Here is a 115,343-nt window from a genome sequence, read left to right as displayed (position 1 = left end):
GGCACCGGCACATTCAGCTTTTTCAATTCTTCCGTATTCACAGCAATCCCCGTCATAAATGCCGTGTTGCCTGTCCATTTAAGGGGTTCATTTTTGTCTTTAAAAGCCGGTTTAATGTTTTCCGCACCTGCTGGCGTGTATTCTTTTAGCATGTCTTTTTGATCCAATGCCAGCAAACTTGACGCTGCAAGACCCCATACAACATCCGCACTTGTGTTTTCCCCTTCCGCGAGAAGCTTAGCCGTCATAATACCTGTCGAATCGCGAACGATTTTAACATCCACCCCTGGATACTTCTCTTCAAAAGAAGCCATATAATCAGGGATCAATTCTTCTTCCACCGCCGTATACACGGTTAAATCGCCCGAAACTCCGCTTTGTGCATCCGTCGGAACACTTTTTTCTCCTGAACAAGCTGATACGAATAATAAACTAGAAAGCACGGAAAACCACACGCGTTTTTTCATTCTTCAAGCTCCTTTTATATGGTTTTGATTGTGATTTCATTGTATCTTGTGATTATTAATGAAATATTAACGAATAGTTAAGTTATTGTTGTGGTTTTGTATGGTTTTATGTAACTTTTTAAATATTTACTTGTTTTTATGAAACAAGTGGCGACTTTCCTTCTTTCTTTGTACGTAAAAAATAAAAGAAGGGGCAGTCACAAAAGCCATATTTTGTGACTGCCCCTTCTTTTTTTAATTCAGCTCCATCAAAAGTGGCGTGATGACCTTTATGAGCGGCATGTTTTGTGACTCATCGGATATGCTAACAGAGGTGTTGCGACAGAACGTCGCGCTCTTAGCCCTTGATCCTATTATAAAGTGAAACTTCATTCAATAGGATTTTACTGCCGTTAAGGCAAGCTAAAAAACCACCTCAATTAAAGAGATGGTTCATCACATCTTTTAGCGATTGATTCGCTAATTCGTTTTCCATTGCCTGCTGCACACGATCAAAAGTCACATCAAGCGTTGATTGAATATTTTTTCCAACTTCGCAATTCGGATTCGTTTTTTCATGCACCGCAAACAATTCATCTTTCGGCTCTACTGCTTTAAAAATATCGAGTAACGAAATGTCAGCAGGGTCTTTCGTTAATTCTGATCCAGTAATTCCTGCCCTCGACGTAAGCAATCCCGCTTTTTTCAACATGCCGCTCATTCGCCGAATGACAACCGGATTCGTATTCACACTGCTAGCAATCATGTCTGATGAAAGCAGCTCACGTGAATTAGATGCAACAAGTACCATTATGTGAATCGCCACGGCGAGACGACTATTCATCATTGTTCTCCACCACCATTTGTCATTATTTTAGTTACATTTAAAATATCTGTCAAATGAGTTGACAAACAACTTCTAATGTAACTATAATAGTTACATATTAAATGTAACAAAATTAGTTACATTAGAGGGGGAACTATTTTATGAAAATCGCAATTATTGGTGCAACAGGAAAAGCAGGAAACCTTGTTTTGAAAGAAGCAAAAGAACGCGGTCATGACGTCACAGCCATCGTCCGCAGCGCTGCAAAAATAACAGATACCAATGTAAATGTAATTGAAAAAGACATTTTCAACTTAACTACGGCGGATGTTCAATCATTTGATGTGGTCGTGAATGCATTTGGTGCACCTGCTGGACAAGAACACTTACACGTTGAAGCAGGACAAAAATTAATCGATGTATTAAAAGAAGCAGCTGATACGAAATTAGTCGTCGTTGGTGGTGCGGGCAGCTTATTTGTAGACGAAGCCAAAACAATACGCGTACTCGAAACGCCTGATTTCCCTAAAGAATACTTGCCAACGGCTCAAAACCAAGGAGTTAATCTGCTTGATCTGCAAAAGTCAGAAGGGATCCAATGGACGTTTATTAGTCCATCTGCCTTTTTTGATCCAGAAGGCAAAAGAACAGGTTCTTACCAATCAGGGAAAGACCATCTTCTTGTGAACGCAGAAGGACAAAGTTATATTAGCTACGCCGACTATGCAATTGCCGTTCTTGATGAAATTGAACATCCGAAACATATAAATGAGCGTTTTACAGTCGTTTCTAACTGACAAAAAAAGGACTCGCCACTTATTAGGCGAGTCCTTTTTTATTTCTTCACTTCAATCATAATCGCATCGCCTTGCCCACTGCCGGAGCAAATTGCTGCAATCCCGATGCCTCCGCCGCGGCGGCGTAGTTCGTATGCTAACGTTAAAATAATACGCGTACCACTTGCCCCGATCGGGTGACCGAACGCAACGGCACCGCCATTTACATTCACCTTTTCAGGATCAATGCCCGTAATTTTATTGCTGGCAAGCACGACAGCCGCGAATGCTTCATTGATTTCAAATAATTCAATGTCATCGACCGATTTGCCTGTTTTCTTTAATAGCTCATTAATAACGAGTCCCGGCGTTTGCGGGAATTTTTCCGCTTCGACCGCTATTTCCGCATGGCCAATCACTGTCGCAAGAACGTTTTTTCCTTCTTTTTCAGCCCGCTCATCACTCATTAACACGAGTGCCGCTGCCCCGTCATTAATACCCGGTGCATTCCCAGCTGTGATGGTGCCGTTATTGCCGAATGCCGGACGTAATTTTTCAAGCACGTCTTTCGTTGTCTCTTTGCGCGGTGATTCATCTGTATCGACAACAACAGAATGTCCTTTTCGCTGCGGCACTGCAACCGCAACGATTTCTTCTGCCATTGTTCCGCTTTCAATTGCTGCAACCGCTCGCCCATGACTGCGTATCGCCCACTTATCCTGCTCTTCACGTGTCAATCCAAGCTCTTCTGCCGCTCTATCTCCATATGTCCCCATATGAACGCCGGTAAAACTGCATGACAATCCGTCATAAATCATTAAATCGACCATTGGCGTATCGCCCATTCGTGTACCCCATCTTGCTTTAAATACCGCATATGGTACGTTTGACATTGATTCCATGCCACCTGCCAAGATCACTTCCTCGTCGCCCGCACGAATGATTTGATCGGCCATCGTCACGCTGCGAAGACCGGATGCACATACTTTATTCACCGTTTCCGTTTTAATATCCCACGGAATGCCTGCTTCACGTGCTGCCTGCCGTGATGGAATTTGCCCCTGTCCTGCTTGAAGAACATTTCCAAAAATGATTTCATCCAGTTCTTCCGGCTTTACGCCCGCGCGCTTCATTGCTTCTTTCATGGCCATGCCGCCGAGCTGTGATGCGGTTAAGGTGGAAAGCGCACCGCCGAATTTACCGATCGGTGTCCGTGCGCCTTCTACCATGACTGTTTTGACCATTTCCTTCACCTCCGCACGTTCTAGTGAAACGGCAAAGTCCGCTTCAATTATTTTCCGTAGTTTTTCATCGTGTCTTGCAGCTGAGCAATCCGCTTCATGCCATCTTCTCGTGCTTTTTTATTTTCTTCTTCAATCGCTCTCGTTTCATCGAGCCCTTTTACAATTGTGTTCCAGCTCTCTTCAATAGTTTCAATTTTGATGCTCGGTCCACCAGCAAGGCGGGCGATTTCAGTACTCTGGTTCGCAATGTTTTGCGAATTTCGCAGCAACATTTCATTTGTACGTTTGTCTAATTCGCTCATAGAATCCGCTACAAGCTTTTGGCGCTTCGCTGCAACTGCTTGAATGATACCATTTTTAAAAATCGGAATCGTTGTAATGAAAGCAGAGTTGATTTTCCCAATCAATTTCGTATTCCCACGCTGCAATAGACGAATTTGTGGCGCTGTCTGCAGGGCGACCATTCTAGCCATTTCAAGGTCATACACTCGTTCTTCAAGCGATTGAACAGCGTTGTTCAGCGTATCAAGTTCCATTTGTGCCAGCTGATCACCGGCTGCCGACCTCTTTTCTAAACTAGGTAGATGACTTTTCAATTCTTCCACTTTTATTTGTCCGGCTACCACATATTTTTCAAGCGCCATGTAATACTGATAGTTTTGCTGATACATTTCATCCATATTGTTTGTCGAACGGATCATCTCATCTTTGTACTTAGAGATTTCAATATGAATTTTTTCAATATCTCGACCCAGTGTCTGATATTTACCAAATATTTTTTCAATCATTTTTTCGCCGCGATTAAACAGTTTGCCTAGAAATCCTTTCGGCTCCGCAAAATCATTTTTGTCAAATTGGTCCATTGTTTTTCCAAGTTGTTTTAATAAAGTCCCTGAATCTGTCACGCTTGTTGAACGCATGGATGCCAAAATCCGATCGGAAAATTGAGAAATTTCTACGGCTGGTTCTTTTCCAAATTCAAGCAGTCCTGTTTGATTTCGTATATCAATAGAGCGGGCTAAGTCCATTACTTCCGGTTCATTACGAAGTTGAAGGCGCATGTCTTCTGCTTTATTTTCTGTTAATACTTCCAGTTCATTTTCTCTCATGTCCTGCATCTCACTCATTTCCTCCCATTTAAAAATTTAGAAATGAAGCCGCTTAAAATAGAGCTTTCTTTTTTATAGTGATCAAAAGGCATATCAAATACCATATCTTCAAGCAAATGATGATCAAAGTATTTTTTATTAATAAATAATTCCAGATCATTCAAGCCTGGCGGGTTGTACAAAATAAGATCAAGACCAAATTCATTTAATAATAAAAGTAAAGCGGCATCTGCTCTGGACAACTGACCGTTTTTTTCATTATTATATAAAATCAATTTCGGTACTTCCTGAGAGTAATCAAATGTCTGCAATAATTGCAGGATTTCCTCTGGCATCGACATCGAATGTGTAAATAAAAACAGCTGAACATCTTCGTCTGTTTCTCCTGGTGATTTCTCCATTTTTGGATCTTCACACATCCGAGAGATAGCCGATGCAATGCCTTTTTGCAATCCATCATGCAGATGACCATATTGCCACCAGTTGCTTTTTACCATTTTTTCCGGATCAAGACGGTTTCTTTCGCTAAGCGCATGCTGGTAATGAAATTGATTGTTCGCCTTTTTTTCTTTCATATAAGGCAATTGTTTGATCGTTAGCGTACTTTTTTGAGTGCGCAACCGCTGCATATTTTCCCAGTATTCTTTTCGATTTTTGGAAACGCCTGACACTTTAGCAAACAATGCAGGAAGTTTCACTTCTCCATCTTGTACAGAAAACCCCGGTCGAATAAATGAAGGCTCTTTTGCTAACAAAAAAATTTCATCGTAAGTCGTCTTTAATGTTACAGAAACCGGTAAGTAATCTCGAAATTGCCACGGTTTATAAAATGAGGATCCTTCATGGTTTAACACTTGTTCAATTTCTTTCGACGCGCGATACGCAACGGTTCCTTGCTGCTTCGGTTCCTCTTTTGGAAAAGGCTGTATCTTCATCTTTGAAGGATACTGTACGACGAGCGTATGTTTATTTTCCGGATCGATCTCTTTGAAATCGTCCTTTCCTTCTGGATGAATGAGTACAACGTCCATTCCTAAAAGAAGCAAATAATAAAGAAAATATACTTGGCTTTTGCTCGCATCCCCATACCAGACAACATGAGGGATATCTTGTTCCACATCCAGTTCCTTCATCCATTGATCCAAATGGTTCCACGTCCATTTGATCAAATCAAGAAACACGCGTCTAAATTCAGGATGGCCAAATGCCCCTGAATGATTAGATTGAAAAAGCTGCAATACGTCTATGAGCGCCGAACGAACAAGCCGGTTAAATTCAGGATTTTTTGCGTATTTAGGAAGCAGGCGCTCTCCGTCCAAAAAAGCGACAAAGCGGTTCACTGAAAGACTTGGTTCGTTTTGGATAATATGATAGATGCGCTGGACAGATTGAAACCGGTCGGGCGGCATCGATTTATCAAGTGTTTCGGACAATATATACACATGCGGCTGCTGGCTGATGAAATAAAGCGTACTCATATAAGCTGTTTCATCAAAGCCGGCACCGAGTATACGTGCAGCTATCTGACTGTATTGCATGTCATCCGTTTCTTTTTTATATCCGGGCCGATCTATAATCGACCGGCCGAGTTCATCGATCCAATTGGTTTCATCAATTGGCATGATGATCGATTTTCTCTTCAACTGCGCTCTCTCCTTTAGTCATCTTTATAAAAAAGTAAGGAGTGTGAGCTGGTGTGATGAACGGGATTTAAGGTTAGATTACAGTCTTTTGGACAGCATCGTTTCAATAATTTCCTCTGCTGCGATCATGCCTTCTGTTTGCGTCAATGGCAGATGAGCGTTCCTTGCGGCTGCCTCACCGTGTTTTGGAATTAAGCCAAATACCGCTTTTTCGACCAAACAGACATCAAGGTTAGAATCTCCTGCTGTAAATACCGTTTTCTTTCCCTCTTTTTCCGAAAGATAGTTCACTGCGTCCCATTTGTTCACAAAGCCTGGGATAAAATATACTTTTCTTCCTTGTAAGGAAAAGAACCAGCCGCGCTCCGCTGCCCACTCCGAATATTCATTCATCAGTTCTGCTGGAGCAAGTTCAGGTTTAATAAGTAAATAGATAAAAAAGTGGTCCACCACTTGAATAGAATCCAGCCACACAGGATCTGCCGTTTTTTCTATTTTTCTCTTTACATCTTCTAAAGACGTATGGCTGTCATTAATTTTTGTTTGAACAAACTCTTCCCAATAACGATCTACTTTCCCATCTTTCAACACGACGCCGCCGTTACACGTAATCGCATATGCTGGCCGAATCTCTTCTCGGAAAAGTGAAATTCGGCTATACTGTTCGACTGTTCTCGTCGTCACAGGAATAAACATCATTTGCTCTGACAGTTCTTTTAAAAGCTGAATCGCTTTTTCTGTCATAAAAGAGATCTCTCTCCCATTATATACTTCAACATTACGAACAGACAGTTCTGTTTGTTTCGGATCGAAAAACTTGCTCGAATAAATGAGTGTGCGATCTAAGTCGCTTGCAAAAATCATCGGTCTTGCTCCAATGGCTTGATTAATCCGCAGCATGTATAAGTCATTTCCGTAAATTCCTCCACCGGGACACCCCGTTCTTTTGTTAATTGAAAAATATGTTTCAAGCGTGGATCTTGCCGATTTTTCACAAGTATTTTCCATGGCATACGGCGCAATAGAACACGTGTCGTCTCTCCTACGCCTGGCTTAATCAAATTGATATCGTCTAGTCCATATTTATTTTGAATCATGTTAACGGACTTGAGTCCTTCCCAAGTTGGAGAGCGGTCGCTTGTTTTAACCGTTTTTACTGCCTCTTGAATGAGAGATGCAGCTGATTCAAATTCATCTGTGATAGCATCAATATAATGAATCGATACATCTTCATCTTGCAGTTCTTTATATACTTTCGCCCCGTGGAAATCTGTTTCGTTCATCCACTGGTCATTTAAGACCGTCCGACTGACAAGCCCCGAAACTGTCGAATTTAAACATGCATTTGGAATAAGAAAATCTTCTCTCGTACCATATAAAGAAGAGCAATAGCCAGGATCAGCCAGTACAGCTAGTTCATCATCCAATTTTATTCCATGTTTTTTTTCGAATTTATGAGTGGATTGCGTTAATTCTTTTGTAATAGCACCTTTTCCCGTCCATCCATCAATAAACACGAGCCGTTTACCTGGATGATGATGAAGTATATAAAGCAATGCATTTTCATCTATACCGCGTCCTCGAATAATCGATACGCTGTAATGAGGTAGCGAAAAACCAAACGTTTTTTTTATATATCGCTTCATCAAAATACCAATCGGCGTACCTGCTCTAGCAAGAGAAACGAGAACAATGTCTCGTCCTTTTTTTTCAATAATAAGTTCAGAAACCGTTCCAACCGCCACCGCCACTTTTTGTTTATACGTATTAAGTGAATCGTGAAATAACGTCAAATAGTCTTTTGTCGGCTCGTATTCAACAGGAAGCATCTCTGAATAATGCACACCTTGTTGAATGGCTCGTTCCCGCTCATCTGTCTTTTTTTCAAGGCGTGCATCTGATAAATCTTTTAATAAAAAGACGACATCTTCTGATGAATAACTTCCTGTGACCATTTGCATGTCGTGTTTAATCATCGAAAATCCCCTTTCAAATGAAATCAACCACGTGAATGTGCGGCACATGATAAAACTGACGCAAGAGCGACTGTCTTCTTTCTTTACTCACTGTCCGTTCAAAAAAGAGAAATACTTCGTCATATTGCGAATCTAAGATGTTATACGCATATTGAACAATACCTGGATCATCCGGACTTTCAAATACGAGCCTGTTTTTGATCGGATATCTATCGTTATTTAACGGAAAGATCGGGCTTCTCGTTGTCGAATGGTACGATATGCCGTCTCCCATATAAACGGAAGCTTTCATCGGTAAGTGCATAAACTCCCCTGTTCCGAGACAGAGCGTTTTCTTTCCTACTCTTTTTGTTTTTAAATACTGACCTACTTGACGACAATAGTCTTCAATAGACTGTCTATGTTTTGAAGACAATCCAAACCTTCCTGTTAATGCTGAATACGGTGTATCGTTTTTCGTGCCGTGTGAATCAACAGATGAATATGGATAATGCGCAATAGGAGACGAAATATCGCGAAGATGAATCGAATGGTCATTTATCTTTTCAAGAGGTATTTGTTCATCAGCGTCAACCTGTTCCTCCACATCAGGTGTGCCTTTCACTTGAATCGTACCGGACAATAAAGAATACGTTTTAATCTGAATTCCCCACATGTCCTCAAAATCCTTTAAACGCTGCCGATCCTCTTTCGTCCGCCAATCGAGAAGAGATAGCACCGTGTACTCTTTGCGCGGATATTTTTTTTGAATCGATGATATAATGTTCAAAGCCGTTTTCCCTGTTGTGATTTCATCATCCACCAGGCAAATGGGCTTGTCATGATCGAACATTTCTTCAGGTGCATAACAAAGCTGGTCTGTCGCATGCGAATGCTCTTCTTCAAAATAAAGAGTCACTTCTTGATCAACAATCCGCTCTCGCGTGGAATGAATATAAGATGCTTTCGTAAAGCAATCAAACACACCGTGACCGAGCGCTGTCGCTGTTTCTGCAAATCCGATGAACACAACCGGTTCGTTCAGTGCAAAGCTGAGCTCTTTTGCGACGCAATAAGCCGCTTCCACACGCTCCTTTGATCCGTCTTTCAACGCTTCAATAAGCTGCTCTTTTTCAGCCAGCGTTTGACTCGTTTTTTCTTCGTAATAAATCGATGCAAGCAACGCCGACGAAATAAAAGGGATGCATGGATGCAACGGAATGTGTTTTCCCAGTACTTTACTGACAAATAAAAAAGATCGCTTTTTATTAATTCTTGCCGCCATTTCATATAGTGATTCTACCGGGAGATTATATGGATTCGCTTCTATTCGTATATCTACTTCCAAAGAGCCATTAATGTTATGTGTATACTGGTTCGGATAATAAATCGATGAATGTGTGGTTTTCATGAAACACCCCGTATATATCTGACTTTACTAACGTTTTTTGTGCCCACTTTAAATGCGGCTTTATTTCATTCATTTTGTTTTGAAACTCACTTTTAAATACGCCCTTTTCACCGTTCGCTTGTCTTACAATACTTAACGCGTCCACATATTCTTCTTTCGTCACAACATGCAATGCTTGTACAGGTAAAAGATGTGTTGGGTGAATAATGGTTTTCCCGACTAATCCATTTGCTTTATCAAGCAGCGTTTCTTGTATTAACCCGTCGAAGTTTTTACGAATTAATTCTTTTCTCAGAAGAATCCCTTCCGAACCGAGCTGTTTGAAAAATGGTGTCTGACGTAGTTGTGGCTTCAAAATTCGGCTATTTGCCGAAAAATGCTCCCATACAGGACCCGATATGACAAACCCGTTTGGTTCCCGTCCGAATATATTCACGATATCAGTAATGAGTTCATTTATGAGCGAAATTTCATATACGGTTGTCTGACTATTTCTTCTGATCCCGTACAATCCGCACAAATCCGTAGCACCAATCCGAATATTCAATATAAGGTCTTTATAAAGAGCGGCGGTTTCTTTTAACTGAAGCAATTCTTCTACACGCTTTTCCTTATAAAGGACTTCGGGCGACTCTAAAATAGGCATCCCGTATAAAATAGTCCCTGACTCTTCAATAATGGACTGCAGCGTAGAAAGAAAATCTTCTGCGTTTGCTGAAGAAAACTTCGGAAAGACGAAACCCGTCAACGATAATAATGAGCCATGCAGACGAACCGCCAATTGAGCCATTTGATGTGCACTTCTTACTCGAATAAAAATAAGCGGCATTCTATCATCTGTCAAACGTCCTTCATTCAAAGCTTCAGAAATTATTTCCATATGTGAAACAAGCTGATCTTCTGCCCTTTCTACTTCCAGATCTCCAACAGCATCTTCCAGACAAATAACAACTGTCGAAAGCTCTTTAAATTTATTACTAATAATTAATTCAGCAATATCAACTCTTGTTGCTGGCATGTATAAAACCGGTCCGAGACCGTAAGCAAGCATGTGTTTCGGTGAATGCTTATGAATCATTTTTGGTTTTTGATAAAAAAATCCTTCTAACTGAAACGCCGGTAAATGATGAAAATACTTCAAATTCAACACCTTCTTACATCAACTTTTTCATTTTTGTAAAAAAGAAAGAAGGAGACGTCTCCTTCTTTCTTTTTTTATCAACTACTTCTTATTCAGCCCGTTTACCTTGGATCTATGAAAGGAAGCGTATGTATCCATAATACCTTAATTAATCTCTATTTCTTCTCTTAGCAAAAAAACCAATAAAAGGATTAAAACCTTTTATTGGCATGTTGAATTACACTTCCAAACCATAATTTTGGCAAAGCGACATGAGTCCGCCGGAAAAACCACTGCCTACTGCACTGAATTTCCAGTCGTTCCCGTGCTTGTACAATTCACAAAACACAACAGCTGTTTCAATTGAAAAATCTTCTCCTAAATCGAAGCGAAGTAATTCCTGTCCTGTTGCTTCATCCGCAAGTCGGACGAACGCATTCGACACTTGCCCAAAATTTTGACTGCGTAATTCCGCATCATGAATGGTAACTGCAATACCAATTCGCTGTACATAAGAAGGTATTGTAGAAAAGTCGACAACGAGCTGCTCATCATCCCCGTCACCTTCCCCTGTCCGGTTATCCCCTGTATGCACAACAGCTCCACTCGGATGTTGAAGGTTGTTATAAAAAATAAAATCATGGTCATTCTGACAGCGGTTGTTTGCGTCAACGAGAAATGCCGACGCATCAAGGTCAAATGCCTGACCTCCTGAATATTTATTCGTATCCCATCCGAGACCGATGACCCCTTTAACGAGACCAGGGTTCGTTTTCGTTAAATCAATTTTTTGCCCTTTTGACAATTTAATCGACACAGTGAAATCACTCCCAAGTGTGTGGTATGCGTGATTAAGCTTGCAAGCCGTAATCGTTGACGAGTGATGCTAATCCGCCTTGGTATCCGCTTCCAATTGCACTGAACTTCCACTCGCCATTATGTCTGTACAACTCGCCTACAACGACTGCTGTTTCAATCGAGAAATCTTCTCCAAGATCATAACGGATCAGTTCTTCCTTGCTGTCGTCACTTACGATACGCACAAAGCTATTCGATACTTGTCCAAAGTTCTGGCTCCGCTCTTCCGCTTCATGAATCGTGATCGTGAACGCAATTTTTTCAATCGATTGCGGCACGTCAGAAAGATTGATTTTCACTTGCTCGTCGTCTCCATCGCCTTCGCCTGTCAAGTTATCACCTTTGTGAACAACAGAACCATTGCCGCCCTCAAGATTATTAAAGAAAACAAAGTCTTTTTCACTTTCACATTTTCCGGCTGCATTTAAAAGAAATATAGATGAATCAAGGTCAAACGATTTACCGCCATCATACTTATTCGTATCCCAGCCAAGACCGACTGTAATTTTTGATAAACCAGGATTACTTTTCGTTAAATCGACTTTTTGACCTTTGCTCAATGAAATTGCCATGTAAAAAACCCTTCTTTCTGATTATTTATTTTGATTTAAGCAAATTTTTGAACGATTTCACTCAATCCTGCGTCTTGTGTTCCAGTACCAACTGCCGCAAATTTCCAATCTGCACCATTTCGATAAATTTCAGCAACAAGCAAGCTTGTTGAACCTGAATAATCTTCTGATAAACTGAATTTAAGCAACTCTTCTTTACTAGTAGAGTTCACGACACGAATAAAAGCATTTTTAACCATGCCAAAATCCTGTTTACGTGCTTTGCAATCATAAATATTTACAACGAATACAAGTTTATTAACAGAAGCCGGGATCTTTTTCAACTCGATTAAGATTTGTTCATCATCCCCGTCACCATCGCCTGTTAAGTTATCACCTGTATGTACAATACTTCCACAGCTGCTTTTTAAATTACCGAAGTAAATGAGATTTTCTTTACCTGCAAATTTGTCATTTTGAAGCATAATAACCGAAGCGTCAATATCAAAACTTGAACCACCGCCGCCGCTAAACATACCTCGTAATCCGCCCGCTTTTTTCTGTACGGGATCCCAACCAAGACCAACCATGATTTTTTCCAGTCCTGGATTGCCTTTTGTCAAATCAATTCTTTGCCCTTTCTGAAGGACAATAGCCAAATCAATCACTCCTTAACAGTTAGTAAACGGAAAATCTCCATCGTTAATTGGATGACTCTTTCCATCTTCTACAAGTCTTATCATACTACATCCATCTTGTTAATTACAAAAAAAAAGCCATGCAAACATTAAATTTGATTGATATGACGGATTAGCCTCCATGCAAAAAAGACCACGACTTATTTTGATTGTCGCGGTCTTCTTATTCTATTACGTGCAGAAGTTATTTATTCCATTTCACATTTTCTTGCTTCTCTTCATTTACCGTCAGTTGAAACACATCCGGTCTTGAGTAGTGGCCCGTGACATCAAAGTCAAACTGGCTAAGTGCAATGTCCTGCAAATTTATATCTGCTATGATAATATCTTCACGTCCATAAACAGGTTCTGCTATATATTCACCAAGAGGACCCACAATCGCGCTTCCACCTGTACACATTTCATCGGGAGACGAAGCGAGTTCATCGTAGCAGACGAGATCAGTCGGATACATATCTTTCGTCACATATTGATTGCATGATAGAACAAAACAGCGTCCTTCCGCAGCAATGTGACGAATCGTTGACTGCCATAGATCTCTCGAATCCGCTGTCGGTGCAATATAAATTTGCACACCTTTTGCATACATCGCTGCCCGTGCAAGCGGCATATAATTTTCCCAGCAAATGAGCGCACCCATTTTTCCATACGGTGTATCGAAAACAGGCAAAGTGCTTCCATCGCCTTCTCCCCAGACGATTCGCTCCGCAGCAGTTGGCTTCAGCTTCCGATGTTTTCCTAGCAATGTTCCGTCCGGTCCGAAAAATAAAACCGTGCAGTACAGTGTCCCTCCACTCGTTTCCTGGTCCCGTTCAATGACACCAATCATTAAGTAAACGCCCGCTTTTTGCGCTGCTCCACCAAGCCGATCAGTCGCTTTACCAGGGACCGGAATCGAATTTTCTAAATAGCGAAGCCAATCTTGCCTACCTTCAACGGAACGGCTGCCTATTTTCGTACCGAATGAAAGACCGCGTGGATAAGCGGGAATAAATGCTTCAGGGAACACGACAATTTTCGCCCCTTTTTCAGCAGCTTCTATCGTTAAATCAATCGCTTTTTGCGTTGACGCTTCCCCGTCCATAATGACAGATGCCGCTTGTACAACAGCTACTTTTACCTTCATACTACCGTTCTCTCTTCATTCAAAATGGCAGCCATTTCTTTTATAAATTCGGCATTTTCTTCGAGTGTACCGACTGAAACGCGAATATATTCAGGCAGCCCCCAGATTGCCCCATACCGGACAATGATCCCTTTTGCGAGCAGCTTCTCATAAAACTCTTTCGCAGCAGGACCTATTTGGACGAGCACGAAATTGCTCATACTTTTACTATAACCGACGTTCATTTTTTCTAATGCTTCATACAATTGTATGCGCCCTTTTTCGTTCACTATTTGCGAGTTTCGTACATGCTCATCATCATTGATTGCGGCCGTTGCCGCTGCCTGTGCAAGAGCATTAACGTTAAACGGTTCTTTCACTTTTAAAATTCGCTGAATAATATCTGCTCGGGCTACACCAAAACCGACTCTTACACCGGCAAGCCCGTAAATTTTCGAAAACGTCTGTAAAACAATAACCGGATAACCAGATGCAATGTATTCGATTCCATCTGTGTAATCATCGGCCGCGGCATAATGCGAGTATGCCCCGTCAAACACAACGAGTATATGATCAGGCAATTTATTTAAAAGCTGTTCGAACTGATTCTTCGGTAAATAGGTACCGGTTGGATTATTCGGTGAACAAAGATAAACGATTTTCGTCCGGTCCGTTACCGCATCTAAAATTACGTTAATATCATATTCAAAATCTAGTTCTAGTTTTGCAAGAACTACGTTTGCCCCCATTAAATGAGCACCAAAATCGTATTCACTAAAAGATGGAGACGGCACGATAATTTCATCGCCATTTTCAAGAAATGTTTCCGATAAGAGCGTGATCAGTTCGTCCGCTCCGTTTGTAATGATTAACTGGGACGCAGCGACATTCAGTTTTTCCGCAATGGACTGTTTTAAACGCACGGCGTCCGCATCCGGGTAGCGATTCAACGTTACAAGCTCCTGCATAATCGCTTCAACCGCTTTACTCGAAGGACCGAGCGGATTCTCATTCGATGCTATTTTAATAACACGGTCAAGTCCAAGTTCTTCTTGTACTTCCCATATTGGTTTCCCCGGTGAATACGGTTGAATCTTTTCCAGTGCTTTTCGTGATTGAATCATTTTCTCTAACTTCCTTTCTAGGAAATTGAAATAATTAATTTCTTCTTTCTATCATAATTTTTATTTCAAAAAAGGAACCATCCAATTATAAAGCAATATCCCGGTCCAATTGAAAACATTCAGGACTCTTTAATGGAATTCAACCTTTTAATGCAAAAAAGATAGGGCTGTCCCCGGGGTCAGTTATTCACTAACTTTTGGGACAGCCCTATCTTAGCTTTTATTTAGTACAATCGATTTTTAATCCAGAACCCTTGTGTCGCTGAAGCAAGTTCATTTTCAAAATAGTGCATAATCTGTTCCTTTGCCTCTTCTTCTGTATCGAATCGATTGAATTTCATGCGTTCTTTGGCAAATTGTTCACGATTTAAGTAATAAATATGATCCGTTTCAAACACATATTTTTGATCAACATCTTTTTTCAAACGAAACTTGATCTTCTTTTTCCCAACCATAATTTCCCATTGTCCACATATTTCAAATACGTCTTTCACATAACTAATTTCATTCAATGAATGTATCATCACTTAAATCACCCTTTATTGACTGTTTGTTTAAAATATATTACTTGATTCATTCGATTCTGTAAATAAAAAGAAGAAAATTATATATATTAAAATTAAGTAAAGAGGCCATTCCTTGCGAAAAATGATAAATCGCCGGCCATATATTATGTGGCCGGCGATTTATCATTTTGTTGACAATAGCGAAGTGCTTCTGCAAATCTCGCTATTCCTTCATTTATAACACTCGTTTCTTCCCTTCCAAATGTAAAACGAATATAGCCTTTTTGTGAACCAAAGACACTGCCTGGCACGAATGAAACGCCACGTTTCATTGATTCTTCCAGAAGCTGATTTTCGCTGACTAATTTTTTCGGCCGACACCAGATGTGAATGCCGCCTTCTGGAATAAAATAATCCACCTCTTCTTTTAAATAGCGATCAAAACTTTTGACAATTTCATCTCGTCGTTCCTTTAATTCTTTGCGAATCATATCAACATGCTCATCAAATGACGATGATTTCAAAAATTCATTCGCAGCCCATTGCGGAAAAATACTGTGGCCAAAATCAACCTGTTGTTTTGCATCAGCAAGACGCTCGATGACGTTTTTCGGCCCGATTACCCAGCCAATTCGCAGTCCCGAGGCAACAATTTTTGATAAAGAACTAATATAAAGCACATTTCCGTTTTCATCCATCGCTTTCAGCGTATTACTTACTTTTCCATTAAAAGATGTTAATGAATACGGATCATCTTCAATGATCGGAATACCAAGTTCGGTTGAGATTTCGAGAATTTTTTTTCGGCGCGCCATACTCATTTTCGCACCCGTCGGATTTTGATAGTCCGGATTTAAAAAGAGCATGCGAATGCGATGCTTTTTGTGGAGTGCGATAACATCGTCCGGGTTAATGCCATGCCGGTCCATAGGCAACAATAACGTATTTAATCCGGCAGATTTAAAAACCGGCAATGAATAGCAATAAGACGGATCTTCAATTGCAATCGTATCACCTGATTTAAGCAAGCATTGAATAATGAGATGAAGTGCCTGCTGTGCTCCGGATGTAATTAAGATCGACGACGGTGACGTGTGAATGTTTTTATATTTTTTCACATGCTCCGCAATCGTTTCCCGCAGTGACACATTTCCTTGTTGATGGTCGTAGCCTAGGTGACCGAGAAACGGGATTTCTGCCATCATCGTTTTAAATTGTTCACTTGGCAATAGACTAGGCGATAATTCACCACTTGACAAGTTAATCAGATGCCGATTCTGATTTTCGGTACGAATGCGTTGGACAAGCGGCAAATTCGGCAAAAAAGAGCCGTCTTCCATGTACCGGCCCCAGTTTGGAATACGCTTATGTGATATCCCCCAAATATTGGTGCTGATGCAGGTACCGCTCCCTTTTTTCCGCTCGACAACGCCGAGCGACTGCAGTTCATCATACGCCGCGACGACTGTACTCCGGTTCACACCGATCTCTTTCGCCAGAAGACGTTCTGACGGCAGTACACTTTCCGGTGAAAACAGACCGGTGGAAATGCCTTGTTCAATATAATCGGCAATTTGCTTATACACTGCTTTTTTCGCAGTCCGATCCGGTCTCCATTCCATATGGTCACCTTCTTTTATGAAATAGCCGTAACGATAAACCAAATTGTCCCAACTGTGAATACGACAAACATGATCAAATAAATAATCGATAAATTAACAGTATTACGCTTCGTTGATTCCCCGTATTTCGCCTCTTCCCGTCTCGTTACCAAAAATGTACCGAATAGTGAAGCAGCTAAAATAATTATTATTATGGCAATAGCTATACTCATTTTTTATCTTCCTTTCCTTTATTATGATCCATTCCATTAGCGTTCCTCTTTTCTAACAAGCCGGTCACTGACAAAAAGTGTGACAAATATGCTGCCCATGATAACGACAGCGAGTCTGGCTCCCTCGATCATAAAAACATCCCTTAGTTCATTATACCCGTTGCCGCTGAGCTTAAAAACAGCGGCATGAATGTAACAAGCTTCTACGCCCTCACAGTATGAGACACAAGGAACACAAACAGTGGTACCGCCATCCACTTAACCGCCATACCCTCATCCTTTATCATAGAAAAGATTGTCAAAAAAGGGCCATCCAATTTCTTGTTATTTTCCCCATCCAATTTTAAAAACCTTTCCCTTATCATAGCAGGAAAGGCTTTATCAATTATTACAAATTTCCGAACGGCTCTTCATAAAGACGACGATAGTGGCCATTTTGCTCTATTTTGTAACCGTTCTATTAATGTTCTGTAAAGATCTAGTGCATCGATTGAATTACATCAGAAACGAATGTTAAAATCAATGACGATATTCGATGCTAAATGAATAAGAGGACGATTATGAAAAAAATAGATTTCAACACGTTAATAGAAATTTTGACTGTATCAATAAAACTTGGTTTGACGTCATTCGGTGGACCTGTTGCGCATTTAGGTTATTTTCATGCGGAGTATGTGCGAAAACGCAAATGGATGGATGAGAAAAGCTATGCTGATTTAGTGGCACTCTGTCAGTTTTTACCTGGACCTGCCAGCAGTCAGGTTGGGATTGGAATTGGGGTTATGCGCGGGGGCGTCATTGGCGGGATTATGGCATTTATCGGTTTTACCATGCCGTCAGTCATTGCATTAATTATCTTTGCTCTCATATTGCAAGGGCTTAACATTAGAGATGCCGGATGGATTCACGGGTTAAAAATTGTCGCTGTTGCGGTCGTCGCTCACGCCATTCTTGGCATGGCGCAAAAATTAGCACCTGACCTTCAACGAAAAGCGATTGCGATTGCTTCACTCACGATTACATTACTTTGGCAAACGGTGTTTACACAAGTTGGTATCATTATATTAGCTGGTGTCATCGGGTTTCTTCTATATAAGGAGTACGTGCCAGACAAATCCGCATCCTTCTCATTTCCTGTATCACGCCGATTCGGTACATTTTGTCTCGCTCTCTTTTTTGGACTGCTTATTGCACTTCCAATTTTGCGTGAAATAACATCAGTAAACTGGATTGCCATGTTTGATAGCTTTTACCGTGCCGGTGCACTCGTCTTTGGCGGAGGCCACGTCGTCTTGCCGCTTCTTGAGCGCGAATTTGTGCCAACTGGCTGGTTACATGCAGAAGAATTTCTAGTCGGTTACGGAGCAGCACAGGCTATGCCCGGTCCATTGTTTACCTTTGCAGCTTACATCGGTACAGTTGTAAACGGCTGGCAAGGCGGCTTGCTGGCAACATTTGCGATTTTCTTGCCGGCATTCTTACTCATTGTCGGAACTCTTCCGTTCTGGAATGGGCTTCGTCACAACCCGAAAATTCAAGGGGCGCTTACAGGTGTCAATGCGGCTGTCGTCGGTATTTTGCTTTCAGCGTTTTACACACCTATATGGACAAGCTCGATTATAGAACCGATTGACTTCGCTCTTGCTGCGACCTTGTTCAGTATGCTCGCTTACTGGAAACTGCCGCCATGGATAGTTGTTGTAACAGGAGCTGTTGGTGGTATGCTTATTTTCTCTACATACTGACTAAAGAACCGTTCAGGGAACAGATCACATCTGTTCCTTTTTTCATTTATTTCCCTTTCTTTTATTACGAAAATCAAGAAAAGGACGTACGAACAGCATTACAATCAGCACACAAAACACCATCATTTCCGCTAGATGCATGACGTAAAAAGGATTCGTTACATTTCGTATTGCATCCCTCATACTAAGGCCCATCATTTTATCTATACCGAACATAAAAAGAATTAAACAAATTAGTATAAACATCGCAATGGTAAGGTTTTTCATTTATATCACGCTCCATGACACATAGTGTGTCCTTTCTTTACCTGTTTAAACAGCCAATATGTATAACCGAGGAAGCACTCGGACAAAATGGATGAAAACAGAAAGAAAGGTAAGTTAATACGATGCTTTCATTCTTTAAGCAAAAGAAAAACAGAAGCAATCCACAACAGCCAAAAGAAGAGATCTATGCACAGAAGTCTTCTGTCACGATCGACTTTTCTCTCTCCAAAAATCTGGAGGACATCAAACGAATAACAGGAAACAGCCCGGATATTGTGATTCGAAAAATTAACATCGGCTATCAGGCGAAAATAGACGCAGCGGTTCTTTTTGTGAAAGGACTCGTGGACAGTCGAGCCGTGGACGATTTCTTCATTGAGTCGATGATGAAGAGCAACCCTTTACAGGAAAAACTTACTCTCCAAGACATGATGGATCTGATCGCTGATAAAGTCATTCCCCTCGGTCAAGTTCAATCGATGCGTAACCAAGTGGAAGTCATCGACTCCTTAATGGCGGGCAATACGATCATTTTGATTGATGGAATCGATGAAGCCCTGACAGTTGGCACACAGGGCGGAGAAAAACGATCCATTCAAGAGCCGACGACGCATATTTCGATCCGTGGATCCAAAGAAGGATTTACGGAAACCAATGAAACCAACCTCGCCATGGTTCGCCGGATTATTAAAAGCCCGGATTTATGGGTAGAATCGATGACAATCGGACAAGTGACGAAAACAGACGTTTCCATTATGTACCTAAAAGGCATAGCGAAAGAGGACATCGTGCAAGAAGTCCGTACACGATTAAATAGAATTGACATTGACGGCATCCTTGAATCCGGCTATGTCGAACAATTGATTGAAGATCAGACCATGACGCCCTTCCCAACGATTGAAAACACGGAAAGGCCCGATATGGTGGCGGGCAATCTTCTGGAAGGAAGGATCGCGATTTTTATTAACGGGACGCCGTTTGTGCTTCTTGTTCCCGCTCTTTTTGTTGAATTTTTCCAGACTATTGAAGATTACGGCAGCCGTTTTGATATCGCCAATGGCCTCCGCTATATACGCGTCCTTGCTTTCTTTATTTCTCTTACGGGACCTGCACTTTACGTAGCGGCAACGACGTTCCATCAAGAGATGATCCCGACCCAACTGGTCTTTATTATTGCGGCCCAACGGGAAGCCGTGCCGTTTCCGGCCGTTGTCGAAGCGCTTATTATGGAATTAACCTTTGAAATTTTACGTGAAGCGGGGCTCCGTCTGCCAAAAGCGATCGGGTCGACAGTCTCGATCGTAGGGGCTCTCGTCATCGGACAAGCGGCTGTGCAAGCGGGGATTGTATCGCCGGCCATGGTCATTGTCGTCTCCATTACCGCCATCGCCAGTTTTGCGACACCCGCTTATGCGATGGCCATTTCAGCTCGTTTGATTCGCTTTGCCTTTATCATCAGCGCGGCCACATTTGGCTTTTTCGGCTTAATTCTCGCGTTCTTTCTGATGATTGTTCATTTGTGCAGCTTGCGTTCATTCGGGGTTCCGTATATGAGCCCGTTTGCCCCATTTTACCCGTCCAATTTCAAAGAGACGTTTTTTCGAAGACCTTTATGGGCAATGAACGAAAGATCACGGATGGTCGCTGGGGACAATATTATCCGTCAAGGCGAAAACCAGAAACCGCAGCCTCCGATCTCTCGTGAGATGATCATGACCGACAAGAAAGAAGGGAACACGCATGAATCGTAAAGGGATATTTCTTTTTTTGGTGATCATAAGCGTGTGTTTCCTTTCTGGATGCTGGAGCAAAAGAGAGTTAACCGATCTGGCCTTTATCTCCGCCTATTCCCTTGATCTAACTGAGGAGGGAAACTATGAAGCGACCGTACAAGTCATTAATCCAGGGAACATCACCAGTGGACTTCAAGGCGGAGGTGGTGGGTCATCCTCTCCACCCGTTATTGTATATTCGACCGTGGGAGAAAACTTGAGTGATATGGACGCCCTTGTCACCAAAAAACTCTCCCGAACGCCTTATTACGCCCATACCGATCTGGTCGTTATTAGCGATGAACTGGCAAAAAAAAAAGGGCTCCCGCCCATCCTGGATGAGCTTGACCGCGACATTGAATTCCGGACGACGACGATAGTCGTCATCGCGAAGGAGACAAAAGCGAAAGATCTACTCACAACATTGACGGGGACGGATCGAGTACCTGCGATAAAAATTGTAAAAACGCTGGATGCGACAGAAAAATCTCTAGGTGAAAACTTACGTGTCAATGTTCATGAGTTAATTACTCAAGTCACTTCTACGGGGAAAGAACCGGTTCTGCCTGGTTTCACATTAAAAGGGGATCCTATGCAGGGGAAAACGATGAACAACGTTCAGTCATCGGAACTGGAAGCGGCTCCTGAAGCGGATGGATTGGCCATGTTTAAGGAAGGGAAGCTGATTGACTGGATAGAAGGGGAAACAGCGCGAGGAACGCTGTGGACACTGGATAAAATCAAAACTACAACAGTGAGCATGAGCTGGGAAAAAGAGAAAAAAGCCATTGCCTATAAAGTGATGCGTCAAAAAACGAAGGTCTCTGCGACGCTCACAAAAGGAAAGCCTAAAATAGTGGTTTCAACGCGAGCTGAAGGAGATATTGCGGAAGTCAAAGTGCCGGTAGATCTGACGGATCCGCACGTCATCAAAAAGATTGAAAAGGAGCTTGAGAAAGAAATCAAGAGCGAAATCGAAAAAGCCATTCAGCAAGCGCAAAAAAACAAATCGGACATTTTTGGGTTTGACGAAGTCGTGCACCGTACCGATCCAAAAGCATGGAAGAAGCTTGAAAAGGAGTGGAAGGACCGTACGTTTGCGGAATTAGACGTCGACGTAAAGGTTGAGGCGCTTATACGCCGGACGGGATTAGTCAACAACTCCCTTCATACAACATTGAAAAAGGAAGGGAAGTGATCATATTATGGAAAAAGCGAAAATGAGTGCCTATCAGCTCTTCACACTCATCCTTTTATTTGAAACTGGCAGTGCCGTATTTTTTCCGATTGCCGTAGACGCGAAACAGGACGCCTGGCTGGCGACTCTCATCGCCATGGCCGGCGGTTTTTGCTTATTTTTCATTCATTACGGCCTTTACCGCTACTATCCGGATCTTCCGCCGACTGAATACGTGCAACGATTACTAGGATCCATTTTAGGAAAAGGACTCGCCTTCTGTTATATTCTCTATTTTGTGTATACAGCTGCAGACATATTACGCGTTTGCGGGGAATTGTTAGTCACCATTGCTTACCCCGCAACCCCTTTATTTATCATCAATGCCTTATTCATTCTGGTGATTGTTTATACAGTTTATAAAGGAATTGAAGTCATCTCCCGAACCAGTGAAGTGTTGTTTGTCGTCATGTGCCTGCTTCTCTTGAGCGGCTTCCTTTTAATGATGATTTCAGGAATCATTCATCTCGAAAACTTAAAGCCGATACTGGAAGAAGGACTTTCGCCGGTGATCAAAGCCGCTTTCACAGACACATTGTACTTCCCATTTGGACAAATCATCGTCTTTGCGATGATTTTCCCTTATGTCAAGGAACGTGAAAAAGTGAAACGCACCGGATTATGGGCATTGGGCATGAGTGGCCTCCTATTGGCGCTTTTCGCAGCGGGTAACATAAGTGCTCTTGGCGTTGATCTTGCTTCCCATGCACAATTTCCCCTTCTAGCTTCGATCCAGTCGATTGAAGTAGCTGGATTTTTGGAGCGTTTGGATATTTATTTCATCCTTTTTGTGATGATCGGCGGTTTTTTAAAGATAAGTATCTGTTTCTATGTGGCGGTGATGGGAGCGTCTCATTTATTTCAGGTGAAACATCCTTCCCGTCTTGCTTATCCGATGGGCATGGTCGTTTTACTTGCATCCATGGCCACTGCAAGCAATTATACGGAATATGATCAACAATGGAGGGTGGTTGTAGCGCCGTATATAGATCACTCATTCCAAGTCATCATCCCTGTTCTTCTCCTCATCATTGCTTTTTTCAAAAACAGAAAGAAAGCAATATAGAAAGAATAAGATCACTTTTATCGTTTATTCGTCATCGTCATTTGAGGTGTTTACTTTTGATTAAAATTCGTGCTAAATATTGAAGGCTATGTCGCTATGCCAATGGACGTGACAACGAGGGCAGAGGAAGAAAAGTTAATTAACGCTTTATCCACTCCTATATTAAAAGTATGGAGCAATACCATTGCATTGCCTTTAATCAGTGAATTCGATATAGTCCGATTCGACTTATTGATTTGTGCCGTGTTAGAAGAATGCAGCTCTAATCAGATTGAGTTTGTATTACTCAACTGACTAAACACAGAGTATTTAAACATAAAATCAACTTATTTATTGTTCCTTATCCTCATCTTGAGGATTATTTTCCAGGTCTAGCTGATCATCTACTTCGCCATCGTCTATCCCATTATCTTGATCTTCTCCACCCGCACACCCTGCTAATCCATCAAGTGTTAACGTAGCAACCATTCCACCAGCAAGTAATTTATTTTTCCAATCAGATTCACTTGGCCAATTCAAACCTGATCCAGTAACATGACCTTGTCGCCCTAATTTATAATCATTATAAACAGATATTGACTTTCGTATAATAAGTGTTATTATTATATTATCAACTAAACGACAAAAAGAGATATCCAGTCGAAGTTGGGATATCTCTTTTACCTCAAAAGGAGGAGAAAACATGAGCATGAAAAAAATCTGCCCTCGCTGCCATACACAATTGAAAAAATTAAAGCACAGTACCATTTGTGGATGCGGAGTTAAACTGACGACTGTTGCAAAAGCAAAAAAATAACTGTTATTCCTTACTCATTAAAATCTTTCTGGAAAATCAGTAATGATCGCTTCCACAGGAACACCGCTTCTCTTTACACGATTCCACTCTTTCACGTCGTTAATCGTATAGAGCCGGAGCAGCATCCCGCTATTAATCGCTTCCTTCCCGTGTTCACTCAGTGCAAATGATACTTGCGTATGCAACGCGGTCAACCCAAGCTTTTTCGCAGCCCTTACGGCTTCACGCGGAATACGCCAAACGAGACCTGCCACTGCAATGTATGGATCAAGTTCAATCACACGGCCAACACTTTCCGAATTAAAGGATGAAATGATCACTCTTCCTCTCATATTATATATGTCAATCAACTCAAGAACTTTTTGCTCGATACCGTAATATGGCACTTTATTCGTTTTTAATTCAATATTAATTTGCATAGTATTTCCCGTTGCCCAGGTCAAAAATTCATCCAGCGTTAGGATTTTTTCGCCTGCAAACTTGGGATGAAACCAACTTCCTGCATCAAGCTCCGCAATTTCCGCGTATGTCATTCGCTCAATGGCTCCTTTTCCATTCGTCGTTCGGTTGACTGTTTCGTCGTGAATGATCACAATTTCACCGTCTTTTGTCATTTGTACATCAAGCTCAATGCCATCTGCACCTATACGAACCGCCGCTTCAAATGCCGCCATCGTATTTTCCGGATGCGTGCCGCTTGCGCCCCGGTGAGCGAAAATAGCAGGTTTTTTATTCATGTATCCCCATCCCTTTCACATAAATGTCTATACGATCATCTTACGTGAAAAAAGAAAAGAAGTCACAATTGTGGCAGTTGATAAGAATGGCAGTACCGTTCTTGCGAAAAACAGATATGGACAAATTAGAGAAGTGTATATGATAACAATATAAAAAAGAGATCTTGCAATGTATGCCTGCAAGATCTTTTTCACTATATATTCTACATTCACACTCAAAAAATTATTTTTTTATTTCGATAAAAAGCACTTTTAAATAATTGCCTTCCGGAAACTCTTCGATCGTCCGAAAATCATCCGGCAGCGTATACTGCTCTAGAATAGAATAAGCTACTCCTTTTTCTTTGCAGGCATCTTTAATAAACCCTTTAAACCTTTTTAAATCAACGGTGCTGCTATTCGTCGATGCCACGATCACACCGTTATTTTTCGTTAAATCAATCGTTTCTTTCAGCAGTTTTATATAATCTTTTGCTGCGCTGAACGTACGCTTTTTCGTTTTCGCAAAACTTGGTGGATCAACAACGACCAGGTCAAATGTCCGCTCTTTCCGTGCCGCATACTTAAAATATTGAAACACATCATCGACGACAATTTCATGTTCACCAGCATTTAGATCATTTACTTCAAACTGCTCGATTGTTTTGGCACGGCTTCGGTTTGCTACATCGACACTCGTTGTCTTTTTTGCCCCGCCAAGAGCGGAGCAAACGGAAAATGCGCCTGTGTATGAAAACATATTGAGCATTTCTGCGTCTTTTGAATAGCGTTCGCGAATCGCTTTTCTTACATCGCGCTGATCAAGAAAGATCCCTGTCATAGCACCATCGTTTAAATCGACCGCAAAATTCACACCATTTTCTTTCACAATAATCGGAAATTCACCCCGTTCACCCGCAACAAAATCATTATCTTCTATATACTTTCCTTTTTGATCAAATCGCTTTTTCTCATAGATTCCTATATAGTCAACCTTCTCTTTCATCGCAGCGAGAAGATCCTCTCGGAATGAATAAATCCCGAGACTGTACCAGTGAATGACGTAAAAACCGGCATAATAATCAATAATTAGCCCGCCAACACCATCTCCTTCTCCATTAAAGACGCGAAATGCCGTTGTGTCCGGATCGTCGAACAAATGCTGGCGCTGCTTCAGTGCTGTTTCGATTTTTTTCGTAAAAAAAGCAGCGTCAATGTACTCTTCCGGTTCACGAGTGATCACCCATCCTACACCTTTATTTTGCACACCATAATAACCCGTGCCAATGTAGTTCTTCTTCTCATCGAGAATACGGATAATTATTCCTTCTTCTTTGAGTACTTTACTGTTTTCTACCGCGTCTTTTTCAATAAGCGGGTACCCTTTTCGGAGCTTCACCGCTGCTTTTTTGTTCACTTTCACATTTACAATTGTTTTCATCAGGGCCCCCATAAGCTTTTTTCTTTATCTTATCAAAGTTCACATAAAAACGGCATCTATTCTTCTTATGTTACAATAAGAAAAACAGTATTGAAGGGATTTAGTGAACGATGATGAAAATGATAGCGGGTTCCTTGCAATGGGCTGTATTTTTAATTGCTTCATCTATTGCCGCACCGGTTGCCATTGCGGCACTTTTTCATCTGAACGGTGCAGATACAGCCTCCTTTATTCAGCGTACGATGCTCGTTCTCGGTATCGCTGGTATTTTGCAAAGTCTGTTTGGCCACAAACTTCCTATTAATGAAGGACCTGCCGGGTTATGGTGGGGCGTGTTTACCATTTACACGGGATTCGTTGGTGTATTATACACGACTGCAGATGCTACGCTGCAAGTACTGCAAAGCGGCATGCTTTATAGCGGTTTACTCTTTATTTTATTCGCGGCTACTGGTCTCATGAACCGATTGAAAGAGCTATTTACACCGACCATCACATTCATTTATTTACTGCTGCTCGTTCTTCAGTTAAGCGGTACATTTATTAAAGGTATGATGGGGCTGCCTAATGAATCAGGCAAAGTCGACGGTCTCGTTATTTTAGGATGCGCAATCACAATGGCCTTCACATTCTGGATAAGCGGTCACCGGATTGCTCTGTTGCGAAGATACTCTGTTTTGATTGCCGTTTTTGTAGGGTGGCTCGTATTTCTTCTTCTTCAAAAAGCAGAAGTGCCGGTTTTCAATGGGATAGCGGCTCTATCCATTCCGGATGTTTTCGTTTTTGGTCCGCCCGTCATAGAACCTGGTATGATGATCACATCATTTTTCATTACGCTTTTATTAATCGCCAATATGATGGCATCGATCCGTGTCATGGAAGGGACATTAAAAAGGGAGTTTCACGAAGAAGTGCCGAACCGAGTAAAGCAAGCCGGTATTTTCGCCGGAATCAATCATTTTATTGCCAGTGCTTTTTCAGCTGTCGGACCGGTACCTATTTCCGGAGCAGCCGGATTCGTGTCTGCAACGAAAACGCGCGCGTTGCTGCCGTTTATTTTTGGCTGCCTGATCGTCGTAATCGTCACCTTTTTCCCGGCTGCGATGCTGTTACTATCAGCACTGCCTGCTCCTGTTGCGTATGCTGTTACATTCGTTATTTTCACCGGCATGGTTCGCATGGCTTTTCACGAGCTTGCCAGTGCAAAAAACACAGAACAGTCACTTAAAGTCGCAGCAATTGGTTTAATGACCGGTGTCGGCTTCATGTTCCTGCCGCCCGACAGCGTTGTTGAACTACCCGCCGCAATCGCCGCTACCCTTTCAAATGGACTTATCACCGGAACCGTCGTGGCGCTCATATATGAACAATGGCTAATCTGGCGTAAGCGTAATTCGAAGGTAAGTGGTCAGAAATGCGTTTGAGTTTAAAAAAGCGACCTTTGCATTCCATGCAAGGCCGCTTTTTTAAACTCAAGCTAAATCGTACCTTCTTTTTGACCCTTCCAGACAAATACACGCATCAAACGAACTTTTTCCTTTAAAACCTTTCATTAAATTCGTCTTCCCGCTCTCAAGCCATTTCTTCCTGTTTACCGCAATGTATTTCCTTACTTAATTGGCACCCAGATCTCAGAATATGCATCAGGCTTGGTAGGATCAGGCTCTTTATATACTTCAATAGGTGCTATTGCAGCTGGTTCATATCGATTAGATGGGAACCATTCTGAATAAATTTGTTTCCATGCATTTATTAGAGCGATTGGGATAGGCCCTCGCACTTCAAAAACGACCCATTTAGATGCCGGAAATTCAAAGGTCGACAATTCATCTAACACGTCACCGCTATGTTCTGCAGCAATCCAGTAATCAATCGTGTTTTTCTCTTCATTAAAATTTTCAATAATACCTAATAGACCTTTAATTTGTCCACTGTTTAATTGGTACAATTGATTAGCTGTTCCATTTTTATGGACTCTATCCCAAAATGCTGGTACACCTGGAATTCCTATATCTTCTGCACCACATGAAAATTCTCGTTTAACCCCTATTGCTTGAAATACATCTCTTTCAACAATGTGATATTTCATTGGTTTTGCTCCCTTCAGATTTATCTATATCGTTAGTCAGTTATAGGTTTGTAGTTTTCCAATCCCTTTTGCTATTATGAAACCTTTTTTACACTATTTATCAAACTCCATCTTCCAGCTAAAATAATCATTATCTGCATTTTTCTCGTACTTTAACATTGCATCAAACTTATTCCCTTTTTTGCTTGTTAATCCCCTTACTTTCACAACTCCATTTTTCAACAGTGATTTCACCATCGTTTTCGTCGGCTTTTTCTTCATTGCAGTTAAAAACTTGTCATTTTTCCAAATAACAAACTTACAACCGCTTTTCCAATTGCTACAGCCAAACCCTTTTTGACCTTCAATTACACCATGTCCACAAACAGGACATTTCCCCAGCACTTCATTTGTTTTGCGCTGCGTCACGACTTCTTTAATTGTTATTTCTTGTTCGCTTTTGATCGTCTGTACAGACTTCGTAGTAAAATCAAAAATCACCTGTAAAAATTCTTCTTTGCTAAATCTTCTTTTTTCGATATCAAACAAAGATTTTTCCAAGCGTCCTGTAAATTCTAAATCAAACAAATCTTTAATTGGAAACGTCTCAACCAGCTTTCTGCCTAATTGTGTGCAAAACAGATTTTTACTTTCAGCAGTGATATATCCAACATCTTTTAACTTTTTAATCGTTTCGGCTCTTGTCGCTGGTGTTCCTATACTAAAGCCACTTAAAATCGTATTTATATTTTCTTCACTTTCCTCATTGCTATCGTAATTTTTACCACATGTCTCCATTACTCGCAGCAATGTTCTTTCCGTGTGCTGTTTTGGCGGCTTTGTCACATGTGATGTAATTTCGTGATTGATCATATCAACATGATCATTGATCTGAACGAGCGGTAAAATCGTATCTTTAGATTGAATTTTCTCTACTTTTTTCCATCCTTCTACAAGCTGTACCTTTCCTTTAGATACAAATAAACCTTTTAAATCTATGTTCTTCATTTTCGTTTCAATTCTTGTTTCTTCGTACTCTGCTACAGGCATAAACTGCATAATCAATCTGTTTTTTATGGCTGTATATACTTGCTCTTCATCTGTAGTCAGCTTTTTAGGTTTCAAATAAGTAGGAACAATAGCGCTATGACTTTCTACTTTTGAGTTATCAAATATCCTTTTAGACTTCACAAATTTGATTTCACTTTTATATGGCAGGTCTTCCGTTAACGTTTCTAATACCTTTGCTGTTTTACCAACGAGACTTTCTTCTAGAGCTACACTGGATGTACGTGGATACGTAATGAACTTTTTTTCATACAAAGATTGGGCTACTTTTAATACTTTATCAGATGTCCAACCTTTATATTTGTTCGTAATATACCCTTGCAAATTAGAAAGGTTAAATAAATACGGTGGATACTCCTTTTTCTTCTGTACTTGCTTGTCACTCACAATGGCGGATTGATCTATTAATGCCTGTTGAATCGCTTCTAACGTTTCCTTATTTTTAAACTTCTCTTCTTTTCCTTCAACGTATGTTCCTTCATATTCTTGTTCATCTTTTGTTTTAAAAGTAGCTTGAAGTTTAAAATAGTTTTCTGGAACAAAATTCTCAATTTCTTTATCTCGGTCATAGATAATCTTTAACGTCGGTAACAATACTCGGCCAATATTTAAAGCCTTCCCCTTTCCTTTTTGATATTTAAGCGTTGCCACTGATGTTAAGTTTATTCCAATCGCCCAATCCGCCCATTGACGGCTAACGCCCGCATCTTGTAAAGGCTTGAGTTCTGAATTCAACTTCATATTTTCTAGCCCTTTCATAACCTCAGCCGGTGTCCATTCATTTAATAATAACCGGTAAACGTCTTTATCTGTTCCGAGGTTATAAATGATACTGTCCCCTATTAATTGACCTTCTCGATCATAGTCACAAGCAGAAATAATAGCGTCTACATCTCGCCTTTTCATCAACCTTTGAATAATTTTTAATTGCGTACTCGCGCCTCTGTCTGGCTTTTCTCTATTTCTTGGATCACCTTTTACTTTATATTTAAATGTTGACGGGATAAACGGAAAGTTCTCCATTTTCCATGTGGACATTTTGTCATCATAATCTTTTGCATCGTATAGTTGAAGTAAATGGCCAAACGCCCATGTAACAATATAGCCGTTTCCTTCAAAATAACCGTCTTGTCGATTTTTTATTTTCAGTGCATCTGCAATATTCTTAGATACAGATGGCTTTTCTGCTAAAATTAATACAAGTCCCATTTACGAGGTTCACTCTCCTTTATTGTATATTTTTAAAGATATAAGCCCCAGAGCACTAATTATAGTTAAATGTATTACAATCGTTATAGGAGGAGATATTTAATTAAAGATTCTTTGTTTATTGTCAAAGATTTTAGGTTTAGCGTGGGAAATGTGATTAATAGTTGGTGCTTCCCCAACGCCATCAACCTAAAGGAATTAAGTACCCCCAAACGAGAAAAAAGAGGTTATATTACCATCTTACCAGTAATATAACCTCTTTTTTAATATCAAATTTCACACCCCATTAATTCTTTAACATGTTTGACGTTTTTTTCTGAAGTTAATTTTTCAAGTAAGAGAAAAGCAACATCAAATCCAGTAGCTGGATTCGCAGAAGTTATAATATGGCCGTCTTGAACAATAGGTACGTTCTGAACATTTACACCAAATGTTTTTAATTGTTCTTTTCGATGACTAGTTGGATGGCTGTAAGTGGTTGCCCTTCTATTATATACTATTCCACTTTTACCTAGAGTTAAAGATACTACACAAATACTGGCAATCGGTTTTTGTCTAGAATGAAAGTACTTAATAATTTCAAGAAACCTTTCATCTCTCAATATTACAAAGTACCACTTTTAATTTTCTCATCCTTTATTATATTCGACTATTTGTTTTAATAAGTCGAACATAAATTTTGTAAATTATTTTTTGATTGGAAGTCCTTTCAAAAACGTTTTAATCATCATGTGAAAACTTTCATCAAGATTGAGCGGCAGACCGAATCCTCCTGTCTGCTCAATGGACGTGAAACCGTGAAGCATGCTGCGCAATCCTCGTACCATATGGAGAATTGTTTCTTCATCCAGTTTATATACAGCCATCACTTGAACAACAATCTGCACGACTTTTTCCTGCGCTTCTCTTAAATCAGGTGCATAAAGGTCTGGTGCGCGAAACGTCGCTTCATACAAACCCGGGTGCTGACGTGCAAAGTAAACATACGCCAGGCTGAGCGCATACACCGCTTCATCGCCCGAGAGTCCGACGGCGGCTCCAATCATTTGTTCATATAATTTTCCACAGCCAAATACAGCCAGCCTCTGTTTCAACTCTGATAGACCGCCTATATGGTTATATAAAGAGGGGGGGCGAATTGATAATGCTCCGGCCAATTTTCCAATTGATAAGTCTTCATAACCATCCCGATCAATTATTTCAACTGCTTTTTGCAAAACGGTATCTACATCTATGCCTGCTCTTGGTGCCATTCCAATGTCCTCATTTCATCTTTTTTTCTGCATCCATTATTGCCCGTTCTATTGCTTTCATAGGCTGCTCCAGCATCTTTCCATGACCAACTGCTAGAATGGAAGGCCGCAATGAATGTAAATTCTTTGCGCTGTCAATCGCGGTTTGCTTATCCCATGTCGCAAGTGCTGGGAATGGGAAGAACGGTTTTACTGTACCGCTCACCGCCATGCCGCCTCTCGTCTGAAAAGCATCGCCAGCAATTAAACTGCGGTTCCGCCTGTCGATAAACGACATCGAACCTGGCGTATGTCCCGGAGAATAAATCGCTTCAAGTGATCCTATCCGGTCTCCTTCTTTCAACAGAATATCCGGCCGTGTCTTCATTTTTTTCGGCACGCCGCCCTTCACCGGCTTCTGTGCTTCTTCCAGATCTATCGATACGTCACCACCAAGCAGCCGTGCATCCCGCTCAGATATATAAACGGGCACATCCGGTAAAAATCCTTTTAACACGTCAACTGCTCCAATATGATCTTCATGCGCATGTGTCAATACGATATGTTTGATCGGCTTTTCAAGTTTTTTCACCATTTTCATAATGCCTTTCGCGCTGTAGGGTAGCGCTGCATCGACAAGTGTCAGCGATGTTTCTTCTTCAACAATATAACAGTTAACTGGAAAAAAACGCGGCATGAATGACAGCTGATAGAACGATCCGATTTTCGTAAGACGCATATTTCTTCCCCTTTCCTTCAATTAACTAATTTAATTATTATAATAACTAATAATATTAGTTATTATAATAAAAAACAACCTCCATTGACTATAAAATCATTGGAGGATCGTCTTATGTATGATTTACTCGGCTACTTTATAAAGTGAGTCTACGTTATAGCCTTTCACTTTATAGTAGTCGAGAATACCGTAGTAAATCGCGTTTGACATGATCTTCATCGAATAATCCGACTTCATTTTGGCTGCATCTCCTGCATTGGAAATGAATCCAAGCTCCGCTAGTGCTGCTGGCATATTGTTTTCACGAAGCACAGAGAAGTCGCCTGGTTTTACTCCACGATCATTTAAATCCCATGCGGCCAACATACGTGCCTGAATTTTCGCTGCGAGCAATTTGCTGTCTGCCACATGCGGATTTCCTGCTGCATAATAATACGTTTCCGTCCCGCTTGCACTGGCTGATGCAGAATTCACATGGATGCTGACGAAAATATTACCGCCATTGTTTTTGGCAAAAGTAGACCGGTCTTTCAATGGAATAAACGTATCAGTAGATCGAGTCATTTTCACATTAAATGGCGTTTGTTTCAATAAGTTATTCACTTGAAGTCCCGTTTTCAGCACCACATCTTTTTCTTTCAGTCCATTTCCAACCGCTCCTGAATCCGTGCCGCCATGACCCGGATCGAGAATAATCGTTTGACTTGAAAGCTGTGCATCACTGCCTTCTGTCACGGGAGGTGTCGTGACATCTGTTCCTGTACTGCTCAAATAAGAGGAGCTGATAAAACCAACAGTATTCCCTATCTTCACATAGGTCCATCCACCAACGGAATGAGCGCTGGCTACTTCTGTATTCGCAGCAATTTTCCCTAATGAGGCAAACGAAGTAGAAGGTCCTGAACGAACGTTTAAATTCCCTGTCGTTGACCAACGTTTGCTTGTAAAGTCACCGAATGATTTCAATCGAAATTCGGGATTAATGGCCCGTGCCAAAAAGACAGCAAAATCTGCCCGGGTAATCGTTTGATTCGAACCAAACGTTCCATCTGAAAGACCGCTTGCGATGCCTAAATCCATCAATGCTTTTTCAGCATTTGATGAATAACCAAATGCCTTTGCTAGCATGATCGCCATTTCACCGCGTGTTACAGCTTTATACGGAAGAAATTTCTTGCCATCATAGCCCGACATAATTCCCTTTTCTACAACTGTTTGTACATAACCCGACGCAAAGCTGCCGGAGCCCAAATCCGTAAAGTCTGTTGGCCGCTGTGTTCCGTCCAGCTGAAGTGTACGCCCGATGAAAACAGCCGCTTCTGAACGAGTAATTGTTTTATTCGGCGTGAATGTTGTCGTCGATGTCCCACTCACAATTTTGCCTTCTACCAAGTAATTAACTTCCTTCAATGCCCGAGAAGGAACATCGATAAAACCAGCAGCTTGAACAGGTTTTATTCCAAAAAGAGTAACAATCATAAGAAATGACAGAGCAACAACCAAAAACCTTTTCACCTTTTTGCCTCCATTCACTAAATATTCCTCTTAATCTACTATTTAGTATATATGAACTTGCAAAAAGTGTTTATCATTTTTTAAAATATTTTGACATATCAGGAAAATAATAAGGCTTACTTCGCCTCACTTCCCTTTTGAACGTCTGTCAAATGAAACCGAGTACACTTCACGTCGGAAATGCAGAACAGGGTCGTCCGTGCACGCAATCCCATTCGTCATAACGGTCGGATCAAATACGACATCATCTGCCTGATGTTCCAGTTTGTTCGTGATCGATAAATGTCCAAGCGTGATTTTTTTCCGTTCATCCGGCCACATAACCGTTGAATCATTAACGGAATCTCCTTTTTCACCTAGCCAGATGTTTAAACGAAAGCCAATTGGCCCTGTTGCCATCCTGTTTTCTAGCTCTTCATCTAAGTAATCAACCGGATGCATAACCGCTTCTTTTTTCGTCTTGATATTTACATTGTCGTCTGGTTCCCATTCATATTTAATGCCCTGCTGCTCCCCTTTTTCATTTATGAAATAAAACGCATGAATCGGAAAATAGCGGCTCGTTGAATAACTAATAAACGGCCGCAGTTTTTTCATAATGTGAAAAGCCGCTCTGCTTTCGGGATAGTTGATTAACATTTTTACGATATCACGAAGGCTCGATTTATCTCCAAGCGTGCGAAGCATCTCAACGAATACTTCCGGTGTTTTCGTAATAAAAACGGGCACCGTCGCACTAACAAGATTTGTCACGTTTCCATCTGGCAGCTGAAATTGAACAGACATTCCTTTTACTGGCGAAAGGATATCCACCATGTTCGGATTCGGTGAGCTATCAGAAAAACGAACGAGCGCCTTCACTTCTTTCTTTTGCAAATGAGCAGCTGTCGTGTACGGTGTCGCATTTCCATTCGGTGTAAAGATAGCTTGACAATACACACCTTTTGCATGCGCCCGCCGATACCCTGGAAACGTTCCTGCCATATTTTCAATTGAATCAACAGCCTGTTTCGCTAACTCAGGTTTATTTAATTTCATCTTTCTGCCTCCATTTTTATTAATTACTTACCACTTTTTAAAAATAAAAAGCCTTCATAGATCCAGTTATGATCCATGATGGCTCCTTTCATTCAAACATCTTCCGTGAAAAAACTAAACCATCCTATTATCCAAGTGCCCGTGCAAAGCCCATGGCCTGTTCCAGCGATGTGACGCAGCCTTTCAGCTGGTCAAATGAAACGATGATATTGTTAAACGAACTACTGCTGAGATCGAGCCCTTTCATGGATGTATCGGCGAAATTTGCCTGATTCATCTCACCACCGCTCAAATTCGATTTCTTCCAGCATTAGTATATTTGGCTTCTGGATTGCTACTTTTTTCTTCACGGCCATTTCCTCACCTCTTTCCGGAAATATTACCGGTTTTCAGTGCCGTTTACCATTCATATTGTTTATAATGATAAAGGCTCGATACAATGAAAAAGGTGATTACATGATAAGAACGGCTGCAATGACGATCGATCAGACGATTTTGCGCGATGTGCCGCTTGAGGAACTGCGCGGAGAACATATTCAATGGTACTGGGTGGATTTAAATGTACCGACAGACGAAGAAACAAACATATTAAACGACTTTTTTGCTTTTCACCCGCTGGCGATTGAAGACTGTCTTCATTTTATTCAGCGGCCGAAGCTTGATTATTACGACGACTATGATTTTATGATCATTCAATCCGTCAATCAAAAAACACTGTCGCCGGAGGAGCTCGATATATTCTGGTGCGAGAATTTTATCGTGACATTTCACCGAAAACCGTCCGTTGAAGTTGATACCATTTGGGAACGGCTGCTTGAGCCGAAAAAAATAAAACATCCCGTTAATATTTTGTATCATCTCGTCGACAAAGTCGTCGATCATTTTTTCCCGAGTGTGTATCAAATCGAAGACAGCCTTATTCAATTAGAAGCGGAAGACGCAGACAATTACAAAACGAATGATTTATTTGACATTCGAAAAGAATTATTAAAGCTGCGCCGCATTATTTTTCCAATGCGCGAACTTTTGTATCGTGTGCTGAATTCAGACCGCGTACAAATATCCAAGAAAAACAAAGTATATTTTAAAGATATTTACGATCATTTGATTATGTTGACGGAGATTGTCGAATCGAACCGAGAGCTGACAAAAGATATGCGCGATAGTTATTTATCTGTCAATTCGAACCGGATGAACAACATTATGATGACGCTCACTGTCATTACGACGATTTTCATGCCGCTCACCTTTATCGCCGGCATATACGGGATGAATTTCACCCATATGCCTGAATTAACATGGCATTATGGCTACTTTATGGCGCTCGGTTTGATGGGCGGCATCGCGCTTTCGATGTTTGCGTTTTTCTGGCGAAAAGGGTGGTTCAAACAGGATGATTAAGTGCTGACGGCGGTTGGTCATTAATCTTTCATCGATTTGAAATGCACCGTTTATAATTGCGTTTTTTGTTCATACTGTTGATAAACGGTATTAAAGGAGAACGCTATGAAGAAATTCTATTCTGTTTCAGCTTCATTTGCTCTAATGGTTTTGATTGCCGCCGGCTGCGGTACAGATGAAAGTGAGCAGCCTGTCAGAGATAATCAAACAGATACTATTGAAGAACATGCCCGAACTATGCCGGAAAAACTAGACAACGTTGTTGGGACTTTAAAAGAACTGAAAGCGAGTATAGAGGATCCTGATAACGTGAGGGAAATTCAACAAGCCGGAACAGTCTTGGAAGAACATTGGGATCTTGTTGAAAAAGAAATAGAAGAGCAATATCCGGACGATTATGAAAATATTGAGGAAAGCCTGTACCCACTTATCGCCGAAGCGAAAAAAGATGAACCTGATGTAGAAAAAATGAAGACATTAATTGATGAAACAAACGGAAAAATAACAGAGTTTCTGGAAAAGGCTGAAAAGCCGAAAAGATCGCCGCAAAAATCATATTGATACGATTTAATTGCATCGAGTAATAAACAGACTAAATTCATTAAATGAGTTTAGTCTGTTTTATTATTTCCTAGTAAATAACAAAATTACTTGAAAGGACTGTACAATTTGTATAAAGAATTTATGGAAGTGGAACAGCGCCCGTACCCATTACCTTCTTCACCATGGATTATGAAACAAACATGGACCAATATGCTGTTTGCCCACTGGTCAGTTTCTGCTGATCTTTTAAGAGCGCATATACCTGCGCAGCTTCAGATAGACATATGTGATGGTTCGGCATGGGTTAGTCTCATCCCCTTTCAAACCCATCATACAAGACTGCACGGCATGCCGAAGTTTCCGTTTTATCATTCTTATCTGGAATTAAATGTCCGTACATACGTCACTTATGAAGGGATTCCCGGAATTTATTTTTTTAGTCTGGATGCCAATAAGTGGCCGATTGTCACCGGCGCAAAAATAGGAGCTGCTCTTCCCTATAAACATGCCCGCATGAAGATGACGATAAAAGATCCGGTTGTGCACTACACAAGCCAGCGGAAGCACCCAGGCAGCCCAGATGAACTCTTTCAGGCAAGTTACCAACAATCATCGAGCATTTATGTACCAGACAAGGAAAGCCTTGAATACTGGCTTCTTGAACGTTATTGTTTTTGGACTTTAAAAGGAAATTCTCTTTATCGTGGCGATATCCACCATGACCGCTGGAGAATTACAAAAGCACAGGCTGACCTTTATCACAATACGATGGCTTCGTTCTTACCGCGGCATTCCTTTCAAAACGAACCTCTTCTACACTTTTCAAGTAATAAAAATGTGTTTACCTGGCCTTTGCAAAAGGTTCGATAAACACATTTTTTTATTTTTCTACATCAAAAACGATACCGGTCTGTCTGCGTGCTTCTTCCATAATTTGAATCACAATTTCACTTACGTTACGGAAATACTGATATTTTTCTTGATCGTTTGATTCAATGATCTCGGCTATCACTTTTGCTTCATAGATCATGTCGTTCTCTTCTTCTGTTACAGCAAGCTGTTCTTTTTCACCTGTTCGGCGGTTTTTGAACTCGATACTTGTAATCGGTGCGATGTGATCAATGACGATCGTGCCCTCTTCTCCGCCAATTTCACCAGGCAAATGCGAATCTGTAATTTTCGAATACATCGCTGTGCACGTATGATCACCATAATCGAGAACGACTGATCCGCTTCCGTCTACACCCGTTGGCAGCATCATCACGTGACAAGAGATATTTTTAGGTTTTCCGAACAATGATACAGCAAAACTAATCGGATAAACACCTAGGTCTACGAGTGCACCACCAGAAAATGCCGGTGAAAAAACATTCGGCTCTTCGCCTGCGAGCACGTTATCATAGCGGGATGAATACTTTATAAACTGGAAGAACGAATGGCGCACAGCCCCTACTTTTTCAATCGCTTCTTTCAACCGATCGTGGTTCGGTGTGTATAGATTACGGAATGCTTCAAACAAAAAGACACCGTTTTCATCAGCCACTTTAAATGCTTCTTCCAGCTCTTTTGTCGTCGAAAACATCGGTTTTTCACAAATAATATGCTTCTTATTTTTCATTAACAAAAGGGCTTGCTCAAAATGAAGAGAATTCGGTGACGCAATGTACACAACGTCAATCTCTTTATCAGCCGCTAACTCGTTCAAGTCCGTAAACACGCGCGGCGCTCCAAGTTTGTCTGCTTTTTCTGCAGAGCGGGAATACGCACCGGCAAACGTCAATTTTCCACTTTCCCTTACTGCATCCACAAATTGTTCTGTAATCCAACCTGTTCCAATTGTTGCTACATTCATGTTATATCCCTTCTTTCCTATCTTCTTTCATTAATCTACCATGTTTTGTTGATTGATTAAAGGTTTTCCATTTGAATATGTACATACATTTTATTGGTTGCCTTGCAGCAATCCTTTTGAACGTGCTTCCTTTACCCAAGCCGGATATTCTTGCATCAGTAAATTGTACAATTCATCATCCGGTATGGAGGATGGGTCTTCGATGCTGAAGAAATCGGCATTATCGATGAAGCGGTCGCTCATGTCATCTAATGCTTCTAGAAAACGAAAATCAGATGTGAAAAGGGAGTTGAACATCCCCTTTTTCCTCTTCAAAGAATTATTTGATTTGCCTATAGCCATGAATTGCCAAAACAGTGGTTCATAAGAAGCGCTTTGCAGCATACTTTTCGTTAATGATTCATCCATTGTTGCACCGTCTGTCACAAACATAATATAAGTGGGCATATCTTTAAAGATCATTGTTTTGCGTTTTTCTGAAGAACCGAGGTAATGCTCCCGCACGATTTTCATGACTTTTCCGTAATAAGTACCGCCTTCAAGCGGATAAGATCGAAGCATTTGATTAACGTAGCCGGAAAAGTTATCAATGGACAACTCACCGGCACTATATGCATTTCTACCGAAAAGGAAAATATCGATGGCGCCGTCATCATCGAACCGTGTACCAAGCGCTAAGATTTTTTCAGCAAAGTCTTGAATCTTTCCGTATTGGTACAAGCTGTTCATGGAGCCTGAAATGTCCAGACATAGGGCAACTTTCGCCTTGTGAGATTGCAGTCCAACTTTTTCAAGTGATATCGTTGCTTTTTTAGCCAAATTCAGCAGCTGAGGTGCTTTTTCAGCCATCTTTTTTTCAAGGTTAATTTTCTTTTCATTTATTAGATTAGGCTGAGCTGCTGGCGGCGTAGTCGGTTCTTCTTCGGCTACTTCTCCACCAAAATGAGTGAGCAACGCTGCTAATCCGCCATCAAATCCTTGTCCCACAGCAGCGATGCGCCAAATATCTTTTTGATATAATTCACCGATGATGACCGCTTTTTCATTTTGAAAGTCAGTACTTGTGAATAAATAACGGAGAACTTCTTGTCCACCCGCTTTCACAGTTAGAATGCCGGATTCTATGTCAGACATCGTTCCGCCGCCGTCTATTGTCGCTGTAAAAACGAACTGCTGAATGTCCGTTGGCAATTGACCTAGATGAATGGAAAATTCAGCTTGTCCATTGCTATGTGACAGCAAGCTTATTTCATTTTTTGAGGAAGAAGGTTGATTATAAAAAATCATAAATTCTTCATTGGAGAGTTTTTTTGAAGAGTTCAGCCCGAAACAAGTAATATCGATAGTCATTTGTGATTGTACATCCACCTGTACGTGCAAATCGGTTTCTTGAAATACGTCTGACAGTTTTATTTTTTGTCCCCTCACCATCTTCATCCTATTTTTCTCTCCCCTTATTTTAATACTTTTCCTTCGTTAAAATATTCGACAGGAAATGTCAATACTCCTATACTTTCTAGAGAATCCATTTAAAAAGGTCCCTTTACAATAAAAAAGACTGCTCCCTCTATCTCTCGGAAACAGTTTTGTTCACTTTCATTATTTCATTTGTTAATACATTAATCGCTACCTGTACGCGATTGCTTTTATATGATGTACATTTACATGAACATCTTTTTCTTTTACAGTCATCAAATCGAGAAAATTCGCTTCTTTATGGATAAGTTTTCCACTTACACTTTCTTTATCCCCGATATTGCAAGTAATAAATGCGCCTTGCATACTTTCGATTTGTTTATCAAACGTTCGGGCGAATAGCTTAACTGGAGCATTCGGTTCTTGACGGATCGATTGACTAAATCCATAAGGATGTGAGGAAGCAGGGTAAGGAATAAGCCATTTTATATGTTGCATTGGAATAATCATTGTTTGATAAACAGGAGAGAAAAGGACAATATAATCATTCATCACATGTGTGATATGTCCGTGGACCGGCTGGTGGGCTGTAACATTTAATTCAACAAAGATCCCTTTCTCAGCTGCACGCAATATTTCTATTAAAGATAACTTATCAGCAAGTGGCGGCGCTGTGATAGCATCAAATTGTGTGAACGAATCGGCTTCTTCCTTTGATAACAGCCTTATCTCTCGAATATGAAATAATGGAATATAATAAAATTCATCTTGTTTACGCAAAACAAGAACATCGCTGCCAAAATCAACTAGTACACCCGACACTTCCTTCTTTCCTAAAAATTCCAGATGAATGAACTCTCCTACATACGTTTTGAGTAACTTCATCAACTACTCACCTCCTTATCCCCTTCATAAAACCACGTAATCCAAAAATAAGGAAAGAGAAAAACATAGCCTTCTAATACTTTATTCGTTCCCGATGCATCCGTTTTTCTTTTAACTTCATGTAATCCTTTTGCGCCTGTTTCATCAGTGAGAAATTTTGAGATTTTTCCGCCTGCTTCATCAGTGAATAATATTGTGTTTCGAGCATTTTTTCTTTTTCCTCCTGTGTCCAAACAGGCTGTATGAAATCTTGTTTTTCTTCTGCCACCTGTACAGTTGTTTGTATCACGCTTTGTTTTTCTTCTGCTTGCAGTCTTCGGTCTTTTTTGCTGTATTTTAATTTTTTGTTCTTTCGATATGTTTGAGATTGAAGATCTTTTAAACGAGAAAAAGTCCCTGAATCATAACGGATGTTTTTCTTACTTTTAGTTGTTTGTATAACGCTTTGTTTTTCTTCTGCTTGCAGTCTTCCGTCTTTTTTGCTGTATTTTAATTTTTTGTTCTTTCGGTATGTTTGAGATTGGAGATCTTTTAAACGAGAAAAAGTCCCTGAATCATAACGGATGTTTTTCTTACTTTTAGCAGAAGGATTACTCTCTTCTTCATCTCGAGGCATTTGCATCCTTTTCTTACGGGTAACTAGGTTTGATCGAAGTTTTCGATCGTACAGGGTGTAGTCAATCTCCTCGATTTCCTTTTCTTTAAATGAAGATTTATCTACACGATTTTTTCGCAAAGAAGAATCAGCAGTAAATGAATTCATTTCACTTGCTTTTCCCTCGCTTGTTTCGAAAGATGAATTCACCAGCTCTACTTGATCATCATCTAACTCCTCTTTTTGTTCGACTTCATCGTCATGCTGAAGTGCGTCTAAGCGATCTGTTGCTTCTGTCTCGTTGGCAGCAGATGCTTCATTTTCATTTGAATAATCTGTCGCTTCTGTTTCGCTATTTGTAGACGTCCCATTTTCAATTGAATTGTTCGTTGCGTTGGAATCACCTTCTTCATAAAATCCCGAAAAAATAGTGGATATATATGAATTTTGCATAATAACCTTTTCTTCACCACTAATTAAAATAAGATGGTCCTCAAAGACCTTGCTAAGAAAACCGGTCAGCACTTGATCATTGTAGCAGTTAATTGTGACCCATCTTTGTTTGCATTGTTCTAAAATTTCCTGTAACTTCTCGGCCTGTAAATAATCATGATTTATTTTGTTTGTTTGAATATCTTTTGTGTTTTTTGAAACGGATTTAATTTGGTTAAGATGATGATAAAAGTGCTCTTCTTTCTCGTTCTGCAAAATAATATAATCCTCTTTAACGTCAACCAAACTTCCTTTAATTAAGATTCCATCGTTTGAAAAAATACCGATTGAATACCCGATAAGCGCTCTAAGTGTCTCTGAAAAATAAGGGCTTGACATGACTAACCCCCTCACAGGTTTTATCCCTTTTTTTTAAAATTGAGAAAAGCCACTTTAAATGAATTTGAAACAATTCCTTGTCTCTCACCCTAATTCAAAAGTGGCGATGCTGGTCACACTGTCTGTCTCTGACGATAATTACTCGCTTTTATTTTTCTTTTTACTCTCTTTTTTTTCTTCGTGTTCTTTTTTATCTTCTTCTTCACAATCTTCAACTTTCAGATCATAACTAATATTGCGAATATGGAACATGGCGATGCGAATGACTTCTTCGTTCGCAACCACTGTAATATACTCATCTTGCACATCATCCAGCACGCCTTCATATTTCTCGTGACCGCCACGATTAACTGTAACCCAGTGATATTTTAAATCGCACAGTACATCTTTAAAACAATTGCTCCGGATATACTCGAAATCTTCAGGTGCATAGAGGTTGAAATTGAGACCCTTTTTCAAGTTATTCGTTAAACTTTTGACGTGGTGGCCTTTATAATAAAGAACACCGTCTTCTTTAGTGAGTAGCACAAAGTAATCTTCCTCTACTGCCAGCAATTGTCCAACTCTGGAATCATGACCGCCACGGTTTACCTTTACAGCTTTGCCAACTAAAGAACATAGTATTTCTTTATCCATTCATCCTTCTCCTCCTGTTTAGAAAGTCTATGTAATTATATGCGGGAAGCAAGATGTTGTACTGCTTCATTCGCCCAGTTGGAGATATTGTCCAAATAAAAAACCTAGGAACCCGTAAAACAAGTTCCTGATTGAACGTCAATTATAGAGCTAGTAATACCTTGCTGAAGTCAAATAACGACTGGCTTTCTAGTGGTTACTTCCTCAAATGATTTAATTCATTTATACTTATCGTATATCCATCGTCACATTTGAAGACTCTGTCGTTTTATCCGCTTCTTAACTCCACACCCATTTCCATATTTCTTTCGGTGTGGCGTTTTTCCCGTACATGAGAATGCCGATTTTGAATACTTTTCCGGCGAGTTTCATGAACAGCCAAATGCTGATGACAAGAATGGCGAGTGGAATGATAATCTCCGTCCACGGCCATTCCTTAACTAGCGAGAAGCGGATCAACAGTACACCCGGCGATGTAAATGGAATGTATGAACCAATTTGCGCGATGACCAGTGGATATGGTTACTTGTTCTCTTAATAAATGCTCGATTTCTGCCACAAATATCCCTTTTCCTTGCGACGTGCGGCTAAACCTAGCGTGTTCAAGACCTGATATGTTCGCCGTGTCATCATCACGCTCATTTCTAAATCTTTCGTTTGTTGTTCTTTTATCATTCATCTCAAAGGGGATGACGTTTTTCCTCCACTTCCACGCGCGTCGGCATACCGCCTTGTGCACCAAACTTTGTAACAGATAGCGACGCTGCTCGATTAGCGAATTGAAGGCTTTCTTTAAGTTCTTTTCCTTCTGCTAACGCCACCGCAAATGCTGCATTAAATGTATCACCAGCTCCCGTCGAATCAACAGGTTCAACTAGATATGAAGGCACGACTACTTCTTTCTCCCCGTCAAAATAACGGACACCATTTTCCCCTTCTGTAACAAACACCTTATTAGGATAATTATGTATATTGGTAAACAACGCCGCTGCTTCTATTTCATTTGGTGTAATATAGGTCGCTTTCTCAATCACATTCTTTGAAATCGGACGTGCTGGTGCCGGGTTTAATAAAAGCGGTACATCGTTTATCGCGCATAGCTCACTTACATACTCAACGGTTTCTTCTGGAATCTCTTGCTGAATAAGCACAATATTTGATTGACGAATGACATGAATCGCTCGGTCTACAAAAGCCGGTGTGACAAAATTATTCGCTCCTTTCACGACAATAATACTGTTGTCTCCGTTTGCTAGCGTAATGTGTGCTGTTCCCGTTTCCATTTGTGTAACGGCTTCTACATAGTCCGTATGAACACGATTGTTTTTAAAGTTCTCCAATATCGTTTCTCCAAACGCATCCGTACCGATACATCCCACCATGTATACGTCCGCACCAAGCCTAGCGGCAGCTACTGCCTGATTCGCTCCTTTTCCACCGGGCACCGTTTTAAATGACTCGCCAAGTATCGTCTCTCCTTTATTCGGACGTTTTGTCGCTGTTACGACTAGATCCATAGATGAACTGCCGATTACTGTAATCTTCACCATTCTCCTCAACCTCTCTCATCATCTCCCGTACGACAATTACGACGAGTACTTAATATTCATTCCCATTTTCTACGCTTCTTTTCTTTTAGTTTATCATTTTTCAATTATTCCGAAACCTTTTCCATTTTCGCGCGTACTAACACTTGAATATAAAGGAGGATGACAAAATGAACAATCACGAAATTGATTATGAACTTTTTGGCGATGATATGCAGTTTGTTCAGGTAGAGCTCGATCCGAAAGAAACAGTTATCGCTGAAGCAGGCAGCTTAATGATGATGGATGACGGCATTAAAATGGAGACGGTCTTCGGAGACGGATCATCGAGGGGGAGCGGCGGATTGATGGGCAAGCTTTTAGGTGCTGGTAAACGGGTACTGACGGGAGAAAGTTTATTTATGACGACGTTTACGAATGAAGCTCCCGGGAAAAAACATGTCTCATTCGCTTCTCCTTACCCTGGAAAAATCATTCCAATGGATTTAAGTGAAATGAATGGGAAAATTATTTGTCAAAAAGATGCATTTTTAGCCGCAGCAAAAGGCGTTTCTGTTGGCATTGAATTGCAGCGTAAACTCGGTACTGGCTTTTTTGGCGGTGAAGGTTTCATCATGCAAAAATTAGAAGGCGATGGTATGGCATTCGTCCATGCCGGTGGAACAATCTATAAAAAGACGCTTGCGCCGGGCGAATTGATCCGCATCGATACAGGCTGTCTTGTCGCGATGACAGGCGATGTTGATTACAATATTGAATTAGTTGGCGGAGTCAAAACAGCATTATTTGGGGGAGAAGGTCTATTTTTAGCAACATTACGCGGACCCGGAACCGTGTGGGTGCAGTCCCTTCCATTTAGCCGACTCGCCAGCCGTGTTTTTGCTGCAATGCCGCAAAATGGCGGCTCAAAAGGAGAAAGCGGACTTGGAAGTATGTTTGACTTTCTCGGCGGTGACAGAGACTAAATTTTCTTATTGAAATGAGCGTTACTCAGCATTTAGCTGCTTTATTCAGTTTCGGAGCACTTTACTCGGTTTGAAACACCGTTATCTATTTTTAGTTAGAAGGCTATTGCAATCCAATAATCGACGTCCTATAATAAGTTTGTGAATTAATTCACATAAATGAGCCGACTTACTTTTTAAAAATAGAGGAGTGTTTTGAATGATTGATATTAAGGGCAATAAAGTCGTCCTTATCGGTACAGGTGCAGTTGGTTCAAGCTATGCATTTTCTATGCTGAACCAGGGTGTATGCGATGAGCTTGTATTAATTGATTTAAATAAACAAAAATCAATAGGCGATGTAATGGACTTAAATCACGGTGTCCTTTATGCTCCGACTACAACAAAAGTAAGGTTTGGTAAATATACTGATTGCGCTGACGCAGCACTCGTCGTCATTTGTGCCGGTGCGAATCAAAAGCCGGGTGAAACACGTCTTGAGCTTGTCGAAAAAAATATGGTGATCTTTAAAAACATTGTTGGGCAAGTAATGGATTCCGGCTTTGATGGCATTTTCCTCATCGCAACTAATCCGGTTGACATCTTAACATACGCAACATGGAAATTTTCCGGTCTACCGAAAGAGCGTGTAATCGGTTCAGGTACTATTCTCGATACTGCCCGCTTCCGTTATTTGCTTGGCGATTACTTCGGTGTTTCTCCAACAAGTGTCCATGCGTCTATTATCGGTGAACACGGTGATACAGAAGTAGCAGTCTGGAGCAGCGCAAATATTTCTGGTATCCCATTGAAAGATTATGCAGCTCATGACCATACTGAAAATCTAGATGACAAAATGATCGAAATCGCCGTCCAAGTTCGTGATGCAGCGTACAAAATCATTGAAGCAAAAGGCTCTACGTATTACGGGATCGCGATGGGCTTAACACGTATTTCTCGGGCAATCTTGCAAAATCAAGATGTGATTCTAACCGTTTCTGCTCTATTAGAAGGCGAATTCGGTCATGAAAATATCTACATCGGTGTTCCCGCTGTTGTAAACCGTCAAGGTGTGCGTGAAGTCGTCGAAATCCCGTTAAGCGAACGTGAAAAAGAATTATTCGATATTAGTGTAAATACATTGAAAAAAATACAAGAACCATTCTGGATTTGAACAAAAAGAAACGATCTCACAAAGCTGCGAGATCGTTTTTTTATAAAATGTCATACACACGTCCGACCTGTCCATCCTGCAATCGTACTTTAATTCCGTGCGGATGAAAACTTGAATTTGTTAAAATATCTTTCACAATGCCACGTGTTTTTGTACCAGTGCGTTGATCCTTTTTCAATATAATGTTTACTTCAATCCCCGGTTTAATGTCGCTTCTATTTTGTCCATTCATGTTCATTCCTCTTTTCTATGTCGGGCGGACGAGTTCAAATATTTCGCCCAACTTTGAATAATTATTTCCGGCAAGACGGCTGACCGGTGCCAGTTTTGCGGCATTAATCCGTCCTTTTTCATACAAATCTTCACGTATATGATACTGAACAACACGACCAATTAATAAATCACACGATGGACCGTCTCCAAGTGTGGCAACCTGTTCAAGCACACATTCCATCCGGATGTTTGCCTGTCCAATTGCCGGTACACTTACCTTTTCACTTTCCACCGATGTTAAATTCGTTAACTCAAGTTCACTTTCGTTAGCTGGAAGCGGTTTTGCTGTTTCATTAATGTCCTGAATATACGATTCATCTGATATATGCACGACAAATTCTTTTTTCCATGCTGCATTTCGCGCTGTATCTTTCATTTCACCTTTGAATCGCTGTACTGACACAGAGATCATCGGCGGATTCGCAGTCACGATATTAAAATAACTGAACGGCGCGGCATTTAACACACCTGCTTCTGATAACGTCGTCACAAATGCGACCGGTCGGGGAATAATACTGCCCGTTAAAAATTTATAATTTTCTATTTCTGGTAATTGTGATGGGTCAACTGACTTCATCATCGATCACTCCTTTCTCTTATTTTAAAATAAAAAAAATAAAATAGAAAGGAAGCAAAACGATTACTTGATTGTGAATTATATATTAATACTATCTTGACGCCTCTTTTTTCCGTTGTTATGATAGGTCTATTCTATTAAATATGTATTTTATATACTTGTTTATATAAAGCCTAGTAAAGTCATCTGCAAATAGGAGGTTGTTTTGTTGCACCGAGTCATTTTCGCACTCTTTTTATTTTTCGTCCTGCTCATTGTAAAATCACCGATGTTTCGTGGCAGCCGTATTGATGCATCATATGGTGCGATGGTTATGGCAATTGGTATTTTTCTTATCGGTGTCGCACCGCAATTTGACATCCCATTTGTTATTCCAGCTTATCTTGTTGATTTTTCACTTTTTGTCCTCTGGTTATTCCTTATCTTGTCATTTATGAGAGCCGCGTTTAAAGGCGTATTCCGAAAACGATATTTAACGCACCCGGTTCAAAGCTTTGCAGTCGGTACATGGGTTGCCGCTACATCTATTTTATGTCTCGTCCTGTATCATCAATATTCTTTTTTCAAAAATAGTATTTTCATAGTAGCCTTATTAAATACTGGACTATGGGTTTTTTACTTATTTTTATGCATCAAAAGCTATAAAGTGATTTTTTCAGCAAAATACTATGAGCGTGTAAACGGCATCATTTTTCTATCGACTGTCAGCACTCAGTCGCTCATTATCGTCTTTAATACCTTATTTGATCATCCTATTTTACATCATATAAGCCAAGCTGCGGTTTTTGTCGGTCTTACACTTTATTTTATCAATTTTGCTTTAATGATGATTCGCTTGAGGTCTTTCCAGCGGCATCAACTATTAGATGGGTGGAAAAACACAAATTGCATCGTTCATGGTGCAATGTCCATTACTGGTATAGCATCGATTACGTCCGGTACAATCCCAACCAACATCATCTTTCTTATGTGGATCTGGGCCGCTGCTCTCTTTGTTATCATCGAAGGCATCGAGCTTTGGCGATTGGCTGCACGTTTAAATGAATACACGCTTAATGAGGCAATTGGCCGTTACCATGTTTCCCAATGGGCTCGTAACTTCACGTTCGGAACTTTTTATGTCTTTACACTGAATATCGACTTATCTGGATATCACTCGGTCCTTTTGTACATTCAACATATCGTCATTGAATCTGGTGTGCCGGTGCTGATCAGTCTCCTCTTGATTGAAACGTTTCTCTTTTTCAAAGATGCACTGCCTTGGCAAGAAAGTCGGCAGCATGTTATTCAAAAAAGACGTGCTTCATAATTCTTATTGTGCTTATTATTTTCATCATTGTAAGAATATTATTTTATAACCCAACCATTAAAATGCATAAAACAAAAATGGATCATTTTACATTTTCATTTCTGCACTCATTTACTATCGATTCACGTGAAATTTCGAGTCGTTTTCGGTACAATGAAAGAAGAATGGAGAGTGAATGATTGAAAAGGTTATTCCAACTTATATTGTTGCTAGTAGTTGTTTATATTACACGGCCGCTCTGGGACGAATTCGTAGAGCCTTATGTTGATTTATCGTTTATGGATGTGATCGGTGAGCAAGTAGAAACCGTTCGGGAAAGTCCCATTGTAATTGATGCAATCGATACAGTGTCGAGCAAAGTTGAAAGCTGGGTTGGGGTTGGAGCCGAATCTGTTGTACAAGTTGAAAAACCAGCGCTTACGACACCAGATTCACAGACATTTTCTATCTACAATATACAGATTGGAGATGCACGAGCGGACGTTGAGCAAGAAATCGGCACGCCGAAACGTCATTCACAAAATGAATACGGCATAGACTGGTATGCCTATCACGAAAATTATCAAAACTTTTTGATGGTATCCTACGATGAAAATGATCAGGTAAACGGTCTCTACACGAGCCATGATTTAATTTCATCTACTGTTGGTATTGCACTGGACACACCAAAGAAAACCGTTCGAGCGAAATTAGGTGAACCGATGGATAAACTGCGTAAAGGATTAACGTATTATATTTTGAATGAAACGGACGAGTATGATTACTTCCATCTTGATGATAATTACGTGACCGTTTTTTATGACGTTCACGAAAACAACACAGTGACCGCCATTCAAATTATTGATGAAGATCTGGAAACAGCGAAAGGTTCAATGTATGCAGATGAAAGTGCTTCTTTAAAAGAAGGGCTTGAATATCAACTGTTTGATGTGACGAATGCTGCGCGTGTTACGCACGGATTATCAGTATTAACATGGGATGATCACGTAAGAGAGACGGCTCGTGATCACAGTCTTGATATGGCGGAGAATAACTATTTTGACCATACGAATTTAAAGGGCGAATCGCCTTTTGACAGGATGGAAGACGATGGGATTCACTTTATGGCAGCTGGAGAAAATTTGGCTTATGGACAGTACAGCAGTGTTTTTGCTCATGAAGGATTAATGAATTCAGCCGGTCATCGGAAAAATATTTTAAGTGATGATTTTGGCTATTTAGGTGTCGGTGTGGCGTTCAATGAAGAGTCACAACCGTACTATACAGAGAATTTTTTCGATAATTGAACTCTCACTGCTTTGTGCAGTGGGAGTTTTATGAATGATTACGGGCTATTTTGTGTGCGAATCCGGTCTGTTGTGTGTTCTTATCGGTCAGCAGCCTTTTCCATAATACACACCAAAAAGGCAATCTCAGAGGAGATTGCCTTTTTACGAAGTCTATATGATTATGCTTTTTGTACGTTAGTTGCTTGTGGTCCACGTTGGCCTTGTTCAACTTCAAACGTAACTTCTTGACCTTCGTCTAAAGATTTGTAGCCTTCGCCTTGAATAGCTGAGAAGTGAACGAATACATCGTCTCCAGCTTCGCGCTCGATGAAACCGAAACCTTTTTCTGCGTTAAACCATTTTACTTTACCTTGTTCCATGTTATGTTGCCTCCCGATGTGCGATGTGCACAATATAATACTATTCCTGCTCAAAGCAATATCAAGACAATAAGCTTTACAGCACTTGTACTTCTCGAACAAAAATAATTCTTTTTAAGAATATCACCTTTAAAGAAAATAAGCAAGTCATTACAAGTGATTTTTTCATTTTGACGTTGTCGTTTCGCCCCGTTACATTGATGCCATAAACATAAGGCACATTCATCATCAAACAGTTACTGTTTTAATGCTTGCATTAAATTGCCTGCAATATCAAGGTCGTTAAAACTCAGTCCGAGTTGAATCGATGTCATCGCCACTTCCGGTCGAATACCCGACAACGTCGTTTTTACACCGACTAATTTCAGCGCATCAATCAAGTGAAAAATTTGCAGTGCAACCATTGTGTCGACAATCGCCACACCGGACAAGTCAATAAATAAATGATTAATTTGTTTCTCCACACATTGACTGATGGCTTGTTCCAGCAAGTGTTTCGCTCGTTCCGTATCGACAGATCCTATAATAGGCAGCAGCCCTTTTTGATTTTGCAGCGCGATGACCGGTGTACTCAATTCACGAATGACTTCCTGCTGGCTGCGAAGTTGTATTTGTGAAAATTTATGATTTTCCTTTACGAAGCGTTTCATCACGTTTCCAAACGCTTTAATGATCATCCGAGTCCAGCGGTTTGCTTCTTCATGTGAGTAGATTCCTTCGTTTCGCTGTACAAATTCATCTATGTAATTGAGATATTGTTCCTGCACATTTAAAAACTCGCCAAGAATAATATAATTTGGTGTATCCAAATGCCCAGAATCTTTTGCAATTTGAATGATCCAATCGTTAAAATCTTCAAAAAATTCCTGTTCTTTTTTAATAAATACTTCACATAAATGCTCGTGGAAAGCAAAGTTTTGCTGTTTTAATTTCTGGATAGCAACCGGGTCCGTCGAAGCGTATATGCCGGTCACTTTTGATTGATCAAGAGACGCGTACCACTCTTCCGTTAAGTCCCATGCCCGCTCCAGTAAAAATTGGTGCACTGCTGGATTTCTATGCATCTGTTCACAACTCCTGCGTTCAAATTCACTATACTTCTTCATTGTATCGAAATGCAGATGCCGTGTCGATTTTAATGATATATAAAAGAGCTGCCTCAACAACTGAGACAGCTCTTCCATTAAAAACGTAATGTACAGCTTCTTTTGCTGTTTTAATACTGGCATCAATACTTTATTGATGTGTAGTGTATCAAAATATGATGGTTATTTAAACTTATTGTTAAACACCAACTGCAGCATTCGTTTTGTTATAAAATTCAATAAAGTTTTTAACAACTGAATCTAAGAATTCAACTGTACCATTATCAGTTAGTTCACCAGCTTCATTAATTTTTTCGTGAACGGAACCAATGTATACTTCATTACCTGGCAATAAAACAGGTGCTAAAGCCGGGTTTGATAAGATTTCTCTTAAGTGGATTTGCGCACGAACACTTCCTAGTACACCCATAGAAGAACCTATGATGAATGCAGGCTTGTCTTTAACTGTGAAATCGCCGCCACGTGATAACCAGTCGATTGCATTTTTCATTGTACCTGGAATAGAGAAGTTATATTCAGGCACTGCAAATAATACGGCATCTGAATCCTTCACATCAGCTTTAAATTTTTGTACGTTTGCTGGTGGGTTGTTTTCTATATCAATTGAAAAACTTTCAACGTCATTAATAAATACAGGTGTAATGTCTAATTGATCTGCATAACGCTTTTTCATATGTTCAACTATTTTTAAGTTGAATGAAGTTGAACTTGTACTACCGATAATTGCTTTAACTTTAATTGTCATAATGGTAAAACCCCTTTACATATAATTAATAACTCATTGCGTAACCTAGTTTGTCCTGACTTTTTCTAAGCAATACACGTGATAAATCATACATTTACCACAGCCATTTCTTTAACTATTTTTAATAACAAGTGTATTGTAACATATGAATAGTTGTTATAACAACTATCTGAATTAAAAGTAATTCATTTCACATTTTGGCGAATTTTCAATAAAATTCGGTTCACTTCCTGCAACTCTTTATCTGTAATCCCGCTCACAACAGATCGGTGGAAACTTTCTGTAATGGGAATGATCTTATCACCCAGCTTATTGCCTTCTTCGGTTAAATACACGTGCAGAAAACGGCGGTCATTCGGGGACATAGATCGTTTAATAAATCCTTTTTGCTCCAGACTCGCCAGCATACGTGTAATATTCGTTTTATCTTTATCTAACTTTTCTGCAATTTCATTTTGTGTTAGGCCATCTTTTTCCCACAATAGCATCATAATGAGATTTTGCTCTGGGGCCAGATTAAAAGGCGCTAGCATTGCTTTTACGCAGCTGGACAGCTTTAAGTCCGTCTGGTGAATCGTAATGCTTATATAATCCGTCAATGATAATTTCATTTCCATCACCTGCTTTCCTCGAACTGCATTATAGTGAAATTATGAAAACGTGTCAAATCAATTACTTGTGTATTTCCCCCTACCATTTCCCTTTTTGCGGAAGTAAAAAAGCTCCCAATCTTTCGGAAAGATAGAGAGCTTTCAGTCATCTGATATCACCTACTTATATTTTTTCTTATAGAAGTCAAAAAGCGATAACAGTTTCAGGGTTAAGAATAACCACTCGGTATCGGATACTCTCCGGTTAATACCCAACGTCCAATATTTTTCCGCTTATATTCAATTGGGTTGTGGAGAGAGTGAGTGCGAACGTTCCGCCAAAATCGATCAAAATTGTTTTTTCTTGTCGCGGACCGTGCCCCCATGACCTCAAACATACTGCTTGTAAGGTCAAGGGCAACCTTTGTGCCAAATGCATTGGCTGCACCCGTAAAAATAACGGTTTCCCCTCGTTCTTCTTTCGTTAAGTTTCTATCCTTTGCCCAGGCTTCATCCACCTTTTTTCCGGCTTGTTCTACTAATTGAACTGCTGCCTGCACATCGATCCAAAAGTCACCATATCGTCGTTGAATAAACGGATCTTCAATAGCTTTTTCGTAATCAGACAAATACCAAGGTCGTGATTTTTTGAGTGTGTATTCGCGTGCTTCTGCTAATGCTCCCTCTGCACTTCCGACAAATACATTTGCTAAAACAATTTGTGAGATGATAGCATCAAATGTAGTGAAAGGTACCTCGTTTGATGCCGAATCATCAAAAATTTCGTCTGCTTCTACTACTACATTTTCAAAGGTGACAGATCCACTGTCTGTTTGTCTTTGGCCCATTCCATCCCAGTCATCATTTACCGTTATACCCGCCCGATTCGTTGGAACAACGCCTACATATGCGCTTTTATCTCCGGGATTTTCAACCCATGAAATTAACAAACGATCGGAATCTTGGGCACCCGTGCTAAATGTGTTGTAGCCGTTGATAATAAATTGATTGCCTTTCTTTCTCCCAACTAAAGTAGGCTCGATTGGATTATAGGAATTTCCCCAAAACCAATTGTTTTTTGCTGATTCCGTATAATAATACTTTTTCTGTTTTTCAGAGCCTTCGACATGCGGATTCGTTAAATGTAAGAAATGATAGCCATATAAATGGGCGAGAGCAGCATCCGCTTTTGCCAACTCACGAACGATTCGAAGAACGACAGACCAGGGCTGGCCTTCGCCGCCATACTCAGTAGGAATTAAAATCGTGAGAAGTCCGCTTTCCCGTAAAGCATCCCGTTGTTTTTTAGCTGTACCACCAATCTTATCGCGTTCTGCTGCGTCCTTTGCGAATTCTTTGGCTAGTAAGACGGCGGTTTGCAAAAAAGTCGTTGGATCATTTCCAATCTCTTTTTTCATTTTTCTCCCTCTTTCATGTAATTTTGGTGGTTAACCTCCTGCATCTCAGTCGCCACCATTTCACTAAAAGGACTAGGAAAGGGCACTCCTTCAATATGAATATGCTTTCCTTAAAGTATGATTATTGGTTCAAAAATGTCCTTACATCTTCAAAAAATGTATTCCATACAAACCAAATTGCAGGTATGGAAAATGCATAAGTACATGCAAGTTTGGTTGCATAACCATTTTTTAAATCTTAAGATATTCCGTGCCTGGTAACTACTCAGATCGTATTTGTAAAATCATATATGTTGGGTAGATCGTCAATAACTGGAGGATCGAAGGAGAAACAATTTGGGTGATTTTAATGATTTCTTGCTTGCTTAAGCTTTTTTGTTTTAGCTATTATGCCTTTTGCTTTACGTTTGTTTTTTTACATTCATTTCTCCAAACGGACTCATGTATGTTCGCTCATTTGGATCCTTCTTTTTATTCAAGGGCAGTTTCGGAAAAAGAAGTTCTGCTGTCCGGTAAGCTTCTTCGAGATGAGGGTAGCCTGATAATATAAATGTATCAATACCAAGGTCTGCATACTCCTTCATTCGCGCTGCCACTGTATCCGGATCGCCGACAAGAGCTGTACCTGCACCTCCCCGAACAAGTCCAACACCTGCCCATAAATTCGGACTGATTTCTAATTTAGACCGGTCTCCGTTATGAAGCTGGCTCATTCGCTTTTGTCCTTCAGAGTCCATTCGGGCAAATACTTCTCTGGCAGAGGCAATGGCTTCATCATCAACATGTTTGATTAACTCTTCCGCTGCTTCCCAGGCGGCTTCTTCTGTCTCTCTCACAATAACGTGAAGACGAATGCCGAATTTTATTTTTTTCCCCGTTTGTTTTGCAAGTTTCCTCACTTTTGTTATTTTTTCTTTTACCTGAGCTGGAGACTCTCCCCACGTTAAATAAACATCAATGTGATCGGCAGCTACTTTCATTGCCGCGGGAGACGATCCGCCAAAATAAAGCGGCGGATATGGATTTTGGACAGGCGGATAAAGGACGGTACCATTTTTAATTTGAATGTGTTCTCCCTTAAGAGTAACCACTTCCTCTTGAAGCAGTTTTCGCCACACATTTAAAAATTCATCCGTTAGTTCATATCGTTCATCATGGTTTAAAAACAAGCCTTCTCCGGCTAATTCAACTGGATCTCCGCCTGCTACAACATTCACAAGCAGTCTTCCTTGCGAAAAGCGGTCAAGCGTCGACGCCATGCGGGCAGCTACAGCCGGTGACATCAAGCCTGGTCTTACCGCCACGAGAAACTTTATGTTTTTTGTAACAGGAACAAGCGTTGAAGCAACAATCCAAGCATCCTCACATGATTTCCCGGTTGGAATCAATACGCCGCCGTATCCTAATTCATCAACCGCCTGCGCAATTTGCTTGCAATACGCATAGCTTGCAGCCCTTGCACCCTCTCCGCTGCCTAAATAACGGCCATCTCCGTTGGTAGGAATAAACCAAAATACTTCCATTATCCATAACACCCTTCCAAACGTTCACTTTTTTTATGAATACGGTGTAATCTCAGGCAGCTGATCGTTTAAAATAAAGTTCCCGATATCACGTAGTTTGTATTCAATCGGATCATGCAATGTAAGTGTACGAATATTTCTCCAGTAGCGGTCAAATCGATATTTTGCTGATACCGACTTTGCGCCCATTACATCAAAGATCCGGTTCGTTACTTCTAAAGCCGTCCTTGCTGTCATGACTTTTGCCGTTGCGATCGCAATACTGCATTCTCCACGTTCCTGTTCCGTCAAAGACCATTCTTTCTCCCACGCAGCCTGCAAGGCATCAACTGCTTTTTCAGTAAGAGCAGCCGATGCTTTTAACTGTACATATAAATCACCATATTGGCGCACTGTATATGGATCGCGGGCAGCTTCAGCGGCATCAGATGTAAGCCATATGCGACTACTATGTTTCGTATATTGTTTCGCTTCTTCCAATGCCCCTTCTGCCATTCCAAGCAGAACATGAACCAGAATCATTTGAGCGATATGTGTGCGTATTGTTGAGAATACACTGTCTGGAAACTGAAGATAATGTTTAAGGATCTCCGTCTCTTTCAATTGAACACCTTGAAAGCGGACTGTCCCACTGTCCGTTTGACGTTGGCCAAATCCATCCCAATCACCTTCTGCAGCAACGCCTTTCCTACTCGTTGGAATGACGGCCAAAACAGTCTGATTACTTTCGACGTTCTTAGCAGAAATAAGGAGTCGATCAGAATCCGTTGCGCCTGAACAAAAACTTTTCTCTCCTTGAAGCAGCCATTCATGATCTGCCTGCTTGATCATTAAACGACCGTCACGAGGGTTATATGCATTTCCCCAGAACAAGTTTTTTTCTGCCGTTTCTCTATAAAAGAATTCTTTCTGCCGCTCAGAGCCAAATAATTGCGTAGAAACAAGGCATAAAAAATGATAGCCAAATATATGTGCTATTGATCCGTCTACCCGGGCAAATTCACGGATAATTCGAAAAATGGTTTTCCAATTTTCACCGTAACCACCGTACTCTACTGGGATGATAAGAGCCAAAAGCCCGCTTTCACGAATAAGATCTCGCTCTTTTTTTGCCGTCCCGCCCCGTTCATCACGTTCGATGGCTGTCTTATCAAACTCTGCCACGAGTATTCTTGCTTTTTCTATATACGTGCTATTGATTTTTTTTTCTATACTCATCATCCTCCATCTGTGAAGTTTATATAATATACGCTTCATTTTCTTTTTCTTGTATAAATTGATGAAGTTTATTGAACGGTACTAGTTATAAATCGCACGTTTGTAAAATTAATATATTCATGTTTCTGGATCTCAACGTTCACATAACCGATCACCATGATTCTTGCCTTTACATCCACGTTTAATAAGGAATTGGATCCTTCAAAATGCTTCGCCGTTACATATCGGCGGTCCTTTTCTGCTCTGGGATCTGCTTAACTTTTTCGCTATGATTATTTTTCCATAACACGATTCCACTCACAACGTACAGAAGAGAAGCTAAGTAAAAAATGGCGCCAATTGTTAGAAAGTCAACAAGATAGCCAGTCACAATAATGGCGATTGCAGCACCGACTGATGTCCAGAAATGATAACGGCCAATTGCAGCACCCGCTTTCACTTTCTCCACTTTACGGGCAAGCGTCGTTTTTTCCGTATTTTTTTGTACAGCGCCAAGCACGCCCATCGTCATTTGCAAAACATACACTTGCCATACTTCTGTGACGAGCGGGAAAAACAGAAGTATAACCGCCATTGCCAGCGAATAAAACAGCAGCAAGTTTTGATCACCTATGCGATCCGAAAGCTTGCCAATGAGAGGATAGGCAAGTGCGGATGTTAGCGCAAAAAGACCATACGCCCAACCAAATTGGGAATAGCTATCCCCAACGTTTCGCAGCAGTAAAATGTAAAACGGAAAGATCATACTGCTTGCCATAAAAATAATACTTTGTGACAGGACAAACCGCTGATATGTCATCATTTGTACTCCTCATAAAAATAGTTCGTGAACCGTTCGTCCGAGTCATACTCTTTTTTCTTTTCAAAAAATTCACTGATGCGTGGATATGCTTCTGCCAACTGTTCTTTTGACGGATATAAATAATAAGGTAAATAATAGCTTCCATTATGATTTAGTGTTACGTCAATCATTTTTTGAATGACCGCTTCCGAGTGCTTTATCCCGTTTTCTGATTTCTCTTGATTAATGAGAAGAACGAGGGCAAACATGTCTTCTTTTGCATAAGAAAGGACAGCATGATCACTTTTCTCTACGTACCGAATCGTAATATTAAGCAAATTAAACCCTTCTTCTTTTTCTAGAACGCTCCTTAAATCATCAACATAGCCTAGGAAATCATCAACTGGTACAAAATATTCCTGCAATACTTCTGTCCGTGTACTACTCTCATAATTCATAAAATTCGTATCTGACCGCATCACGTTATTTCTCGTTTCATACGTACTGCTCTCGTTGCCCATATACTTTTTTTGAACATCCCAAAAGAGGTTTTTCCCCCAATCACTGTAGCGGGATAAGCCGAGCAGAAACTTCGGCAGCGCCACAATGCGCTCTTCTTTCAAATCATTGTATTTTGAGAGTTCATTTTGATTATCTGCATATATGTAATCCGTCACGTACATCTCGCGCAAAAACGTTTCAGGTGCCACCGAAATGCGGGCAAGATGCATCTTAACAGCTGGATTTCCTTTTACCTCTTTTTCAAAATAAGAGCTGTATTCACTGTAATCCATCATGCTTGTCTTTCTTTCGTACAATTCATCGTCTGTCAAATGAAGCGTCACATCTAGAATAACGCCAAAAAGACCATATCCTCCAACTATGTATGGAAAAAGATCCGCATGTTCCTGTCTGCTTACATTCAAAATCTCGCCTCTAGGTGTCAATAGCCGAAACGATTCGATCGTATCAATCAGTGAATCGTTTCGAATATCACGCCCGTGTACATTCACACTTAACGAACCGCCGATTGTAAAAATATTTTGTGACTGCATTACTTTCACAGCCAGACCATACGGGTTAATGTGCCGTTGTATGTCATCCCATGTCGCTCCACTCTGCACAGTAATTGTTTTTTCACCCGGATCAAACTCAATGATTTTGTTATACGATTTCATATCAATCATCACAGCCTCCGGATAGTATGTCTGCCCACCTTGACTATGCTGCATGCCCGCGATCGTCAATTTATCACCTGTTTCATTCGCTTTTTCAACAATTCTCCTCAGTGTCTCCTCGCCGTCTGCTTTTTCAATGCTTTTCACTGCAACCGGCAGTAACCGGCCTGCATCTGCCACGACCGGCTGGGAGCGAAGTTGCTTATACACATAAAACGAACTGCCAAATAGCGCACAATAAATAAACAGAAACAGTAGTACTTTCCACATTGCCGTACACCCTCTATCGAAAGACCTATTTCTCAAAACGTGCTAAATCCACGCGACCATCTTTCGTGAATGATACGCCTTCCGCTTCAAGCAGCAATCGTTGAACTTCACGTGAATCGTTATTCGGAACAGCTATTTCTCCTTTTGCATTGACGACTCGGTGCCATGGCAAACCGTATTTCTCACTCATTGAATGCAAAATACGGACAACTTGACGGGCAGCACGCGGACTGCCCGCCATCCGTGCAACTTGCCCGTACGTGACGACATATCCTGGTGGGATTTCTTTTAAAATTTGTACCACTTCTGCAGTAAATGGAGCTAATTGAGTAACCGATTTATGCTCCCTGTTCATTAATCTTCATACCCACTTTGATATGCCGAAACGAGTCAACATCAAACAACCCTTTATCTGTTAGCTTTACATGTGGGATAACCGGCAGGCATAAAAACGATAAAACCATAAAAATATTTTGTGACCCGTCTGCCACAACGGAAAGCTGTTCATTTAAATGATGCAATTCCTTAACGACTTCTTCATAAGGCTTTTCCGACATAATACCGCCAACACGAAGCGGAACGGAAGCCAATATTTTCCCCTGATCAACTACAATGAGACCCCCCTGCATCTGTTCAATTGCTTCAATGGCTACGAGCATATCTTCGTCATTTGTGCCAGCGACGACAAGGTTATGAGAATCATGTGCAACCGTTGAAGCAATTGCACCGCTTTTCAAATTCAATCCTTTCACTATTCCCACGCCGATACTGCCCGTCGCATGGTGTCGTTCGCATACTGCGATTTTCAGCTGATCCCGCTTCACTTCAGCTTCAAAAAAACCATTGTTTATCTTTACCTTTTCAATTATCTTATTCGTGAATAATTTCCCGGGCAATGCTTCAATCAACATCGCTTTTTGTCCATCTTGAAGTGGAATTCGCAATGACTCTTTATCCACCTTTTTCATGTTGATTGCTTGTTTAATCGAAGCCGGAATCGCTGCCCGCCTCGTCTGCAGCGTATCTGCATCAACGACTTTTCCACCTTTTAGAATCGTCATTGGACGCAATTCCTTTATATCTTCAACAATCAACAAATCTGCCACATAGCCCGGTGCCACTGCTCCTTTATCATTCAGCTGATGGCAGACAGCATTATTGATCGTCGCCATTTGAATCGCAATAAGCGGATCCAGCCCATGCTTAATCGCGAGCCGTGCCGCATAGTTGACTGTTCCTTCTTCCACCAGCTCATCCAAATGCTTATCATCTGTACAAAATGAAAACCGTGTACTGTTTCTCTCGTTAATACTCGGTAAAATGGCCATCAAGTCTTTCGCTGCAGATCCTTCCCTCACAAGGACATGGATGCCTCGTCTAACACGGGATTCCGCTTCAATGGCTGTCACTGCTTCGTGATCATTGCGGATTGACGCTGTACTGTATACATTCAATCCCTCATCTGACAAACCAGCCGCATGCCCGTCCACCGTCATATTGTAATTAGTCGCCATCATGATTTTATCTAACATTCCATCGTCTGCTTTCAATACTGCCGGATAGTCCATTACTTCTGCCAGTCCGATCACGTTATGATGCTTGAGAAACGGACGTAAATCATCGGCTGTCAATGTTGCCCCATTTTGCTCAAACAGTGTCGCTGGTACGCAAGATGGCAGTTTTGTCATGATGTCAATCTCCGCATTTTCCGCATCATCCAACATATATTGAATACCTTTTGTTCCTGCTACGTTGGCAATTTCATGTGGGTCTGTTACGACTGTAGTCACACCGTGTCTTAATAGTGCTCGTGAAAATTCTGACGGCGTCACCATCGTCGATTCAATATGAATATGTCCGTCAATAAAGCCCGGCATAACGTACTTGCCTGCTGCATCAATCATCTTTTTTCCTTCTTTATATGTACCAATGCCGACAATGTATCCGTCTTTAATGGCGACATCTGCATCAAATGTTTCAAGGGAAAACACATCCACAACTTTGCCATTTTGAACAATAATATCTGCTTCTTCCGGGTGCTGTGCTGTATGGATAAGCGTTTTAAGTGATTGCTTCATGTACATCCCTCTTTCCTTTTTATAATCCGGTCATTTTTTAAATAGTGTACTTGAAGCACATCAATAATCAAACTAATTTCACTGGATTCTATTAAATTAGTTGACACCTGCTCAGTATGTAACAGATGATAGTTTTATATCATTTTATATAAAGGCGGCTATATTTATGCGCAAATTCGTCTATCTTATTATCTTTTTTTCATTTTTTGATTTATTCACCCAACTGCCGATTATGAGTCCTTTTGCTGAGTCACTCGGTGCGACTCCTTTTTTAACCGGACTTGTCGTCGGGATGTACTCCTTTTCCAACACAATCGGCAACTTATTTTCCGGTTTTTTAACGGATAAAAAAGGACCGTTTCTTGTTTTAGTAACCGGCCTTTTAGCAACCGGTGCAGCGCTTTTGTTTTATCAGACTGCGACGGACGCCTGGTCTCTTCTAACAATTCGCTTTGTGCACGGTTTACTAGCAGGGTTTATTACACCCGCGGCGTTTACCTATTTGGCTAACATAACAGCAAAAGAAAAGAAAGGAAAAGGAGCCGCGATCTCAGGTGCTTTTGTCGGTCTTGCCGCTATTATTGGTCCGGCATTCAGCGGCATTGTGGCCAGCCGAACGAGTGAGACAACCGTACTGAGTGTCACAGCGGGTGCGATGCTTCTTTTAGGTATACTCGCTCTTTTCTTTTTACGTACACCAGTTGCGCTTAATTCACCACTCAAGCAAAAAGAGGAAAAAATGGCGCAATCTCTTTTCCAAAACACGGATGTGCTAAAATCGTTTACTGGTGCATTTTTGCTTATGTTTTCGCAAGGGGTGCTTGCTTACATGCTGCCGCTTAAAGTCATGCGGCTTGGCTATGATGCTCAAACTAGCGGGCTTCTATTAAGTACATTCGGTATCGTTGCGATTCTTGTTTTTCTTTTGCCGATCAATTCACTCTTTGACCGGTTACGACCGGAATTAACGTTTTCATTTGGCATTGCGACGATGGGTGCAAGTCTGCTGCTCATTAGTCAAAGTGAGAGTGCTGCTTTTCTTTATACGCTGATGGGCTTATATGGCGTCGGTTTTGCCTTTTTATTTCCTTCGATTAATTCATTATTAATTGGCGCAGTTGAACCGGCGCACCGAGGCAAAGCATACGGCTACTTTTACGCGTTTTTCTCTTTAGGCGTCGTTGCGGGATCGACTGTAATAGGTGTCCTTTCACTATCTCCAGCAAATGGATTTCTTTTCACCGGCCTTTTGTTAATATCAGCGGGAGCCTTTGTCTTTTTGAGAAGAAATAAATAACGTTTCGGTCATGCTAAAGGAGGCTATAAAAATGAGTGCGATCGTTCTATTTGACGGTGAATGTAACTTTTGTGATTCTAGTGTACAGTTCATTCTAAAGCGTGATTTTAAAGAATACTTTTACTTCGCATCACTGCAAAGCGATGTTGGTCAGCAATTGTTGAAAGAGTATGATGTACCAGCAGGCATGGACAGCCTCATACTGATTGAAGACGGAACAGCGCATGTTAAATCATCGGCGGCTCTGCGCATTTGCAAACATTTAGCCGGCGGATGGAAACTGCTGTACGCGATGTTGATCATACCGAGTCCAATCCGAAATGCATTTTATGACTTCATCGCCCGAAACCGTTACAAATGGTTCGGCAAAAAAGACGATCACTGCATGTTGCCATCACCCGACGTACACAGACGATTTTTATAAGATCAAAAAGAGCCTGAAGAAACTTTGATACGTTTCTTCAGGCTCTTCATTATTAAAGAGCTATAAAACTCTACTGATAGAAGTTTTACTTTATCAAAATCATTCTCCTGCTCAATTAAAATGCTGTCTTTTTTTTACTCATCATGCTAAACAGATACCCTAATATACCGCCAACAACAGCTGGAATGATCCAGCCCAGTCCTACTGTTTGCAAAGGAAGTATAGCTGTAAATAACTCATTAATTGCTTGAATTTTTATTCCGGCTGCGTTTAATCCGTCAAAGAAACTGACAATGAACGTTAATAAGAAGCTCCCTAGATAAACTTCCGGCTTCCCTTTAAAAAGTGTGTGAATAAATGTTAAAAACATTAAACAAATGGCTAACGGATAAATAGCTACTAATACCGGAACAGAAATGCTAATTAATTTCATTAAGCCAATATTAGCAAAGATCATGCTAAAAATGGATAAGTAGATCGTTAATCCATTGTAAGAAATTTGCGGAAACAATTTGTGGAAATAGGTAGCACTAGCCGTGATCAAACCGATACTCGTTGTTAAACAGGCCGCAATAACAATTAAACCTAGCAATACCCTGCCATAGGGACCAAAATAATAATTGGATACTCCTGCCAAAACGACTCCGCCGTTTTCTAAATAGCCTAGCTTTTCCACACTTCCGGCACCTATATAGGTAAGAGCTGAGTAAATGATTGCTAAAAGTCCTGCAGCAATTAACCCTGCCTTAAAACAAGTTATCATGACTCGTTTCTTGTCTGTAATCCCTTTTTCTTTAATTGCATTAATCACAATGATTCCAAAAACGAAAGAAGCAAGAGCATCCATTGTTAAGTAGCCCTCTTGAAAACCTTTAAAAAATGAATGTTCCATATAATTTTCAGTAGGCGCACTAAAATTCCCGATTGGATTAATGATTGCTGTCACAATAAGTATTCCTATAAAAATTAATAAAAGTGGAGTTAAAATTTTCCCTACAATATCTACAATTTTTGAAGAGTTCATCGAAAAATAACATGTAATCCCGAAAAATAAAATGGTAAATATTAATAGAGGAAGAAAGCCAGCATCTTCACCTAAAAAAGGCTTAACACCTATTTCATAAGAAACGCTTCCTGTTCTTGGTATAGCAAATAGTGGACCGATCGCTAAATAAAGGACTGTCGTAAAAATTAAGCCAAATAGAGGATGAGCTCGACTAGCTAGTGACTGTAAATCACTTTTACCTGAAAAACCAAATGCTAATACACCCAGTAACGGAAGACCAACTCCAGTCACGACGAATCCAGCATTAGCTGCCCAAGCGTTATCACCCGATAATTGACCAAGCATTACCGGAAAAATTAAGTTCCCTGCTCCAAAAAATAAAGCAAACAGCATAAAACCAACTGCAATCACAAATGAAAATGACTCTTTTTTCAACAAAACTGTATCATCCTTCCAAAAAATAAATGAATCTACTTATTATCCAGTTAATACCTATCTTTTTTTAATTATAAACATAAACACAAATAACAATACTACTACTGTCATGGTCTTCTTGTCTATAAGAATATGTAATCTATTGATTAGTAAAATATCATTTATATGTAATTTAAAGTAATTTAAATTGCATAATACCATCATCCAACCCGTGCAAGCGGTTTTATAAGATCAAAAAGAGGGCTCTCCCTGTTTAGTGAGTAACTGAACGGGAGAGCCTTTTCTCAATGGATTACTTAGCGCCGGGAGCGGAATCGCAGGTGACCCGCTTCCCGAGAGGTCATTGCTCCGACACCACGTGCAACATCCGAGGCAATTTCTTGTTGAACTTCAGCAGGGTCTGTCCCAGCATATCCAGGTTCCATAATAGATGCCTGGTCTGGAATGCTGCCGAACTCCTGATCAAATGGCTGCTGAGCGATTGATTGCTGACATTTCAGTACTTGCTGAACAGGTCGATATATTCGTTTTCGCATAGCTTCTTCTCCTTTTTGGAATAATTGACACCATCTATAACATTTATCTTTGTTGTTTTTTATCATTCCCTGTTTTCATACAGTTAAATAAGTTATTTATATCCATGTAAGTAAATGAATTGTGCTGATCATCTTCTGACAATCTCGTGAACGGTAGCTGAAAAGAGTGAATTCCTTTGTCAATTCGGTTATATTTAAAGAAAAATAATGGTTTCTTAGGAGGAAATAATGCTTAAAACAACGATTGGCAAACTGCGATTTATGGGCTATTTTGAAGGAGTTTCTCTGCTTGTCCTACTTTTTATCGCGATGCCGTTAAAATACGGATTCGACATTCCGGAAGCTGTCCGCATCGTCGGCTCCATCCATGGTGCACTGTTCGTTACGTATTGCATCGTTATTGCCTATGTAACATTGAAAACGAGATGGAACATCGTTTGGCCTATTTTGTCCATTGTCGTGGCCTTCATTCCATTCGGCAACTTTATTTTTGATAAAAAATTGCACAAACTTGAAAAAACATACGGATAAAAAAGCAGCCTGGATTATAACACAACGTCCAGACTACTTTTTCGCTAATAAGGTCGATGAATAGCCACAAACATCGAAATTGAATGGTGTTCGTTCCATTTTCCTAACAAAATAGTGATGTTATTCCTTTTGATTCGACAACACCTCTGTTACACTTAAGAAAATGATTTCAGGAGGAGATTGAATGCGTTTAACTGATAAAAAAGTCATTGCTCTTGTAGAAGATGAATTTGAAGATTTGGAGTTGTGGTATCCGATTTTACGTCTGCAAGAAGAAGGGGCAACCGTTCATTTAGTCGGTAAAGAAGCTGGGAAAAAGTATATCGGAAAATACGGTGTTCCGGCTGTATCCGAGTATGCATTTACGGATATTCAAGCGGACGAATACGACGCAATTCTCGTTCCCGGCGGCTGGGCACCAGATAAATTACGACGTTATCCGGAAGTAATCGAATTCGTCCGCAGCATGAACGATGCGAAAAAACCGATTGGGCAAATTTGCCATGCTGGATGGGTATTGATTTCAGCGAATATTTTAGATGGAGTTAACGTGACGAGTACACCAGGCATTAAAGATGATATGACGAATGCTGGTTCAACGTGGCACGATGAAGCAGTCGTTACGGACGGACACATTATCTCAAGCCGCCGCCCACCCGACCTGCCGCCATATGTCAAAGCATTTGCTGATAAGCTAGCTGAATAATAGCAAGAAATCCCGCCAACAAGTGGCGGGATTTCTATTTTTTCGCTTCCAAAGATAGACACTGTTATTCAACTTTCCGGCGGTCTTTTATACAAATAACCCCACCTTTATATTTTTGATAAACATACGTGTATATACAGCGAGGCTTGATACGATTTACTAGCCGAGTATCACCACTGTTATGATGATAAGCAGCGTATTGACGATTCCTTTTTTCAATGCGCTGACTAATAATGCAGTTTCCTTTCAACGAACTTAAACTGCGCAATCGTGACAATGAAAATGCAGAAAAAGAGAATCACTGCCGGTGCGCTTTCAGAACCGATATTATAGTTGATGAACGTATCTATATAAATAGAATCAACAAATGTTGTCATTGATTCGATCGGGCCGTCCTTTGTCAAAATCTCAATTTGACCGAACGTTTGGAATGCATTAATAAACGATACCGTTATAACGAAAAATAGTGTTGGTGAAAGCATCGGAATGATGATTTTTCGTAATTTGTATGCACCACTCACGCCGGCAATACTAGCACTTTCATACAGCTGTGAATCAATGTTTTGTAAGCCGCCCAGTAAAATGAAAAAGCAGAATCCTATATTCATCCAAATCGTTCCAATAGAAACAGCAATCAACGCTGTCGATGGATCAAGCAGCCACTGTATCTCGGAATAACCAATCGCTATTAAAAAATAGTTTATTACCTCGATTGTCGGATTGTACATAAACATCCAGATGACAGATGATGCTGCGACACTCATGCCTATCGTCGACGAAAACAGTTTGCGAAAAAAACGATTCTCCCGCAACTTTGAATTTGCGAAAAGTGCTAAACAAAGCGCAAGAATGACACCGATCGGAACGGTATACAACACGAATAAAACAGTCGCTTTTGCACTTGTTAGAAAAGCCGGTGATGTGAATAAATACGTAAAGTTTTCAATGTCAACGAATGTAGCGAGTGTTCCTTGCATATCCGTTATATACTTACTTAAATAAGCCGTCCGAACCATTTTATAAAATAAAAACACCGTAAACAACATAAATGATGGCACTAAATAAAAAAAAACTGCCTTCATGAGACTATATATTCACTCTCCCAACTGCCTGCTCGAGCCCTTCAACTTTATTTCTATATGCAGTATACTCACCGGACAGGTCCCCCCGGAAATTAGCAAGCTTTTCAGCATGGCCAATAATACGCTGACTGCTGCTCGTATCAAAAAAACATAAGTGCTGATCTTCAATATAGATCGACAACGATTTACCCACTTCAAGATTCCATTGTCCTGCCAAGCGAGCAATCCATTGATCACTACTTCCCATATGAAACGTAATCAACGTTTCTGTTCCCTGTACTTCCACATTAGCAACTGTCACGTCAAAACCGAGTTCATCCTGTCTAGCAGCACGGATATTCTCTGGCCGCACTCCGATCATCACCCTTTTCCTCTTTCCAATCAAATCAATCATGTCTGACATCGGCACAGTCCATTCATCAACAATTAGTGACGAACCACTCACTTCAGCTTCAATGAGATTCATTGGCCGTGCACCGATAAATGAAGCAACAAATGTATTCACCGGATAATTATAAATGTGGAGCGGCTTACCAATTTGTTGCACTTCACCACTGTTTAAAATCATCAGTCGATCAGCCACTGTCATTGCTTCTGTTTGATCATTCGTCACATAAATCATCGTCATACCGAGCTTTTGCTGAATTCCACGGATTTCAGAGCGTATTTTTGTCCGAAGCTTAGCTTCTAAATTCGACAGCGGCTCATCCATCAGACAAATCGGTGCATGCGTCACAATGGCTCTTGCTAGAGCGACGCGTTGACGCTGTCCTCTCGATATTTCCTTCGGCTTACGCTTCAAATAATCAGTCAATCCAAGTATTTCGGCCGTTTCCAAGCAGCGCTGTTTCTGCTCCGCTTTCGACAACCTTTTCACGTGAAGTCCAAACGTTATATTTTCCTGTACCGTTAAATGCGGGTATAGTACATAGTTTTGAAAAACCATTGATAAGTCGCGCTGGCTTGGCAACAAGTGATTTGCTCTTTTTCCACCAATGCGCAGTTCGCCACCCGTCACATTTTCTAATCCGGCGATTATTCGCAGTATCGTGCTTTTTCCACAGCCAGATGGACCGACAAGAACGAAAAATTCACCCGGTTCAATCGTTACATCAATCCCACTTAATACATCTGTCCGACGATCATACGATTTTCGAACTTCTTTTAATTCCACTCGCTTCATCGAACAATCAGCCCCTTCACTTAACCCGTTTTTCTATTTTAACGAAAGAATGTAAAATAGCCGTTAATATGAATGGAGATGATTGTAAAGTTATGTAAAGTTTTATAACAATCAATTGCCGCCACTCAGCTTCCTGATTTCCCGCCGCTGCTTCCTATAATAGCAATTCTCTTCATAACTAAAATTCCTCTTCTCTCTTATCAAACTAACAAAAAGATCAAAATGTCAAAAATTTAATCAACTGTTCTTTTCCTTATACAAAAATCCTGTATACATGGACTTCAAAAAAGAAGTCTTTGTTTACAGGATTTTATCAATTGAAATATACGTAAACTGCGGTCCTCCGTTTACGTCACCAATTGCCCAAATATGCGGCACATTCGTCCGGAGTGTTTCATCAACCTGTACTGTGCCCCGATCGGTTATATTCACACCAGCTGCTTCCAGATTCAGCCCTTCTGTATACGGTTTTCGTCCAGTTGCCAGAAGCACTGCGTCCGCTTCGATTTTATGTTCCCCGTCACCATCTTCATATGCGACAAGCGATCCCTCAACTGTTTTCACTTTTACATTCAACTTAAATTGAATTCCTTTTTTCTCAAGTGTTTGCTGAATCGCTTCTGCAATATCTCGGTCTTCACGCGGAATAACGGACTCCGCACCTGTATTAATAAAAATATACTCCGCAGATAACGTCACCGTTTCACTTTCCAGTTCGACTTTTACTTCATGCGGCGAAACGAACGACGCTTCACCGGTTAAAAAGGTAATTCCATCTTTTTGATCAAGGTTATTAAAATTTTTCTCACGTAAAAAGGCCGTTAAGTCATCTTTTTTCGAAATCGCTTTTGCGTAATTGACTGATTTTTCCGCCTGTTCCACGAGTGATTTCATCGGAATACAGGCAATATTAATGCATGTTCCGCCGTACATAGATGAAGACCGTTCAATGATTGCTACTGTCATGCCCTGCTTCACAAGGGCTGAAGCCAGTGTTTTACCGCCTTTACCAAAGCCAATAATAATCGCATCAAATTTTTTCATCGTCTGCACCTCTTTCAGCTATCAGCATAAAACATACAATTTTAATATGCAAAATAAACCATTCTTCATATAACAATGTGATTCTTTTCATGATATGATCATAGGAGCTTCTATTAAAATGGAAAATGAATACACTTAAAATAAATGAAGGAGGAATGACGATGCAACGGTACAGAAAAAGAAATACCCCCGCTTTCACCGTACTGGCCTACTTCACATTTTTTGCAGGCGTATTTTTATTTTCAATCGGTCTTTACAATGCGGATAACCTGCAGCTGAATGAAAAAGGCTACTACATTGCTGTCATGATTTTAGTAGCAGTAGGCGCGATCTTGACCCAAAAAGTAACGCGCGACAACGCGGAAGATAACGAAATTATCGCTCAAGAAGAAGAAGAACGAAGACGAAATCTGCCAACTAACAAAGCAGAGTGATCTTGGAAGAAGGCGCCCATGCAGTGCCTTCTTTTTTATGTTTCTTTTTCAGTATATCTTCACTTCCTACTCGCTACTCAGCTTCCAGCTATTTTACTCCGTTTCGAATACTTTCTGCCAGCAAATACTTCAATTTCTCTGGTTCATCTACCCGAAAAGCTAGTTCTGAAACACACTTTTTGCGTCCCATAAACATCGTTGCTTCAATTGGTTCATGCAGCACAATGACCACTTGTGCTTCGACCGGTTCAAATTCTCTTAACATAAATTCAAGCGCTTCCTCATCCGGTTCATCTCCCTACTTTACCTCTTTGATCATGGAAAGCAGCACGATAATTCGTCGTGTTAACCCTTGGGGCAGCATCGAATAAATTGCGGGATGATTGTTCATTTCCTGACGGATGTGTGGAATCTTTCGCATTACATAGAAAACAAGAACTAGTTCCGCTGCAATTCCTGCATACAAAATTCCTTTATTATATAAAAAAAGAGCACTCAAGGGATATAATGAGTGCTCTCTTTTATTATTCATTGAAAGTTTATCATATCGTTCATTATTTATCCGGTAACGCTTCACTAATGACGCCGCATGCGATACGGTCCCCGGCATCACCAGCTGGCTGTGATGTATTATCGTCCGCTTTCGCATGAATGACAAGCGCTGTTCCGGCTTCACTAAGTAGTGAATTTTGTTCACCTTGTTTTAACGTCACTTGATCAGCTATCACTTCTGTTTGAGCCGCTCCATCTTTTCCTACTTCAAGATTAGGGAGATCGCCCGCATGTGGACCTTTTTCATGGTCAACACCGTGGCTAGCATGTGCCGGATTAAAGTGTCCGCCAGCTGATTCAAAGTTCGGTGCTTCACATTTTCCAGTTTCATGAATATGGAATCCGTGCGTTCCCTGTTCCAGCCCTGAAGCTTCCAGACGGATGAGAACGCCTGCATCCGTTTGTTCCAATTCAGCAGTTCCTACTGTTTGTCCTTCTCCGTTCGTTAATTCCGCCATTGCCGTTTCGGCTAGTTCTGCATCCTCATTTACCGTATCTGTTTTTTCTTCGTTCACTGTCACGTCTCCAACTGTTTCTTCACTGTTGCCCGTTGTCTCTGCCTCGTTATCCTTGCTGCTTCCACAAGCACCGAGTACAAAAACCACCATTAGAACGAAAGTTAAAATTAACCAGCGCTTCATCTTCTCTCTCCTTCCTTTTATATGTACTACTACAACACTGTACACGAAATGTAAGGAAGTTAAAACTCAAAATGTTTATTTAGCACCAGGAAAACTCGGCAAAAATGTAGACATGTCCAGCCATTATAATAAAAAGGAAAAATTAACATAATTACAGTTATAAAACATAATCAATAATTCCTTTATTCTTTTTTTAAATGAAGGGCATTTTTTCGCCTTTTCACAAAAAACTCAAATAACATCGCTGTGAGAAGTCCAGCAAGCGTCATGAAAAGAGACAGCTTAAAATAAGGAGGATAATAAATAAGGTGTATATTGTTTTTTCCTTCTTTTAAAGCAAAAGATGTAAATGCATAATTCGCTTTTTCGATCGGCTGTTTTTCACCGTTTATCTGTAGTTCCCATCCTTTTTCATAAGGAATGGGCAGTATCATATATTTTTCCCTAGAATCATTATCAAAGTCAATCGATAGTTTGTTTTGTTTCCACTCGAATTTTAGATTGTGAGCTGCTTTTTCTGTTGCGTTTCTAAGTTCATGATAATCCTCTTTATAAAACTTCAGTTCTTTTACGATGTAGGATCCTTCCGGTAAACGAATGGACACTTTTTCACTTTGTGGGACCCTGATCATCAAATCATTTACCCCTGTTTTGTAAATAGAATCCCCGTGTTTTCTTGATGTACGGTAGTCGTTTACTTGAAGGGAAAAGCCTTTTCCATTGATATTTTCAATGTACAAGCTGATATAAACATCGCCATCACCTACGACCTGCTGTTCAGGGATCAGGTCTATTCCTCCTGTTTTTTCTGTAACTGTCAGTATATTATTTTTGTAGATTGCGCCTATTGATTCAATCAGAACATCATTGATAAGATTTTTTTCTTTTGTGTAGCCTTTCACCTGTTGATTTTCTTTTCCCAATATGACTCCTTCTAGCATCGCATGTTCCCTTTCGAGTGGAGAGGCGATCTGTAAATCTCGTTCAGAAAACACGTTTTTCGTTGTCCGTATAAAAGGAAGCGGCATCGTATTTTTGTATACAACATAATGTTCGGATTCCACGAATTTTTCAAAACCGTACGGTGCATTCACGTTTTTGTTTTTCTCTCTCAACCAGTAGTTTGCCTGCAGCAAGCTGTGCAGATTCGCTCTATTGCCAAGCGTAGCATAACGGCTAACACTCTCTCTGCCCATATCAATTTTCAAATGATGCCAGTAAAAATACAATAACTCTTGATTGAAAATACTGGAATACAAACTCGTCCCATTAAAATTTTGCACAATTGGCGTATTATTTCGCACCCCATTCATCCAATCAATTCGAAACAGCCGATGACCTTCTTCTTTTTTTATTTCTTCCAGCAGCTGCCGTTGTTCCAGACTATTGTATTCCGTACTGTTCAAAAACTCACTTGAGACGGTATGAAGAGGACCTTTTTCAGACATCATATATTTTCCATAAACATTGACCGCAAGAATACTTGACAGCAAAACCCATACTTGCAGCATCAGCAAAGCGCCGTTCTTTTTTTTCCAGATGAATAAAAGAATAAGAACAATCGTAATGGATAACGTCATAAGTAGGACACTCACTTGTACAGAGGGTTTCAGCGTGTTTTGTTTAGAATATGCACTAGAAATATAAAGAACGACAGCTCCTGTCATAGAAGCAAGAACCCAGCGAACATTCACTTCCTTTAAGTGATGCAAACCTGCTGCCACTAAACCCCCTGCTGTGAAAGAAAGTAAATACTCCCAACGATATTGCGGAGCTGAAAAACCATTAAAGACACTTCCTGCCAATGGGCTGAAATGCAGGACGATAAACAAGAAGCTGAGATAGGCAAATAATTTAAACACATGATGCCGGTAAATAGAAACTGTTAATACTAATAGAATAAAAATAGCTGGCAGTATGATGTATCGGCTTGAAAACAAAATATCATCACTGAAATCAAATAATGGTACTTCTTTTTGATAGGGAGGACGATGATTATTAAAATACCCATAAACGGCCGGTATAAAAGAAATGGCACTTATACAAAAGCTAATCAAACCGCTCACAAAAAATAGCTTCAGTTGTTTCCACTTATGTAATTCACCTTCCGTCAACGGAATCATCCACCGAAATAATACAAAGATCAACAAAAAAATTAAATTTATGTAAGCGAAGTAAAAATTACTGATTAGCATAAGTGAGACAGTCAATATGAACCAGCCCGGCTTCTCTTCTCGAATTATTTTTTCGATTCCTAATACAAGAAGCGGGACCCAAAGCATCGCGTCTGCAAAAAATTCCCAAAAAATTACATGGCGAAAATACATGACAGACAATCCATAAACAGCCGCTCCTGTAAAAGCAGCTATTGTATTGATGTTCATGTACCGATATACAATTGTGGCTGCCATTAAAATGAAACTTAACCGAAGAATGCTGACAATGATTGTGGCATTCATCCAGAAAAGGAGATCCGGGGGGCTGATGATATGAACAGACTCCATAAAAAAAACAACGCCTGCTGTCACTAGAAAAACAATAGAGGTTGAAAAATAGTACGCTAACTGACTATAAAATCCGCCTCCAAGGCCAAATTGCCATGAATAAAAAAAGTTACCTTGTTTATAATTTTCATAAATGAATGTTTTAAATGGAACTATTTGTGAAAGTCCATCATTGGGCCCTATCATAAACCGGCCATTAAACCATTCCTGCAAAAAAAAGAAATGAGCGGCTGCCGACAGAAGTATACTGCTGATTAATATAAGTATTATCAACTTTTTTCTCATCCACTGACACTCTCTTTTTTCAAGATTTTCCCTGTCAAGATAAACGTCATCGGCACCGTTATAAATACAGCGAGAATCGGTGTAATTGTACTGCTAATGTGAAAGTATTCAACGAACACATACATAAAAAGAGAAGAAATGGAAAAATTGAAAGCTTGAGACAAAGGAAACTTTAAAAACTTTACCAGCGTTGGTTTCACTTTAAACGTAAAGTAAGAATTCAAGAAAAAAGAAAGAACAAAACTAAATAAAAAAGCGATGACATGAGAATACATGTAGCTGAACACTGCCATGGCATGAAGCAACAAATAAATCATGTAATAATTAAAGGTATTGATTACCCCGATTACGATGAATCTGATAAATTCTTGGCCGGTTCTTCTCATGAGGCACTCCATTCATAATATTTGTTTCCTGAATTAAATAAGTCGGGCGCTTTTTCGTTTCATAATAAATCCGGCCAATATACTCACCAATAACACCGAGGCTTAAAAGCTGAATGCCCCCGAGTAAAAGAATGGCTGTAATAATGGTGAAATAGCCGGGAACATCAACCCCATTTTCCATAATTTTAATAAATGTAATGATGCTGTACACAACGGAAAGCATTAGAATGAAAGCACCGGTGTGAAAACAAGCCCGGAGCGGCCTGTTATTAAAAGACAAAATTCCGTCCAAACCGTAATTCAGCAATTTTGAAAAAGACCACTTCGTTTCCCCGTTTTCCCGAATCACATTATCGTAATCAATTATTTTCTGTTCCATCCCAATCCAGGAAAACAGTCCCTTAGAGAAACGCTGGCCTTCATTTAACGCTAATGCCGCTTGAACCGCTCTTTCGCTAAGAAGCCTAAAGTCCCCTACGCCATCCTTGAGCTCCACATCGACCACTTTATTGACCACCTTATAATAAGTGGCAGAGCAAAGCCTGCGGAAAACACGGTCTCCTTTTCGGTTTCGGCGAGCAATAACCTGATCATATCCCTCTTCATATCCCTTCATTAAATCCGGGATTAAACAGGGAGGATGCTGCAAATCAGCATCCATTATAATAACCGCTCGTCCGCTAACATGCTGCAAACCAGCAAAAATTGCAGCTTCCTTTCCAAAATTCCGGGAAAAAGAAATATACTTTACATTTGGCGTTTTTGTAGATAATTGTTTAATTTGCTGAAGCGTCCCATCTGTACTGGCATCGTTAATAAACAGCACTTCAAAATCATATGAAAGGCTTAAAAATTCTTTTTTAATCTTTTCATAAACTAATTGAACGTTCTCCTCTTCATTGTAAGCCGGAATAATAATAGAAATAAAATTCATATCCATTAGCTCCTTCTTTTTTATAATGGCATTTTGTGAACAGCTTTTTCATTGAATGACAGCCCAATAATGAGCGGCACAGCTCCCTGTGTAAATATGAAGCAGAGAGAACCGATAATATTCAAAATTAATCCACCATATGTAATTTTCTTACAGTTAATTTTATCTGCCAGTCCCCCGACAGCAACGATCAAAATACCGGAAAATAAGGCTGTTAAACTGATTGTCACATTCAACAAGCCGAGCAAAATGCCTAAATCCGACTGTACAGCCGGCACGATGTTGACCATTGACTGAGCAAAAAACCAGAATACAATAACCCCAAAGACAATACCAGTTATCAGTTTATTAGTCCCTTTATTAATTGCCTTCATAATAATCCTCCTTGTTTTTCTGATAACTGATTAATGCCTTTAGTGTGTACTTAGGTGATAAAAATCATCCTTAAAAAAACAATTGAAGTAAACTCCACTCTAACCAAAAAATCAATTTATATGATTTCACTAGTTATAAAAATTTAACATGAACCATCCATTTTCAAGCATGTTATAATTTCTTTGTATCTTTTAATAGAGAAAGGGGATCATATGCGAAAAGTTGGAGGGAGTTTAGCCGCTTTTCTTTTTGTGTTTACGTTCGTTTTCCACGTTTCTGCCCAGTTTTTCAGCGATGTGGATCGCCATTGGGCAAAAAAAGAAATCGAAGCACTCACAAATGAAGGCGTTATTTCGGGCTATGAAGACGGGACATTTCGTCCTTATACAGAAGTGACAAGAGGCCAGTTTTTAGCTTACCTTGTTCGGGCTCTTGATTTACCAGCGGGAACATCTACGTTTCCGGATGTCCCACCGACAAGTCGGCTTTATGAGGATATTGCTGCAGCGAAAAAGGCGGGCCTCATTTTAGGTAATGCGAATGGACAAGCGCTTGCTAATCAGCCCGTGACAAGGTCTGATGTCGCAGTCATGCTGGACCGGGCGATGCAGCTGAAAGGTAATTATACAAACCGTGCTCCGCTTACATACAAAGATGCGGTCAAAATCGGCAAATATGCGTATGACGCTGTCGAGCGCATGACAAATTATGGTCTAATTAAAGGTACAGGTGTTGATACATTTGAGCCAGGTAAAATTGCCACGCGCGGAGAGTCGGCCGTTTTTGTATACAGAATGATGACAGCACTTGACCTAATTAACGGCAGTACCGAACCCGTTCCAAATCCCACGCCTGCTGATAATCAGGAAGTCGTTATTCCCATCCATAGTGATCAGTACATAAAAGTACGGATGAATACAAAGGGGGTGCCGCTCACATATGATAAACGAACGACAGAGGCACATGTTTTATCAACGGATGAACATTATTATTATCATATGGGCAACACCTCAAAACCGCTAGGCTCACTGCAGGTGACGCTGCGCAAGCTCGATAATGGAGATACATTTGCTTTTACAAAATTCCTTCACAACGGCGACAATACGTATTCGGCCTCTGTGATTCTGCCATTCCAGCAGTCAAATGATTATTCGATCGCCAAGTATTCCGCACATGGAACCGTTGACCAATCGCATAATAATACGTTTGGCGTTGACAAAACGTCTCATCCAACCGGTATTTTATCAGTGAAGAATGGAGTCAAAGTCACAAACGAAGTGATGATGAGCAAAAACTATATCTCCGTACAGCGCCAGACGAATTATGCGAACGGACAGCGTTCTGTTATTCGAGAATTACTGGATGAGCGTGAAAGCTATCAAGTACTGACGAATCCATCACAAAATCTTGTGACGGCACAATTGAATATGTCAGTTCAAGGGAAAGCCATTTCCGAATCCTGGGCACTTCTGTCCGAACAACCGCTGTTCGCAAGCGAAACAAATCGGAATGACTGGTTCAAGAGAACAATTCTCGAATACGGATCGATTAATAACTGGTTTACAGCAGATGGTGCTTATACGAAATTGCCGTGGTCGATTGAGCCCAGTCATCAAATGGGATACGGGCGTAACATTAACCGATTGCAGGGCGGCGTTTATTTAACCGCTTATAACAGCAATCAAGAGCGCTACCTTCACGACTTGGTTGTGAATGCTGTTGCCGATCTTGATGTATTTTCAGGCGGTGCTGTCACTGCTGGAGAAACCCCCGTTTTCGAAACAGAATATACGAGTACATGGCTGAAAAAAGCTTACGGTACAACTGCTCCGTATGTAGATACGCGTCTTAATGAAAATGCAGCGCTTTTCTTGAAAAATACAGGAGAAGCACTCAATATTCCACAAATTGCGAAAGCGAATTTGCGTTATGCAGACTTTCTGATCAACCAGCGAAGCCTTGGTAATACGATATCTGTAACTCCATCCGGCTACTTAATCGCCGATTATTATAAGATTGGTACAGGCAGTAAGAAAACGCACGCGTCCCTGAATCATGCACTCGGGGAAATGCGTTTTTTGCTAGAAACGTATAAACAAACCGGCAACACAACATACTTGACGACCGCACGTGAAATAAAAGATGGTATTGAAAACCTTCATCCAAAATGGATCCGTCCGAGCGGTGACCTTTGGTATCAGGTAAACAGCGACCTTACCTTTGCCGGAGAGGATTACCCGGATTTAACATTGATGGACTTATTATTGAGCCAAAATGTCTTTGCCGAAACGGGCATTCCGCGCAGCGAGATTTTTGATCAATTGATCCGCACAAAAACGACCTATCTTGTCGATAACAATATTTCAATCATTAAGCCAGTCGTTCAACTTCTTCGCGATCAAGGCTTCGGTGATCTCATCAATGGAACGTATCGTGCAAGCTCTAGCAACGTAGATCTTAATGAACGTCCGAAAGACACACTTGATTTGCTAGCAGAGTAAAATTAAAATGACGTGCTAAATTCCAATTATTCAGCACGTCATTTTACCTTTTTCATTTAATCTAAAATCAATGTCTCCTTCAGATTAAATGATTCAATGCTTTTCTGTTCAACCTTTCATGCCCGTATAAATATGAATGGCATTTCTTAAAAACTCGGCCCCACCCGGCTGTTTTTCATCGTAATATGCTTTAAACCTTTCGTCATCCACATACATTTGGGCGAGACCTGCATGTGCTTCTTTACTGTATTCACTCCAATAGTACATGAGCCATTTCTTATGCAATTCAGCTGCCTTTTGGCCCAACTCACCAGCTGGATCGCCATTTTCAAAAGCTTGCGCTAATGTTTCTAATACTTGTTTCTCTAAATTTGTCACCGCCTCATAATCTTCTTCGGTCATATTCATTACTTTTGCATTTGATTGATCAATCGTTTCATTACTATATTTTTGTCGAATTTCTTCACCATATTTTTTCTCATTATCATCGATCATTTTTTGCTTAAACCCTGTAAACTTTTCTTTATCCGTCATATTCGTTCTCCCTTCTGTTAAAGCAATGGTTTTATCCACATTCGCCAATAACAAATCTAATTGTTTCCTTTTCGCAAGGAGCTTTTCGCGGTGTTCTCTCAGTGCGGCCGCACCGTCAAAGGAAGATGCCGTTACGATCTCCTTTATACTGTCTAAACTTACACCTAATTCTCTGTAAAAAAGGATTTGCTGCAACTTGTCAACTTCCGATTGTCCATAGATTCGATATCCTGATGAATTGATTCTTGTTGGCTTAAGAATATCGATTTCATCATAATACCTGAGTGTTCTGGCGCTGACACCTGCTAGATTAGCCAGCTTTTGCACTGTATACTCCATCCGCTCACCTCCTTACAAATGTAACGATACACCTTTACGCAACGTCAAAGTCAATCGCTTTGTTATATATTTTTTATTAACGAATTATCATCATATAAAAACACTAAAACACTTTCTTAAACAAGAATAGGGCTTTCCCCATTCCGTTATTCACTGACTTTTAGGATAGCCCGTTCTCTTTTATTCGTTTTGATACAGAGGTGCGATTTTATCAATCCGATTAGTCCAAATGCCACCGGTATAGTTTTCTGGCAGACGTTTTATATCTTCAGGTTGATCAAACCCACTTGAAAAATCACTTCCATTCCCGCCTACAACGATGACACGGGCATCAACTTTATCCATTCGATTAAGAAACTTGTTCGACCATCCCCATAACCAAGGGGCAATTTTTTCAGGAATATGCAATTCTGTATGTTCACAGGCTGATGGAACATATCCTGTCCATCCTATGCCAATGTATGGGAGTAAGCAGCTTTTCATGGTGGATTTTGACATCACTCGGATGTCTGGCAGATTTTCTTTTAAAGCCGCAATCGGTTCATCTCCTCCATAGACAGTCAACTGACTAAGACGTTTTGCTGGCAGTTGAGAAAGGAACTGAGCAAGTTGTTCCCCTTCTTTTGAATCGTTGCTTTTAATGTGAATTAAAAACGAATGTTCCGGAAAATGAGTAAGTACCTCTTCAAGTGATGGCATAAGTCCCACTCCTTTACCACGAAATGGATAGGTTTTTCCATTATCGGCTGTGTATCCGTAGCCAATATCCATTTTCTTCAACTCTTCCATCGTATAATCTTTCGTCACACCCTCCATGTTCGTGCGACAATCGAGAGTCCAATCGTGAAAAACAGCAAATTGTCCGTCTTTGGTTGGTTTTATATCAAATTCAATGATATCAGCCCCGGATTGAAACGCCGCTTCCATAGATGGAATCGTATTCTCCAAGTAAGGATGATCTGGCTCATATATACGCTCAGCTGTACATGTTTCATTTGTAATGCCTTCCATTGTGAACGTTTGGGCGAGCCCCCGGTGAGCTAAAAGCAAAGGTTCCCTACTAGGCTGTTTAATAAAAAAAGAACTGTTATTTAAATAAATAAATGCAATGAGTACAAGGAAAAGCAAAAATACTCTGCTTTTGATCATTTTTTTAAACCTGTTCATTTTATGCTCCTTTTGATAAAAGATAATGTCTTTACTAAATTATCATCTCTGTTTTAGTAATAAGTTCTTTAAGCATGATTACCTCCTCCCTTGTACTGTCTGCGTTTAAAGACAACATGGAAAAACCTGATCTACTCTTTTCTTATAGTTCTCCGGTTTAATCGTAAATCTGTCTACCATCGCTACAGCTTTTTTCTCATTCGAATAATAGCGATATCCCGAATTAGCCACTTTTGCAGGCTTCAATAACCCGATCTCGTCATAAAAGCGAAATGTCCTCACTGCAATATTCGTCTTTTTAGAAAGCCTTCCTGCTGTACATGAGCTTCATCCTTTCTTACTTTCATTATAAAGTCTACCGTTAACGTAATGGTCCAGAGGGCGGGGACGCTGGTGGAATGATTATTGCAGAAGGGACCCTGAGCAAGTTGCAGCTGTGCAAGGTTCTTATACTGGCGCTTTTTTGAAATTAAAGTAAGATGGATGTAAAGGAAACCGTGAAGAGCTTTAGGCACGTAGGAACTCTTCACTCCCCACTACTATAAAGAAAGATCACATTGATAGGAGCTGCAAGCATTGGAAAAACAACAAAGTGGCCTAAAGCCATTTATCTCTCTTATTTTATCAACCAATATCCCTAAGGTAGCACTCATTATCGGATTAACGGCAAGTTTACTTACAACTCTTGCAGGCCTTGTTGTCCCTTTACTCACAAAGAATTTAGTAGATGGTTTCCCAGTGGCATCATTAAGCATTCCTCTCATGATCGGCATTGGAGTAGCCTTTATCATCCAAGCGGTGATTAGTGGAGTCTCTATCTATTTGCTAAGCCTGGTTGGCCAAAAAATAGTGGCAAGATTACGCGATCGCATGTGGGTAAAACTGATTCGATTACCAGTCAGCTATTTTGATAAACAATCAAGCGGGGAAACCGTAAGTCGGGTCGTTAATGATACAAGCGTTGTGCGGGATTTAATTTCGAATCACTTCCCACAATTTATTACAGGAATTGTTTCTATTATCGGTGCCATTATTATCTTACTTGTAATGGATTGGAAAATGACGCTTCTCATGTTAATTTCTGTTCCAATTACATTGGTGATTATGATTCCGCTCGGACGACAGATGGCAAAAGTCTCACGTGGTTTACAAGATGAAACCGCCACTTTTACAGGACATATCCAACAAACGCTTAGTGAAATCCGCTTAATGAAATCCTCAACCGCTGAACAAAACGAAGAAGCAAGAGGATTAACAGGGATCGAAAAGTTGTTGGGCTTCGGATTAAAAGAAGCACGGATTTTTGCCTTAATCGCACCTATCATGTACCTTGTCATCATGGTCGTTATTGTAATGATTATTGGTTACGGCGGCATGCGTGTGGCAAATGGGTCGATGTCGACGGGATCACTCGTTGCTTTTTTGCTTTACTTATTCCAAATTATTATGCCGATCACATCCTTTGCGATGTTCTTTACTCAATTACAAAAAGCAAAAGGAGCAACAGAGCGAATTATCGACATTTTAGAACTGTCGTTAGAAGATGGACAAGACGGTTTAGAAATGGATATTACAAACAAGCCGATGCGTATCTCAAATGTGTCATTTGCTTATAGTGAGGATGAACCTGTACTCGAAAATATCTCATTAGAAGCACAGCCTGGTGAAATGATTGCTTTCGCTGGACCAAGCGGCGGCGGGAAAACGACGATGTTCGGATTGCTTGAACGGTTTTACGAACCAACTGCAGGTGAAATACGAATCGGGCAAACTCCTATTAACGAATTATCGCTTGCATCATGGCGCAGCCAAATCGGTTACGTTTCTCAAGAAAGTGCCATGATGGCTGGGACGATTCGTGAAAATTTATGTTATGGCTTAAAGAACCCCGAAAAAATAGCGGCTGAACGTCTATGGGAAGTTGCAAAAATGGCATACGCAGATCAATTTATCGAAAAATTCCCAAAAGGACTAGACACCGAAGTTGGAGAGCGTGGTGTGAAATTGTCAGGCGGGCAAAGACAGCGTATCGCCATTGCGCGTGCTTTTTTACGAGATCCTAAAATTCTCATGATGGATGAAGCAACGGCAAGCTTAGACAGCCAATCAGAAAGTATCGTACAAGAAGCTCTCACACGATTAATGGAAGGTCGCACGACATTCGTCATCGCCCATCGATTATCCACGATTGTCGATGCGAATAAAATTGTTTTTATCGAAAAAGGACAAGTAACCGGCATCGGAACACATCACGAATTAATACAATCACATGAATTATATCGTGAATTCGCTGAGCAACAGTTGGCCTAGTGGAGAGGCCCCCATTGGATAAAAATTACTCATGTTGTTTCAAAGTTCTCTTCACATTAGCTTTGATATTACAAAAGACGATCAAAAAAGAACACCAAAAAACGGATTTCTCTTACATCAAGAAATCCGTTTTTTTATTGCCTTTATCACTGATTCTATCACTCAATTATCATCTGTATCAAAATCCGGAGCGATAGCTTTTTTGATAGATAAAGTGATAACGAAAGCAACAATACATAAACCTAATGCAAACCAATAGGCATGATGTACACCGACAGTCATCGCTTCATTCATTAATTGCTCTGTTATTGGGGCTGTTTGTTCTTCAACATGACTTTTACTGCCTTGGGTCATGATACTGACAAAGATCGAAACACCAAGTGCCCCTGCGACAGGCTGCAATGTGTTCGAAATGGCTGTGCCATGCGGATATAAATGCTTTGGCAATTCATTTAACGCATTCGTTTGAGCTGGCATCATGATCGCCGAAATAGACAGCATCAATAGTATATAGACAATAATGAAAGACCATATTGGTATCGAAGGATTGATATTACTAAAGAATATCATGACTCCGATTAACACGATCGTACCGGGTATGATTAATTTCCTAGGTCCATACTTATCAAATAACGTACCCATCACCGGTGACATTAGACCGTTTAATAACGCACCCGGCAACAGCAATAATCCCGCTACCTTCGCGGTATATCCGAGAGGCCCTTGCAAATACATTGGCATCACAATTTCAGAAGCAAACATCGCCATAATAACAATGACAAAAACACTGACTCCTTGTGCATAACTTTTATATTTAAATACCCGAACATCTAACAAAGGTTCTTCTAACTTTAATTGGCGCAGTGTAAATAAAAGCAGGCTGACCAAACTGATTAAGATAATGGAAATAATCGTTGCTGATAGAAACCCTTCTGGATTCTTCCCGGCACTGCTAAAGCCATACACAATTCCGCCTATGCCAATTGAAGAGAGGATAATAGATAGAACATCTACTTTAGGACGTGTGACCTCACCGACATTTTGTAAATACTTTAACGCAAATACTATTGAAAATAGTGTAAATGGAATAACGGATATGAATAGCCAGCGCCAGCCTAACATATCAACGATAACTCCTGATAAGGTAGGACCCATTGCTGGAGCAAACATAATGACTAAACCAAAGGTTCCCATGATTTTCCCGCGGACTTCTGGTGGGTAAAGTAAGAGCAGAGCATTCATAATAACAGGTATTAACAGTCCAGTACCGACAGCTTGTATCATACGGCCGGTTAACAGCATGGGAAAATTCACCGAACAAGCAGCAATAATGGTCCCGATTAAAAAAACAGTCATGACCCCAATAAACATTTGTCTTGTCGTGAACCATTGAATTAATATGGCAGACATAGGCATTAAAACGCCCATAACAAGCATAAATCCAGTCGCTAACCATTGGACAGTTGGAGCATCGACATTAAATACAACCATTAGCTTTGTTAAAGCAATATTAAGCAGTGTTTCGTTCAATATGGCAAAAAATGCACCAATCATGAAAGTAATTAATATAGCTTTCGTATTTATTTTAGGTTTCATATAATTCCTCCGCGTAATAGATTGATTCTTAATAGACGGGATAAAAGTTCATTATTGATTTTTCATAAAAACAAAAAACCTCCTATTCATTTTTATGAATAGGAGGCAATGAGTACAGAACAAAAAGAAATGTAAAAAACCATCATCAAAATTTCTGATTGTCTATATAAGTACATTACTAATCCTATTCAAAAAAGCATCGTTAAAAGATGACAGTTTTCTGAACAGAAAAAGATCGTACTACACTCATCCATTTTTAAGGCTTAGTTTTAGGAAAAAGCACAGATATATCCCGTTCAGAAAATGGTTTCGCAAATGATAACGAATATTTTTTTCATAACAGGATTATAAAATCATGTACTTTTCCACCTTCCGTTTTTTGTTATCTTTATTTAAACAAGTATTTCTGCATAAGTCAAACACTGAATGAAATAGGACCCTAAAATCACGTATCTCAGTATAGTTAGCAGGTTGTCAGTTAAGCAATGACGCTTTTAATAACCGCAATCGATAGGCATTCATCGCTGTTTCCCCCAAATCTATTTTTCAGGAGATAATCCGTTCATTAAAAATTGAATCGTTCTTTCAATCTCTGTATTGTCATCCCATTCTTCCTCCGGCGCGAGCAAATAACGGGCAATGATATAGCCGAAAATAGTCGATAACGTCACTCGTATAATCGTGTCAGGCGGCATTCCAATGATTTGCCCTTTTGCTTGGTAATGTTCAACAATCTGTCTAAGCCGTTCAATTATTTTCTGGGCAATATGTTCTTTAAATTGTTCCCTTAACTCTGGCTGAAAAGGAATTTCTTGAATGACTATCCGAAAAAGCGGCATGTTATTTTTAAGAAATTTTATTCGATTCTCGATAATTGCTTTTATAAAGTCTTCAAAGTGATCAAAGTCATGATTCAATACTTTATTAAAATCCTTTATTACAAATGGAGCGATCAGCTTTGCCATCGTTGGGGCAACAATAGCCATAAGCAGATCTTTTTTCGTTTTATAATGTCTAAAGATGGTTCCTTCTGCTACACCCGCTTTTTTGGCGATTTCACTTGTAGACGTTGCAGCAAACCCTTTTTCCGCGAACGACTCAATAGCAGCTGCTACGATTTTCTTCTGTTTTTCTGTTAACTCCTCCGCATTATGGAATAATTCTTCTATCATTTTATCTTGTTGAGACATTTCGAGCTCCTTCACTTCTTATATTTTCCGGTATTTTTTGAGTGCCAAGATGTTTATTATCATAAACAAAATAGAGAAGCCCAACAAGACAAAGACATCCCTGTAAATTTCATCCCACCCATAGCCCCTGACCATGACATCTCTTAATGCATCGGCAGCATAATACAAAGGAGTGAAAGGTCCAATCCAACTTAGCCATTCAGATATAGTTTCTAAGTTAAACAACCCCGAAAAGAAAATTTGCGGCACGACGACGATCGGGATAAACTGAATCATTTGCAGCTCATTATTAGCGAATGATGATAATAATATTCCAAGTGTGAGAGCTGTAAAAGAAAGCAGCAAGATGATTAACAGCACATACAAAAACGCACCTTCCATAAGCACATCTAATACATAAATGGTATACGCGGCAATAATCGTTGTTTGAATCATCGTGAAAATTCCAAAGCCAAGTACATACCCTGTGACAATCTCCCATTTTCGCAACGGCGTAGAAAGAAGCCGTTCAAGCGTTCCAGTTGTTCGTTCCCTTAAGAATGAAACGCCTGCGATCAAAAACACAAAGAAAAATACAAAAAATCCAAGTAATACGGGTCCAAAATAATCAAATTGGCCCATCTCAGCAGAACCATGGAGAAAGTTCACCTTAGGCTCTAAGGCAGTGTCATTTCCCTGCAAAGGTTTAAGTGCCGTTTGAATCCATTTAATAGCAGCTCCGTTGACAGTAGGATCGCTGCCTTCCAAAAAGACAGCAGGTGATTGATTGTTAAATACTAAATAACCGTCTATCTCTTGAGAGGATAAGTCTTCTTTCGCTTCTTTTTCATTCTTATATTCAGTGATTTTCGCATCAGACACATCGATTTGATCCACTATGGGTTCAGGAATATGAACAAATCCAATTTTCGGAGTATAATCATTGCCGTTAAAGACTAAATGCAGCATAGTCAATACAAGGATCGGAGCAAAAATAAGCAATCCCATCGTTCTCTTATCCCGGACGATCTGCCGCAAAATCCTGATAACTAACGCCGTAATCCTCATATTAAGCACCTCCATATACAAGAAACGCTTCTTCAATCGTCGCGGAATTTGTTTTTTGTTTTAACTCTTCTGGAGTACCAACTGCAATTAAACGGCCATCCCGAATCATTCCTAACCGGTCACATTTTTCCGCTTCATCCATGACGTGTGTTGTAACAATAAGAGTCGTCCCTTTATTCTTTAATTCATTGAAAGCTTCCCAAATACTTTTCCGCAGCACTGGATCAATGCCTACAGTCGGTTCATCAAGAATCAAAATTTCAGGCCCATGAAGAAGGGCAATCGCTAACGACAGCCTTCTTTTCATTCCTCCAGAGTAATTGGAGACGAGCTTATGAAGGTGATCTGAAAGGTGAACAAGCTTCATCACTTCTTCTATTCTTTGTTGCTGCTGTTTTCCTTTCAACCCGTACAAAGCTGAAAAAAATTGAAGGTTTTCCTTGGCTGATAGTTCTCCATAAAGGGCATCGGATTGAGCCATATACCCCACTTTTTCAATCAGCTTTAAAGACGGTATTTTTTCTTGAAGCAGAAAATTCTCTCCTGATGTCGGAGTGTCTAACCCAGCTAGCTGCTTAACTAACGTAGTCTTGCCAGCACCTGATGGGCCTAATAAACCAAATATTTCACCCTCCATGATTTCCAGGCTAATCTCTTTCAGTACTTGCTGCTTTCCAAATTGTTTTGAGACGTGACGAATCGAAACACGCACTTTTATCGTTTCCACTATTTCCCCTCCTCAGTAAATTAGTGAGTTAATGAGTGAGTACTCACTATTATATTATGCTGTAACTTACTGTTTATCAACTTAAAAGTGTTACAGCAAAGAAATGAAAACGATGCTATACTGAAGGAAATATATGTTAGGTGGATGAATGATGAGATTAACTGTTTACTTGGCTGGAGAAATTCACAGTTCCTGGCGGGAAGAAATTAAGCAAAAAGCAGAAGCGCTCAAACTCCCTGTCGACTTTGTTGGCCCAATGGAAGACCACGGCCGTTCCGATGATATCGGAGAAGAGATCCTAGGCAAACAACCCGACGCCATCTTCCGCGATGCGGCGGCATCAAGCTTCAATAATTTGCGCACAGAAGTGCTCATACAAAAAGCGGATCTTGTCATCGCGCTGTTCGGTGAGAAGTACAAGCAGTGGAACACGGCTATGGATGCGAGTGCGGCCGTCTCTTTCGGCAAACCGCTCATCCTAATCCGTCCGGAAGCACTGCATCATCCATTAAAAGAATTATCCAGAAAAGCAAATGCCACAGTCGTAACCGTCGACCAGGCCATTAAAGCGCTTGCGTATATATTTGAATAAAACGGCAAAAGGGCCGTCCCGAAGATCAGTGAGTAACTGACTTTTGGGCAACTCCTTTGCTAATTAGAGAAATTGATTGATTGATTGATTGATTGACTGTGAATGGAGGATTCCAATGGAGCACTCAATTATTGATGCCCACATTCATTTAGACTTGTATCATGCAGCCGAACAGGCCATCATTTTAAAGGATATGAAAAAATATGGAGTGCAAGCACTCATTTCTGTGTCACAGCATCTTGCTTCTGCTCAAGCCAACTTATCATTGTCCCAAAAAGACAACCGGATCAAGCCAGCTTTCGGATTTCATCCGGAACAAGCGCTGCCCGGAGAAAAAGAATTGAATGAACTAAAGCTTTTTATCGAGAAACACCATGCAGAAATGGCGGCCATTGGAGAAGTAGGACTGCCCTATTATTTGAGGAAAAAAGATTCCCGCATTCCAATAGAACCGTATATTGAAATACTGGAACAGTTCATCTGGCAGGCTGTGGCGCTAAATAAACCAATTGTGCTTCATGCTGTTCATGAAGACGCGCCTATCGTCTGTACACTGCTGGAGAAACACTCAATCACTAAAGCCCATTTTCATTGGTTTAAAGGTGACCAGAAAACGATGGAACAAATGACGAGCAACGGCTATTTTGTTTCCATCACACCTGATGTCTTGTACGAACAGAAAACTCAACAGCTCGTCAAACAGTATCCATTGTCACACATGATGGTTGAAACGGATGGGCCTTGGTCATTTGAAGGCCCCTTCAAGAGAAAAATGACCCATCCAAAAATGATTCATCACACGATAGAAAAAATCGCTTCCATCAAAAAGACGGAAGCGCAGGAAGTGTACGATATACTATACGAAAATACGAAACAATTTTATTTCCAGCTAGTTGATCCTGTTGAATAACAAAAGAGAGTGTTATGTTAGCCGCATTACTGCACGGCATCGCATTAGCGTTCGGGTTAATCCTTCCACTTGGTGCCCAAAACGTCTTTATTTTTAATCAAGGAGCCTCCCAGTCGAAGTTTAAAGGGACCATCCTCGTTATCACTTTGCGATACCTTACTCATTTTATTAGCTGTGCTCGGCGTCTCTGCCATTGTGTTAACCATCCCTATATTGCAAACGATCTTTTATGCAATCAGACTGTTATTCCTAATTTATATGGGCTGGTCGATTTGGAATAGTAATCCCGCCAACTTAAGCCAAAAAGAAACAGCGATGCCGCCTAAGAAACAGATCCTACTTGCTATGTCCGTATCACGGAGTTACTTTTAATAATCGCAGCCGATAGGCATTCATCGCTGTTTCCCCTAGACGATCGAGAAGATTATAGTTTGCATACACCCCTACAACCGCTCCAATACCTGGAATCAATTGAAACATTTTCACTAAATCAATATAGTCCCGATATTCCTGCTGAAACTCCCGCCAGTCTATATCGGCAAGCATCTTCCGTTGTTCTTCCCAATTTTCAATAATATGCAGCATTTCCTTTCGTTTTTCATCACTTGAAAAAGCAAGCTGAAACACGTGAAGAATAAATAGACGTTCCTCATATTCATTCGTATCAAACCCGTAAACAGCAGCTGCCTCAAACAAAAACTTCATTTTAATGGATAAAAGCAACGGAAAATCAGCAAGACCAAGCAAAATACCACCTGCGCCTGTCCCAGCTCCTTCAATAACCGCTGTTTTCCGAAAAGATAATAATTTTTTCTTGAAAAGCTCATCCCTTTCATAAAGACTCAATCCTGTTGCCTGCCGCCTGTTAGTCGTTATATTTGAACCAACAAGTGTTGTCTTTACCATACTTTTAATACTTACTGTCATCATTTTATGGACTTTCTCCGGAATTAGCTCGTTTACTTTCATTTGTGCTTTCTTAGATACTTGATTTATAAGGCCTGACTGTTTGATCATTTTTCTTTTCCAAGCTTGCAGCTCATTATGTATCTTTATACTATAGTCAGTCATTTTCCACCACCCTCTTTCCTTTCATTAAAGTATGCGAACGAAGGCGGTAATGTTTCCATTCGTTTTGACGAAGATCGTAAAGAAAAAAGGATGATCATTCAAGATAAAAAAGGCTCGATTTCCATTTGGAAACGAGCCCCTTCCTATTTATCCTGCTTTTTCAGAGAACTGACTGTTATAAAGATCTGCGTAGAACCCATTTTTCTCTAAGAGTTCTGAATGCGTTCCTTGCTCAATCACTTTTCCTTGGTCCATCACAAGAATCAAATCAGCATCCTTAATCGTTGAGAGTCGATGGGCAATAACAAAGCTCGTTCGCCCTTCCATCAACTGGTTCATCGCCTGTTGGATGAAGACTTCAGTCCGCGTATCCACACTCGATGTTGCTTCGTCTAATATCATGATTGGTGGATCTGCGAGGACAGCTCGCGCTATAGTCAGAAGTTGCTTTTGTCCTTGTGAGATATTCGATGCTTCTTCGTTTAAAATGGTTTCATATCCATCGGGCAACGTGCGAATGAAATGATCAGCATGAGCTGTGCGAGCTGCTGCGAAAACTTCTTCGTCTGTTACGCCGCTTTTTCCGTAAGCAATATTATCTTTAATCGTTCCATTAAAGAGCCATGTGTCTTGAAGCACCATTCCAAAGCTCTCCCTTAGATCATGTCGAGACATCTCCCATGTATCTAGACCGTCGAGCTTAATCTTCCCGCCATTCAATTCATAAAACCGCATCAAAAGATTAATCATCGTCGTTTTTCCAGCGCCAGTCGGCCCAACGATCGCGACCGTCTGTCCTGGCAAGACCTCGATGTTCATATCTTCAATTAACAAGTCTTCTCCATATCCAAAGTCCACGTGTTCGAAAGTAACAGCGCCTTGTGCTCTCGTTAAGCTAGTTGTCGTTATTTCTTTTGTTTCTTCTTCTTCGTCGAGCAGTTCAAAGACGCGCTCAGCTGCTGCGACGGTTGACTGAATGATGTTTGCAATGTTAGCCGTTTGTGTGATCGGCTGTGTGAACTGCTTTGAATAGGTGATAAATGCTTGAATATCACCTATTGAAATAGCACGTTGCGTCACTAAAATCCCGCCGACTACACTGATTAAAACATAGCTTAAATTCCCAATGAAGAACATCATAGGCATGATAATCCCCGATATGAACTGAGCTTTTCGTCCCGCTTCATACAATTCTTCATTGACCAGATCAAACTGAGCGCCAGCCTTTTTCTCATGTCCGAATGCTTTCACAACTTGATGACCGGTGTACATCTCTTCAATGTGCCCATTTAATTGACCAAGTGTACGCTGTTGATCCGCAAAATGCTTTTGAGACCTTTTCAAAATAGGCCGGATCACAAAAATGGAAATCGGCAAGCTGACAATTGAAATTAACGTCAGTATCGGACTGATCGACAGCATCATAATGATAATCCCAACGATCGTAACAATAGATGTGATAAACTGCGTCAAGCTTTGTTGGAGTGTGCTGCCGATTGTATCAATGTCATTTGTCATACGACTCAGTGTTTCTCCGTTCGGACGCCCGTCAAAGTAGTGAAGCGGAAGTTTCTCAAGCTTTTTATTGACGTCTTCTCGAAGGTCATACACTGTGTTTTGTGCAACACTGGACATAATGTACTGCTGTACATAATTGAACAAGCTGCTGAAGACATATAGTCCAGCCAGAACGAGAAGAATCTGGCCAATTTTATCAAAGTTAATAGCTGCTCCCGGTATTCCTTGAAACTTCCCATAGGCGCCTTCAAATAATTCCGTAATCGCCGTCCCCATAATTTTAGGACCAACAATCATAAAGACTGTACTTAAGATGGCGGCGAAGAAAACGGCGAGCAATTGGTTACGGCGCGGTTTTAAATAGGTTAACAGACGTCTCAGCGTCCCTTTAAAATCTTTTGCTTTTTGTCCCATCATCATCATGTTGCCGCCGCCTGGACCGTGTCCCATCGGCCCGCCGCTTTGAGGTTTTTTTTGATTACTCATGCGATTTCCTCCTCTGAGAGCTGGGACAGGGCGATTTCACGGTAGACGTCATTTGTCTGAAGCAACTCTTCGTGTGTACCTATGCCAGCTATGCGCCCTTTGTCTAACACGATGATTCGGTCCGCTTCGACGACCGTACTAACACGCTGGGCAACGAGTAACACCGTCGCATGTTTTGTTTCCTCTTTCAGCGCGGCGCGAAGTTTAGCATCTGTTTTAAAATCAAGGGCAGAAAAGCTATCATCGAGTATATAAAGATCTGGTTTTCGAATGAGAGCCCGCGCAATGGACAACCGCTGTTTTTGTCCTCCCGATAAATTCGAGCCGCCTTGTTCGATGTCTGCCTGATAGCCGCCTTTCATTTTACTAATAAAATCTTCCGCTTGCGCAATACGAGCTGCATGCTCGATTTCATCCTGTGTGGCGTTTTGTTTTCCAAAACGAATGTTATCAGCAATCGTACCTGTAAAGAGCATGGCCTTTTGCGGTACAAAGCCAATTTTCGAACGGACTTCCTCTTGCGATGCCTCACGGATATCAACACCATTGACGCGGATGGTTCCACCTGATATGTCATAAAAACGAGGAATCAAATGGACGAGCGTTGATTTCCCTGAACCTGTTCCACCGATGATGGCAGTGACTTCACCTGGACTTGCGGTAAAGCTAATATCTGATAATGCTGGTTCTTCTGCTCCCGGATAACTGAACGTCACATGGTCAAATTCAAGGGTACCATGTTCACGATCCGCCTTTGCTGTCCCTTCATCTCGAAATGCCGGTTCCATATCAAGAACTTCGTTAATCCGTTTTGCTGATACGGCAGCGCGCGGCACCATCATGAACATCATAGAAGCCATGACAAGCGCGAACATGATTTGCATCACATATTGGATATACGCCATCAAGTCCCCAATCTGCATTCCACCGTTATCGATGCGAATCCCGCCGAACCAGATGATACCGACAACCGTCAAGTTCATGATGAGCATCATCACGGGCATCATGAATGCCATGACTTTATTCACTTTAATCGAGATATCAGTCAACTCTTTATTCGCTTGCTGAAGACGTACTTTCTCTTCAGATTCACGATTAAAGGCACGAATGACACGAATTCCCGTTAGGTTTTCTCGTAATACAAGGTTCAACCGATCCAATCGTTTTTGCACCGTTTGAAACATAGGCACCCCTTTATACAAAATAAGTAGGATCGAACCAATCAAAAAAGGCATTGTGACGACAAGGACGAGTGATAATTTAGCGTCTTTTGACACAGCCATAATGACGCCGCCGACTAACATAATAGGTGCGCTAATAACCATACGAAGCATCATAATAACCACTTGCTGAACTTGCGTGATGTCATTAGTCGTTCGTGTAATAAGTGACGCCGTTCCCACTTCGTCAAACTCTTGAAGCGAAAACTTTTCAACATGATTAAAAACTTTCCGGCGAATATCGCGTCCAAGCCCCATCGCCGCTTTAGATGAATAATAGCTTGCGATAACAGAGGCAGAAGCGCCTATTGCTGAAACTAGCAGCATCCAGCCACCAATTTCCCAAATGTAAGGAGTATCTCCTACTACGACTCCTTTGTCGATAATGTCCGCCATTAATGTAGGCAAAAAGAGGTCCGACATGGATTGAACGAACACAAGACCGAAAACCGCTGCAACAATCCACTTATAAATGGATAAGTTTTTCAGTAATTTAATCACTTCGTATCCTCTCCTTGTTCTGTTGCTCGCGCTTCTAAATAAGTAGCAATTTGCAGATTCGCTTTAAGCAGCTCTTCACACTGCTTTTCAGTGAGCGATTCAACTGCGGATTGGAATGTTTGATGAACACCGTCTTCCTGCAATTGAATCGTTTTAATAAATATTTCTCCTTTTTCGCTGAGCGACAACTGCATCTCCCGCCTGTTGCCTTCCACTTGCTGACGATTAAGCCAACCTGCTTGAACGAGTCCGTCGACTGCTTGGCTCAGTGTGCTTTTTGGAAGAAATGTTTTCTCTCCAAGGCTCTTTTGTATCATTTCCTTATGAGGTGCAATCGTCATCAAAATGGAATATTGTGGGATTGACAAACCATTTTCTATTGCGGTCTTTTGAACAAATCGCATCAAATTCTTCTGCACGTTCCAAAATGAACGCAATAGTTGTGTTGAACGCATGAATCTTTGATTTTCACTCTCCATTCAAATATCACCACTCTTCCGTTTATAAATAGGTTTAAATAGTTCTAAATAGAACAGTTCTTTTATGATCGTTCTTGAGTTTATCTCTTTTTCTCCACATAGTCAAGCTGGATACATAAAAAAAGTACCTATCCTCTGGCACTTTAACGCACCGGGGACAGGCACCAAAATTCAGCCTTCTTCATTTAAAATTGTATCGATATCCTTATACTTTTATTGTTCCCCTTTATTAAATTAGTGACTTCTTCAAGTTGCGTAAATAACGATAACGAATGAAGAAGAAATAAATGAATTGAGCAATGAGAAAACTGGCAAGAACAATGATCACCTCTGTTGCAATTGATAGAGCAAAAAAGCTCTGCAACGCCATAAAGGCAAAAGCACTATGAACGAAAGCTACTGCAATCGGAACAAAGAAAAGTAAAGCAAGCTGGCGGGTAACGATTTTGTTCAATTCCTGATCGGTTAAGCCAACTTTCGTAATCGTTAAATATTGACGTCGATCGTAATCCAAGTCCGCATAAAGTCTGAAGTATAAGAAACTGCCGGCTGCAATGAAAAAGACAGCGCCAATCAGTAACGCAACAAATAACATCATTTTAAACATACTCATTTGATTATCATATAACGTTCCGCTTACCGTCATAGCATAGGAACTATCACTAGATGGAAACGCTCTGCCATCTTCGACTAGATTTTCTGCCATGCCAGCCGTCTTCTCAATTTCTTTCGCATAAAAGCCAGTGTATATTTCTATGTTTTCTGTTGAAAGCTTTTCAAATAGTTCATCACTAACGACAAGTCCTTCCTCTAGTATGAGCTGAAATGGAAAGACTACATGCTCCGAAGACTTATTATGATAGAGCATTATGCCTTTCTGTTTTAATGTATAAGTAGTCGGTTTAAAGTACTCAAAGTGCGATGTTAGCATGGCCAGCGTTTCATTTCTAACAAGTGGCTTCTCTGTCACATCAAAGCCTGCTTGGTTGGACATTTTCTTATAGTCTGAAAAAGAAACAATCAGCAGTTTTTCAGATGGATAAGAAGCGGTTGACGAAGCGATATCTACGTATTTAATTGGAACTTGAATCGTAGAATAATCTACATTATTCTCATGTAATTCTGTTTCAATTTGTTGTAAATTTTGTTGGTGATTCGCTTGGTCATCTTTCGCAATATAGCTAATTGCCGCAGGATAGTCTACTTCAAATTGCTTGGTCATGACATTCATGGAAGCGAGTGTGCCAACTGCACAAAAAGCCACTGTGGAAACAATCGTTACCATGAAAAACATCCGTGCATTATCTTTTAAACGGTACGCTAAACTTGAAATTGTAATCATATTCGTTTTTTTCCAAAACAGTGATCGGTTTTTTTGAAGCATTTTCACAATAAAAACCGATAGCTGCGTGTAGAAGAAATACGTTCCGACAATCGTCATACTAATCACCGGCAACATACGGAACATCAATGATTGCATCGTTGCGGTTGCGGCTAAATAATAGCTTGCTAAAAGCAAAATGGCTGAAACAAGCGATAAGAAGACCGATACTTTCGGTTCTTTTTTCGGTTTTTCTCCTGCTTGAAATAAATCGATTAACTTATTTGTTCGCACGAGGATGGTAGTGAATAACGATATACAAAAGAAAAGGAACAAAAAAGCACCAATCGTAAGTACTAGCGCTCTTACTGATAAATAAAATGGCAATGACTCAATACCAACCATGTTTGAACCAACCATTAAAAATAGTTTTCCTGTCAAGATTCCTATAACAATACCTGTCAAAATGGCCCCTACACCAATCAGCATATTTTCTAAAAAGACCATGCGATTTAGTTGACTTCTCGTCATGCCATGCATCATTAAAATGCCGAATTCACGTTTCCGTGACTTTAAAAAAGTGCTGACAGAATAGAGTACAAACAAGAAAGAAAAGAGATACATAATGACTTCAGCCGCTGTCATTAATTGAACAGCAAGTATTGCGGTCACACCTTTTTGAATATCCGGATGAAAAATAAAAAGCGCATATACAAAGAAAATCAAGACTGAAAAAGCACTGCTTAAAAAATAGGCTGCATAGGTCCGTTTGTTACGGACTACATTTCTAAAGACGAACTGTGGAAAGGTCATGGCTGTCCCCTCCTAACAAAGCGAGCATATCAATAATCTTTTGGAAAAATGCCTGACGGTTATCACCGCGATAGATTTCATTATAGAGTTGTCCATCTTTTATAAAAATGACGCGATGGCAATAGCTTGCAGCGACCGCATCGTGCGTAACCATTAAAGCCGTTGCACCATCTTCTTTATTAATAGATGTCAATGTTTCCATCACGTCTCTCGAAGATTTTGAATCTAAGTTGCCAGTCGGTTCATCGGCTAAAATAAGGGATGGTCTATGTATGATCGAACGAGCGATCGCTGTTCGCTGCATTTGTCCTCCAGAGATTTCATACGTTCGTTTTTTCAAAATTTGATCGATTCCTAGTTTTCCCGTCACCTCGCGGAGCTTTTTGTCCATCTCACGAACACTTTCACCATCAAGTGTGAGCGGCAGGACGATGTTTTCTTCAACTGTAAGTGTATCGAGCAAATTAAAATGTTGAAAGACGAAGCCAAGCTCATGTCTCCTAAATAACGCTGTTTCTTTTCGATTTAACACATGTGGATTTTTTCCATTAATAAATATTTCACCAGATGTTGGCCGATCAATCGTTGCAATTAAGTTTAGGAGGGTCGTTTTCCCACTCCCTGAAGGACCCATAATCCCAACAAACTCGCCTTTCTCTATCGAAAAATTTATATTGTCTAACGCTTTATGCGCAACTTTTCCTTCATAGATTTTTTCTATATGTTTCACATCTAAAATCGACATTCACTTCACTCCCTGTTCAAATTGTCTCTTTATTTTATCTAGAATTTGGCCCATTCGACTATTTAATAATCTTACAGTTAGCTTACACATTTGTAAGGTAGACGAAGGCAAAAGAGGATTAAATGGTGGAAGTGAAGGCTTTAGTTTAACGGATCGTTGCGGGAGAATGAAGATGAAATGTTTTTAAGTTTGGTTGCTAGAAGATGATACGAACAGTCGTCCCTTGATGAACAGTAGATTCAATTTCGATACGATGACCAAGCTTTTCACAAATTTGTTTCACAAGATATAAACCCATGCCGGTTGATTCTTGAAAGTTACGGCCATTTTCGCCCGTAAAATAAGGATCAAAGACACGTGGCAAGTCACTTCTTGGAATTCCAACGCCTTCATCTTGAATTTCTACTATTGTGTCCGCTCCATGCTTGTAGCTATGAAAGTATATTTTTCGATTTTCCTCGATTGTATAACGGACAGCATTTGTAATAATTTGGGTCAACAGAAATGACAGCCATTTTTCATCCGAAGTAATCATCAAATTTCCATCGATTTGAATGGATGGAAAAACACGTTTGCGAATAAATAATCGTTTTTGATTGGAGGTGACGGACCGGATAACGGTTTCTAAATGAATAGTCTCCACGTAAAAGTCTTGTTCAAACGTATCAAGACGTGCCGTATATAGAACCATTTCCAATCCTTTTTTTAAACGATCAAGTTCATCGCCAATCGCTATGAAGCGAGGTTCATCCTCGTCTTGGATCATTAAATGAATGACAGATAAAGGTGTCTTCATCTGGTGAACCCATTGATTGATAAATTGAATATGGCCGTTTAATTTATGCTTATAATTGTGTATGTCCGTTCGATAGTGGCGAAATTGGCTGATTAAAAGTTGCTGTAAACCGTCAGCTAATGGTGTTTGCTGCGCTTCGTTCGTAAAGTCCTCCATAGAAATGATCGGTTTTTCTAATCGATGATAAAAGGACCGATTCGTCATATAGCGAAAGGCGAGATAGCCAATCAGCAGGACACTGCTTAATAAAGACGCATATAAAGTCATTTTCACATCACGGTATCCATCAAGCCAATAAATGAATGAGATGACGAATAATTGAAAAAAGTAAATGAAAATAAGCGGTAGCTGTTCCCGAAAGAAAAGTTTCATATCTCATCCCCCCAGTTTGGAACGAGCCGATACCCTTGACCTCGAATCGTTTGAAGTGCATCACTAATATGTAATAAAGCTAATTTTTTTCGTACGCGTGTTACGTACACGTTAAGCGTATTGTCATCAACGAACGCTTGGTCATCCCATATTTTTTCTAACAGTCGATCGCGGCTGACGACTCGTTCGGACTTTTTCATTAATTCATCTAAAATTTTTGCTTCTGTGTGACTCAGTTCAATCGTTTTATCGTGTAAAGAAAGAATTAACCGTTCCACATCAAGTGTTAATCCGGCAATCGTTATAGCCCGCTCATTATGTGAACTAGCATAAGTACCATACGCACGACGAAGATGGCTATTAATTTTCGCTACAACAATTTCGTAATCGAATGGTTTCGTTATGTAATCATCAGCCCCATTTTCAAGCGCCATCACTTGATCCATTTTACTGTCCCGTGCCGATATGAATAGAATGGGACAAGTGGATATAGTCCGAATTTGACGACACCAATAATACCCATCAAATTTTGGTAAGTTGACATCTAATAACACGAGATGTGGGCTATATTGTTCAAATTGAGTGCGTACTTTCTCGAAATTGTTGACGGGTTTTGCATCATAGCCAAATTTGTGTAAATGATCGACAAGTAAATGGACGAGTTGTTGGTCGTCTTCAATAATAAATATTTTAAACATTACCAATCTCCTTCTATTTTTTTGAAAAATGCTAACTCAAACAAAAGACAAAGGATAATCCGTTTCTTCTTTACAAAAATCAATCGTTTCAATAAATTTTTCAACGGTTGATGTTAAGTACGTATCCGCACGTCTAATAAAAATTGTGTTGATTTTACTATATTTTTCGGGGATAGAGTGACATTGAATGAGTCCTCTTTCTTCTAAATAAGAAACAGATGATTTAGGAACAAATGTGATGCCGAGACCTGCGACAACACTACCTAAAATCGTTTCTAATGTTCCGAATTCCATGATTTTTTTGGGCGTTATTTTTTCATCTTTGAACCATTCTTCCAGTTTTGCCCGGTAGCCGCATCCTCTACTAAAGCATAAAAATGGTTTGCTTTTTAACTGTTCGAATGATGTTGGTGTCAGGTCCGATATTAAAACAAGTTCTTCTTGAAAAACACTATGATGAACCAGATCTGGATGGCGACCTGCTTCCGTCACAAAAGCCCCATCTAGTCGACAATTCAGCACTTCCTCTTGCAATTGCTCAGTGACGCCTGTAACGAGTGATAGATCAACATGTGTATATTTTTTATTATAGGCAGATAAAATAATCGGTAGTTTAATGACCGTTTCAACAGAACCAATCTCTAATTTACCAGAAGGTTCTTCCGAATCCTGGATGATTTTTTTCGCTTCATTTGCTAAAGACAGTATTTTTTCACTGTATAATAATAGTTTTTTTCCTTCAGGTGTTAAAATCATTCCACGATTATGACGGTTAAACAGTGGGGTATTCAGTTCAGCTTCGAGCTTTTGAATTCTGGATGTAACGTTGGATTGTACGTAATTGAGCTCTTTCGCTGCTCCTGTCATCGTCCCCTTTTTTGCGACCATTTGGAATACTTGCAAATCTTTAAACTCCATTTCCCCATCCCCTTCTCATTGCTGTTTCTATGATATCACTAAAATTGATTCCAAACATCATTATTACTCGTTTTACATGATGTCGATTTTTGTAGTTTAATGAATGTTGATCATGAATGAAGGTGGAGATTTTTTTGAAAAACAATGTAGTAATAGGGGCTTTATTATGTTTAGTTGCCAGCATTTCATGGGGGGCTATGTTTCCAGTAGCCAATCATGCGTTCCAATATATTGATCCGTTCTATTTTACGATTATTCGTTACGGATCTGTAACGGTCCTCTTAATCGCTATTCTTTTGTGGAAAGAGGGAATACAAGCATTTCGATTAGAAGGAAGGGGACTGCCTTTATGGTTCTTTGGATCAATGGCCTTTGCCGTTTATAATTTACTTATCTTTTGGGGTCAAGATTTATTGGGTGAATCGGGTGTAATGCTTGCATCCATTATGGAATCATTAATGCCGATGATATCGATTGTTTTACTTTGGATCTTTAAAAGAAATCAACCCCATGTATTCACACTATTATGCGTTTTTGTTGCTTTCATCGGTGTTTCTCTCGTCATTACGAAAGGAGATATTCAAACGTTCGTGACCGCAACAAGTGATTTCATCCCTGCATTGTTCATATTCATTGCCGTCGTTGGCTGGGTTGTTTATACGATCGGTGGAAATCAGTTTGGCGATTGGTCAGCACTGCGATATTCAACATTAAGCTGTTTACTAGGAACAGCAACAGCTTTAGCTATCGTTTTAGCGGCTACTTTTTTAGGCCATATTCCTGTACCAACTGTTGAAACTATAAAAATAGTAAGTCCAGACTTATTATTTATGATTATTTTTCCAGGTCTCATCGCTTTACTTGGATGGAACGTTGGAATCGGTATCCTTTCACCTTTGAATGGAATCCTTTTTATTAACTTTGTTCCAGTCACTACGCTCATTATTTCGATCGTACAAGGTTATAAAATAACTTCTTTTGATATGATTGGGACCATTTTAATTATCGTTTCTTTAATCTCTAATAATCTATTTTTAAGATTACATCAAAAGAAAAGAACAGCTTTCTCTCTCAGGAAGCAATCACAGATAAATGTCTCTTAATAGCCCTTACTTTATACTTTTTGATCATTATTAATTTTATAACGTAAAGTAATCCTTTGTAATGGAGTTAGACAGGAACCATCTGTCTCTCCATTACAAAGGATTTTTTTGAGCTTATACTAATGACTGATTTATGCAACACTACTTATTTCATAGCAAAGCATAGCCACATATGTTAGAGAGACTTATGATCTAACTGTTTTTGTAAAAGCTTGATTTGCTGCTGCATCTGTTCATTTTGTCGTTGCACCTGTTCAATTTTCCCCCATTAGTAGGAATCATCCTATCGCCTTCCTTATGGATCTGTTTATTTTACATTATGTCTATAGGGGTTTAGTGGTCGCATATTAAATTAGTCTGCTTGCACAATGAGCCGCTTCAATTTGGCTTTCGCCACATGTTAAGGCTATTGTCTGACAAAAAGATACTTATAATAAAAAAAATAGAACTTGGTTATTCTAATCCCGATGACCATTTTAAAGGAGGATTATCCATGAAAAAGATCCATCTATTTCTAGCTGCTTTTCTACTCATTCTTGTATTAACCGGATGTAATAATAATGATGACAAAGCAGTAAATGACCCCGATAATACGAATGTAGAAAACGTTGCGGATAAACAGATGAATGAAGATGAGTCAGCAGTTCATGATGAAACAAATCATGGTGATAATGAAACACGTTTTGAAGTAGCTGATAAGGCTGCGGACCGTATTGTTAAATTAGACGAAATAGATACTGCTTCTGTTATCGTCGCAGATGAGACGGCCTATGCTGCCGTCGTATTGACAGATCAAAACAATGACGAAGTGACAAAGGATCTTGAGGACAAAATTGCAAATGAAGTAAAAGCGGAAGATACAGAAATTCAAAAAGTTTATGTATCAGCAAACCCTGATTTTGTAAAGCAGATGAAAGATTACGGCGAAAAAATTAATCAAGGACAGCCCGTAGAAGGATTGTTTGAAGAATTTACTGACGCCGTTCAAAGAGTATTTCCTGACGCCCATTGAATAAATTTGGGGTATAAAATCTTTAAATAAGCAATTTGACTGTCTGGCCTCACAAAAAAGGCCAGACAGTTAATGTTGACTGAAATCAATTTGGCCGTAATCATTCATTATTATCGGACTAACGACAATTCCTATTGGACAGATGACAAGCTAAATCTACATAAAGAAACTTCTGATTAAAGATATCCCTTTAACAAAAACACTTAAGCAGACAAACTGTTCAAAAACGCTTCAATTTCTTCTTTCGTTTTCCGGTCTTTGCTGACAAAGCGGCCAGCTTCTTCTCCTTCATGAAACGCCACAAAACTCGGAATGCCGAAAATACTCAGTTCGCCGCACAAATCGATGAACCCATCACGATCCACATAGATAAATTGATATTCCGGATAATCTGCTTCAATACTAGGTAAAATCGGCTCAATGACACGGCAGTCCGGGCACCAGTCTGCAGAAAACATAAAGACAACACGCTCATTCTTTTTCAGTTTTTCAAATTGCTCCAATGACTGTAACTTTTCCATTTTATTCTCCTCCAACTCATCATTTTATCCATTTGATTATACTACAATGTATGGAGTGAAGGGGAAAAGCAGCAGGATCTGAAAGGTTTAGTTCTTCTACTCATCAAAAAACATCTCGCTTTGAGACAACTCTTTCATTATAAATCCCCCGCATTAAATGTATTGCCATTTTGCAGATTGCCTGATTGGAATCCCCTGTAAAACCAGTGTTGCCGCTGTTCAGACGTCCCATGAGTAAAGCTTTCCGGCACGACATATCCCTGCGCTCGCTTTTGAATCGTATCATCCCCGACAGCACTTGCTGCCGTCAGCGCTTCTTCAAGATCCCCTTCTTCAAGCACATTCATCCCTTCCGCATGGTGTGCCCACACGCCCGCATAATAATCGGCCTGCAGTTCCAATTTCACGGAGTTCTGGTTGTACTCTTCCTGACTCACTTTTCCACGAAGAGCGTTAACCTTCTGAGAAGTTCCTAACAACGTCTGCACATGATGACCGACTTCATGGGCAATAACATACGCCATTGCAAAATCGCCAGGTGCCTTAAAATTATTTTGTAATTCTTGATAAAAACTTAAATCGATATATAGCTTCTGGTCACCAGGACAATAAAACGGGCCCACCGATGAACCAGCTGCCCCGCATGCAGACTGGACACTACCAGAATAAAGCACCAATGTCGGCTCTTTGTACTGCATTCCTTCTTCACGAAAAATCTCTGTCCACACATCTTCTGTATCGGCTAAGACAACCGACACAAACTGGGCGAGTTCCCGCTCCTGATCGGTTTCTTCATAAGGTGCACCACTGTCCGTACCGGAAAGACCGCCCAGCAATTCGCCGGGATTGCCGCCCAACAGCGTAAAAACAATCACAATAATTAATCCTACCCCGCCAATTCCGCCACCGAGAACCGCTTTTCCACTCATCCCCCGGCGGTCTTCAACATTTGAACTTCCTCTTCTCCCCTGCCATTTCATCATATTTCCCTCCTCAATGCACTGATCATTATAGTGTTATACCCATTGTGAAGGGAATTGAGACGGGCATGATGAAAATAGGATGCAGTTAACTTCAATTCATTGACTGTTAGCAGTCAAATTTTTAATTATAATTTACATGATCCATCTAAACAGTAGTCATTAGTGGACCTTTCTCATGTTTGTAAAGCAATATTTTTTAATACTGGTTGTGGATTTTCTTCTTTCCACACACCCTCTATCGTTTCTAAAAACATTTGACTTGGTTGTGCCTCAGAGACTGCATATTTATCAATGAGACTTTTACGCTAATCTTTTTTAGTTCTCTCTAAATTACTTCATTCTTTCTCTAACTTCCAATCATTCGTTTGATAGATTTAATCGCATCAAAGTGCATTCCTTCATGGTATAAACAAAAGCTAAGAAATTCTTCTACTGTTGATAAAGTAAGACCTGTGGACGTTGTGTACGGCTGCTCTATCGCTTCTTTCATCCGAAATTCTAATGCTTGCTCAATCCTATTGACTTGATTTTCAAGCAATTGGATTAATTCATGAATCGTTGGTAACATCCGTTCTCCCCAATCGACTGGCTTAGTGCCAGGACTGAATAATTCCGCAAAATGATCCGGCATTATCATTTTTTCTCCAATAAAATGAAAGGAAAACTTTTCTTGCACAACATATATATGTCCTATATTCCATTTAATATTGTTGTTGAATCCTTCTGGTATGAAAAGCGATGTCTCATCATTCATTTCTGACACGTGACCAATCGTATTGTCCCGAACAAATCTTAATTGTTTGAAGATGTAGTTTTCCATCCTTTTTCCTCCTAAATATTCATTATCATATCCAAAAAGTTGGATATTCTCGGTTGCTGCGCAAATTATTGATCATCAGTGCAAAGAAAACAATTATCAAAGAGCCGATTAAAACAGGCGTAATTAAATAACTCCAACTGTACCCGCCCAGCATCACAACGAGTGGATCTGCTCCTGCTGGTGGGTGCGTCGTTTTTGTCATCATCATAACTGCAATCGCTAAGCCAACAGCTAAACCAATTGCCCAAGGCTCATCACCAAAAACATGATAGGTAGCTATACCAACGAATGTTGAAACAAAGTGGCCACCAATAATATTCCGCGGCTGTGATAATGGTGCGTTCCAAACACCAAATGCCAGTACACAGCTTGCACCAAATGGAGCCATTAACCATTCGGCTGATGTCATGTTTGTTAAAAGAACTAAAGCGAAAATGCTTAAAAATCCACCGATTAGCCCGGTTATCGCGTCCTTTACATTTACCTGTAATGGACTTCTCCCTTTTCCCTTCATTTTAGATAAATAACGTACATGAAATAAATGTGGTTCTTCTTGCTTTGCTATTGCTGTGCGGTCCATTATTCCTCCTCCTTTTATTACATTTCACTTTACATGAATTTAATTAACCTGTAAATATAAATTTAAATGGTTAGTTTGAAATTACATAATAAAAGAACCAACTCTTTGAAATAAGTTGGTTCTTCATTCATCATCAGAATTCCGCTGTTGAAATCGGGCTACCTTTTTTCTGTTTCCGCATATTTTCATTGAACACCACTTTCGTCTTCCACTCTCATCAATAAATAAAAGTACGCAATCCGGATTCGAGCATCGCTTGAGGGAGACCAGCTTATTTTCTCCAATTAAAGTTAATGCGTCATAAGCAATAAATGATAGAAGGATATCTTCTACTTCTCCAACGGGTATAGGAATCAGTTTTTGATTCATTAATTTATAAGTGAACGGTGCTTTTTCGATTTTTTTTTCTAAAAAAGCGATAAATTCAGCTGGAATTGGCTGTCCATCTGCTATTAATTCAAAATGGTCTCTTAAAACAGCACGCATTTCTAGAATACATAATAATACCTGTCCGGCCCTCTCTTTAACCTTTAAGAATAGCTGATCGTCCCAAAATGAGTTTTCCTCTTTTATTACATGAAGCCAGTCCAGCACATCCCCTTTCGAGAGCAATAAATTCTGACGTTGGCCACGTCTTACTAGTTCCGTGTTCACTAAATCAAGAGAAAGATTACCTGATATAAGTGGAAATTTTTTTGCTTCAGTCATTAATTATCTCCCATTTCCTCATTATGTTCTAACCACTAATGTTCACATACAAAAAAGTAATTTAATTTTAATACTCCAAATACACATAACACCGTTCATAATTGGAACGGTGCTAAAAAAGTTGTTTAATTTTCTTCATTCTACACTCATTTCCCACCAAACAACAGTAATGTCGTTTAAAAACTAATTATTCTTCCACAATTGCACCTGATTGTGAAAGATCTATAAATGTTGATAATAGAATTTTTTTTCAAACTTTTTTTCAAATTATCAACATCAGATGTTCTTTTTCTTTTGTTCATAAAAAACACCCCTTTAGACCATCATATCTAAAGGGGTAAAACGGTTTGACTTTTTTACAAACGGTGCAACTTTATTTTAAATTTACAATCTATACAATCGACTGCTTTTTTATTATTCAACTGTTACTGATTTGGCCAGGTTACGCGGTTTGTCTACATCGCAGTCACGGTGCAGTGCTGCGTAATAGGCGATGAGCTGGAATGGGATTACGGCTACGAGTGGTGCGAGCAGTTCGTGTACAGCTGGCAGCACGAAGCGGTCTCCTTCTTGATCAAGGCCTTGCATTGAGATAACACATGTGTTGGCGCCACGGGCTGCGACTTCCTTCACGTTACCACGGATGTTCAAGTTCACAGCTGCCTGCGTGGCAAGAGCAATCACCGGTGTACCGTCTTCAATTAGTGCGATTGTACCGTGTTTCAATTCTCCACCGGCAAACCCTTCTGCTTGAATGTATGAAATTTCTTTTAACTTCAGCGCACCTTCAAGAACGGCATAATAATCGATGGAACGGCCAATGAAGAAGCAGTTGCGCGTTGTTGACAAATAGTCGCGTGCAATTTGTTCAAATTCTTCTTTGCCATCGCAAAGAACCTCTATTGCATTTGCGGCAATACCGAGCTCGTGTACAAGGTCAAAGCCCATGTCGATGCCTGCGGATTTAGCCACATTGGCTGCTAGAATAGACAGAACAGCAATTTGAGCTGTGTAAGCTTTCGTTGAGGCAACCGCAATTTCCGGACCGGCATGAAGAAGCAATGTGTAATCCGCTTCACGTGACATTGTAGAACCGGCTACGTTTGTAATCGTTAATGCTCTGTAGCCTAGTTCTTTTACTTTTACTAAAACAGCACGGCTGTCTGCTGTTTCGCCACTTTGCGAAATGAAGATAAAGAGCGGTTTTTTTGATAATAGCGGCATGTTGTAGACAAATTCGCTTGCGACATGCACTTCTACTGGAATGTTCGCCAGTTGTTCTATATATTGCTTTCCAACAAGACCAGCATGATAACTCGTGCCACACGCAACGATGTACAGACGGTCTGCTTCGTTTAATGCGTTCAAAATGTTCGCTTCAATTGTCAGTTCGCCTTTTTCATTTTGATACGATTGCAGAATTTTACGAATGACGAACGGCTGCTCATCAACTTCTTTTAACATATAATGCGGATAGGTACCTTTTTCAATATCACCGGCATCCAGTTCTGCTGTATAAGAGGCACGTTCAATGATTTCGCCGTTTGTATTTTTAATTGTGACGCTATCACTCGTTACTAACACCATTTCTTTATCCATCAATTCAACAAATTGATCCGTTACTTGAAGCATCGCCATTGCATCAGATGCGACAACGTTATAGTTTTCGCCAAGACCGACAAGAAGCGGACTTTTGTTTTTCGCTACATAAATTGTGCTGTCATCTTCTTTATCGAGAAGCGCAAGCGCATATGAGCCTTTTAAAAGAGACAATGTTTTGCCGAATGCCTCTTCCGTCGTCATTCCTTCTTTTGCAAATAAACCGATCAACTGCACAATTACTTCTGTATCCGTATCGCTTTGAAGCGACACATCAAGTAAATATTCGCGTTTCAGATGCTCGTCATTTTCAATTACACCGTTATGAACAAGTGTAAAACGTCTGTCTTCATTTTGATGTGGATGCGCGTTGTAAAGGCTTGGTGCGCCGTGTGTCGCCCAACGAGTATGTCCAATTCCTACGCTTGATTGAACCTCTTCGTCAACAACTGCACGCAAATCAGCGATACGACCTTTTTCTTTGAAAATGTGCACACCCTCTTCGTTGCGCACAGCAATACCTGCAGAATCATAACCACGGTATTCGAGCTTCTCAAGCCCTTTCAATAAAATTTCTTTCGTATCTTTGCTTCCAATATATCCAACGATTCCGCACATATATATTTTCCTCCTGATTGGAGGCGTCGGCAAAAAGCACTGGTCAAGCACATTGCCTGCCGCGCCTCTGTTGTTTTATATGGTACACGTCCACTCCCTTTGTACATCCGGGTTACCCCGCTGCTTTAAGGAGGAACATGACAGTTGTGTACCGCAACCGGGAGGCATCCGCCGAATCATCGATAAACCTCCTCCTCGTCAACTAAGCGTATTGTCGTCCCGCTCAGTTCAGGCGCTTTGAGTCAAACTAGTAAACCCTGCTCTGCTCCTTTCCTTTTGTTGTAAAACACAGTAATCATACCTTTTTTTATTCCTCTCGTCAATAAATAACCTAGTTCCCCTGTTTTAAATAGGACAACAAGACTAGCCACAGCGAATGATACGTAATAAACATATCATTCAATCTGCTTCTTCCCGCAATCATACCTGCAAAAAATAAAAAGCTCGCTGCTGACCAACTGCACTTAATATATTTAACAAGATAAACCGAAGTGCCTAGCCGACAGCAGCATGTATACTACTAATAGATGCAAGTGAAAAGAAAAACGGAACCGTCATTATAAAGTGAAACTTCATTCAGTGAGGTAAAAGGAACTATAGTAAAAAAATAGAGATTTGTAGAGAGTTCGGCCTGTTATGCAAGAATATGGGCTTTAGCTTATTAAGTATAAAAAAGGAAGACTAGGCATTCAGTTGTCACTGACTGCCTAGTCTTCCCCCTCATATTTATTTAATTTAAAGACCCAATTCTTCTTCTACAATTGTGGCAATGCGTTCTGTATATGAACGGCATTGCTCTTCTGTTGCGGCTTCGACCATGACGCGTACAAGCGGTTCTGTACCGGATGGACGTACAAGTACACGGCCATTTCCAGCCATTTCTGTTTCTACTTTTTCAATCTCAGCTTTCACTTTTTCATTATCTGTCACATGATGTTTATCCGTTACACGGATGTTTACGAGCGTCTGCGGAAACTTCTTCATGTCTGCAGCCAGTTCTGACAATGATTTTTTTGTCATCTTCATAATATTCACAAGCTGAAGACCGCTAAGTAAGCCATCACCTGTTGTATTGTAATCAAGGAAAATAATGTGGCCGGATTGTTCACCGCCAAGATTATAATTGTATTTTTTCATCGCTTCAACAACGTAACGATCACCAACAGCTGTCTGCTCGCTTTTAATGCCTATTTCTTCAAGCCCTTTATAAAATCCAAGGTTACTCATCACTGTCGATACAATCGTATCATTTGTTAGCATACCCTGCTCTTTAAAATAACGCGCGCAAATAAACATAATTTGATCGCCATCAACAATATTCCCTTTTTCATCAACAGCAATTAAACGATCGCCATCGCCATCAAATGCAAGACCTAAATGAGCTTCTTTTTCTTTCACAAACTGCACCAGTTTCTCCGGATGTGTGGAACCGACACCATCGTTAATATTTAAGCCGTTTGGCGATGCACCCATTGTTGAAATATCCGCTTCAAGATCAGCAAACAAATGTGTGGCAAGTGCAGATGCGGCACCGTGTGCACAGTCAAGCGCTACATGAATGCCTTCGAAATCTTCATCAACAGACTGTTTTAAATATTGAATATACTTTTGGCCACCTTCAAGATAATCATTCAAAGACCCTAGATCACTGCCAGAAGGACGCGGCAATGTATCTTCTTCTTGATCAAGAAGCGCTTCAATTTCCACTTCCTGCTCGTCAGATAGTTTAAAACCGTCAGAGCCAAAAAACTTAATTCCATTATCCTGAACAGGGTTGTGAGATGCTGAAATCATGACACCAGCTTGTGCATCCATCGCTTTCGTCAAATACGCCACACCCGGTGTCGTAATAACACCGAGGCGCATCACTTCAGCGCCTATTGATAGAAGACCCGCAACAAGCGCACCTTCAAGCATCGGTCCAGAAATACGCGTATCGCGCCCGATTAATACTTTCGGACGACGATCCGTATTTTTCGTTAACACATATCCACCAAAACGGCCCAGTTTAAATGCAAGTTCCGGTGTCAATTCTGTATTCGCTATGCCTCTGACACCATCTGTACCAAAATACTTACCCATCTATTGTTTTCTCTCCTTTAATGAAACTGCTCAGTCATTATTCTGCAGTTGTTTTTTCCACTGTTACTTTCACTTTTACTACTTGCGGTGACGTAAAATTAATTCCGTTTCCAAGTGCAATAGGCACCGTCATGGTTGTATCTTTTGTTACGCCGCTTACATCAACAGGTATTTTGAGCTCTACTAGTTCTTCCAGCACCACTTCTTTTCCATAAACAGTAACTTCCTCAATATCTGGTTCGAGTGATACAATTTTTATTCCAGTCGGCGGTTCTCCTTTTGGAACGGCTTTGATCTCCACCTTTTTGCTTGGATTTTTAACGGAGATTGACATCTGAACGGTCTCTGGTTCAACTTTCACATCAAGTTTATTTAAGTCGCCATCAAGCACCTGCACATTGGCAGTCGCCGTTGTTTCTTCATCAATCTGCTGTCCACTTATCAATGCCGCTTTTACAAAAGCAATTTTCTCAATATCCGACTGTGAACCGGTTACTTTCACTTCCTGAGGGGCGGCCGTCACTGTATCAACTTGATAGCCTTCCGCCAGGGCTGAATCATTAAATTCTGGTTTAACAGAATACGTCTCAGTCACTCTCTCTTCGATCGACACTTCCACAGCAGCCGGTTGAATAGATACCTTCAGCTTATCAGAAAAATTTTCATATTTGACCGCAACACGGTGAGTGCCTAGTTCCAGACCCGTCATATCAACATACAATCTAAAATCACGTAGACGCTTTGCTGATTCAATTAAACTCTTTGGTCCCGACAATTCGACACGTACCTGTTCAGGTAGACCAGAAACATATAAATTTTCTGTATCATAATAGGCTTGTACGGGTACATTCGTCAACACCTCTGATGTTTCCTGTCCGGAATTATCTACACGTTGTGCCAGCTCAAAATCGTCAAAATTCAAGGTTGCATATAGTAAAAAGGCCAGTAAAAAGGCTACAACGCGAACAAACCATTTACTTTCAATAAATTTATCCATTGCTTCTCCGCCCCTTCCACGTCCAGCGGTTAGAAGTTTCACTTTTTTCAATACCCGATAACAATTGGTGTTCCAAAATGTCTTCAAATTCCTCTTCTGTCAAATTACGGTATAGATCGCCATTTCTCGTCACAGAAATTGCACCCGTTTCTTCTGACACAATAATTGTTAAACTGTCCGTCACTTCACTAATGCCAAGTGCTGCTCTATGACGCGTCCCGAGTTCTTTTGAAATGAACGGATTTTCCGACAACGGCAAATAACAAGCCGCTGCGGCGATTTGATCTTTTTGAATAATAACGGCACCATCATGAAGTGGTGTATTCGGAATAAAAATATTAATTAATAACTCCGATGTAATGACAGATTGCATCGGAATTCCTGTCTCGATATAATCATTCATGCCTGTCTCTTTTTCAATTGAGATCAGTGCGCCAATCCGCCGTTTGCTCATGTAGCGAACCGATTTGAGAAGTGCTTCAATAATTTTCCTCTGCTCTTCATCTTCCTGAATCGCACTCCGGGAAAAAATTCGGCCGCGTCCCAGCTGTTCAAGCGCACGCCGTACTTCTGGCTGGAAAATGATAATGACCGCAAGAAAACCCCATGTGAGCGCCTGCTCCATAATCCAACTGAGCGTACTAAGACCAAATAGTCCACTAACCGCTCGCACGATGATGATCACAAAAATTCCTTTTAATAACTGAACAGCTTTCGTCCCTCTGATCACCATCAGTAATTTATAAACAACATACCATACAAGTAATATATCAATTGCATTCGAGAAATAATCAATAAATGTAAAATCTTCAAAATAAGTGATAAACGGCATACTTCATCCTCCAGGTTGGAATTACGGAGCCGTGAAGAAAATCGCTTTCTTCTTTAACCTGTCTATTATAACATATGAGGTGAAAAGAAGCAGATGTTTGCCAGCTGCTTCTTTTATTTAAGCAACGATTTTATTTCAAACCAGAGACGGCCGAACACACGGTCAATCTCCTCAATTTCACCAGTTACACTTCCAGCCGCTGCCATATATCGCTCCCCGTTAATGACCGTCACATTCCCGTCAACTTCGCCTTCAATTCGAATATCCCCATTTTTCACAACAATATCCTCTTCAATTACTGCACCAGCCGGGACAATAACCGTTTCGTTCTCTACCTTTAGTTCACTGTTTTTTGTAAAAGCAAAGTGATTATCCGCCTGCTCAAGCATTGAGAAAAATCCACCGCCCATCAGCAGGAGAAATAAAGCAGCCGCTGTAAAAAATGGGTGATTTCTAAGCCATCGTTCGACACCGATTTTCTTCGTCTCTCTCGGAAGCAATGCCATTACTCTGGCCGTAAAACCAGCCGGTGCTGCTATATGAGATGAACTTTGAACAAGTGTAATCGTTTTTTTCAATTCAAGATAATGACGCTTGCAGTCTTCACACGTTTCAATGTGAAACTTTAGCTCCTCTTTCGCATCATTTTCAATTTCCCCATCCAGATACTCATGCATATAATGAACAATCTGTTTCGGACAAGATGTCATCGTTCATCACACCCTTTCATTACAAATGACGCAAATGCTTTCGCAATGCTTCTCTGCCCCTGTGTACACGTGTTTTAACTGTTCCGAGCGGAAGCTCCAGTATATCCGCGATCTCCTGAAGCGGTAATTCCTCTATATATTTCAATACGATAACCGAACGATATTTTTCCGGGAGAAGCAAAATGGCTTGATGAATCGTTTCCTGTACTTCCAAACTTTCCACTTCCTCTTCAGGAAGCTGATCACCGGATGAAAGGTGAGAGTACATATTTAATCCATCTGTTCCCGCAATTTCTGCATCAAGATGATAATCCGGTTTCTTTTTGCGGATTTTATCAATGCATAAATTCGTTGCAATGCGGTACAGCCACGTTGAAAACTTTTTATCCTGATTATATGTGTGTATATTTAAAAACGCCTTTAAAAACGTTTCCTGAGCTGCATCCTCTGCTTCATGCCGATCCCAAAGCATACGAAAACAAATCTGGTACACTTTGTCTTTGTATAGTTCGACAATTTCACCAAATGCATTTTGATCACCTTTTAATACTTGTTTAATTCGTCTCTGTACCATTAAATCCATTTTTTCTCCCTCCGCCCTGGCGGTATATGTCTATACGGATGCGTTACACAAAAGTTTCAACAAAGTAATAAAAAACGATAATTAATTGTTTACATTTATTTGAAAAGAGTTATGATTATATATGTAAGTCTTTATGTACAAGGGGGGTATCAACATATGCAATTAATACACCTTCAGAACGAAATTGAAAACTGCCGATACGAAATGATTTCACTTGCTATGAAGACATCACTTTCTAATATTATTGTAGTGGAATTAAGTAAAAAGCTTGACCAGCTACTCAACGAATATCAACAAATCAAATAAAATGGAAGCAAACACCATACTGACGCTGCTTCCATTTTATATTTATTATAACAGTTTTTCACCAAATAACGAACCTATCAATGCAACTGCTGCTTCAGCCGTTTTATTTTTCTCATCTAAAATAGGATTAACTTCAACAAATTCTGCGGACACTATTAGACCGCTTTCAGCAAGCATTTCCATCGCCAAATGGCTTTCACGATAGGTAAGACCGCCGACAACAGGAGTTCCGACACCTGGCGCATCTATAGGATCAAGGCTATCCAAATCAAGCGATAAATGAATCCCATCCACACGTTCTTTCAAATAATCAATTGTTTCTGTAATCACCCCCGCCATACCAAGACGATCCACTTCATGCATCGTATATACTTTAATATTTTTTTCTTTAATTAATTCTTTTTCCCCTTTATCTAATGAACGGGCACCAATAATTACAATGTTCTCTGCTTTAATTTTTGGTATTCTTTCATAAATAGTAGTCAGTTGTTCATGCCCAAGACCCATACTGACGGCAAGTGGCATACCATGTATGTTCCCACTCGGTGATGTCTTAGGCGTATTTAAATCTCCATGTGCATCATACCAGATTACACCTGTATTTTGATAATGTTCAGTGACACCCGCAATGGTGCCAATCGCTATACTATGATCACCACCAAGCACAAGCGGAAAAAAACCATTCTGAATTACATCATCAACCATAATTGCCAGTGCTTTGCTTACTTCCGTAACAGCAGTCAAATTTTTTAACGACTCTTCTAGTTCATGATAGTGGCTGACATAAATATTTCCACGATCCTTCACATCAAAATTCAACTCTTCTAGTTTCTCTCTTAGCCCTGCGTAGCGGATCGCACTTGGACCCATGTCAACACCACGTCTTGTCTGACCCAAATCCATTGGAACACCAATGATACATACTTTCCGTTTAGAGTACATAACCTTATCACCCTTCTTTTGAAAGTAAAAAAGCTGACAACAAAACCAAAAATAGGTTTTGTTGTCAGCTTTTTTTCGGAGTGAGCCATGAAGGATTCGAACCTTCGACCCTCTGATTAAAAGTCAGATGCTCTACCAACTGAGCTAATGGCTCAAAATGGCTGGGCTAGCTGGATTCGAACCAGCGCGTGACGGAGTCAAAGTCCGTTGCCTTACCGCTTGGCTATAGCCCAATAATATTTGTCATTAGTATAACCTAAAATGAGAAAAAGAACATTATGAATATGTTCCTTTAGCAAAATGGTGGAGGGGGGCAGATTCGAACTGCCGAACCCGAAGGAGCGGATTTACAGTCCGCCGCGTTTAGCCACTTCGCTACCCCTCCGCTATATATTCGTTTACCTAAAAAAGATGGTGCCGGCAAGAGGACTTGAACCCCCAACCTACTGATTACAAGTCAGTTGCTCTACCAGTTGAGCTACACCGGCATCATTAAAAGAATAAATGGTGGAGGATGACGGGATCGAACCGCCGACCCTCTGCTTGTAAGGCAGATGCTCTCCCAGCTGAGCTAATCCTCCAAATGGTGACCCCTACGGGATTCGAACCCGTGTTACCGCCGTGAAAGGGCGGTGTCTTAACCGCTTGACCAAGGGGCCGTTATAAAATTAAACCGGCTTGAATGTGATAAGCTTCCAACCGGGATCGAACCGGTGACCTCTTCCTTACCATGGAAGCACTCTACCTGCTGAGCTATGGAAGCAAAGCAATGGCTCCGCAGGCAAGACTCGAACTTGCGACCGATCGGTTAACAGCCGATTGCTCTACCACTGAGCTACTGCGGAATAATTTGACCAGCTAAAATAATCAAATCAAACTCTTGATCTATGTGACAAAAATACCTCTTTAACGATTCTTCTTATGTCAACTAAGTTTAAATGATCACTTTCGCTTTTCGTTTTGCCAGGCGGCGTCCTGCTCTCACAGGGGGAAACCCCCAACTACCATCGGCGCTGAAGAGCTTAACTGCCGTGTTCGGGATGGGAACGGGTGTGACCTCTTCGCTAATGCCACCTGACTATGAAGTT

Annotated in this window: 112 protein-coding genes, 8 tRNA genes, 1 rRNA gene and 4 pseudogenes (1 of these 125 running past the window's edge); 27 read left to right on the top strand and 98 right to left on the bottom strand. The window is 40.4% G+C overall.

Annotated features, from left to right (window positions below):
- Nucleotides 1–467, bottom strand: partial view of a putative 2-aminoethylphosphonate ABC transporter substrate-binding protein gene (locus A3M5_RS0118740; protein WP_018395313.1) — the 5' portion only. It extends 595 nt beyond the left edge of the window; only the first 467 of its 1,062 coding nucleotides appear in the window; it begins with the start codon at nt 465–467; its stop codon lies beyond the left edge, outside the window.
- A gap of 415 nt (nt 468–882) precedes the next feature.
- Entirely contained in the window at nt 883–1,293 is a 411-nt protein-coding gene (locus A3M5_RS0118735; protein ID WP_018395312.1) for an Rrf2 family transcriptional regulator, read from the bottom strand.
- 140 nt (nt 1,294–1,433) lie between these two features.
- Between A3M5_RS0118735 and A3M5_RS0118730 the strand changes: the two genes are divergently transcribed.
- Nucleotides 1,434–2,069 (top strand): NAD(P)-dependent oxidoreductase, encoded by a 636-nt coding sequence (locus tag A3M5_RS0118730; RefSeq protein WP_018395311.1) that lies wholly within the window; start codon nt 1,434–1,436, stop codon nt 2,067–2,069.
- A 38-nt stretch (nt 2,070–2,107) separates the two neighbouring features.
- Here the strand turns inward: A3M5_RS0118730 and A3M5_RS0118725 are convergent, their stop codons facing one another.
- From A3M5_RS0118725 to A3M5_RS0118655, 15 genes are all read right to left on the bottom strand, one after another.
- Nucleotides 2,108–3,292 carry an acetyl-CoA C-acetyltransferase gene (locus tag A3M5_RS0118725; RefSeq protein ID WP_018395310.1) on the bottom strand — a complete coding sequence of 395 codons (1,185 nt, stop codon included), beginning with the start codon at nt 3,290–3,292 and terminating at the stop codon, nt 2,108–2,110.
- A 47-nt stretch (nt 3,293–3,339) separates the two neighbouring features.
- Nucleotides 3,340–4,410 carry a toxic anion resistance protein gene (locus tag A3M5_RS0118720; RefSeq protein WP_018395309.1) on the bottom strand — a complete coding sequence of 357 codons (1,071 nt, stop codon included), beginning with the start codon at nt 4,408–4,410 and terminating at the stop codon, nt 3,340–3,342.
- Between the two features lie 5 nt (nt 4,411–4,415).
- On the bottom strand, nt 4,416–6,044 hold the full coding sequence (locus A3M5_RS0118715) for a YceG family protein (protein ID WP_018395308.1): 1,629 nt from the start codon (nt 6,042–6,044) through the stop codon (nt 4,416–4,418).
- 78 nt (nt 6,045–6,122) lie between these two features.
- Nucleotides 6,123–6,908, bottom strand: a complete 786-nt coding sequence (locus A3M5_RS0118710) for an HAD family hydrolase (protein ID WP_018395307.1) — start codon at nt 6,906–6,908, stop codon at nt 6,123–6,125.
- Entirely contained in the window at nt 6,905–8,020 is a 1,116-nt protein-coding gene (locus A3M5_RS0118705; RefSeq protein ID WP_018395306.1) for a cysteine protease StiP family protein, read from the bottom strand. Before A3M5_RS0118705 ends, A3M5_RS0118710 begins: the two co-directional genes overlap by 4 nt.
- A 13-nt stretch (nt 8,021–8,033) precedes the next feature.
- On the bottom strand, nt 8,034–9,410 hold the full coding sequence (locus A3M5_RS0118700; protein WP_018395305.1) for a phosphoribosyltransferase family protein: 1,377 nt from the start codon (nt 9,408–9,410) through the stop codon (nt 8,034–8,036).
- Nucleotides 9,361–10,551, bottom strand: coding sequence for an HpcH/HpaI aldolase/citrate lyase family protein (locus A3M5_RS0118695; protein ID WP_018395304.1), 1,191 nt, complete (start codon nt 10,549–10,551; stop codon nt 9,361–9,363). The genes A3M5_RS0118700 and A3M5_RS0118695 overlap by 50 nt, the downstream gene beginning before the upstream one ends.
- A 217-nt stretch (nt 10,552–10,768) precedes the next feature.
- Nucleotides 10,769–11,347: a TerD family protein gene (locus tag A3M5_RS0118690; RefSeq protein WP_018395303.1), complete on the bottom strand. Its 579-nt coding sequence runs from the start codon at nt 11,345–11,347 to the stop codon at nt 10,769–10,771.
- Between the two features lie 34 nt (nt 11,348–11,381).
- Nucleotides 11,382–11,960, bottom strand: a complete 579-nt coding sequence (locus tag A3M5_RS0118685; protein ID WP_018395302.1) for a TerD family protein — start codon at nt 11,958–11,960, stop codon at nt 11,382–11,384.
- Nucleotides 11,961–11,995: 35 nt separating this feature from the next.
- Nucleotides 11,996–12,598 carry a TerD family protein gene (locus tag A3M5_RS0118680; RefSeq protein ID WP_018395301.1) on the bottom strand — a complete coding sequence of 201 codons (603 nt, stop codon included), beginning with the start codon at nt 12,596–12,598 and terminating at the stop codon, nt 11,996–11,998.
- Between the two features lie 223 nt (nt 12,599–12,821).
- Nucleotides 12,822–13,763 carry a carbon-nitrogen hydrolase family protein gene (locus A3M5_RS0118675; RefSeq protein WP_018395300.1) on the bottom strand — a complete coding sequence of 314 codons (942 nt, stop codon included), beginning with the start codon at nt 13,761–13,763 and terminating at the stop codon, nt 12,822–12,824.
- Nucleotides 13,760–14,866 (bottom strand): histidinol-phosphate transaminase, encoded by a 1,107-nt coding sequence (hisC, locus tag A3M5_RS0118670; protein WP_018395299.1) that lies wholly within the window; start codon nt 14,864–14,866, stop codon nt 13,760–13,762. Before hisC ends, A3M5_RS0118675 begins: the two co-directional genes overlap by 4 nt.
- Nucleotides 14,867–15,090: 224 nt before the next feature.
- Nucleotides 15,091–15,390 (bottom strand): hypothetical protein, encoded by a 300-nt coding sequence (locus A3M5_RS0118665; protein ID WP_018395298.1) that lies wholly within the window; start codon nt 15,388–15,390, stop codon nt 15,091–15,093.
- A gap of 146 nt (nt 15,391–15,536) precedes the next feature.
- The gene (gene pdxR, locus A3M5_RS0118660; RefSeq protein ID WP_018395297.1) at nt 15,537–16,994 is read right to left on the bottom strand and encodes a MocR-like pyridoxine biosynthesis transcription factor PdxR; all 1,458 of its coding nucleotides are present in this window, start codon (nt 16,992–16,994) and stop codon (nt 15,537–15,539) included.
- Between the two features lie 14 nt (nt 16,995–17,008).
- Entirely contained in the window at nt 17,009–17,206 is a 198-nt protein-coding gene (locus A3M5_RS0118655) for a hypothetical protein (protein ID WP_018395296.1), read from the bottom strand.
- A 560-nt stretch (nt 17,207–17,766) separates the two neighbouring features.
- On the opposite strand from A3M5_RS0118655, the gene A3M5_RS0118645 reads away from it, so the two are divergent.
- On the top strand, nt 17,767–18,951 hold the full coding sequence (locus A3M5_RS0118645; protein WP_018395294.1) for a chromate transporter: 1,185 nt from the start codon (nt 17,767–17,769) through the stop codon (nt 18,949–18,951).
- Nucleotides 18,952–18,993: 42 nt separating this feature from the next.
- Here A3M5_RS0118645 and A3M5_RS26905 read toward each other — a convergent pair whose 3' ends face one another.
- Entirely contained in the window at nt 18,994–19,218 is a 225-nt protein-coding gene (locus A3M5_RS26905) for a YczF family membrane protein (RefSeq protein ID WP_018395293.1), read from the bottom strand.
- 122 nt (nt 19,219–19,340) lie between these two features.
- On the opposite strand from A3M5_RS26905, the gene A3M5_RS0118635 reads away from it, so the two are divergent.
- The 4 genes from A3M5_RS0118635 (at nt 19,341) to A3M5_RS0118620 (ending at nt 23,587) form a co-directional block, all read left to right on the top strand.
- Nucleotides 19,341–20,969, top strand: coding sequence for a spore germination protein (locus A3M5_RS0118635; RefSeq protein ID WP_018395292.1), 1,629 nt, complete (start codon nt 19,341–19,343; stop codon nt 20,967–20,969).
- Complete coding sequence (locus tag A3M5_RS0118630) at nt 20,959–22,188, top strand: Ger(x)C family spore germination protein (protein WP_018395291.1); 1,230 nt, start codon at nt 20,959–20,961, stop codon at nt 22,186–22,188. Before A3M5_RS0118635 ends, A3M5_RS0118630 begins: the two co-directional genes overlap by 11 nt.
- A gap of 7 nt (nt 22,189–22,195) precedes the next feature.
- Nucleotides 22,196–23,293, top strand: a complete 1,098-nt coding sequence (locus A3M5_RS0118625) for a GerAB/ArcD/ProY family transporter (RefSeq protein ID WP_018395290.1) — start codon at nt 22,196–22,198, stop codon at nt 23,291–23,293.
- A gap of 96 nt (nt 23,294–23,389) precedes the next feature.
- Nucleotides 23,390–23,587 carry an STAS domain-containing protein gene (locus tag A3M5_RS0118620; RefSeq protein WP_018395289.1) on the top strand — a complete coding sequence of 66 codons (198 nt, stop codon included), beginning with the start codon at nt 23,390–23,392 and terminating at the stop codon, nt 23,585–23,587.
- A 36-nt stretch (nt 23,588–23,623) separates the two neighbouring features.
- Here the strand turns inward: A3M5_RS0118620 and A3M5_RS23895 are convergent, their stop codons facing one another.
- The 3 genes from A3M5_RS23895 to A3M5_RS0118595 all read right to left on the bottom strand — a co-directional run bounded on the left by A3M5_RS23895 (nt 23,624) and on the right by A3M5_RS0118595 (nt 26,246).
- Entirely contained in the window at nt 23,624–23,983 is a 360-nt protein-coding gene (locus A3M5_RS23895) for a hypothetical protein (protein ID WP_018395288.1), read from the bottom strand.
- A 123-nt stretch (nt 23,984–24,106) separates the two neighbouring features.
- Nucleotides 24,107–24,826: a glycerophosphodiester phosphodiesterase gene (locus A3M5_RS0118605; protein WP_018395286.1), complete on the bottom strand. Its 720-nt coding sequence runs from the start codon at nt 24,824–24,826 to the stop codon at nt 24,107–24,109.
- A 223-nt stretch (nt 24,827–25,049) separates the two neighbouring features.
- The gene (locus tag A3M5_RS0118595; RefSeq protein WP_018395284.1) at nt 25,050–26,246 is read right to left on the bottom strand and encodes a class I SAM-dependent rRNA methyltransferase; all 1,197 of its coding nucleotides are present in this window, start codon (nt 26,244–26,246) and stop codon (nt 25,050–25,052) included.
- A 110-nt stretch (nt 26,247–26,356) separates the two neighbouring features.
- On the opposite strand from A3M5_RS0118595, the gene A3M5_RS0118590 reads away from it, so the two are divergent.
- Nucleotides 26,357–27,670 (top strand): purine/pyrimidine permease, encoded by a 1,314-nt coding sequence (locus tag A3M5_RS0118590; RefSeq protein WP_018395283.1) that lies wholly within the window; start codon nt 26,357–26,359, stop codon nt 27,668–27,670.
- Nucleotides 27,671–27,855: 185 nt separating this feature from the next.
- Here the strand turns inward: A3M5_RS0118590 and A3M5_RS0118585 are convergent, their stop codons facing one another.
- From A3M5_RS0118585 to A3M5_RS25570, 8 genes and pseudogenes are all read right to left on the bottom strand, one after another.
- Nucleotides 27,856–28,335: a GyrI-like domain-containing protein gene (locus A3M5_RS0118585; RefSeq protein WP_018395282.1), complete on the bottom strand. Its 480-nt coding sequence runs from the start codon at nt 28,333–28,335 to the stop codon at nt 27,856–27,858.
- A 93-nt stretch (nt 28,336–28,428) separates the two neighbouring features.
- Nucleotides 28,429–30,591, bottom strand: a complete 2,163-nt coding sequence (locus tag A3M5_RS0118580) for a type IA DNA topoisomerase (RefSeq protein ID WP_018395281.1) — start codon at nt 30,589–30,591, stop codon at nt 28,429–28,431.
- A 269-nt stretch (nt 30,592–30,860) separates the two neighbouring features.
- Nucleotides 30,861–31,184: pseudogene (locus tag A3M5_RS23300) on the bottom strand (DJ-1/PfpI family protein); the annotation flags it as partial.
- A gap of 93 nt (nt 31,185–31,277) precedes the next feature.
- On the bottom strand, nt 31,278–31,844 hold the full coding sequence (locus A3M5_RS0118570; RefSeq protein ID WP_018395279.1) for a TetR/AcrR family transcriptional regulator: 567 nt from the start codon (nt 31,842–31,844) through the stop codon (nt 31,278–31,280).
- A 10-nt stretch (nt 31,845–31,854) separates the two neighbouring features.
- On the bottom strand, nt 31,855–32,562 hold the full coding sequence (locus tag A3M5_RS0118565) for an MBL fold metallo-hydrolase (RefSeq protein WP_018395278.1): 708 nt from the start codon (nt 32,560–32,562) through the stop codon (nt 31,855–31,857).
- A 123-nt stretch (nt 32,563–32,685) separates the two neighbouring features.
- On the bottom strand, nt 32,686–34,077 hold the full coding sequence (locus A3M5_RS0118560) for an N-acetylmuramoyl-L-alanine amidase (protein ID WP_034299581.1): 1,392 nt from the start codon (nt 34,075–34,077) through the stop codon (nt 32,686–32,688).
- Between the two features lie 126 nt (nt 34,078–34,203).
- A complete protein-coding gene (locus tag A3M5_RS0118555) occupies nt 34,204–35,115 on the bottom strand; it encodes a catalase family peroxidase (protein ID WP_018395276.1) in 912 nt (303 codons plus the stop codon).
- A gap of 127 nt (nt 35,116–35,242) precedes the next feature.
- On the bottom strand, nt 35,243–35,407 hold the full coding sequence (locus A3M5_RS25570) for a hypothetical protein (protein WP_018395275.1): 165 nt from the start codon (nt 35,405–35,407) through the stop codon (nt 35,243–35,245).
- A gap of 164 nt (nt 35,408–35,571) precedes the next feature.
- On the opposite strand from A3M5_RS25570, the gene corA reads away from it, so the two are divergent.
- From corA to A3M5_RS0118535, 3 genes are all read left to right on the top strand, one after another.
- A complete protein-coding gene (gene corA / locus A3M5_RS0118545; protein WP_018395274.1) occupies nt 35,572–36,516 on the top strand; it encodes a magnesium/cobalt transporter CorA in 945 nt (314 codons plus the stop codon).
- Nucleotides 36,517–36,621: 105 nt separating this feature from the next.
- The gene (locus A3M5_RS0118540) at nt 36,622–37,077 is read left to right on the top strand and encodes a hypothetical protein (RefSeq protein WP_018395273.1); all 456 of its coding nucleotides are present in this window, start codon (nt 36,622–36,624) and stop codon (nt 37,075–37,077) included.
- A gap of 108 nt (nt 37,078–37,185) precedes the next feature.
- Nucleotides 37,186–37,929 carry a YqjF family protein gene (locus tag A3M5_RS0118535; RefSeq protein WP_018395272.1) on the top strand — a complete coding sequence of 248 codons (744 nt, stop codon included), beginning with the start codon at nt 37,186–37,188 and terminating at the stop codon, nt 37,927–37,929.
- Between the two features lie 10 nt (nt 37,930–37,939).
- Here A3M5_RS0118535 and A3M5_RS0118530 read toward each other — a convergent pair whose 3' ends face one another.
- The 7 genes and pseudogenes from A3M5_RS0118530 to rbsK all read right to left on the bottom strand — a co-directional run bounded on the left by A3M5_RS0118530 (nt 37,940) and on the right by rbsK (nt 44,824).
- Entirely contained in the window at nt 37,940–38,911 is a 972-nt protein-coding gene (locus A3M5_RS0118530) for a Gfo/Idh/MocA family protein (protein WP_018395271.1), read from the bottom strand.
- A gap of 90 nt (nt 38,912–39,001) precedes the next feature.
- Entirely contained in the window at nt 39,002–40,348 is a 1,347-nt protein-coding gene (locus A3M5_RS0118525) for a VWA domain-containing protein (RefSeq protein WP_018395270.1), read from the bottom strand.
- 189 nt (nt 40,349–40,537) lie between these two features.
- Nucleotides 40,538–41,212, bottom strand: coding sequence for a YwrJ family protein (locus A3M5_RS0118520; RefSeq protein WP_018395269.1), 675 nt, complete (start codon nt 41,210–41,212; stop codon nt 40,538–40,540).
- 73 nt (nt 41,213–41,285) lie between these two features.
- Nucleotides 41,286–42,638: a DUF2642 domain-containing protein gene (locus A3M5_RS0118515; protein WP_018395268.1), complete on the bottom strand. Its 1,353-nt coding sequence runs from the start codon at nt 42,636–42,638 to the stop codon at nt 41,286–41,288.
- A gap of 138 nt (nt 42,639–42,776) precedes the next feature.
- Complete coding sequence (locus A3M5_RS0118510) at nt 42,777–43,274, bottom strand: hypothetical protein (protein ID WP_018395267.1); 498 nt, start codon at nt 43,272–43,274, stop codon at nt 42,777–42,779.
- 279 nt (nt 43,275–43,553) lie between these two features.
- Nucleotides 43,554–43,784 (bottom strand): annotated as a pseudogene (locus A3M5_RS0118505) (ABC transporter permease); the annotation flags it as partial.
- 170 nt (nt 43,785–43,954) lie between these two features.
- A complete protein-coding gene (rbsK, locus tag A3M5_RS0118495) occupies nt 43,955–44,824 on the bottom strand; it encodes a ribokinase (protein WP_018395264.1) in 870 nt (289 codons plus the stop codon).
- 167 nt (nt 44,825–44,991) lie between these two features.
- Between rbsK and A3M5_RS0118490 the strand changes: the two genes are divergently transcribed.
- Nucleotides 44,992–45,786, top strand: coding sequence for a TIGR00266 family protein (locus A3M5_RS0118490; RefSeq protein WP_018395263.1), 795 nt, complete (start codon nt 44,992–44,994; stop codon nt 45,784–45,786).
- 199 nt (nt 45,787–45,985) lie between these two features.
- Nucleotides 45,986–46,939 (top strand): L-lactate dehydrogenase, encoded by a 954-nt coding sequence (locus A3M5_RS0118485; RefSeq protein ID WP_018395262.1) that lies wholly within the window; start codon nt 45,986–45,988, stop codon nt 46,937–46,939.
- A gap of 40 nt (nt 46,940–46,979) precedes the next feature.
- On the opposite strand, the gene A3M5_RS0118480 is transcribed toward A3M5_RS0118485, so the two are convergent.
- Nucleotides 46,980–47,171 carry a YwbE family protein gene (locus A3M5_RS0118480; protein WP_018395261.1) on the bottom strand — a complete coding sequence of 64 codons (192 nt, stop codon included), beginning with the start codon at nt 47,169–47,171 and terminating at the stop codon, nt 46,980–46,982.
- 15 nt (nt 47,172–47,186) lie between these two features.
- Nucleotides 47,187–47,789 carry a flavin reductase family protein gene (locus A3M5_RS0118475; RefSeq protein ID WP_018395260.1) on the bottom strand — a complete coding sequence of 201 codons (603 nt, stop codon included), beginning with the start codon at nt 47,787–47,789 and terminating at the stop codon, nt 47,187–47,189.
- 208 nt (nt 47,790–47,997) lie between these two features.
- Here A3M5_RS0118475 and A3M5_RS0118470 point away from each other — a divergent pair, with 208 nt between their 5' ends.
- Nucleotides 47,998–49,098 (top strand): SLAC1 family transporter, encoded by a 1,101-nt coding sequence (locus A3M5_RS0118470; RefSeq protein WP_018395259.1) that lies wholly within the window; start codon nt 47,998–48,000, stop codon nt 49,096–49,098.
- A gap of 179 nt (nt 49,099–49,277) precedes the next feature.
- Entirely contained in the window at nt 49,278–50,384 is a 1,107-nt protein-coding gene (locus A3M5_RS0118465) for a CAP domain-containing protein (protein WP_018395258.1), read from the top strand.
- A 161-nt stretch (nt 50,385–50,545) separates the two neighbouring features.
- On the opposite strand, the gene A3M5_RS0118460 is transcribed toward A3M5_RS0118465, so the two are convergent.
- From A3M5_RS0118460 to ade, 11 genes are all read right to left on the bottom strand, one after another.
- Nucleotides 50,546–50,746 (bottom strand): cold-shock protein, encoded by a 201-nt coding sequence (locus tag A3M5_RS0118460; RefSeq protein WP_018395257.1) that lies wholly within the window; start codon nt 50,744–50,746, stop codon nt 50,546–50,548.
- A 236-nt stretch (nt 50,747–50,982) separates the two neighbouring features.
- A complete protein-coding gene (locus A3M5_RS0118455; protein WP_018395256.1) occupies nt 50,983–51,810 on the bottom strand; it encodes an STAS domain-containing protein in 828 nt (275 codons plus the stop codon).
- A gap of 220 nt (nt 51,811–52,030) precedes the next feature.
- Nucleotides 52,031–52,597 (bottom strand): NADPH-dependent FMN reductase, encoded by a 567-nt coding sequence (locus A3M5_RS0118450; RefSeq protein WP_018395255.1) that lies wholly within the window; start codon nt 52,595–52,597, stop codon nt 52,031–52,033.
- 185 nt (nt 52,598–52,782) lie between these two features.
- Complete coding sequence (locus A3M5_RS0118445; RefSeq protein ID WP_026221805.1) at nt 52,783–53,208, bottom strand: MarR family winged helix-turn-helix transcriptional regulator; 426 nt, start codon at nt 53,206–53,208, stop codon at nt 52,783–52,785.
- Nucleotides 53,209–53,417: 209 nt separating this feature from the next.
- Entirely contained in the window at nt 53,418–54,605 is a 1,188-nt protein-coding gene (locus A3M5_RS0118435; RefSeq protein ID WP_018395252.1) for an acyl-CoA dehydrogenase family protein, read from the bottom strand.
- Nucleotides 54,606–55,006: 401 nt separating this feature from the next.
- Nucleotides 55,007–56,128 carry an FMNH2-dependent alkanesulfonate monooxygenase gene (gene ssuD / locus A3M5_RS0118430; RefSeq protein WP_018395251.1) on the bottom strand — a complete coding sequence of 374 codons (1,122 nt, stop codon included), beginning with the start codon at nt 56,126–56,128 and terminating at the stop codon, nt 55,007–55,009.
- 33 nt (nt 56,129–56,161) lie between these two features.
- Nucleotides 56,162–57,349, bottom strand: coding sequence for an acyl-CoA dehydrogenase family protein (locus A3M5_RS0118425; protein ID WP_231373247.1), 1,188 nt, complete (start codon nt 57,347–57,349; stop codon nt 56,162–56,164).
- 214 nt (nt 57,350–57,563) lie between these two features.
- Nucleotides 57,564–58,145, bottom strand: coding sequence for an MFS transporter (locus A3M5_RS0118420; RefSeq protein ID WP_018395249.1), 582 nt, complete (start codon nt 58,143–58,145; stop codon nt 57,564–57,566).
- Entirely contained in the window at nt 58,145–59,575 is a 1,431-nt protein-coding gene (locus tag A3M5_RS0118415; RefSeq protein ID WP_018395248.1) for an FAD-binding oxidoreductase, read from the bottom strand. Before A3M5_RS0118415 ends, A3M5_RS0118420 begins: the two co-directional genes overlap by 1 nt.
- A gap of 25 nt (nt 59,576–59,600) precedes the next feature.
- Nucleotides 59,601–59,930 carry an MGMT family protein gene (locus A3M5_RS0118410; RefSeq protein WP_018395247.1) on the bottom strand — a complete coding sequence of 110 codons (330 nt, stop codon included), beginning with the start codon at nt 59,928–59,930 and terminating at the stop codon, nt 59,601–59,603.
- Entirely contained in the window at nt 59,914–61,653 is a 1,740-nt protein-coding gene (gene ade / locus A3M5_RS0118405) for an adenine deaminase (protein ID WP_018395246.1), read from the bottom strand. Before ade ends, A3M5_RS0118410 begins: the two co-directional genes overlap by 17 nt.
- Before the next feature lie 148 nt (nt 61,654–61,801).
- Between ade and A3M5_RS0118400 the strand changes: the two genes are divergently transcribed.
- Together A3M5_RS0118400 and A3M5_RS0118395 are read left to right on the top strand one after the other, a co-directional pair.
- Nucleotides 61,802–62,950, top strand: coding sequence for an MFS transporter (locus A3M5_RS0118400; RefSeq protein WP_286130780.1), 1,149 nt, complete (start codon nt 61,802–61,804; stop codon nt 62,948–62,950).
- A gap of 31 nt (nt 62,951–62,981) precedes the next feature.
- A complete protein-coding gene (locus tag A3M5_RS0118395; protein ID WP_018395244.1) occupies nt 62,982–63,374 on the top strand; it encodes a thiol-disulfide oxidoreductase DCC family protein in 393 nt (130 codons plus the stop codon).
- A gap of 115 nt (nt 63,375–63,489) precedes the next feature.
- On the opposite strand, the gene brnQ is transcribed toward A3M5_RS0118395, so the two are convergent.
- A complete protein-coding gene (gene brnQ, locus A3M5_RS0118390) occupies nt 63,490–64,818 on the bottom strand; it encodes a branched-chain amino acid transport system II carrier protein (RefSeq protein WP_018395243.1) in 1,329 nt (442 codons plus the stop codon).
- 293 nt (nt 64,819–65,111) lie between these two features.
- Entirely contained in the window at nt 65,112–65,351 is a 240-nt protein-coding gene (locus A3M5_RS23295) for a hypothetical protein (protein ID WP_018395242.1), read from the bottom strand.
- A gap of 228 nt (nt 65,352–65,579) precedes the next feature.
- On the opposite strand from A3M5_RS23295, the gene A3M5_RS0118380 reads away from it, so the two are divergent.
- Nucleotides 65,580–65,882, top strand: a complete 303-nt coding sequence (locus A3M5_RS0118380) for a DUF3817 domain-containing protein (protein WP_018395241.1) — start codon at nt 65,580–65,582, stop codon at nt 65,880–65,882.
- Between the two features lie 184 nt (nt 65,883–66,066).
- Nucleotides 66,067–66,588, top strand: a complete 522-nt coding sequence (locus tag A3M5_RS0118375) for a type 1 glutamine amidotransferase domain-containing protein (protein ID WP_018395240.1) — start codon at nt 66,067–66,069, stop codon at nt 66,586–66,588.
- A gap of 227 nt (nt 66,589–66,815) precedes the next feature.
- Here the strand turns inward: A3M5_RS0118375 and A3M5_RS0118370 are convergent, their stop codons facing one another.
- The 3 genes from A3M5_RS0118370 to A3M5_RS23290 all read right to left on the bottom strand — a co-directional run bounded on the left by A3M5_RS0118370 (nt 66,816) and on the right by A3M5_RS23290 (nt 69,897).
- Entirely contained in the window at nt 66,816–67,670 is an 855-nt protein-coding gene (locus tag A3M5_RS0118370) for a carbohydrate ABC transporter permease (RefSeq protein WP_018395239.1), read from the bottom strand.
- Between the two features lie 4 nt (nt 67,671–67,674).
- Nucleotides 67,675–68,853, bottom strand: coding sequence for an ABC transporter ATP-binding protein (locus tag A3M5_RS0118365; protein WP_018395238.1), 1,179 nt, complete (start codon nt 68,851–68,853; stop codon nt 67,675–67,677).
- Between the two features lie 300 nt (nt 68,854–69,153).
- Complete coding sequence (locus A3M5_RS23290; protein WP_018395237.1) at nt 69,154–69,897, bottom strand: FAD-dependent oxidoreductase; 744 nt, start codon at nt 69,895–69,897, stop codon at nt 69,154–69,156.
- Nucleotides 69,898–70,058: 161 nt separating this feature from the next.
- On the opposite strand from A3M5_RS23290, the gene A3M5_RS0118350 reads away from it, so the two are divergent.
- Nucleotides 70,059–70,331 (top strand): YiaA/YiaB family inner membrane protein, encoded by a 273-nt coding sequence (locus tag A3M5_RS0118350; protein WP_018395235.1) that lies wholly within the window; start codon nt 70,059–70,061, stop codon nt 70,329–70,331.
- Between the two features lie 88 nt (nt 70,332–70,419).
- On the opposite strand, the gene A3M5_RS25565 is transcribed toward A3M5_RS0118350, so the two are convergent.
- The 7 genes and pseudogenes from A3M5_RS25565 to A3M5_RS0118315 all read right to left on the bottom strand — a co-directional run.
- The gene (locus A3M5_RS25565) at nt 70,420–70,596 is read right to left on the bottom strand and encodes a hypothetical protein (RefSeq protein WP_018395234.1); all 177 of its coding nucleotides are present in this window, start codon (nt 70,594–70,596) and stop codon (nt 70,420–70,422) included.
- 33 nt (nt 70,597–70,629) lie between these two features.
- The gene (locus tag A3M5_RS23285; RefSeq protein ID WP_155894735.1) at nt 70,630–70,863 is read right to left on the bottom strand and encodes a hypothetical protein; all 234 of its coding nucleotides are present in this window, start codon (nt 70,861–70,863) and stop codon (nt 70,630–70,632) included.
- A gap of 22 nt (nt 70,864–70,885) precedes the next feature.
- Nucleotides 70,886–71,524 carry a superoxide dismutase family protein gene (locus tag A3M5_RS0118335; RefSeq protein ID WP_018395232.1) on the bottom strand — a complete coding sequence of 213 codons (639 nt, stop codon included), beginning with the start codon at nt 71,522–71,524 and terminating at the stop codon, nt 70,886–70,888.
- Nucleotides 71,525–71,706: 182 nt separating this feature from the next.
- Nucleotides 71,707–74,313, bottom strand: coding sequence for a YfhO family protein (locus A3M5_RS0118330; RefSeq protein WP_018395231.1), 2,607 nt, complete (start codon nt 74,311–74,313; stop codon nt 71,707–71,709).
- Entirely contained in the window at nt 74,310–74,630 is a 321-nt protein-coding gene (locus A3M5_RS0118325; protein WP_018395230.1) for a GtrA family protein, read from the bottom strand. The genes A3M5_RS0118330 and A3M5_RS0118325 overlap by 4 nt, the downstream gene beginning before the upstream one ends.
- 7 nt (nt 74,631–74,637) lie before the next feature.
- Nucleotides 74,638–75,639: a glycosyltransferase family 2 protein gene (locus tag A3M5_RS0118320; protein WP_026221803.1), complete on the bottom strand. Its 1,002-nt coding sequence runs from the start codon at nt 75,637–75,639 to the stop codon at nt 74,638–74,640.
- 56 nt (nt 75,640–75,695) lie between these two features.
- A pseudogene (locus A3M5_RS0118315) lies at nt 75,696–76,007 on the bottom strand (MFS transporter); the annotation flags it as partial.
- A 213-nt stretch (nt 76,008–76,220) separates the two neighbouring features.
- Between A3M5_RS0118315 and A3M5_RS0118310 the strand changes: the two are divergent.
- Nucleotides 76,221–78,509 (top strand): S-layer homology domain-containing protein, encoded by a 2,289-nt coding sequence (locus A3M5_RS0118310; RefSeq protein ID WP_018395227.1) that lies wholly within the window; start codon nt 76,221–76,223, stop codon nt 78,507–78,509.
- Between the two features lie 108 nt (nt 78,510–78,617).
- Here A3M5_RS0118310 and A3M5_RS0118305 read toward each other — a convergent pair whose 3' ends face one another.
- From A3M5_RS0118305 to A3M5_RS26900, 3 genes and pseudogenes are all read right to left on the bottom strand, one after another.
- Complete coding sequence (locus A3M5_RS0118305; RefSeq protein ID WP_018395226.1) at nt 78,618–79,382, bottom strand: MerR family transcriptional regulator; 765 nt, start codon at nt 79,380–79,382, stop codon at nt 78,618–78,620.
- A 180-nt stretch (nt 79,383–79,562) separates the two neighbouring features.
- The gene (locus A3M5_RS0118300) at nt 79,563–80,549 is read right to left on the bottom strand and encodes a glycerophosphodiester phosphodiesterase family protein (protein ID WP_018395225.1); all 987 of its coding nucleotides are present in this window, start codon (nt 80,547–80,549) and stop codon (nt 79,563–79,565) included.
- Between the two features lie 105 nt (nt 80,550–80,654).
- Nucleotides 80,655–80,855, bottom strand: a pseudogene (locus A3M5_RS26900) (MerR family DNA-binding transcriptional regulator); the annotation flags it as partial.
- A 270-nt stretch (nt 80,856–81,125) separates the two neighbouring features.
- Between A3M5_RS26900 and A3M5_RS0118290 the strand changes: the two are divergent.
- The gene (locus tag A3M5_RS0118290; protein WP_018395223.1) at nt 81,126–82,859 is read left to right on the top strand and encodes an ABC transporter ATP-binding protein; all 1,734 of its coding nucleotides are present in this window, start codon (nt 81,126–81,128) and stop codon (nt 82,857–82,859) included.
- 162 nt (nt 82,860–83,021) lie between these two features.
- On the opposite strand, the gene A3M5_RS0118285 is transcribed toward A3M5_RS0118290, so the two are convergent.
- The 4 genes from A3M5_RS0118285 to A3M5_RS0118270 all read right to left on the bottom strand — a co-directional run bounded on the left by A3M5_RS0118285 (nt 83,022) and on the right by A3M5_RS0118270 (nt 87,419).
- Nucleotides 83,022–84,455 carry an MDR family MFS transporter gene (locus tag A3M5_RS0118285; RefSeq protein ID WP_018395222.1) on the bottom strand — a complete coding sequence of 478 codons (1,434 nt, stop codon included), beginning with the start codon at nt 84,453–84,455 and terminating at the stop codon, nt 83,022–83,024.
- 539 nt (nt 84,456–84,994) lie between these two features.
- Nucleotides 84,995–85,645 carry a TetR/AcrR family transcriptional regulator gene (locus A3M5_RS0118280; RefSeq protein ID WP_018395221.1) on the bottom strand — a complete coding sequence of 217 codons (651 nt, stop codon included), beginning with the start codon at nt 85,643–85,645 and terminating at the stop codon, nt 84,995–84,997.
- Nucleotides 85,646–85,663: 18 nt separating this feature from the next.
- A complete protein-coding gene (locus tag A3M5_RS0118275) occupies nt 85,664–86,692 on the bottom strand; it encodes an ABC transporter permease (protein WP_018395220.1) in 1,029 nt (342 codons plus the stop codon).
- A gap of 1 nt (nt 86,693) precedes the next feature.
- On the bottom strand, nt 86,694–87,419 hold the full coding sequence (locus A3M5_RS0118270; protein ID WP_018395219.1) for an ABC transporter ATP-binding protein: 726 nt from the start codon (nt 87,417–87,419) through the stop codon (nt 86,694–86,696).
- Nucleotides 87,420–87,570: 151 nt separating this feature from the next.
- On the opposite strand from A3M5_RS0118270, the gene A3M5_RS0118265 reads away from it, so the two are divergent.
- From A3M5_RS0118265 to A3M5_RS26235, 3 genes are all read left to right on the top strand, one after another.
- Nucleotides 87,571–88,011 carry a YtoQ family protein gene (locus A3M5_RS0118265; RefSeq protein WP_018395218.1) on the top strand — a complete coding sequence of 147 codons (441 nt, stop codon included), beginning with the start codon at nt 87,571–87,573 and terminating at the stop codon, nt 88,009–88,011.
- Nucleotides 88,012–88,126: 115 nt separating this feature from the next.
- Nucleotides 88,127–88,921: a TatD family hydrolase gene (locus tag A3M5_RS0118260; protein ID WP_018395217.1), complete on the top strand. Its 795-nt coding sequence runs from the start codon at nt 88,127–88,129 to the stop codon at nt 88,919–88,921.
- Between the two features lie 72 nt (nt 88,922–88,993).
- Nucleotides 88,994–89,293 carry a LysE family transporter gene (locus A3M5_RS26235; protein WP_502685424.1) on the top strand — a complete coding sequence of 100 codons (300 nt, stop codon included), beginning with the start codon at nt 88,994–88,996 and terminating at the stop codon, nt 89,291–89,293.
- On the opposite strand, the gene A3M5_RS0118250 is transcribed toward A3M5_RS26235, so the two are convergent.
- The 9 genes from A3M5_RS0118250 to A3M5_RS0118210 all read right to left on the bottom strand — a co-directional run bounded on the left by A3M5_RS0118250 (nt 89,276) and on the right by A3M5_RS0118210 (nt 99,859).
- A complete protein-coding gene (locus A3M5_RS0118250) occupies nt 89,276–89,992 on the bottom strand; it encodes an EcsC family protein (protein WP_018395215.1) in 717 nt (238 codons plus the stop codon). The genes A3M5_RS26235 and A3M5_RS0118250 overlap by 18 nt on opposite strands.
- 147 nt (nt 89,993–90,139) lie before the next feature.
- A complete protein-coding gene (locus tag A3M5_RS0118245) occupies nt 90,140–91,996 on the bottom strand; it encodes an ABC transporter ATP-binding protein (RefSeq protein ID WP_018395214.1) in 1,857 nt (618 codons plus the stop codon).
- Nucleotides 91,993–93,717, bottom strand: coding sequence for an ABC transporter ATP-binding protein (locus A3M5_RS0118240; RefSeq protein WP_018395213.1), 1,725 nt, complete (start codon nt 93,715–93,717; stop codon nt 91,993–91,995). Before A3M5_RS0118240 ends, A3M5_RS0118245 begins: the two co-directional genes overlap by 4 nt.
- Entirely contained in the window at nt 93,714–94,196 is a 483-nt protein-coding gene (locus A3M5_RS0118235; RefSeq protein WP_018395212.1) for a MarR family winged helix-turn-helix transcriptional regulator, read from the bottom strand. Before A3M5_RS0118235 ends, A3M5_RS0118240 begins: the two co-directional genes overlap by 4 nt.
- A gap of 229 nt (nt 94,197–94,425) precedes the next feature.
- On the bottom strand, nt 94,426–96,330 hold the full coding sequence (locus tag A3M5_RS0118230; protein ID WP_018395211.1) for an FtsX-like permease family protein: 1,905 nt from the start codon (nt 96,328–96,330) through the stop codon (nt 94,426–94,428).
- Nucleotides 96,305–97,075: an ABC transporter ATP-binding protein gene (locus A3M5_RS0118225; protein WP_018395210.1), complete on the bottom strand. Its 771-nt coding sequence runs from the start codon at nt 97,073–97,075 to the stop codon at nt 96,305–96,307. The genes A3M5_RS0118230 and A3M5_RS0118225 overlap by 26 nt, the downstream gene beginning before the upstream one ends.
- A gap of 196 nt (nt 97,076–97,271) precedes the next feature.
- A complete protein-coding gene (locus A3M5_RS0118220) occupies nt 97,272–98,243 on the bottom strand; it encodes a sensor histidine kinase (protein ID WP_018395209.1) in 972 nt (323 codons plus the stop codon).
- Nucleotides 98,240–98,941, bottom strand: a complete 702-nt coding sequence (locus A3M5_RS0118215) for a response regulator transcription factor (protein ID WP_018395208.1) — start codon at nt 98,939–98,941, stop codon at nt 98,240–98,242. The genes A3M5_RS0118220 and A3M5_RS0118215 overlap by 4 nt, the downstream gene beginning before the upstream one ends.
- 36 nt (nt 98,942–98,977) lie before the next feature.
- Nucleotides 98,978–99,859 (bottom strand): LysR family transcriptional regulator, encoded by an 882-nt coding sequence (locus A3M5_RS0118210; RefSeq protein ID WP_018395207.1) that lies wholly within the window; start codon nt 99,857–99,859, stop codon nt 98,978–98,980.
- Nucleotides 99,860–99,993: 134 nt separating this feature from the next.
- Between A3M5_RS0118210 and A3M5_RS0118205 the strand changes: the two genes are divergently transcribed.
- Both A3M5_RS0118205 and A3M5_RS0118200 read left to right on the top strand, forming a co-directional pair.
- Nucleotides 99,994–100,962, top strand: coding sequence for a DMT family transporter (locus A3M5_RS0118205; protein WP_018395206.1), 969 nt, complete (start codon nt 99,994–99,996; stop codon nt 100,960–100,962).
- A gap of 493 nt (nt 100,963–101,455) precedes the next feature.
- Nucleotides 101,456–101,974, top strand: coding sequence for a YhcN/YlaJ family sporulation lipoprotein (locus tag A3M5_RS0118200; protein ID WP_018395205.1), 519 nt, complete (start codon nt 101,456–101,458; stop codon nt 101,972–101,974).
- Between the two features lie 203 nt (nt 101,975–102,177).
- On the opposite strand, the gene A3M5_RS0118195 is transcribed toward A3M5_RS0118200, so the two are convergent.
- From A3M5_RS0118195 to sigW, 11 genes are all read right to left on the bottom strand, one after another.
- Nucleotides 102,178–102,495 carry a thioredoxin family protein gene (locus A3M5_RS0118195; protein ID WP_018395204.1) on the bottom strand — a complete coding sequence of 106 codons (318 nt, stop codon included), beginning with the start codon at nt 102,493–102,495 and terminating at the stop codon, nt 102,178–102,180.
- A 137-nt stretch (nt 102,496–102,632) separates the two neighbouring features.
- Nucleotides 102,633–103,475: a KPN_02809 family neutral zinc metallopeptidase gene (gene ypfJ, locus A3M5_RS0118190; protein ID WP_018395203.1), complete on the bottom strand. Its 843-nt coding sequence runs from the start codon at nt 103,473–103,475 to the stop codon at nt 102,633–102,635.
- 349 nt (nt 103,476–103,824) lie between these two features.
- Complete coding sequence (locus A3M5_RS0118185) at nt 103,825–104,298, bottom strand: DinB family protein (RefSeq protein ID WP_018395202.1); 474 nt, start codon at nt 104,296–104,298, stop codon at nt 103,825–103,827.
- Between the two features lie 25 nt (nt 104,299–104,323).
- A complete protein-coding gene (locus A3M5_RS0118180) occupies nt 104,324–104,878 on the bottom strand; it encodes an HPP family protein (RefSeq protein WP_018395201.1) in 555 nt (184 codons plus the stop codon).
- Between the two features lie 123 nt (nt 104,879–105,001).
- Entirely contained in the window at nt 105,002–105,586 is a 585-nt protein-coding gene (locus tag A3M5_RS0118175) for a CGNR zinc finger domain-containing protein (protein WP_018395200.1), read from the bottom strand.
- A 414-nt stretch (nt 105,587–106,000) separates the two neighbouring features.
- Nucleotides 106,001–107,803, bottom strand: a complete 1,803-nt coding sequence (gene glmS / locus A3M5_RS0118170) for a glutamine--fructose-6-phosphate transaminase (isomerizing) (RefSeq protein ID WP_018395199.1) — start codon at nt 107,801–107,803, stop codon at nt 106,001–106,003.
- 735 nt (nt 107,804–108,538) lie between these two features.
- A complete protein-coding gene (glmM, locus tag A3M5_RS0118165; protein ID WP_018395198.1) occupies nt 108,539–109,885 on the bottom strand; it encodes a phosphoglucosamine mutase in 1,347 nt (448 codons plus the stop codon).
- A gap of 37 nt (nt 109,886–109,922) precedes the next feature.
- Nucleotides 109,923–110,882 carry a CdaR family protein gene (locus A3M5_RS23280; protein WP_018395197.1) on the bottom strand — a complete coding sequence of 320 codons (960 nt, stop codon included), beginning with the start codon at nt 110,880–110,882 and terminating at the stop codon, nt 109,923–109,925.
- A complete protein-coding gene (gene cdaA / locus A3M5_RS0118155) occupies nt 110,875–111,714 on the bottom strand; it encodes a diadenylate cyclase CdaA (protein WP_018395196.1) in 840 nt (279 codons plus the stop codon). Before cdaA ends, A3M5_RS23280 begins: the two co-directional genes overlap by 8 nt.
- 113 nt (nt 111,715–111,827) lie before the next feature.
- The gene (locus tag A3M5_RS0118150; protein WP_018395195.1) at nt 111,828–112,424 is read right to left on the bottom strand and encodes an anti-sigma factor family protein; all 597 of its coding nucleotides are present in this window, start codon (nt 112,422–112,424) and stop codon (nt 111,828–111,830) included.
- A 19-nt stretch (nt 112,425–112,443) separates the two neighbouring features.
- Entirely contained in the window at nt 112,444–113,007 is a 564-nt protein-coding gene (sigW, locus tag A3M5_RS0118145) for an RNA polymerase sigma factor SigW (protein WP_018395194.1), read from the bottom strand.
- Nucleotides 113,008–113,163: 156 nt separating this feature from the next.
- Here sigW and A3M5_RS24920 point away from each other — a divergent pair, with 156 nt between their 5' ends.
- Nucleotides 113,164–113,313, top strand: coding sequence for an aspartyl-phosphate phosphatase Spo0E family protein (locus A3M5_RS24920; protein ID WP_018395193.1), 150 nt, complete (start codon nt 113,164–113,166; stop codon nt 113,311–113,313).
- A 45-nt stretch (nt 113,314–113,358) separates the two neighbouring features.
- Here A3M5_RS24920 and rocF read toward each other — a convergent pair whose 3' ends face one another.
- The 10 genes from rocF to rrf form a co-directional block, all read right to left on the bottom strand.
- Nucleotides 113,359–114,255, bottom strand: coding sequence for an arginase (gene rocF / locus A3M5_RS0118135; RefSeq protein ID WP_018395192.1), 897 nt, complete (start codon nt 114,253–114,255; stop codon nt 113,359–113,361).
- An 81-nt stretch (nt 114,256–114,336) separates the two neighbouring features.
- Nucleotides 114,337–114,409: transfer RNA gene (locus A3M5_RS0118130), tRNA-Lys, on the bottom strand.
- Between the two features lie 4 nt (nt 114,410–114,413).
- Nucleotides 114,414–114,488: transfer RNA gene (locus A3M5_RS0118125), tRNA-Gln, on the bottom strand.
- A gap of 68 nt (nt 114,489–114,556) precedes the next feature.
- Nucleotides 114,557–114,640, bottom strand: a tRNA-Tyr gene (locus tag A3M5_RS0118120).
- A gap of 27 nt (nt 114,641–114,667) precedes the next feature.
- Nucleotides 114,668–114,743: transfer RNA gene (locus A3M5_RS0118115), tRNA-Thr, on the bottom strand.
- 17 nt (nt 114,744–114,760) lie between these two features.
- A tRNA-Val gene (locus A3M5_RS0118110) sits at nt 114,761–114,836 on the bottom strand.
- Between the two features lie 3 nt (nt 114,837–114,839).
- Nucleotides 114,840–114,914, bottom strand: a tRNA-Glu gene (locus A3M5_RS0118105).
- A 31-nt stretch (nt 114,915–114,945) separates the two neighbouring features.
- A tRNA-Thr gene (locus A3M5_RS0118100) sits at nt 114,946–115,018 on the bottom strand.
- A gap of 7 nt (nt 115,019–115,025) precedes the next feature.
- A tRNA-Asn gene (locus A3M5_RS0118095) sits at nt 115,026–115,100 on the bottom strand.
- 117 nt (nt 115,101–115,217) lie between these two features.
- Nucleotides 115,218–115,333: ribosomal RNA gene (rrf, locus tag A3M5_RS0118090) — 5S ribosomal RNA — on the bottom strand.
- Between the last annotated feature and the right edge of the window lie 10 nt (nt 115,334–115,343).

The sequence above is a fragment of the Bacillus sp. 37MA genome, from assembly GCF_000372765.1.
Classification (GTDB): Bacteria; Bacillota; Bacilli; order Bacillales; family Domibacillaceae; genus Domibacillus; species Domibacillus aminovorans.
This window is presented reverse-complemented; position numbering and strand designations above follow the sequence as displayed.

Bases quoted from the DNA above. Each gene is read 5' to 3' on its own strand.
- A3M5_RS0118735 (WP_018395312.1), bottom strand. From the start codon at position 1,293: ATGATGAATAGTCGTCTCGCCGTGGCGATTCACATAATGGTACTTGTT.
- A3M5_RS0118730 (WP_018395311.1), top strand. From the start codon at position 1,434: ATGAAAATCGCAATTATTGGTGCAACAGGAAAAGCAGGAAACCTTGTT.
- A3M5_RS0118725 (WP_018395310.1), bottom strand. From the start codon at position 3,292: ATGGTCAAAACAGTCATGGTAGAAGGCGCACGGACACCGATCGGTAAA.
- A3M5_RS0118720 (WP_018395309.1), bottom strand. From the start codon at position 4,410: ATGCAGGACATGAGAGAAAATGAACTGGAAGTATTAACAGAAAATAAA.
- A3M5_RS0118710 (WP_018395307.1), bottom strand. From the start codon at position 6,908: ATGATTTTTGCAAGCGACTTAGATCGCACACTCATTTATTCGAGCAAG.
- A3M5_RS0118705 (WP_018395306.1), bottom strand. From the start codon at position 8,020: ATGATTAAACACGACATGCAAATGGTCACAGGAAGTTATTCATCAGAA.
- A3M5_RS0118700 (WP_018395305.1), bottom strand. From the start codon at position 9,410: ATGAAAACCACACATTCATCGATTTATTATCCGAACCAGTATACACAT.
- A3M5_RS0118685 (WP_018395302.1), bottom strand. From the start codon at position 11,960: ATGGCAATTTCATTGAGCAAAGGTCAAAAAGTCGATTTAACGAAAAGT.
- A3M5_RS0118675 (WP_018395300.1), bottom strand. From the start codon at position 13,763: ATGAAGGTAAAAGTAGCTGTTGTACAAGCGGCATCTGTCATTATGGAC.
- hisC (WP_018395299.1), bottom strand. From the start codon at position 14,866: ATGATTCAATCACGAAAAGCACTGGAAAAGATTCAACCGTATTCACCG.
- A3M5_RS0118665 (WP_018395298.1), bottom strand. From the start codon at position 15,390: ATGATACATTCATTGAATGAAATTAGTTATGTGAAAGACGTATTTGAA.
- pdxR (WP_018395297.1), bottom strand. From the start codon at position 16,994: ATGGAATGGAGACCGGATCGGACTGCGAAAAAAGCAGTGTATAAGCAA.
- A3M5_RS0118655 (WP_018395296.1), bottom strand. From the start codon at position 17,206: ATGAGTATAGCTATTGCCATAATAATAATTATTTTAGCTGCTTCACTA.
- A3M5_RS0118645 (WP_018395294.1), top strand. From the start codon at position 17,767: ATGAAAAAAATAGATTTCAACACGTTAATAGAAATTTTGACTGTATCA.
- A3M5_RS26905 (WP_018395293.1), bottom strand. From the start codon at position 19,218: ATGAAAAACCTTACCATTGCGATGTTTATACTAATTTGTTTAATTCTT.
- A3M5_RS0118635 (WP_018395292.1), top strand. From the start codon at position 19,341: ATGCTTTCATTCTTTAAGCAAAAGAAAAACAGAAGCAATCCACAACAG.
- A3M5_RS0118630 (WP_018395291.1), top strand. From the start codon at position 20,959: ATGAATCGTAAAGGGATATTTCTTTTTTTGGTGATCATAAGCGTGTGT.
- A3M5_RS0118625 (WP_018395290.1), top strand. From the start codon at position 22,196: ATGGAAAAAGCGAAAATGAGTGCCTATCAGCTCTTCACACTCATCCTT.
- A3M5_RS0118620 (WP_018395289.1), top strand. From the start codon at position 23,390: ATGCCAATGGACGTGACAACGAGGGCAGAGGAAGAAAAGTTAATTAAC.
- A3M5_RS23895 (WP_018395288.1), bottom strand. From the start codon at position 23,983: ATGCTCATGTTTTCTCCTCCTTTTGAGGTAAAAGAGATATCCCAACTT.
- A3M5_RS0118605 (WP_018395286.1), bottom strand. From the start codon at position 24,826: ATGAATAAAAAACCTGCTATTTTCGCTCACCGGGGCGCAAGCGGCACG.
- A3M5_RS0118595 (WP_018395284.1), bottom strand. From the start codon at position 26,246: ATGAAAACAATTGTAAATGTGAAAGTGAACAAAAAAGCAGCGGTGAAG.
- A3M5_RS0118590 (WP_018395283.1), top strand. From the start codon at position 26,357: ATGATGAAAATGATAGCGGGTTCCTTGCAATGGGCTGTATTTTTAATT.
- A3M5_RS0118585 (WP_018395282.1), bottom strand. From the start codon at position 28,335: ATGAAATATCACATTGTTGAAAGAGATGTATTTCAAGCAATAGGGGTT.
- A3M5_RS0118580 (WP_018395281.1), bottom strand. From the start codon at position 30,591: ATGGGACTTGTATTAATTTTAGCAGAAAAGCCATCTGTATCTAAGAAT.
- A3M5_RS0118570 (WP_018395279.1), bottom strand. From the start codon at position 31,844: ATGGCACCAAGAGCAGGCATAGATGTAGATACCGTTTTGCAAAAAGCA.
- A3M5_RS0118565 (WP_018395278.1), bottom strand. From the start codon at position 32,562: ATGCGTCTTACGAAAATCGGATCGTTCTATCAGCTGTCATTCATGCCG.
- A3M5_RS0118555 (WP_018395276.1), bottom strand. From the start codon at position 35,115: ATGAAATTAAATAAACCTGAGTTAGCGAAACAGGCTGTTGATTCAATT.
- corA (WP_018395274.1), top strand. From the start codon at position 35,572: ATGATAAGAACGGCTGCAATGACGATCGATCAGACGATTTTGCGCGAT.
- A3M5_RS0118540 (WP_018395273.1), top strand. From the start codon at position 36,622: ATGAAGAAATTCTATTCTGTTTCAGCTTCATTTGCTCTAATGGTTTTG.
- A3M5_RS0118530 (WP_018395271.1), bottom strand. From the start codon at position 38,911: ATGAATGTAGCAACAATTGGAACAGGTTGGATTACAGAACAATTTGTG.
- A3M5_RS0118525 (WP_018395270.1), bottom strand. From the start codon at position 40,348: ATGAAGATGGTGAGGGGACAAAAAATAAAACTGTCAGACGTATTTCAA.
- A3M5_RS0118520 (WP_018395269.1), bottom strand. From the start codon at position 41,212: ATGAAGTTACTCAAAACGTATGTAGGAGAGTTCATTCATCTGGAATTT.
- A3M5_RS0118515 (WP_018395268.1), bottom strand. From the start codon at position 42,638: ATGTCAAGCCCTTATTTTTCAGAGACACTTAGAGCGCTTATCGGGTAT.
- A3M5_RS0118510 (WP_018395267.1), bottom strand. From the start codon at position 43,274: ATGGATAAAGAAATACTATGTTCTTTAGTTGGCAAAGCTGTAAAGGTA.
- rbsK (WP_018395264.1), bottom strand. From the start codon at position 44,824: ATGGTGAAGATTACAGTAATCGGCAGTTCATCTATGGATCTAGTCGTA.
- A3M5_RS0118490 (WP_018395263.1), top strand. From the start codon at position 44,992: ATGAACAATCACGAAATTGATTATGAACTTTTTGGCGATGATATGCAG.
- A3M5_RS0118485 (WP_018395262.1), top strand. From the start codon at position 45,986: ATGATTGATATTAAGGGCAATAAAGTCGTCCTTATCGGTACAGGTGCA.
- A3M5_RS0118480 (WP_018395261.1), bottom strand. From the start codon at position 47,171: ATGAATGGACAAAATAGAAGCGACATTAAACCGGGGATTGAAGTAAAC.
- A3M5_RS0118475 (WP_018395260.1), bottom strand. From the start codon at position 47,789: ATGAAGTCAGTTGACCCATCACAATTACCAGAAATAGAAAATTATAAA.
- A3M5_RS0118460 (WP_018395257.1), bottom strand. From the start codon at position 50,746: ATGGAACAAGGTAAAGTAAAATGGTTTAACGCAGAAAAAGGTTTCGGT.
- A3M5_RS0118455 (WP_018395256.1), bottom strand. From the start codon at position 51,810: ATGCATAGAAATCCAGCAGTGCACCAATTTTTACTGGAGCGGGCATGG.
- A3M5_RS0118450 (WP_018395255.1), bottom strand. From the start codon at position 52,597: ATGACAATTAAAGTTAAAGCAATTATCGGTAGTACAAGTTCAACTTCA.
- A3M5_RS0118445 (WP_026221805.1), bottom strand. From the start codon at position 53,208: ATGAAATTATCATTGACGGATTATATAAGCATTACGATTCACCAGACG.
- A3M5_RS0118435 (WP_018395252.1), bottom strand. From the start codon at position 54,605: ATGAAAAAAGAGATTGGAAATGATCCAACGACTTTTTTGCAAACCGCC.
- ssuD (WP_018395251.1), bottom strand. From the start codon at position 56,128: ATGGAAGTATTTTGGTTTATTCCTACCAACGGAGATGGCCGTTATTTA.
- A3M5_RS0118425 (WP_231373247.1), bottom strand. From the start codon at position 57,349: ATGATGAGTATAGAAAAAAAAATCAATAGCACGTATATAGAAAAAGCA.
- A3M5_RS0118420 (WP_018395249.1), bottom strand. From the start codon at position 58,145: ATGACATATCAGCGGTTTGTCCTGTCACAAAGTATTATTTTTATGGCA.
- A3M5_RS0118415 (WP_018395248.1), bottom strand. From the start codon at position 59,575: ATGTGGAAAGTACTACTGTTTCTGTTTATTTATTGTGCGCTATTTGGC.
- A3M5_RS0118410 (WP_018395247.1), bottom strand. From the start codon at position 59,930: ATGAACAGGGAGCATAAATCGGTTACTCAATTAGCTCCATTTACTGCA.
- ade (WP_018395246.1), bottom strand. From the start codon at position 61,653: ATGAAGCAATCACTTAAAACGCTTATCCATACAGCACAGCACCCGGAA.
- A3M5_RS0118395 (WP_018395244.1), top strand. From the start codon at position 62,982: ATGAGTGCGATCGTTCTATTTGACGGTGAATGTAACTTTTGTGATTCT.
- A3M5_RS23295 (WP_018395242.1), bottom strand. From the start codon at position 65,351: ATGCGAAAACGAATATATCGACCTGTTCAGCAAGTACTGAAATGTCAG.
- A3M5_RS0118380 (WP_018395241.1), top strand. From the start codon at position 65,580: ATGCTTAAAACAACGATTGGCAAACTGCGATTTATGGGCTATTTTGAA.
- A3M5_RS0118375 (WP_018395240.1), top strand. From the start codon at position 66,067: ATGCGTTTAACTGATAAAAAAGTCATTGCTCTTGTAGAAGATGAATTT.
- A3M5_RS0118370 (WP_018395239.1), bottom strand. From the start codon at position 67,670: ATGAAGGCAGTTTTTTTTTATTTAGTGCCATCATTTATGTTGTTTACG.
- A3M5_RS0118365 (WP_018395238.1), bottom strand. From the start codon at position 68,853: ATGAAGCGAGTGGAATTAAAAGAAGTTCGAAAATCGTATGATCGTCGG.
- A3M5_RS23290 (WP_018395237.1), bottom strand. From the start codon at position 69,897: ATGAAAAAATTTGATGCGATTATTATTGGCTTTGGTAAAGGCGGTAAA.
- A3M5_RS0118350 (WP_018395235.1), top strand. From the start codon at position 70,059: ATGCAACGGTACAGAAAAAGAAATACCCCCGCTTTCACCGTACTGGCC.
- A3M5_RS25565 (WP_018395234.1), bottom strand. From the start codon at position 70,596: ATGTTAAGAGAATTTGAACCGGTCGAAGCACAAGTGGTCATTGTGCTG.
- A3M5_RS23285 (WP_155894735.1), bottom strand. From the start codon at position 70,863: ATGAATAATAAAAGAGAGCACTCATTATATCCCTTGAGTGCTCTTTTT.
- A3M5_RS0118335 (WP_018395232.1), bottom strand. From the start codon at position 71,524: ATGAAGCGCTGGTTAATTTTAACTTTCGTTCTAATGGTGGTTTTTGTA.
- A3M5_RS0118330 (WP_018395231.1), bottom strand. From the start codon at position 74,313: ATGAGAAAAAAGTTGATAATACTTATATTAATCAGCAGTATACTTCTG.
- A3M5_RS0118325 (WP_018395230.1), bottom strand. From the start codon at position 74,630: ATGATTTATTTGTTGCTTCATGCCATGGCAGTGTTCAGCTACATGTAT.
- A3M5_RS0118320 (WP_026221803.1), bottom strand. From the start codon at position 75,639: ATGGATATGAATTTTATTTCTATTATTATTCCGGCTTACAATGAAGAG.
- A3M5_RS0118310 (WP_018395227.1), top strand. From the start codon at position 76,221: ATGCGAAAAGTTGGAGGGAGTTTAGCCGCTTTTCTTTTTGTGTTTACG.
- A3M5_RS0118305 (WP_018395226.1), bottom strand. From the start codon at position 79,382: ATGGAGTATACAGTGCAAAAGCTGGCTAATCTAGCAGGTGTCAGCGCC.
- A3M5_RS0118300 (WP_018395225.1), bottom strand. From the start codon at position 80,549: ATGAACAGGTTTAAAAAAATGATCAAAAGCAGAGTATTTTTGCTTTTC.
- A3M5_RS0118285 (WP_018395222.1), bottom strand. From the start codon at position 84,455: ATGAAACCTAAAATAAATACGAAAGCTATATTAATTACTTTCATGATT.
- A3M5_RS0118280 (WP_018395221.1), bottom strand. From the start codon at position 85,645: ATGTCTCAACAAGATAAAATGATAGAAGAATTATTCCATAATGCGGAG.
- A3M5_RS0118275 (WP_018395220.1), bottom strand. From the start codon at position 86,692: ATGAGGATTACGGCGTTAGTTATCAGGATTTTGCGGCAGATCGTCCGG.
- A3M5_RS0118265 (WP_018395218.1), top strand. From the start codon at position 87,571: ATGAGATTAACTGTTTACTTGGCTGGAGAAATTCACAGTTCCTGGCGG.
- A3M5_RS0118260 (WP_018395217.1), top strand. From the start codon at position 88,127: ATGGAGCACTCAATTATTGATGCCCACATTCATTTAGACTTGTATCAT.
- A3M5_RS0118250 (WP_018395215.1), bottom strand. From the start codon at position 89,992: ATGACTGACTATAGTATAAAGATACATAATGAGCTGCAAGCTTGGAAA.
- A3M5_RS0118245 (WP_018395214.1), bottom strand. From the start codon at position 91,996: ATGAGTAATCAAAAAAAACCTCAAAGCGGCGGGCCGATGGGACACGGT.
- A3M5_RS0118235 (WP_018395212.1), bottom strand. From the start codon at position 94,196: ATGGAGAGTGAAAATCAAAGATTCATGCGTTCAACACAACTATTGCGT.
- A3M5_RS0118230 (WP_018395211.1), bottom strand. From the start codon at position 96,330: ATGACCTTTCCACAGTTCGTCTTTAGAAATGTAGTCCGTAACAAACGG.
- A3M5_RS0118225 (WP_018395210.1), bottom strand. From the start codon at position 97,075: ATGTCGATTTTAGATGTGAAACATATAGAAAAAATCTATGAAGGAAAA.
- A3M5_RS0118220 (WP_018395209.1), bottom strand. From the start codon at position 98,243: ATGAAACTTTTCTTTCGGGAACAGCTACCGCTTATTTTCATTTACTTT.
- A3M5_RS0118215 (WP_018395208.1), bottom strand. From the start codon at position 98,941: ATGTTTAAAATATTTATTATTGAAGACGACCAACAACTCGTCCATTTA.
- A3M5_RS0118210 (WP_018395207.1), bottom strand. From the start codon at position 99,859: ATGGAGTTTAAAGATTTGCAAGTATTCCAAATGGTCGCAAAAAAGGGG.
- A3M5_RS0118200 (WP_018395205.1), top strand. From the start codon at position 101,456: ATGAAAAAGATCCATCTATTTCTAGCTGCTTTTCTACTCATTCTTGTA.
- A3M5_RS0118195 (WP_018395204.1), bottom strand. From the start codon at position 102,495: ATGGAAAAGTTACAGTCATTGGAGCAATTTGAAAAACTGAAAAAGAAT.
- ypfJ (WP_018395203.1), bottom strand. From the start codon at position 103,475: ATGAAATGGCAGGGGAGAAGAGGAAGTTCAAATGTTGAAGACCGCCGG.
- A3M5_RS0118185 (WP_018395202.1), bottom strand. From the start codon at position 104,298: ATGGAAAACTACATCTTCAAACAATTAAGATTTGTTCGGGACAATACG.
- A3M5_RS0118180 (WP_018395201.1), bottom strand. From the start codon at position 104,878: ATGGACCGCACAGCAATAGCAAAGCAAGAAGAACCACATTTATTTCAT.
- A3M5_RS0118175 (WP_018395200.1), bottom strand. From the start codon at position 105,586: ATGACTGAAGCAAAAAAATTTCCACTTATATCAGGTAATCTTTCTCTT.
- glmS (WP_018395199.1), bottom strand. From the start codon at position 107,803: ATGTGCGGAATCGTTGGATATATTGGAAGCAAAGATACGAAAGAAATT.
- glmM (WP_018395198.1), bottom strand. From the start codon at position 109,885: ATGGGTAAGTATTTTGGTACAGATGGTGTCAGAGGCATAGCGAATACA.
- A3M5_RS23280 (WP_018395197.1), bottom strand. From the start codon at position 110,882: ATGGATAAATTTATTGAAAGTAAATGGTTTGTTCGCGTTGTAGCCTTT.
- cdaA (WP_018395196.1), bottom strand. From the start codon at position 111,714: ATGCCGTTTATCACTTATTTTGAAGATTTTACATTTATTGATTATTTC.
- A3M5_RS0118150 (WP_018395195.1), bottom strand. From the start codon at position 112,424: ATGACATCTTGTCCGAAACAGATTGTTCATTATATGCATGAGTATCTG.
- sigW (WP_018395194.1), bottom strand. From the start codon at position 113,007: ATGGATTTAATGGTACAGAGACGAATTAAACAAGTATTAAAAGGTGAT.
- A3M5_RS24920 (WP_018395193.1), top strand. From the start codon at position 113,164: ATGCAATTAATACACCTTCAGAACGAAATTGAAAACTGCCGATACGAA.
- rocF (WP_018395192.1), bottom strand. From the start codon at position 114,255: ATGTACTCTAAACGGAAAGTATGTATCATTGGTGTTCCAATGGATTTG.